Genomic DNA, 115,343 nt, shown 5'->3' with positions numbered 1-115,343 from the left:
TCTTGAAAATATACAAACGCTTTGTCACGATGGGCGAGGTGTTTTATGGGTCACTCATGATCTCTCCATGGCAGTACGTTTTGCAGACCGCATTGCACTATTGCGCAATGGGGAGATGGAAGAAGTATTGAGTAGCCAAAAGTTAAAGCAAGGTGGTGGGGGCAAGTGGTTGCAATCACTATGGAATGCACTACCTGAACACCAATTTATGGCAATGAAATGAGTGTAATTGAAAGCGTTTTAGATGTTAAAAACTTATGTATTGAGCAAGGTAACCAAGTATTATGGGATAACTTTAGCTTTTCACTTGGCCATCATGAACGCCTTGGGATTTCAGCGCCAAGTGGTTTTGGAAAAACGACATTAGGGCGGGTATTAGCGAAGTGGCAAAAGCCAACCCAAGGGCATATTCTATTTGAAGGCAAGCCATTAAATAACCAGGGGTATTGCCCAATCCAGCTAGTTCCTCAACACCCTGAAAAAAGTTTTAATCCTTACCGTACTGTCGGTGCCAGTTTATATGATGCATGGCGACCAGAAGCTGATTGGTTGGCACAATTTTCAATAAAGCCCGAATGGCTAGACAGGCGGCCAAACGAGCTTTCTGGTGGGGAGCTTGCTCGGATTGCACTATTACGTGCTTTAGACCCTCGAACTAAAATTTTAATCGCAGATGAAATAACGGCTCAATTAGATGCCAATTTACAAAAACAGATTTGGCAGCGTTTAATCACATTATCGCAAGAGCGCCCATTAGCTATGATTATTTTTAGCCATAACAGAGCGCTATTAGAGAAAGTTTGCTGCCGTGTTATCACATTAGGTCAATTATCAAAATGATGGGTTAATTGGCCCCAGTGATTTGGCTAAGCTTATCAATTTCTGCTAATAAATCATCTACATTAGGGCGATAACCGATCCCATAATCAACCCCCTCGGTATATGTCGACTTTTTGATAATTTCTCGCATTCCCCACGCAGATAAAACGATTTCATTTTGTTTGGCGTAGTCTTGGATTAATGCAAGGGCGCCAGAACACAAAGGTGTTGCACTTGAGGTCCCTGAGTAATCTTTTGAATAATTACGATTATTACCGGGTAATTTCTGCAATGAGCTATACCCCGTGGTGGTGACACTCCAGTCTCCCCATGAATTTATCAATGAGGTTTTTTGGTTGTAGTTTGAGAAATAAGCGCGTGTCCCCGAAAGATGATTACAAGCGCCCACTAACATGCTGCCGCTATCCCCATAGTCAGCCATCACGCCCGGTAAATTTAAGTCTAAACCACCGTTACCAGCAGCAAGGATTACAACTGCTCCTTTATCAACCATGATTTTAATGCGTTCCCACCAACTTCGAATGGCTGTTGCCGGAAGTAATTTCTCATTAATTTTAAATTGTATATCTAGGCTAACAATGTCTCCGGGGGCGACGTGTTTAGTTAATATATCGAGGTCTCCAGTATCGTAAAAGTAGTATTGGCAATCATAGGCGATCCCCGTCACACCGAATGCATTATTGGTGGCGACAATACAACCTGTTGATGCAGTTCCATGGTTGCAGTCTTCAGTTTCAGGGCGGCTATAGACTACTGTTATTTTTGAATCTTTTAGATCTTCATGGTTTTTATATACGCCAAAATCTAAATGTCGAACTACCGCTTTTGAACCATTGACATGTTTATTCCATGCGTTGCGAATATTCATGCCTTTTGGGGCATCTAAATAAGTTTGTAAGTGATTAAAATTTGGTGTTATGTCATCAACATTATCTACCTGCTCGGTATTTTCTGGGGGATTCTGATTAAATGGTAACTGCGGAGGTGTATATAACGCCGTATTTGGGGTAACACAACAATATTCAACATATTCAAAAGTTTCAATTAGATTAGCAAGTTGTAATAGGCTCTCAAAATCAGTTTCCTTGTCATAAGTTACATAATCATATTGGCTGATGGGCTGGCTATTAGTTGAATTAACTGGGGCAATATTAATAGGTATTAAGTCTATTAACAATTTAGTTTCAAGTAAAGTATACTTGCCTTTTAGTACTTTGATATCTAACTTATAATTATTTACCCCCGCTACTTTTTGATTAATTGTTTTTGTCTTTACTGGGCTGTTATATTCCTTAACTTGAGTTTGAATATTGTTTATATTGAAAGTGATCGCTTTTGAATTAAGTTTTTGCTTACTTTCACTTAGCGTTTCATATGTAACCTCAGCATGGTAATCTCCTGATTTATCTATGTTAAATAGGTGGTGATTTTCTTTGGTAATTATAGAGTCTATTTTATTATTATTTAAAAATAAACCAACCTCAACATTAGTTTCTTCTGCATTGTTAAAATTAACTAAAATCCCACTTAAATTAAAGTCTATATATTTATAAATTTTTATACTCATCGTATCTCTTTATATTAATAGTTATTGGTTGTTCATTGAATTGGTATTCTATTTAAGGTTTGTTTTTTACTTGTTGCAATATTAATAATTTACTAGTTATTAATGAAAAAAAATTCACAATATTAATTATGCTTTATTTATTTTTATTTTTGACAAATGTCATAGGGATATCTTCCTCCTTCAATTATTTTACCCTCACAAATGAAAATGATAACCATTACTATTTATGGGGTAAATATATGCCTTATCCATTAAAACAGCATAAATTAACGTACTATATTGCTTTAACCTTCAGTATCAGCACGTTAGCGACTACTAAAGTGGTGGCTGCTCAGCAACCGACAAAACCAGAGGTAATAATTGTCAATTCTTCTACGCAGCACAGCCGCTTAACCCCAAGTGAACAGCAAGAGAAAGAGAAACTTGAAAAAGTTGCTGGGGGAACAAACCTCGTGATGATAGAGAAAGACTCCCGCCTTGCCACATTACAGGATGCGCTTGATTACCAGCCAGGGTTAGTTATTCAAAATTTTTTCGGTGGGATTGATCAGCCAAGACTAAATATCCGGGGGTCTGGGGTACAGAGTGCTCCTCTTGCTCGCGGTGTTTTATTATTACAAGACGGCTTACCAGCAACTGATGCAGATGGTAGTTTCCATATTAGTACACTAGAAATGCGGGATGCACGCATGGTCAGTGTACGTCGAGGAGCAAATAGCCTTAACCCTCAAAGTAATAGCCTTGGGGGGGAACTAGATGTTCTGTCTTATACCGGAAGAAATGAACAAGGTCGTTTACGCTATGAGTACGGCTCTCATGGGCGTGAAGCGCTACAAACGGCTTTTGGTGGTGTATCTGATAATGGGTTATTTGATGGGCGTGTTAATTTTACCTATGACCATTTTGATGGTTATCGTAAACATTCCTCCTCTCAACGAAAAACATTACGTAGTAATTTTGGCTATATTACTGATAATTTTGAGAATAGAACGTGGTTAAATTGGACGGACTTACGTTTTGATGTTGCTGGGCCTGTTTCTGAAGAAGTACTAAACGATAACCCTACCGAGGTCTACCCGATGGTATGGCTACGTGATCCGCATCGTAATGTTGAACAATTTCGGGTTGCTAACCGTTCCGATTGGCAGGTAGGTAACCAAGCCATAGGGGCAGGGCTATGGCATATTCGTACTCATGATAACTTCACTACGTCTGCATATTACCGTTTTAGCCGTAGTCACAGTGAAGGTTTACAGCTAACGTATAATATTGAAACTGAGCCTGTTACCTATCGCACGGCATTAGCGTGGGATCAAATGACGCTGCAAACAGAACTTATGCAAAATCGAAAAGGTACGCCAGCGGATAAGAAAAAAATAGGTAAATATGACGGACGTGCGCAAAATATCTATGGCAGTGTTGGTGTCGATATCCATATTACACCAGCCGTGACAGTGAATTTAGATATGAAAGGGACATATGCACGTCGTGATGTTGAAAAGCGGCAAAGCCATCTTTCACTTGATCAAAACTGGACATTTTGGACACCAAAGGCCGGTATTGTTTGGCGTCCAACGGAAAGTCAGCGCTATTTTGCGAATATTAGTGCTAGCGAAGAGCCTGCGACGTTCTGGGAGATTATCAACTCGGGTAATGGAAAGCTAACCAAACTTTCGCCACAAAAAGCGGTTACTTATGAGATTGGTGGTGAGGGCGATATAACAGAAGCCTTGAAGTGGAACCTTGCGCTATATCGTAGCCAAATTAAGGATGAATATATAACAACCTATGACAGTGCAGGGACGGTTGTGGGGGTATTCAACTATGCAGCTAAAACACGTCATCAAGGTTTAGAAGCCGGCTTGGCTGGGCGCATTGGAGCAGGGCCTGGCGATTTTAATTACCGAATTTCTTGGACTTACAATGATTTTCGTTTTATGGGGGGAGAATATAATGGCAATTATATCGCAGGTATTCCCCGTAATATCATTGCTGCCGAGGTTTTGTATGAGATAGGCGATTGGAGCGTAGGCCCGAATATCCATTGGGCGCCTACGGATATGGCAGTTGATCATCAAAACAATCTTGATATTCAAAAACGCAAGCACTATGCGATATTGGGGCTCAAAGGGAGCTATAAACCAACCGAACAATGGTCCCTTTACTTATCAATGGATAATTTGACGGATGAACGCTATGCAACAACATCAGTTGCTAACCAAACGGTAACAGCGAGAGACAGCACATTATTCCCCGGAATGGGCTTTAATGTGAATGGTGGAGTGACCTTTAATTTCTGATAATTAATAAACGCATTAGCGCAAGTTAATGCGTTTTCCTTAAAATGGGCGCTGCGCAGAAATAGATAACTGTGTCAGGTAATTTTCGTTATAAATGTGCACCGTATCTTTTTCGATACCAATAAACCCTTTTTGACGCCAGCCAGAGACTAAACGGCTCAGTGTTTCATAACGTATTCCTAATTTTGCTGCTAATTGCCCTCGAGATAATGGCAGAACAATATTTAAGCTTAATTGTTTGTGTTTTAAATCAATAAGATAAGCGGCAAGCCTTTGCTCTGCTGAGCTGGAAGTCAGCCAATCAATATGATTGATATTTTCATAAAGCTTACTGCTAAAACGCATGAGTAACTTTTCCATGATGTGTGGGCATGCATGGCAAAGGCGCAGAATATCACGTTTATCTAGTAATAAAGCTTCCCCATCAGTTTTGGCTCGTAAGCTCATAGGGTAACGGTTGTGAGGCATAAACACGGCAGCAATTGCGACGATTTCCCCGACATCAAACAAACCAAAAACTTTCTCTTCGCCTAAATAGGTGTGCCGATATACCTCTATTTGGCCACTGATCATCAAAGGGCAATGTTTGAATGGTTCCCCTTCGTGGTTAATTATTTCACTACTTTTAAACCGTATATAGCCACAATTTTCCAGCAATAAAGATAATTTTTCATCTTCAACTGATTGAAATAAAGAACATATTTTTAGCGAGTCTAAAGATTGTGTATGGGGGAAAATATTTTTGACAAATGTCATAGGTCTTCCTCTTTTGCCGCCTTAGAATAGTCAGAGTATAAATGATAATCATACACATTATCAATTAAGATATTGGCGGGGAATTGAATAACTTTATGATAAATAATGCTTTTAGAATAGTGACAGTCTTCGTAACTTTTTTGGGGATGCTAAGCCCAGCCACTTCCCAATCAATTGATTTTACCGATATGTCAGGTGATAAAGTTCATTTATCTGCCCCTGCAAAACGTATTGTGGTGATCCCGATCCCTGCCGCTTCGATGCTAGTGGGGATGGACGAAAGTAGTGAGAAGCTGGTGGGGATGCACCCGTTTGCGAAGGTCGCCGCACGAGAGGGCATGCTCGGTCAAATGTTTTCACCGGTCTTACAGGTGAACTCTAATGTGGTGGGGAATAGTTTTACACCAAATATTGAGGCATTGTTGAATGTTGAACCAGATTTAGTATGGCAATGGGGGCATCGAGGGGATGACATTATTTCACCAATGCGAAATGCAGGGTTGACGGTTGCTACACTTGATTATGGGCAAGAAAGTTATACCCAAGAATGGGTCCGCCTAATGGGGCAAACGTTAGGCCATAATGAAAAAGCGCAAAAGATGATCGAGTGGCGCCAACACGTCATCGCATTGCTTTCCTCAACCACCGCCAAAATTCCAGAATCCGAACAGCCTCGCGTTTTATATCTATCTCATTTTAAGCAGAGTATTCAAACCTTTGGCTCAACTTCACATAATAATGCAGATTTTGCTTTAGCAGGTGGTGTGAGTTTAAACCGCGACCTCACTGGGCCAAGAACCTTAAATATAGAGCAAATCTTAGTTTGGAACCCAGATATCATTTTATTGGGCAATTTTGAAGAGGGTTTATCCCCTGAGGATGTGTATCAAAATCCGATGCTAAGCGAAGTGACTGCGGTGAAAAACCAACGAGTCTATAAATTACCGATTGGTGGGTTCATTTGGGATGCGCCTAACCAAGAAACGCCTTTGTATTGGCAGTGGCTAGCAATGATCTTCCATCCAGAAACCGTAAAAGTACCAATACGAGAGGAAATTCGTCAACGTTATCAGCAACTTTACGGTTATAACGTTTCAGAGCAACAAATCGATGGTATTTTGCAAATGGGAATGAACAAAAAAAGCCTGCACTACCTTTCTTTGATGGGGAAACCTGATGCGTAATTCGCAAATTCTGTGGGGTGGCTTAGTTATTTGTTTATTACTCACTTTTTTATTGGCGCTGAGTTGTGGGCGTTATCCTGTTTCGTTTTCTGCTGTTTTTCATATTTTCTATGACACCATTTTAGGCAATGACACTGGTTTAGCATACAGTCGCACGGAACAGAATGTAGTATTAAATGTCCGTTTACCTCGGGTTTTGATTGCGGGGGTCGCAGGAGCAGGTCTTGCTGTGGCAGGGGCTGCGCTACAAGGTATTTTCCGCAACCCATTAGTTGGCCCGCAAATTATCGGGGTGTCATCGGGTGCGGCGTTAGGTGGTGCCTTAGCTATCTTGCTGTTTTCTTCATTATTTATAACTATTTCCTTTGCTTTTGTGGGGGGGTTATTGGCGATTGTATTGGTTTTCTTGTTAGGGTTGAATCGCCAAGGTAGCCAGTTATTAATGTTGATTTTAGCTGGTGTGATTATTAACGCTTTTTTTGCTGCTTTGATCTCATTAATTACGTATTTTGCCGACCCAAATAATACCTTACAAACAATTGTTTTTTGGCTAATGGGCAGCTTTGCTAGCGCGTCCTATTTAAAACTATCCATCATCTTTCCAGTAGTTCTAGTTGCTGTTCTGGTCATTTTTGCTCTTCGTTTTCGCATCAATGTGTTGTCTCTTGGTGAGGAAAATGCACAGGCTTTGGGGATGAAAATTAACCGTACACGCTGGGTGGTTTTACTTTGTGTAGCCTTGATCACCAGTGCAACCGTTGCGGTATCTGGAACGATTGGTTGGGTAGGCCTAATTGTTCCGCATATTGCTCGGATTGTGGTGGGGCATGATCATCGTATCTTACTTCCGGCGAGTGCAGTGATTGGTGGGGTATATATGGTTGGTGTTGATACCTTCGCTCGAAGTATTACCAATGCGGAGATCCCGCTCAGTGTGATCACTGCATTAATTGGAGCCCCTATTTTTGCCTTACTTATTCACACGCTAAATAAAAGGGTGGCTGACTTATGATCGATGTTGAACAGCTCAATTTCACGATAGGTCAACGCCAACTATTTACTGATTTAAGCTTTAAACAGCCAAAAGGCAGTATTGGTGCAATTTTGGGGCCAAATGGCCGCGGGAAAACCACGTTATTGAGGTTATTACTCAGTTTACAACAAGGTGCGACAGGGAAAGTACGGATAAATGCTCCTGTTGCTTATGTGCCACAACTTAGTAGTTCATTGTTTCATTATTCAGTGCGGACTATGGTGAGTCTTGGGCGCATTCGCCACTTACCTTGGTATTCCTCGCCCAGCAAAAAAGACCATCAGATAGTTGAGCAATGTTTAACCTATTTAGAATTGAATCACTTTGCTGATCAACCGTTTAACCGCCTTAGTGGGGGCGAGAAACAAATGGTGATGATTGCTAGAGCGTTAGCTAGTGAGCCAGAAATTCTCATTCTTGATGAGCCTACATCGGCTTTAGACCTAGCAAATCAAGACAATGTGCTTAGCGTATTGCGTGATTTAGCCGCGCACCGAGGAATGACCATCTTATTTACCAGCCATTACCCTCAGCATGCCCTGCATATTGCCGACCATTCCTTACTACTGTTTAACAATGGCAGTTTTTTATTTGGCGGTTCTCAAACCATTCTAACGGAAGAAAACCTCGCAAAGCTTTACCAATTACCGGTGGCTATAACGGCTATTAATGACCAAGGTCGACAGACACATGGGGTCATTCCGTTATTTAGGTGATTATTTTCGAAGATAAATAAAATTATTAAATTGAGGAATATAAAACAATGAGTGATAACACAATAACTCCATCAGAAGCGCTTACCATCAGCACATTAATTAATTATACAGAACAGGGGATTGCCAGTCGTGTTCTGGCTAAAAATACTGGGGGCAATATGACCTTGTTTGCTTTTGATAAAGGCCAAGCACTTTCAGAACATAGCGCTCCCTTTGATGCCATCGTCATGGTTGTGGAAGGAAGTTTATTATTAACCATAGAAGGGAAGCCTGTCACCGCAAAGCCGGGGGAAATTGTCAGAATGCCAGCAAATATTCCCCATGCAGTTGATGCACCTGAGCCTGCAAAAATGTTGCTGGTAATGCTACGCGAACCTAATACTGATTGTACACATTAACTTAGAGGCGATTATGGATAAATCATTTACAGCTCATGAGGCTGGACATAAATTTTTAGCTCGCCTAGGGAAAAAACGCTTGCGGCCCGGCGGGAAAATAGCAACTGAATGGCTACTTAGTCAGTCTGGCTTACATGCAGAAAGCCACGTCCTTGAAATTGCCTGTAATATGGGGACAACTGCTATTGAAATTGCTTCACAATTTCGTTGCCACATCACTGGTATTGATATGGACAAACAAGCTTTGGCACAAGCTAAAAAAAATGTTGTGGATCATGGTTTAACTGATTTGATTACCATTCAAATGGCAGATGCCTCAAAATTACCATTTGCAGATAACAGCTTCGATGTGGTGATTAATGAGGCAATGCTAACGATGTATGGTGATAAAGCAAAAACAAAGCTATTACAAGAATACTATCGTGTATTAAAGCCGGGGGGCCGTTTATTAACCCATGATATTGCTTTGAAAGATGAACAGGATGTCCAGCAAGTAGCAGCTCAAATGCAGCAAGTTATTCATGTTAAAGCGCAACCTTTGCCACAAACTCAGTGGGTTAACTTATTCAAACAAACAGGCTTTCAAAATGTGATGTCGATAACGGGGCCAATGACATTATTGTCTCCGAAGGGGCTAATCTATGATGAAGGGCTATTAGGGGCGATGAAAATTATTAGAAATGCGTTAAAAAAAGAAAACCGCCCACAATTTTTGCAGATGTTCCGCCATTTTCGTCGAAACCGTGGAAAGTTAAACTACGTTGCCGTGGTTAGCATGAAATAATTAAAAGGAGCCGTTAAGCGCAAGGATGCGTGATTAACCCCTTCCGTCATCATTCTCTCTCTTATTAAGTATTGGTAATGATAATAATACTTATATCCATCTTTATTATCAGTTATAATTGATGATAGTTTTTATACAAAATAATAAGCAATGATTTAATCATGCTTTGTGAATTGTTTGTAAATTGATCATGCTGACTTTTATGACCACATTTAAAGGCCTAATTTAATGAAAATAAAACACTTTTTCATTCTTTCACCATGTTTACTTCCTTTCGTTTCTCCCTCAGTATTCGCCGCCGATAAAAAAGAAGAACAAATTACGGTATCTGCAACTCGTGGTTATAAGGCTGTTTCTGAAATGGCACAAACCACTTGGGTGATTGATAATGCTGAAATTGAGCAACAAGCGGAGGGCGGGAAGGAGTTAAAAGATATTTTAGCTCAGTTAATCCCTGGGATGAGTGTTAGTGGCCAAGGTCGTACGAATTATGGTATGAACATGCGTGGTCGTTCGATGATTGTCATGGTAGATGGCGTGCGTTTAAACTCTTCTCGTAGTGATAGCCGCCAACTAGACTCTATCGACCCTTTTAATATCAATCATATTGAAGTGATCTCTGGTGCTACCGCGATGTACGGCGGTGGTAGCAGCGGTGGTTTGATTAATATTGTCACGAAAAAAGGCCAAGAAGAAAAACAAGTTTCTCTTCAGTTAGGTGGAAAAACAGGCTTTAACAATGGCAAAGATCATGATGAAAATGTTGCAGCGGCTGTCAGCGGTGGTAATGAAAACGCACATGGACGCGTTGCTGTAGCTTATCAACGTTATGGTGGTTGGTATGATGGAAAAGGGAATGCGATCAATATCGATAATACGCAAACAGGCCTGCAATTTTCTGACCGTCTAGATATCATGGCATCAGGTACGATTAATGTGGATGAAAAACAGCAGATTCAAGCTGTATATCAACATTATAAAAGTGAGTCTGATGGTAAACATGGCCTATATTTAGGGAAAGATTTTTCTGCGGTAAAAGGGCAAAGTGATGCCTACAATAGCGGTAAATTAAATTCTGACCGTTTACCGGGTACTGAGCGTAACTTACTTAATTTGCAATATTCAAATGCAGATGTATTCGGGCAAGATTTTGTAGCGCAAGTTTATTATCGTGATGAATCACAAAAGTTTTATCCATTCCCAACCCTCAAAGGGAAAGAGGTGACAAGCATTAGTTCATCCGACCAGCAAACCAATTTCTATGGAACTAAGCTGACATTTAATAGCCAACCAATGGATGAGCTAACGTTAACTTATGGTGTGGATGCAGAACATGAGCAATTCCGTGCCAATCAAATGTTCTTTGATTTAGACAAAGCCAAAGAATCGGGGGGAATGGATTTAACCAAAGCTTTCCAAATTGGCCGATATCCGAGTTATACCACCACGAACATGGCGACATTTTTACAAAGCAGCTATGACATTTCGCCAATGTTTACATTAAGCGGTGGCGTGCGTTACCAATATACTGAAAATAAAGTGGATGATTTTATTGGTTATTCACAGCAAGAAGCTATTGCGAATGGTAACGGTAAATCCGCAGATACGGTTCCGGGCGGGAAAACGGATTATAACAACTTACTGTTTAATGCGGGGGTTTTAGTTAACCTAACGGAAGAGCAACAAACATGGTTTAACTTCTCACAAGGTTTTGAAATTCCTGATATTGCTAAATATTATGGTACAGGTACCTATTCATCTACTCCAGATGCAAATGGCCATTGGAATTTAAAGAATAGTGTGAATATTAATGATACCAAAGTTAAAGGTATCAAGGTTAACTCCTTTGAGTTAGGTTGGCGCTATACCGGTGAAAACTTACGCACGCAAATAGCCACCTATTATTCCCTATCTGATAGAAGCTATGGTATCAATAAAGATGATATGACCATCTATATGAAGACCGATAAACGTCGTATTTATGGGGTAGAAGGTGCCGTTGATTACTTCTTTGATGATTCAGACTGGAGTGTAGGAAGTAACTTCAATCTACAAAAATCAGAATCGAAAGTTAATGGTAGTTGGGAAAAATGGAGTGTTGATTTTGCTAGCCCATCTAAGGTTAACGCTTACGTTGGCTGGGAGCCAAATGACTGGGCATTACGTTTACAAAGCCAGCAGACATTTAACTTAACGGATGCAGCAGGCAAAAAATTAGATGGTTATAATACCGTTGATTTATTAGGAAGTTATATGTTGCCAGTCGGTAAGGTCAGCTTTGCTGTAGAGAACTTACTCGACAAAAATTACTCTACAATTTGGGGGCAGCGTGCTCAAGGATTGTATAGCCCTAAATACGGAGCTCCGAACCTTTATGATTATAAAGGTCGCGGTAGAACCTTTGCGCTTAATTATAGCGTGACATTTTAAATGATTGACATAAAGCCACTTTAGAGTGGCTTTATGCTTATAGAATGATGCAGATTTAAGGTAAAGAGATATCCTATGAAATTATTTCTGGCAGGGTTATTGTGCTTATTTAGCGTTTGGGTACAGGCTAAAACGCCAACGCTGATCACCGATCTACAAGGCCGAGAGGTGATGGTAAATCTTCCGGTTGAAAAATTATTTCTAGTTGATGGTCGCGATATTTTGCCAATTGATATTGCTGGTGGTAAGGAGGGCATTTCACGTATTTCGGGGTGGAGTGATTCATTAACACAATATGCGCCAGACTTAAAACAAGCTTATTTTGCGGCGGTTCCTGAGCTCGAAAATATCCCAACATTGAAAAAAACACGAGAAGCGGGCATCCAAATTGAGAAATTAATAGAACTCGCGCCTGAAGTCGTGATTATGCATAAGGCTAATTATGGGTCGATGCGTGATAGCCAATTCTTACCACAATTAGAAGCCGCGGGTATTAAGGTTATTTTTATTGATTTTCGAATGGATATTGCGAAAAACACCCCGAAAAGTATCTTATTATTAGGGCAATTGTTAGGTACGCAAGAAAGAGCAGAGCAGTTTGCAACGTTGTACCAAGAAAAATTAAAGGCGATAGAGTCTCAGTTGGTTCAGCCGTTTCCTTCCGTGTTAATTGAAGCGAATGCAGGGCTATTTGCAGATAACTGCTGTCAGCTATATGGTCGTTCAGGCTATGGCGTTTTGGCATCGTTAGCGGGGGGAAATAACCTCGTTGCTGATAGCTTTCCAGCTAAAGGGGCAGAAAGTTCCATTGAGAATATTATTACATTAAACCCTGATTTTTATCTCTTAACAGGGGCGGATTGGCATAATTTTAACCGCCGTTCAATTGCAGTCAGCTTAGGATACCGCGCAAATAAATCTGATGCACAAAAGCAATTGGCGGTATTAGTCGATAGGCAAGGCATCTCCTCATTAACATCGGTAAAAGAAAAACGGGTGATGGCGATTTACCACAACTTTTACAATAACCCGATGAATATATTTGCTATTGAAGCAATGGCAAAATTTATGCACCCTGAGATATTTACTAAGTTAAACCCAGAGCAGAACTTAACGGATTTTCAAAAGCAGTTTACTCAATTGCGCTCGGAAGGCGTTTTCTGGGTTACATTATAACTTATCATCACATCTGACTTTTTGTTAGCAAGGATAGCTAACAAAAAGTTTGGTCATTTTTTATCATTATAAAATCAAGTGACATACCTCTAAGCCTTGTTATATCGGGCTCCTTCATTGTTTTATAAAATGCTATGATGATTGTTATTATGATAGTAGCAAAATTTTTGTTAGCTATAATCAAGATATAGATCACAAATTGTTCAAATCTTGATTGAGTCTCCTTCATGATCTAACTAATATTTAGTTAGGCTTAAAATAAGTTTGGTAAAAAATGAAAATAATTCAAGATAATTTTGAAATGTTATTAGCTGTAATGAAAGGCATTGCTGGCCAATTTGGAGAGAACTGTGAGGTGGTGTTACATGACCATAGCAAAGGTTTAGAAAGTAGTATCGTGGCTATTATTAACGGTCATGTGACAAAAAGAAAGGTTGGTGATCCAAGTAGTAATTTAGGGCTTGAAGTGTTACGTGGTACAGATGTCGATGGCGATAAATATAATTATTTTACCCAAACTAAAGATGGGAAAATGCTGCGCTCAACCTCTATTTATTTACGGGATGAAAACGGTAAAGTGTCAGGCGCACTTTGTATCAATCAAGATATTTCAGAATTTATTGCAGCAGAAAAGGCGATTCAAGGTATTACACAACGCAATAATATTGAGCAAGATACAGTTAAAGAAGTTTTTGTCACTGATGTAAATGAAATCTTAGATCATCTTATTCAAGAATGTATGCAAGTTATTAAAGTGCCCGTCATTAATATGGCTAAAAAAGAAAAAATGGATGCCATTAAATTTTTCGATGACCGTGGGGCTTTTTTAATTAAAAAAGCAGGTGAGAAAATCTGTGAGTTTTTAAATATTTCCAAATATACCCTTTATACCTATTTAGCGGAATTAAAAGGGGATGACAATAATGAAGATTAAGAGAGGTTTTTATGCCAATAACGCCTTATGTTGCATTAGACTTACAGCAACTTGAAAAAAATGTCAGGGGCATGACAGGCAGGTTAACTCAGCAGGGAATTGAACATTGGCCACATATTAAGACACATAAATCGGTGGAGTTGGCTAAATTCGAAATCGAATGTGGCGCAAAAGGGATTACTTGCGCGACATTACAGGAAGCTACTGTAATGGCACAAGGGGGGATTAATCATATTCTCCTAGCCTATCCTATGATTGGTGAACAAAAATGCCAACAATTTGTCGCATTGGCTAAACAAGTTAACTTAAGGACGATTGTTGATAGTTTGCAAGGGGCTAAGCAATTATCAACGGCAGCAGTGAATGAAAACCAAATAATTGAAATATATATTGCAGTTGATTATGGCGCTCACCGAGAAGGTATTCAATTAGACGATTTAGAGCAATTTGCTCTTAATGTGCAAGAGCTACCTAACTTAAAAATTATTGGTGTATTTACTTATGCAGGGACAATATACCAATATCGAACTGAACCTGAAATACGTAAAGCAGCTAAAGCAGAAGCCGATCTTTTATTATCTTGCCAGCAACGTTTAGCGAATATTGGCATTAAGGTACAACGTACATCAGGAGGCTCAACACTTTCATCCTTTTATGCAGATGAATTAAAGGGTATTACGGAGTCCCGTGCGGGCAATTTTATTTTTGGGGATATGAATGCAATCTATGGTGGTATTTATACGCCAATAGATTGTGCCTTAACGATTAGAACGACAGTGGTAAGTATTCCAATTGCTGGGTATGCGACTGTGGATGCAGGGACTAAAACATTAACATCAGACCAATCTGCTGGATCAGGATTTGGTTATATTGTTGAAGAACCAAATATCAAACTGGTTAAGTTAAATGAAGAACATGGTTATCTCCGTTATGATCCTGAAAAAATAAAACTAAATATTGGTGATGTATTAAATATTATTCCCAACCATAGCTGTGTTATTCCGAATTTAACTAATAAAATATACGCATTAAATAATAATGAAATAGACCATATCATTATACCAGACGCACGATATTAATTATCGGAGAATAAAATGTATAAATTAAATAAACAGCAACAAAATGAGTTGCTAGAGCTTCTTTGTGCCTTAATTCGGCATAAATCAGAAAATCCTCCAGGGGAGGAGCAACAAGTTGCTGAATATATATATCGTTATTTTAAAAAAGAAAATATTGATGTTGAAATGCAAGAGGTTGCTTCAGGTCGACCAAATGTGATTGCTTATTTAAAAGGAACAGGGAAAGGAAAACATCTTTTATTTAATGGGCATATTGATGTGGTTCCTTGCGGTTGTGGTTGGAGTACTGAACCTTTTGACCCAGTGATTAAAGATGGAAAAGTATTTGGTCGTGGTGCTGCAGATATGAAATCAGGGGTTGCCGCTATGATGTATGCGGCGACGTTATTAAAGCGTAATCAAGATACATTTTCAGGGGATTTAACATTAGTTTTTAACGTTGATGAAGAACGAATTAATCTGGGAATGTTGCACTATATTAAAGATGGAATCAGTGCTGATTATGCCATTATTGGTGAGCCTACTTCCCTTGATGTTTGTATTGCACACAAAGGGGTAAGCCGTTATAACCTGAGTACAAAAGGAACAGCAGGGCATGCAGCAAAAACCCGTTACCCAGATAGTGCAATATCCAAAATGGCAAAAATATTACCGGCATTAGAGCTGCATCGTTCTTCTGTTGAAGAAATAGAGCATCAATTATTAGGCAATGCTTCCATGATTATTACCACTATTAATGGTGGTACAGCTCCAAATATTGTTCCTCAACATTGTGATATTGAAATTGATAGGCGTTTAGTTCCTGGGGAAGATAAACAAGATATTGAGCAAAAAATTCACCAGGTAATAGCTGAATATAACCAAGGCGAAGAAATTGAATATCACTTAGATAATTACTTATTTATTCCTGCTTCAGATATTCCTGTTGGCCATGAACTTACTCAGGTGGCCTTAGAAACAGTAAGCCGTTTTACAGAGAAAACATCACAACCTCAGATATTTGAAGCAACATGTGAAGCGCCTTTTTTCTCTGTTACTAGCAAAATCCCAACATTAATTATGGGGCCCGGGGGGTTAGCTCAAGCGCATGTGAAGGATGAGTTTGTTGAAATAAGTGAGTTATACCTCGCAGCAGAAATTTATTATGACATGGCAAATACATTGCTAAATAAATAGGAATAACCAATGAATATTGAAAAAAAATTAGAAGAAAAGGGAATTAAATTAGCTACACCAGGGGCTCCTAAATTTTCATATGTTTCAATTAAGCAATATGGTGATTTACTTTATACATCAGGGCATGATTGCCAAAAAGATGGTGAATTACTCTATACAGGAACACTAGGAAAGGAGCTTTCGGTAGAAGAAGGAAAGGAAGCGGCTAAACAATGTATTATCAATATACTTTCGACACTTAAAGCTTATTTAGGTGATCTAGATAAAATTGATGAGTGCATTAAATTACTCGGGTTTGTACAAAGTACAGATGACTTTAAAAACCAGCCACAAGTTATGAATGGGGCTTCAGATTTTTTAATTGAAATACTTGGAGAAAAAGGAAAGCACGCGCGTTCAGCTATAGGTACTAACACACTGCCTTTTAATACACCGGTGGAAATAGAACTAATAGTAAAATTAAAATCATAAGTAATAGATAAAAAATTAAAGATTATTAATAAAATAAAGCTGCGGAGTGAATATTATTCCGCAGGGTCCTGTTACGTCTTAAAGGTACTTAACTATGTCACTACACGCGAGTAAAAGACTAAAGCGCTGGCAGTTCATTGCGCTCACATTCTTGCTGATAGCAGGTATTATTAATTTTTTAGATAGGGCATCACTTTCAATTGCTAACTCAACCATAAGTAAAGAATTAGGGTTTAGTGCGACACAAATGGGGTTGTTATTATCTGTATTCTCATTTGGTTATGCTTTATGCCAATTACCTATTGGTATGGTTATGGAGCGCTTTGGCGTTAAAAAGATTTATGGCTTTGGGCTATTTTTATGGTCATTAGCTCAAACAGTAACAGGGTTATTATCTTCATTTACTCATTTAATTATCGCCCGAGTTATTTTAGGAATTGGTGAGGCTCCTCACTTACCGACAGGCGTTAAAGTTGTTAATGATTGGTATAACATCCGTGAGCGAGGTTTACCTATGGGGATTGTTAATATGTCCTCAACATTGGCTCAAGCATTAGCACCACCATTATTAATTGCGTTAATGTTAGCATTTGGCTGGCGTACGATGTTTATCATTATTGGTATTAGCGGTATTATTCTTTCAATTCTATGGTTTATTTTCTATCGTAATCGTGAACAATTAGAACTAACAGACGATGAATTAGCATATTTAAATGATGGAGCACCGCCGTCATCCACTAATAAAGTCTCTTTTAAGGAATGGGCATCATTATTTAAACAGCGTTCTTTATGGGGCATGATTATTGGGTTTAATGGTGTTGGCTATATGGTCTGGTTATACCTAACATGGTTGCCAGCGTACCTTGAGAATTCTCGTGGTTTAAGTTTAGAGAAAACTGGGTGGGTAGCTGCCATACCATTTTTATTTGGTGCGTTGGGAATGTTAATTAATGGCGTTGTTGCAGATTATGTTGTGAAACGCGGCGCAGATAAAATGAAAAGTCGTAAATGGATGATCTGCTTAGGGTTATTATTTGCGGCAATCTTTACATTGCCAGCGGCTTATACAGACAGCACATTCTCTGCAGTTGCTTGTATTAGTATGGCATTGTTTTCTATTCACTTTGCAGGGACTTCTGCTTGGGGACTGATTTTAGTTTCAGTTCCTTCTCGCTTAATCACCTCTGTAAGCGGCATTCAAAACTTCGGTGGTTTTATTGGGGGGTCATTTGCTCCGATTATTACCGGTATTATTATTGACCAAACCCATTCATTCACTTTAGCGCTTGTGGTTTGTGCAACTGTCGCATTTCTTGCTTCATTGGTTTATTTCTTCTTTGTAAACGAACCTATTAAAGACCCCGCGGAAATGGAGGTAAAAACAGCATAATGCAATATTATAGCCACTTTTTATAAGTGGCTTTTTTATAAAAAATAAATCTTATACAGATGCTCTAATTAAGATTTACCTTCGTGATTATTTGTTTTTATTATTTATTGTTTGAATTTTTAATCCTGTATTATTTTAACTATCAAAATTAGAATATGTAATTTTCATAAATAATATGCTAATAATACCTTGCCACATAATTCTGTGTTTTAAATTTTTTAAAGGAGTTCAAAATGAGAAAGGTTATTATATCTAGCGTATTATTTGCAGTGTCTACAATTTCATTTAACTCAATGGCTGCAGACAACAATATAGTTACACCTGAAAATATGACTTGTCAGCAATTTATTAATTTAGATCCTCAAAGCTGGGCACCTGTTGCGTTATGGGTAACAAACCAAGAAACGCAATTTAAAGGTGGAGATTATGTTGCATTAACAGAGCAAAGTGTTGCTGAAGTCCCTCAAATTGTTGAGTTTTGTAAGAAAAAACCGGAAGGCACTCTGCAAGATTATTTAGCATCTAAGAAATAAAGCAAACTATTATGCCATGGAGGGCATAATAGTTATTACCAACCAGAAAAATGAGTTTTGATACTGTGGTAGATTAGAAACTATATTTTCGAAATATCGAATCGATCTTTATACTTTTATTTATTTACGGCTAATTTATCGGCTAAAAAATCGATAAATGCCCGTGTCTTAGCAGGTAAAACAAAAGTATTTGGATAAAGTAATTGAATATTTTGTTTCGGTAAGCGGTATTCGGGTAATACATGGACTAAACGACCATGCTGTAAGTCATCATCAACCATCCAAGCAGGGCATATTGCGATACCTAAAGAAGCTAACACCATATGGTGAATAACAGCTGCAGAATTAGACTCATACTGATTTTTAATTAAAGGTAAGTAATATTTTTCATTTTTTGAATTCTGTAAAAAATATTGAGGATCTTGCCAGTTTAATAATGCATGGTTAATCCATGGAACATTGGCTAAATCCGTAAGTTGTTTGATCGGGTATTTTTTTAGAAATTCAGAGGTGGCGACTAAGAAAATCTCATATTCACCTAATTTTTTCATTTTAAGGGATGAGTTTTTTAAATTACCTAATCGAATGGATAAATCGAGTTTTTCTGTGATGAGGTCGTCTAAGGATGAGTTAAATGAATATTGTAACCTTAGTTTAGGATAAAGACGGCAAAACTCAGGGAGTAGCGGTAAAATAAAACGTTGGCCAAATTCACTCGTTGATGAAAAACGCAGTAGACCCGCAATATTAGTGCCTAAATTTTGGCTTCTTTCGAAAGCTTCATCTATTTGGCTTTGAATACGTTTAAAGTCGTCATAAAAATGTTTTCCCACCTCTGTTAATGCAATATTTCGTGTATTTCGTGTTAACAAGCTGACATTAAGCTGAGCTTCTAATTGCTTGATATCGACACTAACCATAGAACGGCTTAGCCCTAAAATATCTGCGGCTTTAGTGAATGAACCGGAATCAACCACTTGTAGAAAGCTAATAATCTGCTTGAAATTTTTTTGCATAATAGAGTCGATTGTTTGTTTTTATTAAACAATGATTTTACTTCCTTTGCATCGACAAAGAAAGACCCTAACTCTATTCTTTGCCACCGGAGGAAGTGTATGACTTATCGATACAAAATAGCGACAGTCTTTTTACTTGGTTTCTTTATTGATTGTATTAACATTTTTATGTCGGCTATTGCCTTACCTGATATCGCATTTTCATTTTCAGCCAGCCAATCTCAGGTGGCTTGGGTAGCAAATGCTTATATTTTAGGACTCGTTTTGGTGATGCCAATGAGTTTGTGGCTTGCGGGTAGGCTAGGTCACCGAAAATTATTGTGTTATTCAATGCTGCTTTTTTCTTTAGCTGTGTGGTTAAGTGGGGCGAGTGGATCAATTTATCAATTAATTTTTTGGCGTTTTACGCAAGGAATGGCAGGGGGATTATTAATACCGGTCGGTCAGGCATTAGTTTTTGCATTATTTCCAAATAATGATCGCCAACGGATCTCTACCTTGATAATGACGGTTGCGTTAATAGCACCTGCATTTTCACCTGCAATAGGTGGCTTAATTATTGATTCTTTATCGTGGAATTGGATTTTTTATTCGAATCTTCCTTTTTCATTATTAACTGCATTTCTTGCTTGGATATGGGTAAAAAAAGAGAGTAAGAAAACCAGAGAAAAACCTGATATTTTAGGTCTATTAATGGTGAGTATCAGTTTATTATGTTTATTATTGTCATTTTCGTTCTACAACGATTATCACAGTATTTCATTAGCTATATTGAGCTTTACGGTTTCAGTATTAGTATTTATTTTTTATCTACAATACGCAAAGAAATGCCGTGAACCTATTCTAAATTTTCAGTTATTAAAGAATGCGAACCTACGTACTGCTTTTATTGTTTATTATGCAGTACCGGGGGTTTTTACAGGCGTAAATTTACTGAATATATTTAACTTACAAGTGAATCTTGGGTTTAGTGCGGGGCAGACAGGGCTATTTATGGTGCTGTATGCTGTAGGCGCTTTAGTTTCAATGACTAGTGGCGGGAAACTGTATCAGCGTATCGGGAAAAAGCAGTTATTTGTTATTGGAATTTTACTACACAGTTTGGGAATATTTTTTCTCTACTGGGTATCGAATTTAGATCAATTAAGCTTACTTGTTATTGCTTATCTATTAATGGGAACAGGTGGAGGTTTATGCACGAATACCGCACAAATTAGCTCATTGATGGACTTTAAAGATAAAGATTTACTACAAGGCAGTGTGTTATGGAATATTAATCGCCAAGTGGCGTTTAGTGTTGGGGCGGTGGTATTAATTTCTATATTTAGTTTAACTACTTTTTCTAGTGATTTACTACGTTACCAATATACATTTTTAATTGCTTCAATACTTGGGCTATTCTCGTTAATTTCAGTCATAAAGGAAAAATAAATGAGCGAAACAATGAAAAAAGCGCTGCAAAGCGTGGTTGACCTGCATACTTTAATTGAAAATGTATTTACTGGCCGTGATGACGATAAAAGTTTAGCCCCTCTATTAGCCAGTTTTGATGACAACTTTAAAATGGTCACAATTCAAGGGCAAAGTATTGGGCTTGATAAAGTGAACACATTATTTAGCAGTAATGTAGGCAACAAAACTTCATTTAGTACAAGGTGCCTTAATATGCTTCCGTTACGCGAAGATAACCAGTATTGTTGGGTGCAATATCAAGAAAAACAGCTTAATGATGGGGTTGAAACATTAAGAATTTCAACTGCATGTATTAGAGTTGAAGCAGAGAAATGCTATTGGGTTTATCTTCATGAAACACCAGTAGTATAAAGATTAAAACTCATGTTCACATCAAACGACCTTAAGGTCGTTTTTTATAAGTAAAAAAGATAAAAACATTCAAATGATATTTGTTCTCATTTTGATTGACCGTCGGTCGGTCGAGTATTATCATGTTGCCATGATCGGGACGAGGAAAATAAAATGAGACGGCTTTTTTTGATCTTAGCAGTTTGTTTAGGCACCTTTATGGCAACGCTAGATATCAGTATCGTGAATGTTGCATTACCAGCTATTGGGCGTGAATTAAACGTGAGTATGTCGATGCTACAATGGGTTATTGATGCTTATGCACTATGTTTATCGGCATTACTTCTTTCTGTAGGGCCAATAAGTGATCGTTATGGGCGAAAGAAAGTATGGTTAATAGGCATTGTCATTTTTACTTTAGGCTCGGCTATCTGTGCATTGTCAACATCCCCTGAAATATTGATTACAGGTAGGGCAATACAAGGGATAGCAGCCGCTGCGTTAATTCCCGGGGCTCTTTCTATAATTTCCCAAGCATTTACCAATGATATTGAACGGATAAGAATTATTGGCATTTGGTCAGCAGTGAGTGCACTGTCTCTGATCATTGGCCCAATTTTAGGTGGTTTTTTAGTTGATAGCTTCAATTGGACAACGATCTTTTGGATCAATATTCCAATCGGGTTGCTGACATTATTATTAGGCTGGTTAGGTATTCAAGAAAGTGCTGACCCTGACAAAGCTGCATTAGACCCAATAGGGCAAAGTTTGAGCATTGTGGCTTTAGGTGGATTAACTTTTGCTTTGATAGAAGCTGGTGAGCAAGGCTGGGGAAATTATATAACACTTAGCGGATTAATTATCTCAGTAATAGCGAGTATCGGGTTTATCTATGTTGAACGTCGCATAGAGAGGCCATTATTGCCGATTTTTCTATTCAAACAGAACCCTTTTTTCTTTCAATATAATATGGCGTCTTTTGCGCTCGGTTTTGCGACTTATAGCAATGTATTTTTTATCGCCCTATTTTTACAAAAAGGACAGGGGTGGGGAGCGTTTGATGCGGGGATAAGAATGGCGCCAGAGTTTATTGCTATGGCTATTTTTTCATTCTCATTTAGTAAACTCTCGCGCTATATGAGCGTCAGAAATCTGATGATCCTAGGCTTTATTTTTATTGCTTTCGCTTCCTTATTATTCACGCGTGTTAATTCTGAAACAGCCTATCCTCCGATTGCGGTGATATTATTTATATTAGGTGCAGGGATGGGAATGTCGACGCCTGCAATTGGTGCATTAGTGATGGCTAGTGTTGAAAAAGCCTATTCGGGAATTGCATCCGCGGTTATGAATGCATTGCGGCAAACTGGTATGACGTTAGGAATTGCTTTGTTAGGGACATTAATGACCCAGCATGCCATTGGTAAATTACGCCATGATGACAGGCTAGTTGGTATCCTATCGGTACAGGAAATCGAACAGTTGATTCAAACTTCCTCTCGCGTTCCATCTTTGTTTATTGAGCAAATTACTCGGTCAGCCTTTGTGTCCGGTTTTAATTTGGCGATGTTAGGCGGAGCAATGGCTATTCTGGCAACATTATGCCTAATGGTAAAAGTGAGGTGGGCTAAATAGTTTTATGGTGAATTAGTATGCATAAAAAAACACCTGCCGAAGCAGGTGTTAAATAATAAATTATTCATCAAGGAAGCTGCGTAGCACTTCTGAGCGGCTTGGATGACGTAATTTACGTAATGCTTTTGCTTCAATCTGACGAATACGCTCACGGGTAACGTCAAACTGTTTACCGACTTCCTCAAGGGTGTGATCGGTATTCATATCGATACCAAAACGCATACGTAGAACTTTCGCTTCACGAGCAGTTAAACCTGCTAATACTTCATGAGTTGCAGAGCGTAAGCTTTCCGATGTCGCAGAGTCTAAAGGCAGTTCTAAAGTGGTATCTTCAATAAAATCACCTAAATGTGAATCTTCATCATCACCGATAGGCGTTTCCATTGAGATTGGCTCTTTAGCAATCTTCAGGACTTTACGAATTTTATCTTCCGGCATTAGCATGCGTTCTGCCAGTTCTTCTGGCGATGGCTCACGGCCCATTTCTTGCAGCATTTGACGAGAGATACGGTTCAGTTTATTGATAGTTTCAATCATATGAACCGGGATACGGATAGTACGTGCTTGGTCAGCGATTGAACGCGTGATAGCCTGACGTATCCACCAAGTTGCATAAGTTGAGAACTTATAACCACGGCGATATTCAAACTTATCAACGGCTTTCATCAGACCGATGTTACCTTCTTGAATGAGGTCAAGGAACTGCAAGCCACGGTTGGTATATTTCTTCGCGATAGAAATAACCAAACGCAAGTTCGCTTCAACCATCTCTTTTTTCGCACGGCGCGCTTTTGCCTCACCGATAGACATACGACGGTTGATATCTTTCACCTGTTCAATCGTCAGGCCTGTTTCTTCTTCAATATGACGCAATCTTTGTAAACAACGCAGGATTTCTTCTTCAACTTCAATCAGTTTTTCAGACCAAGGTTTGTTCATCGCTTTTGCAGCGGTTAACCAAGTCTCACTTGTTTCATTGCCGCTGAATAAAGTGATGAAGTTTTTCTTTGGCATTTTGCATTGTTCAACACACAGTTTCATGATGGTACGTTCTTGAGTACGAACTCTATCCATCATTTCACGCATGTTATTGACTAAGTAGTCAAATTGTTTTGGTACTAAGCGGAATTCTTTGAACACCTCTGAAAGCTGTTCAATGGCTGCCGCTGTTTTCGCATCACTACGACCATATTGCTTAATATGTTGACGCGTTTTTTCGTATTGCTCACGAAGGTCAGAGAATTTTTGGCGAGCTAATTCAGGGTCGATGCTGTTATCGTCCTCTTCTTCTTCCTCTTCCTCTTCTTCGTCTTCTTCGTCTTTATCTAATTCTTCTTGTGGCAATTCAGAACCAACATGTGTTGCTGTTGGTGCGAGGTCTTCTTCCGCATTAGGGTCAACAAAGCCAGTGATTAAGTCAGATAAACGACTTTCACCTGCTTCAACGCGGTCGTATTGCTCAAGAAGATAAGTGATAGCTTCAGGATATTCAGCCACAGAGCACTGAACCTGATTAATCCCATCTTCAATACGTTTTGCGATGTCGATTTCGCCTTCTCTGGTGAGAAGTTCGACAGTCCCCATTTCACGCATATACATGCGCACTGGGTCAGTTGTACGGCCAATTTCACTTTCAACACTGGACAGCACTTGTGCAGCGGCTTCTGCTGCATCTTCATCAGTATCGGAAGTATTCTCAGCCAAAATTAAATCATCGGCATCAGGTGCTTCTTCCATGACCTGGATGCCCATGTCATTAATCATCTGAATGATATCTTCGATTTGATCTGAATCGACGATATCTTCCGGCAGATGGTCGTTGACCTCGGCATAGGTTAAGTAACCTTGCTCTTTACCCTTGGTTACGAGTAGCTTAAGCTGCGACTGCGGGTTTTGCTCCATAAGACGGTATCCACACTTCTGAGTATTTAGATTGGTGTCGGTCGGCGAAACATTCGGCCAACAAGAACATACAAAGGGAACATTTATTATTTCGCTACGCCCTTTATTTTTCGTAGCGTTTTACAGGCATCTGCCTTGTGTTTATCGGCACTTAAGCCGTTTTAAATATTAATTCTGTCTTGGTTATATTATGTTTTCACTCTTGAGAGAGTGATTAAGCGGACTTCTTCGCGCTCTTCTGGGGTCAGCCCTTCAGTTCGTTCTTTTGCTATTAAATAGTCGAAACGTTCGTCAAGTGCGCTATTAAATAGATGATTTAAGGCATCTATAAAGGTATTTTCCGCTATCTCCTCTATTTCTATATCGTTCCATGTTGCTAGTTTTTCAAGCTGTTTCGAAAATTTATTATCACGATAACGCTCTAGCAACTGCCCAGTAGTCATCCCGGGGGTGGAACGGCATACATCAACCAATTCCTGAAATAGAGAAAGCCCCGGCATTTGAATATGGGCAATTCCCTCCAATGAGGGAACGAGTTCCGAAAAGTTCGGATTTTGTACCAACAGCGCGATTAATATTCGCATTGTGGTTGGTTTTAATTTTGGTGCCTGATAGTTAACTGGTTCTTTGCTCTCTCTATCAATCATAGCAAGAACCTGAGAAATATCCGGTATACCAATAAAATTTCCTAGCTCTTGAGCCATATAAAGGCGCAGAGTTTCGCCCGGTATCTGTTTAATCAATGGGATAGCAAGTTTACTAAATTTTGCTTTCCCTTCTTGAGTTTTCAGGTCAACTTGTGGCACAAGTGAATCAAATAAAAATGCAGAAAGTGTTTGAGCATCTTTCATGCGTTGCTCAAAAGACTCTTTACCTTCTTTGCGTACTAATGAATCGGGGTCTTCACCATCGGGTAAAAACATAAAACGAAGTTGGCGGCCGTCAGTTAGATAAGGAAGAGCTGTTTCCAGCGCCCGCCATGCAGCTTCTCGGCCAGCTCGGTCTCCATCATAACAGCAGATAACAGTATCTGTAGAACGATAAAGTAGCTGAATATGTTCTGATGTTGTCGATGTTCCCAATGAGGCAACCGCGTAGCGGATATCATACTGGGCAAGGGCAACAACATCCATATAACCTTCAACAACCAACAACTTAGCTAATTCATTATTATTTTGTGTCGCTTCATATAGGCCAAATAACTGACGGCCTTTATGGAAAATATCTGTTTCGGGGGAGTTTAAGTATTTAGGTAATGCATCCCCTAAAACCCGCCCACCAAATGCAATCACTCGACCGCGCCTATCCCTAATTGGGAACATGACCCGCTCTCTAAAGCGGTCATAGATTCGGCCGTTATCATTGGTCACTAACATGCCTGCATCATCAAGCTGTTTGCGACTTTCTGGGTTTACTGCGAATTTCTTGAGTAAATTATCCCACCCCGCAGGGGCGAAACCAATTGAAAAATGCTCAATAATTTCGGCACTTAAACCACGTTGGCTTAAATAATCTATGGCTTTACTAGCCGAGGGATGATTTAAGGCAGCGCAGTAAAATTGATTAATTTTCTCCATCAACTGATACAGGTTTTGCCGTTGATGTAGTTCTATTTGGCTTGCTCCAGTCCCTTTTTCATAAGGTACATCAAGACCATGCAGTGCTGATAGTTCTTCAATTGCTTCGACAAAATCAAGTTTGTCATAATTCATTAAAAAATCGATAGCGTTGCCGTGGGCTCCACAACCAAAACAATAATAAAACTGCCTTTCACTGTTAACAGTAAAAGAAGGGGTTTTCTCATTATGGAACGGACAACAAGCGTGATGATTTTTACCCTGTTTTTTTAACGGGACTTTTGCATCGACTAAATCAATGATGTCTGTTCTTGCTAACAAGTCATTGATAAATGAACGCGGAATTCGTCCAGCCATAAGCCTCTTTTTCGCCTGTTGATGAACGATAATAAGCCGCGCTTCCTTGAGGAAAGCACGGCCTTTAACTGCTTAGCTATTTACTACTACGAAAACTGAGTGACTACGAGAGAAACTAAAGTTTTGTATTAGCTATCGTCTACTTATGAATGCGGTTTTCACCGCAATCAACTAGTACAGACGAGTACGGCGTGCGTTTTCGCGAGCCAGTTTCTTAGCGTGACGCTTTACAGCAGATGCTTTAGCGCGTTTACGTTCAGTCGTTGGTTTTTCATAGAATTCACGACGACGAACTTCAGCTAAAACCCCTGCTTTTTCACAGGAACGTTTGAAACGACGTAGTGCAACGTCGAATGGCTCGTTTTCACGTACTTTAATTACCGGCATGTGCCTCTCACCTCAATAGAAATCGGTTTGTTGCTGGTATTGATTCACCAGCCTTCATTTAAAATGGTGCGGAATTTTACTTCAATGAGTACGGGTTTGTAAAGTGCCGTATAAAATTGAATCACACAAGATCACCTGATTTGTTGCTTGTTCGATGAAAAAGTAAACAAAACCAGATAATAATGAGAATTAGCCACACGAAATTTTTATTACAGGGGGCTGATTATAGACTATACAGCAATGAAAGTCAGCCTTTTGACAACATTAATTACGCGATTGAGCGAAAATAGTGATAGACTTGCGGTCATGCAATAAACAAGGGTAGTGCAATGCGTGTTTTAGGTATCGAAACCTCTTGCGATGAAACTGGTATCGCAATCTATGATGATGAGCTTGGCCTAATGGCTAATCAATTATACAGCCAAATTAAAGTGCATGCCGATTATGGTGGCGTAGTACCGGAGTTGGCTTCCCGTGATCATATCCGTAAAACAGTCCCTCTGATTCAGGCCGCGCTGAAAGAAGCTAACCTGACTCGTGAAGATATCGATGCGGTAGCTTATACTGCTGGACCAGGGCTGGTTGGTGCTTTAATGGTGGGGGCAACGGTTGGCCGGTCATTGGCTTTTGCATGGAATGTGCCTGCGGTAGCCGTTCATCATATGGAAGGCCATTTGCTAGCGCCAATGCTAGAAGAAAAAAGCCCAGAATTTCCCTTTGTAGCACTCCTTGTTTCTGGTGGGCATACCCAATTAATAAGCGTGACAGGGGTCGGTGAATATGCGCTTCTTGGTGAATCTATTGATGATGCAGCAGGTGAAGCGTTTGATAAAACAGCTAAATTACTAGGTTTAGACTATCCTGGTGGCCCCGTTTTATCTCGTATGGCACAACAAGGCACCGCAGGGCGTTTTGTGTTTCCAAGACCAATGACGGATAGGCCTGGGCTTGATTTCAGCTTTTCAGGTTTAAAGACCTTTGCAGCAAATACGATCCGTGAAAATGCGGATGACGACCAAACCCGAGCTGATATTGCTAGGGCTTTTGAAGATGCGGTAGTCGACACTCTCGCAATCAAATGCAAACGCGCGCTGGAGCAAACGGGGTTCAAACGTTTAGTGATGGCCGGTGGGGTGAGTGCCAACCGAGCGTTAAGAGCAAAAATGGACGAGGTCTTGAAGCAGCGTGGGGGCGAAGTGTTTTATGCACGTCCTGAGTTTTGCACCGATAACGGCGCGATGATTGCACTAGCCGGTCTTATCCGCTTGAAAGGGGGGGCAAGCACAGGGTTAGGTATTACAGTGCGCCCACGTTGGCCACTTGCTGAACTACCTCCGCTAGAAAAATAATATTAGGGCTGCTGTGCAGCCCATTTGTTATCCCTCAAATATCAATGTAAGACAGTAACCGCTTCTTCTAATCGAATTGAACGCCCTTTGACCATGTTCGACGTTTCTGTGCTTTGTTCAACTAACAATGTGCTTTGCTGCGTAATGGTTTCTAGTTCACTAACGGCTTGTGTAATGTCAGCAATGCCAGCGGCTTGTTCAGAAGTGGCTTGGCTAATATGCGTAATTAATTGAGTGACATTTTGTATCTGGTCGACGATATCTTTCATCGTGTCACCAGCGGTGTGCACTTGTTCTTTCCCTGAGTTAACTTTCTTTTCGCAATCGTTAATGAGTTCACGAATATCATTCACTGCGCTAGCACTGCGGCTTGCTAGGCTACGTACTTCATTAGCAACCACAGCAAAGCCTTTGCCTTGCTCACCTGCACGAGCGGCTTCTACAGCGGCATTTAGTGCTAATATGTTGGTTTGAAAAGCGATATCTTTGATGACATCGGTGATTGAATTAATTTTACTTGTACTGCGGACAATTTCATCCATGGTATCAACAACAGCTTCCATCATCGCGCCACCGCTAACTGCGGTTTCGCTGGTTGCATTAGAAAGCTGATCAACTTGAACCGTGTTGTCTGCATTCATTTTTACGGAAACTGCCATTTGGTTCATAGTAGCAACAGTTTGTTGCATATAACCGACTGTTTGCTGGGTATGGGTATCTAGCTCATGGCAATCGGAAACTAAAGATTCACTGCCTTTTCGTACACTATCCACTTGTGCAGAGACATCTTTGATTAACCAGCGACATATTAGCCCCAATTGGCCGATTGAGCGTAAAACCAGCCCTATTTCATCGGTACGTTGCATATGGTGAATGCTATGGCGTTCGCCTCGAGCAATACTTAAAGCCTGTGTCGCAATGTTTTCCAGTGGTTTAGCGAGCATTCTTTCAAAGGCAATATTGCCAATAATTAGCGTAATAAGTGTACAAACACTGGCGATGGTAAATGGCAGCGCTTGTAACCCAGCTAAGCTCGCTATGACTAGCCAAAATATCAATAGTAAACTCATGGTTAATCGAATGCGCCAACGTGTAGAAAAAGTGGAGAAGTGAAACGGCATTTTTTTGGAAAGCACAAGCCCCTTAACTATTTTACGCTGACATTTATTTCGATTCATTGCGGCATAGAGCGGTTCAACAGTCGCAATTTCTTGGCGAGTCGCGCGTGTTCGGATCGACATATAACCTGTAATTTTGCCTTGACGTTTAATCGGGACGATATTGGCTCTAACCCAGTAGTGATCGCCATTTTTACGTCGGTTTTTGACAATGCCGGTCCAAGGTTCTCCTTTTTTTAATGTGGCCCACATATCAGCAAAAGCTTCTTTAGGCATATCGGGATGACGAATAATATTGTGAGGACGTGTTAATAATTCATCTAATTCATAGCCACTGACTTGCACAAAAAAATCATTAGCACTAACAATGTTGCCTTGTAAATCGCTAGTAGTCATTAACGTGATGTTTTCGTCTAACATATGTTCATTTTGAGTGATATAAGGGGTTCTGCTCATATAAATACCATTATTATTGTTTAATTTTGCTTTTATATAGTCGACACTTTTTAAATATTCCTTAGTAATAAATTTGCAATAAATTAACTTTTTATTAAAAGTGTGCGCTAGTTATGGCAAAAATGTAACGCAGCACAAATTGCTGCCAGTACAGTTTTAAGGTGAGATATAACCCTGCTGTTATTATTCGGTGTTTTAGGCAGTCTGTGATGAAAATGAAACGATAAAAAAAGAGCTGAATTTTCAGCTCGTTTTTATCATGATAGAAAAGAGGGGGGATTAATCGTCGAGTTCTTGTTCTTTGGCTTCTTGGGCAATTTCTTTATTGGTTTTTTGCTTTTTATTTTTTAGTTTTTGCCAAATCCGGCTTTCTTGACCGCGCCAAAGACGTTGTATGTTGCCATGATGGCGCACAAGGACTAAGCAAGATAACATTGCGACAGGGAAAGTAAATTCAGGCTTAAACCACCATACGTAAAATGGTGCCAGTAGCGCACTCACAATTGCCCCTAATGAGGAATAGCCGCTTAGCAGTACAGTGAGTAACCATGTACCAGCGACTAACCCAGATAAGTCCCAACCAATAGCAGCAATTGAGCCAAAAGCGGTAGCAACGCCTTTCCCGCCTTTAAAATGGAAGAAAACAGGATAAATATGCCCAAGGCAAGCTGCAATTGCGACAAACCCAAGATAGAATGGTTGCACATTTAAATAATAAGCAAGCCAAACTGGGACCATACCTTTTAATACATCGCAAATAAGAACAGCAGCAGCGGCAGCTTTGCCACCGACACGTAATACGTTAGTTGCACCGGGGTTACCAGAGCCGTGTTGACGGGGATCGGGTAGTCTCGCCAAACGGCAGATCAGTATCGCACTCGAAACTGATCCACATAGATAGGCGAAGATTATCATGCCAAGCGCGGTTGCACTCATAGCTAACTCCAAAAACGGTTAAGGCCATATATTCACTTCAGCCTTGGATAATACGCATATTTTTGCCGAAGTGGTATCAATTCAGTACATAAATGAGAAAATGACGTGATGGATATCGTATTTATTGAACAATTATCAGTCATCACCACGATAGGTGTATATGACTGGGAACAAGATATTGAACAAAAATTAGTGCTCGATATCGAAATGGGATGGGACAACCAACGCGCGTCTATGAGCGATAATGTTGAGTACTGCTTGGATTATGCACAAGTCAGCCAAGCCATTATCAGCTATGTAGAGGAAAATAAATTTGGTTTAGTCGAGCGAGTGGCTGAAGAAGTCGCTCAGCTCTTATTGACTCAGTTTAAAAGCCCATGGGTACGAATCAGGGTGGCTAAGCCGGGCGCAGTCGCTCGCGCACGCCAAGTGGGGGTAGTAATCGAAAGGGGAATTAAAACCGCTTAAACGGCGACTGGCGGTGTTATACCGCCAGTATGACCATGGCTTACTAAGCTATTACCATTATTTGCTGTTGTTTCTGCCAATCTTGCACAGCTTGAATACGCTGCCGTGTTAGTTCTTGGCGAATTTCCGGCCCTGTAAACCCTTGTTCAATAATCGGTTTGACCTCAACAGCACGCACAATGGCAAATGCTTGTCTAAGAAATTCTCCTTGTGGATAGGCTTGTTGCTCAAGGCCTAATCTGCCTCTTGCATCGGCTTCACTGATTAAACTTAATTGCGTAATTCGTTCAGGTTTGCGCCAACTATCTAATCCGTCCATAACCGCAATTAAATCATTTGCAGGTAGCTTATTGATAATATGAATTTTATCATGGTAGCGAGCTGCAAGGCGAGCCAGATCACGGGCGCTACTAGGCACCCTCAATCTATCACAAAGTTTTTCAATGAGTACGACTCCATTTTCCCCATGATTAGGATGACTGGGCCAAACGGAAGGGGGCGTTAATGCTTTACCTACATCATGGCAGAGCGCAGCAAAGCGAATATCGATATCATCAGATAAGGTTGCGATAACCTTCATGACCATCAAGGTATGAACCCCTGTATCAATTTCTGGATGCCATTTTTCGGGGGCGGGAACACCAAATAAGCCATCAATTTCCGGAAAAAGGACGCGAAGTGCACCGCATTGACGCAATACGTCGAAATAAACTTGGGGTGAGCTTGATTTCAGTGCTTTTTCTGTTTCTGCCCAAACACGTTCAGCGGTTAGGTGGCTTAATTCCCCCGTTGCCGCCATAGATTGCATTAGTGCTAAAGTTTCAGGTGCGATAGAGAAACCATATTCGAAATAGCGTGCAGCAAAACGGGCTACACGCAATACCCGTAACGGGTCTTCTGAAAATGCACTAGATACATGACGTAATAACCGGTTTTCTAAGTCTTTGATGCCGTTAAACGGGTCAATAATTTCGCCAGAATCACTTTGTGCCATTGCATTAATGGTTAGGTCTCGTCGTAATAAGTCATCTTCAATGGTGACATCCGGGGCGCTATAACAACTAAAGCCAGTATAGCCAGCGCCGGTTTTACGCTCAGTTCTGGCTAGCGCATATTCCTCATGAGTTTTCGGATGCAAAAAAACGGGGAAATCTTTCCCTACTTGTTGAAAACCTTGCTCAAGCATAGCTTCTGGGGTTGTACCAACTACCACAAAATCCCTATCAGAAATAGGAAGACCAAGGAGTTGGTCCCGCACGGCGCCACCAACGAGATAAACTTGCATATTAATGACCTTTGTTACATCCAACCATTATTACGTTTTTTACGACGAGGGATGATGTGAGGTAAAATCAAACCAAAAACTAACCCCGCTCCAGCAACGCCTCCACCATACATAAACCATTGTAAAATCAACTCACGGCGGCGATCATCCAAGTTGACCTCTGCTATTTCCAGTTTTTTACCTGATTTAATTAATTCATTTTTTAGTTTTTCATTTTCAGCTTTTAGCTGGTTAACGATATTGTCGTTATCCGCCACTTTTTGTTGCATTTCTGCGGTACGGGTATTCCATGTATTGTCAATGCTATCTAATTGTTGACGTAGTTTTTGATTTTCAGCCTCTAATTCAGGAATACGCGTTTTCATGCTTGGGGTATTACTTAATTGGTCTACAGGTAGCCAAACAGTTCTGCCTTTTTGATCTTTGATTTGCGCAAATTTATTATCTGTGGAGATCAGCTCAACCGTTTCTCCCGCATTAAGTGTGCCAACAATGCGGTAATTTGTACCAGGGCCACTATGAACGTAAGTTGATAGGTCATCTGATACATAACGTTTTTCTGCTGCGTGTGCATTTAAGGAAAGGCCTAGCCCCATGAGTGAAATTAATAATAATGGAATTTTTCGCATGGTATTTACAGTCTTTTGTGGTGAGTGAATTTTATATTCATTGAATACTAATAAGTAAAGTGTGTAGGTGCAAACTCTAAACATCGATGTATTCATGCTCTAAAGGATAATGAGAACTATCCTAACTGTCTAAATTACACTTCTTTTTATCTCATTTACAATATAACTCTCTGAAAGAAATGTAATAGGTAGAATTTTTGATTTATAGATAGTTTCTTTTCTCTGCTTGGCTTGATTGGGGTAATATGATGGCAGTGAAATAATCAATTAAGGATATGTATGAGCCACGTAGAGGTTGAACTCAAATTAGCCGCAAAAGGGTGTGCAATCGAGGCTGTTCGCCAGTGTATTTCTACACTTTCCCACCAATACAGTGAGCCAACTAAGTTAACCAATATCTATTTTGATACAGAAAAAAGACAATTGCGTCAATGGGATATGGGGTTACGCATCCGCGGTTGTGATGGTCGCTACGAAATGACGATTAAAACAGCGGGGCAGGCAATTGGTGGGCTACATCAACGCCCTGAATTTAATGTTGATATTGATTCGCCAGAGCTTAACTTAGCGGCATTTCCAACGGAAATTTGGCCGGAAGGGACGGATGTCGCTCAGCTACAATCTGAACTTAGTATACTTTTTAGTACTAATTTTACCCGTGAAAAGTGGCTTGTCACGTTTGAAGATAGTGAAATTGAGGTTGTTTTAGACCAAGGTGAGATTTCTGCCGGAGCAAAAGATCTACCCATTCAAGAGTTTGAATTGGAACTTAAAAAAGGCTTTATCGCAGACGTACTCAATCTAGCCAAAAAAATTGCCGATATTGATGGCCTTCACCTCTCATCTATCAGCAAAGCAGCCCGAGGTTACTCATTGATTAACCCGACTACTACACCATTAACACGGCCGGATGCCATATTTGATTACGAAGAACAACCTATTGAAAAATCATTGACTCATATGCAGTTACTTTGCCAGCAACACGAAGCATATTGGTTAGCTGGTGAAAGTGATGCTCGGCAGGGTTTTTCTGAGTTTTTGCGTTTTGTGCAAGCCTTTTTAGTTCATTATCAAAATTCTGCGCCTCACTTTGTGCACGATACGCCGTTAGAACAGTTGCGTTTAGATATTGCGAATGAAGCCATCAGTGCTGAGGATTTTTGCTATAGTAGCCAATGGTTAAAGTGCAAATTAGCCTTTATTCAATGGCTAAGTGCTTTAACTTATCAAGAAGCTCAATAAGGTATTGATAAAATGCTCTCTTTTCCTAATTTGCTGCGAGCCCAAAGTGAACGTGTTTTAAGTCAAATAGCCGAACAAGCTCATGAGTTACTGCCCTTAAATGAGCAAGAAACCCAAGTGCTTACGTTCAGTGATTTTGTATTTCAGCAGGTTTTAGCGCATTCGCGCTTTTTACTTGAAATTCGTTCTCAACCTCCGAAAGCCGATGAATGGAAAAGTTACGCAACATGGTTAGCGCAAGAAATGTTGCCCGTCACGGAGGAAGAGCATTTGATGCAGGTGTTACGCACATTTCGTCATCATATGTTAGTGCGTTGCGCATGGATGCAAATATTAGAGATAAGCACCCAAAAAGAGACAATTTATCAATTAAGTGTATTAGCAGAAACACTGGTTGTTGCTGCTAGGGATTGGCTGTATCGGGAATATAGCCAATCTTGGGGAACGCCTTGTAACCTTGAAGGAAAGCCGCAGCCATTATTAGTGCTAGGCATGGGTAAATTAGGTGGCGGGGAACTTAATTTTTCATCTGATATTGACCTGATTTTTGCGTATCCTGAAAACGGTGTAACCCAAGGTGGCCGAAAAGAGCTAGACAATGCACAGTTTTTTACGCGTTTAGGGCAAAAATTAATTCGGGTACTTGACCAAGTCACCGCACAGGGTTTTGTGTATCGGGTTGATATGCGTTTGCGGCCATTTGGTGAGAGTGGCCCGTTAGTTTTCAGTTTCTCAGCCCTTGAAGATTATTATCAAGAACAAGGACGAGATTGGGAACGCTATGCGATGGTCAAAGCTCGGATTATGGGGGCTGACAGCCTTCATTATGCTCAAAGTTTACGTAAGCTTTTGCGTCCTTTTGTCTATCGCCGCTATATTGATTTTAGTGTGATCCAATCGCTGCGTAATATGAAAAATATGATTGAACGGGAAGTTCGGCGTCGCGGGTTGGTGAATAACATCAAATTAGGTGCAGGGGGGATACGTGAAGTTGAATTTATCTCACAAGTTTTTCAGCTTATTCGCGGAGGGCGAGAGCCTGTTTTGCAGTCGCAATCCTTATTTACGACTTTGCAAGGTATACGCGAATTAGCACTATTAACCGACGATCAAGTCGATACTCTGCAAGATAGCTACCTTTTTTTGCGTAGAGTCGAAAATTTACTGCAAAGTATTGATGACCAACAAACTCAAACACTTCCTGATGATGATTTAAACCAAGCGCGTTTATCATGGGGAATGGGTTACAGCGATTGGCAAACATTTTATCATGTGTTGAGCCAAAAAATGGCCGCCGTCCATCTCATATTTGCCGAGCAAATCGGTCAGGACGATGAAGATGAAGGTTCAGATACCTTCAATGAGATTTATATTACACTTTGGCAAAGCGAGTTATCGAAAGAAGAGTTAGCGACATATTTGCCATCTAAAAATGAAGATGTCGCGCAAAAAATAATCCATGGCATTTTAATGTTTCGTCATGATCTTAACAAGCGCACCATTGGCCCTCGAGGGCGTGATGTGCTTGATGATTTAATGCCTAAATTATTAGCTAAAGTTGGTGAGCGTGACGATGCAGGTCAGGTGATCGAACGGATGACACCATTACTATTAAGTATTGTCAGCCGTACTACTTACCTTGAACTAATGCTTGAATTTGATGAAGTTTTGACGCATGTCATTCGCTTATGCGCAGCATCGCCGATGATAGCAGAACAACTTGCTCGTCACCCATTATTACTGGATGAACTACTTGACCCACAATCTTTATATCAACCCCTACCATTAACCGCTTATCGTGATGAATTGCGCCAATATTTAATGCGAATTCCTGAAGAAGATGAGGAACAGCAACTCGAAGCGCTACGTCAATTTAAGCAAGCACAGTTATTACGTATCGCAGCCGAAGATATTTCAGGTGTATTGCCAGTCATGAAAGTGAGTGATCACTTAACTTACTTAGCTGAAGCGATTATTGATGCGGTTGTTCATCAAGCTTGGCAAAAGATGGTAAGGCGCTATGGCGAACCTGCGCATTTAGCGCAGCAAGATAAAAAACAATATGGTTTTGCTGTGTTAGGTTATGGGAAGTTAGGGGGATGGGAATTAGGCTATAGCTCTGACTTAGACTTGGTTTTCTTATTTGACTGCCCATTAAATGTGGTCACAAATGGTGATCGTTCCATTGATGCACGGCAGTTTTATTTACGTGTTGCCCAATGCATTATTCACCTATTTAGTACTAGAACCGCTTCAGGTGTTTTATATGACGTTGATGCGCGCTTAAGGCCGTCTGGTGAGTCAGGGATGTTGGTAAGCACAATCCAATCTTTTGATGATTACCAAAAAAATGATGCTTGGACGTGGGAACATCAAGCATTAATACGCGCTAGAATGGTATTTGGTGATGCTAATTTACAGCAACAATTCGCGTTAACTCGCCATGAAACTCTTTGTATGCCTAGGGAACCACAAGTCTTGCAACAGCAAGTACGTGATATGCGATTAAAAATGCACCAACACTTAGGTAGCCACCAAGACGATGAATTTGATTTAAAAGCGGACCCTGGAGGGATCACCGATATTGAGTTTATTGCTCAGTATTTAGTCTTACGGTTTGCTTCACAAAATGCAGCATTGACGCGTTGGTCGGATAACGTCCGTATTTTCGAACTAATGACCCAATATAACATTATGTCAGAAGATGAAGCGGCGGCGTTAACTTATGCCTATGTCACAATGCGTAATGAATTACACCATTTAGCCTTGCAGTCATTGCCAAGCCGAGTCAACATCAGCCAGTTTGCTGAAGAACGCCAGCAAGTTTTAGTCAGTTGGCAAAAATGGTTAGGTGAGTAAACACTGACAGCAGTTTACGGCATTTTATTTAGCTAAACAGCGCAATATGCTAGTATTGTTGCAAATTATTATCAGACTTTTTGAAAACTGGAGTGCAGGATGAAAGTAACTCTTCCGGATTATAAACAAGCCGGTGTGCTAGTAGTGGGTGATGTGATGTTAGACCGTTATTGGCATGGTCCTGCAAACCGAATTTCACCTGAAGCCCCTGTTCCTGTAGTTAAAGTGACCATGGTAGAAGAGCGCCCTGGTGGTGCAGCTAACGTTGCTATGAATATTGCGTCATTAGGCGCAAATTCCCGTCTTGTTGGCTTGACGGGTATTGATGATGCTGCGAAAGCACTCACTGAAAATTTAAATGCAGTGCAAGTACGTTGTGATTTTGTTGCGATCCCAACGCATCCGACGATCACCAAATTGCGTGTATTATCGCGTAATCAGCAATTGATCCGCCTTGATTTCGAAGAAGGTTTTGACAATGTTGATGCTCAGCCGATGTTAGAGCGTATTGAACAGGCGCTACCGCATATTGGGGCGCTTGTGTTATCAGACTACGCAAAAGGGGCTTTAACCCATGTCGAAAAGATGATTGCTTTAGCAAATAAAGCAGGCGTGCCTGTCTTGATTGACCCAAAAGGAAATAACTTTGAGCGTTATCGAGGTGCCACGTTACTGACACCAAATATGTCAGAATTTGAGGCCATCGTAGGGCCTTGTAAGAACAATCAAGATGTTGAAGAAAAAGGTATGAAGTTGCTTCAATCTCTGGATCTAACGGCTTTATTAATCACTCGTTCAGAGCAAGGGATGAGCTTAATTCGTCGTGATGAAGCCCCATTGCATTTACCAACCCAAGCGCAAGAAGTGTTTGATGTCACGGGGGCGGGTGACACAGTGATTGGGGTATTAGCTGCTTCAATTGCTTCTGGTCGTCCGTTACATGAAGCATGCGCACTCGCTAATGCTGCGGCAGGTGTTGTAGTCGGGAAATTAGGGACTTCAACCGTTTCACCAATTGAATTGGAAAATGCTATCCGTGGTCGTGCGGATACTGGTTTTGGCGTAATGACCGAAAGCGAATTAAAACAAGCAGTTGCTAACGCAAGACAGCGTGGTGAACGGGTTGTTATGACCAATGGCTGCTTTGATATTTTGCATGCGGGGCATGTATCTTATTTAGCAAATGCACGTAAATTAGGTGATAGATTGATTGTTGCAGTAAATAGCGATGCATCTACTCGTCGTTTAAAAGGAGAGACTCGGCCTGTAAACCCATTAGAGCAACGCATGGCAGTACTTGGAGCATTAGGCGCCGTTGATTGGGTGGTTCCCTTCGAAGAAGATACACCACAACGCTTAATTGCAGAGGTATTGCCGGATATCTTAGTCAAGGGTGGTGATTATCAACCAGAAGATATTGCGGGCAGTGCTGAGGTGTGGGCTGCGGGAGGTGAAGTTAAAGTGCTTAATTTTGAAGATGGTATCTCAACAACCAATATCATTAAAAATATTATGAAAACCAGCTAATTGATTATTTACGAGTGATAAACCTCACTTGGGTGTTTGAAACCCAGTGAGGTTTTTTTGTTTTTTAATGACTATTCGTTTTTGTCTTCGCTAAAATGGGCTTCTAATGCGCTGACGCGCTGTTCCATTTTGGCTAATTTTTCACGGGTGCGTAATAAAACTTGAGTTTGAATATCAAATTCTTCTCGGCTGACTAAATCCAGTTTACCGAGCTGTGACTGTAAAAGAGAACGCAGCTTTTTATCAAAGTCTTCGCCTAGATCACGTACGCCTTGTGGTAATGCACCTTGGATTTGGCGTGCCACCTGTTCCAGTTTTTTCGGATCGAGCATTCGCGGGTCCTTAATTAATCAAAAAATAATTATTAGTAGTGTAATGCCTCTTGTCGCGGTAATAAACCTTTTTCCACGCCATACTGAGAGCTATCACTGCGTTGGTCACTTTCTGCGACTCTAAACACAAACAATCTCTACTCCCAAGTGATAATGCCCTTTTCTCTTTTAGTCACAGAGAATGGAAAAATAAATAGAGCAGTGAAATTAACCTTTATAACGCTAAGTTTTTATTCATGTTTTTTGACTAAAAGTGTGAGTTGTTCGCCAATTTTGATCTTCATCGTTGCGCACTTGAATTATTGGCGTTATATTAATTGCGTTTATCTCAGGGCGGGGTGTAAGTCCCCACCGGCGGTAACATGCAACGCGCATGAAGCCCGCGAGCGCTTTATCATTTTGTGGTAAAGGTCAGCAGATCCAGTGTGAATCTGGAGCCGACGGTTATAGTCCGGATGGGAGAGAATTAACTGTATCTGCATGTTTGTGCGGTGTTGCACAATATTGTTCTGCATACCTGAATGAGTTGATAGCCATCTTGGCTATTTGTTTATTCATCATTTCTCGTACTCCTAAGACTGCCTTGATTCTGGTAACTAGTTAATAACTATTTAAGAGGTTTTTTACCATGGATCATACGCTACTTTCCGAATTCGGTAATCCTATCGAACGTGTTGAAAACGCTATCGAGGCTCTGCGCCAAGGTAAAGGTGTCCTTGTTCTTGACGATGAAGATCGTGAGAATGAAGGGGACTTAGTGTTTGCCGCAGAAACTATGACAACAGAACAAATGGCATTTACCATTCGCTATAGCAGTGGGATTGTTTGCCTTTGTATCACTGAAGAACGTCGCAAGCAGCTTGAGCTGCCAATGATGGTGGAAAATAACACAAGCCAAAATCAAACCGGTTTTACTGTAACAATTGAAGCTGCCAAAGGGGTTACCACTGGGGTTTCTGCCGCAGACCGTATCACAACTATCCGCGCAGCAATTGCAGATAAAGCAGTACCTTCAGACTTAAATCATCCAGGCCATGTATTCCCATTACGCGGTCGAGAAGGCGGCGTATTAACTCGCCGTGGTCATACAGAAGCATCTATCGACTTAGCCACTATGGCTGGTTTCAAACCCGCGGGTGTTCTGTGTGAGTTAACTAATGACGATGGTTCTATGGCACGTACACCAGATGTTGTCGTCTTTGGTAGACAGCATGGTTTAACCGTTGTGACGATTGAAGATTTAGTTCAGTACCGTTTGCAGCAAGAGCAAAAAAAGAAAGCTAGCTAATCCTCATCATATTTCGAGGAGTAGGTAAATTTCGAATATCACCTAAATAGCGATATTGGTTATTTAGGTAATAAGTAGTCTGTTAAGCATATAGAATCATATTGAGGCCATTGAGTTGCACACCTTGATGGCCTTTTCAAATTTTTTGATGATCATCCTCATAATTAGCCCACTGTGTTTTTTACTAAACGGCGTATGCTGTAATAAGAAACTAATTGAGGTGGAGTCAAATCATCATGTCGGTAAATACGTCTGTCGTACAAACTAAACTCCCTGCTATTTTTATTGGTCATGGCAGTCCAATGAATGCGATTGAAGACAACCCTTATACTCAAAAATGGGAACATCTTGGTAAAACTTTACCGCGGCCCACTGCGATATTGGTGATTTCAGCGCATTGGTATACACGAGGGACAGCAATTACTTCGATGTTAAAACCTAAAACGATTCATGATTTTGGCGGTTTTCCTGAAGAGCTCTATCAGGTTGAATATCCTGCTCTGGGTTCACCTGAATTGGCGCAGCAGGTTGCTGACTTATTATCCCCTGAACCTGTTTACCTTGATACCCAAGAGTGGGGACTGGATCACGGGACATGGGAAATCTTAGTGCGTATGTATCCAAAAGCAGATATTCCTGTGGTTCAATTGAGTATCGATGCAACTAAACCTATGGCTTGGCACCATGAATTAGGCAGAAAACTGTCTGTTTTAAGGGAGCATGGGGTGCTAATTATGGGAAGCGGTAATATTGTCCATAACTTACGAGCAATGAATTGGCAGAATGCACAAGCAGAGCCGTATCCATGGGCTATTTCTTTTGAGCAGTTTGTCTATGACAACCTACAAAGCCGTGAGCTGCCTCATCCATTAACAAATGGTTTAGAGCGGGAGGACGGTAAGCTATCTAATCCCTCGCCAGAACATTATTTACCTATTTTGCCAATACTGGGAACATGGGATGGAAAAGAAAAAATTAGTATACCTATAGAAGGGATTGTTTCTGGATCATTGAGTATGATGTCAATTCAAATTGGTTAACTTGTTGTTATATCTTCGCATAATAAAAAAGCTCAAACTATATTAGAAAGTTTGAGCTTTTTGCGTTTTAGTGATTGATGATAACTAATCGATGATCGTATGTGGGTAAAAACGCGATAGATCTTGAGTGATCAGTTCTTTATCTTCACGGATGCAGATCCCCGCAGGTTGGTCATTCACTAGCCAACTGCCCACTAAGGTATAGCTACCTTCAAATTGTGGAAGAGGGTGGAACTGCTGAATAATCATACCTTCTTCACCATATGGGCCATCAGCAGCAGCAATTTCTTTGCCATTTTCGATGATACGAATATTGGCTCCTTCACGAGAAAAAAGCGGTTTAATAACGTATTTATCGAGTTCAGGTTGTGTTTTACCATCGGCAAAATAAGCCGGTAGTAAATTAGGGTGATCAGGGAACATTTCCCATAACATTGGGAGTAAGGCTTTGTTGGAAATAATGCTTTTCCATGCAGGCTCTAACCAACGAACACCTGCATCCTGTAGTTTGGTTGAGAAAATTTCTCTTAGCATAAATTCCCACGGATATAATTTGAACAGATTACTAATAACCTGATCTTGAGTATCCGAAAACTCACCTTTTTCACCTAGGCCAATTTCATCAATATATAAGAATTCAGTGGCTACGCCAGCTTCGTTAGCACAGTCTTGAAGATACTGAACAGTACCTCTGTCTTCTTCGGTATCACGACAGCAAGACATATGCAGTAGACGGAAACCGTATTGATCTTTAAGTTGAGTAAAACGCTCGATCAACTGTTCTTGAATACTATTAAATTGATCTGCATTTTCTGGTAACTTGCCAGCTTCGATTTGATCTTCAAGCCAAATCCATTGGAAAAATGCAGATTCATATAATGACGTTGGCGTATCTGCGTTATTTTCAAGTAGCTTTGGTGGGTTAACCCCATCGTAAGCAAGGTCTAACCTTGAGTACAAGGACGGTTGTTCACTTTTCCAAGAGCTACGAACAAACTCCCAACAATGTTTGGGAATTTGAAAGCGAGCCATTAATTCATCACTTTCTACTACGCGTTCGACAACTTTTAAGCACATTTGATGCAACTCTGCCGTTGCATCTTCGATTTCTTCAATTTGTGCCATTGTGAATTGATAGTAGGCATCTTCTGACCAGTAAGGTTCACCATACATAGTATGGAATTCGAAACCAAACTCAGAGGCTTTTTCACGCCAATTCGGGCGTTCGACAATAGGAACTCGTTTCATTACTTATCAACCACCCATTGAACGGGAAGATGAAGTGGATTTCGCAGAAGAAGATGAACGTTGTGCCATTGCTTGTTTATTCACTGTATCACCAAAACCACCGCGTGTGACGGTTGATGTTGTTGGTGGCTTAGGTGCCATGGCCGTTTTAGGTACGCTCATTGAACGACCACCAGCAACGGCTGGGCCGTAACTTTTACCCGTGGCATCAACAAACTTACCGTTAGCTGGGCTAGCTGGGTTTTTTGAACTAAACAATGGTTGGGAAGCCGCGCTACCACCCATCATACGGCCCATCATGTAACCCATCATTAATGGCATCCACATGCTGCCACCGCTGCTTTGTGCTTGTGCGGTTTGTTCACCATTAGTAGAACCCGTCCCTGCTATACCTGCTTGAGCAGGAGCTTGGGTACACATTGACTCACCAAACTCAGCAATACAATCAGCTTGGGTTTCATATTTTGGCGCTGTTTTGGCTGCTTCTTGTAGGGCATTGTTGTAAGCAAGAGTACATTGTTCTGCTTGTGATGGATTAGCTTGGCTGCAATCCTGTGCATTGGTATACAGTGATACGGTTTCATCACTTTCTTCACAAGCTGAAAGCATAAATACCGCACTGACGGCAACGGCAACTGGTGCCATACGATATGAGCGCCAAGACTTACGGAATGCGCTTTGATTAATATTTTTGGTACGCTTCATGGTCATGGTAATTACCCTGAATATAATTAAGTAAGATGTTATTTAGGTTACCTCTAGGATAGGGGATAACCGCTGAAAATTAAAGCAGAAATACAGGGGAAATAAGCTGATTTTATCATTTTTGTCGCTTCCCCTCTATTTTTTGAGGATTGAATATACACAGTTACAGTAATAATTAGCTAATTTCATTAAATATCAGTACATTAATTACTGTTTGTTTTTTGTGCTATTGTGCAATAACCCTAGTGAGAATAGGCTGAAATTTCTAATTAAGGTAATTTAAAAGTAGTTATAAATCACCTAAGCTGGCTAAAACGGGCAATTTAACAGATTAGTACCGGAAATATATGGCCTTTTGCAGAAAAAAATAACCCGCTAAAATAGCGGGTCATTGTACCACTTAAGCACCAACCAAAAATTTAGTTAATAGCTGGCGCATTGGTATTACGGATGATACTACTTGGCGCAGTTGATATTTCTTTGCCTAAATTTGCATTTAGACGCGCAATATCATCTTCATTTAAAGTACCACGAGCAAATTCAATGTTGAGTTGGTTAATCATATAATCATAGCGTGCATTAGATAGATTCTGTTTTGCTTGGTATAGGGCCGTGGTGGCTGTTAATACATCAACGATAGTACGTGTACCAACTTGATACCCAGCTTCCATCGCATCTAATGAGCTTTGTGCAGAAACAACGACTTGTTTATATGCATTGATGCTACTGATTGATGAAGATACGTTGTTAAATGATGAGCGAACTAATTGAACGACGTTACGGTATACTGTTTCGAGTTGTTCACTCGCACCTTGGAAACCATATTGCGCTTGTTCAACTTGTGAACTAGTCGCACCACCTTTATACAGTGGGATACTCAAGGTTAAGCCAACGCTGTTTTGCCCGTTATAACTATTACGTGCACCAGAAAGACCTGTGTATGGGTCGCTATAGCCACTACCATGTTGGTAGTTATTTGTCACACTGGTTGATGCGCTCAGACCAACTGTAGGCATATGACCAGTTTCTGCTAAGCGAATATTTTCACGCGAAACATCTTGTGCTAAACGTGCACTTAGCAGATTAAGGTTACGTTCTTCTGCTTCTTTTAAAATCGCGTTGATATCGCCTAATTCAGTGGTTTTAAAGCGATCAATATTCAAAGAAGCAAGTTGGCTATAATATACGCCGCTGACTTGACGCAGTTTTTCAATCGCATTTTCTAAGTCGTTACGGCCTGCAACTTCTTGTGCAATCACGCTGTCGTAGTTTGCACGAGCGTTTTGTACATCCGTAATCGCCACTAACCCAACATTAAAACGTTGTGTTACTTGATCTAATTGACGGTAAACAGCTTCTTTATTTGCTTCGATGTATGATAATGCGTCAATCGCTTTCAACACATTAAAATAGGCGGTTGCGGTATCTAAGATCAGTTGTTGCTGGCTGGTTTGATACGTCACATCGGAAATACCCGCTGTTTTTTCTTGAATCGACAATTGACGCCATATCGACATATCAAAGACGACTTGCGTTAATTTTAACGTCGCATTTAAGCCCGTACTTTCAGTATTTCGCGCATCGCGGTAACCGCTTCCGTAGCTAGCACCAGCATCTAACCCTAATTGTGGTAGTAATGGGCTACGAGATTCATTAATTTTTTCAAAAGCTTGGTTACGTTCAGCTAATGATTTTCTTAATTCGGGGTTACTTTCTTTAGATTTTTTGTAAACCTGCAGTAAATCTTCTGCGTAGCTATTGGTACTGAGACCCACAAAACTCATCGCAATAAAAAGGGGAAGCAGTTTCTTCATTTTGATTCCTTGATTAAACAGCAAATTAAGTTGAGTCTGCGGTCTAAAACGTACCATGCCTAAATGAGTTGTAGGTATCAAATTATGCGTTTTAGAGAGCCAATAAAACAGACCCTATTGTTGCTCTTCGATTTGAATAATGGCGCACATTGTAACAGAGTATCACTTGTGTTAACGGTAGCCTTTTGTGCCATTTTGTCTTAATTTCATTAAACATTACCTCATCTGAGGTTAAAAAGCCTTAAAAACAGTTTTAATCCACAATTATTTCCTTAATATGGAAATTAATAGTTTTGGGAAATGCAATGACAAATAAAATAAAACAGCCAATTAAATATGGCAAAAATGATGTCGAAATTATATCCAAGCGTAAATTATTTAATGGTTTTTTTCAAATGATTGAGTACCGATTTCGTCATCGTCTTTTTGCAGGCACGTGGAGCAATGAAATCCGTCGCGAAGTATTTGAGCGTGGCCATGCAGGGGTTGTTTTACCTTATGATCCACAAACGGATAATATCGTTTTAATTGAACAAATTCGTTTCCCTGCCATAGAAACCAGCGCAACACCTTGGTTACTTGAGGCTGTCGCAGGGATGATTGAGGAAAACGAATCACCCGAAGATGTTATTCGTCGAGAAGCCATGGAAGAGGCAGGGTTAGTGATTGGCCGCGCCGAAAAAGCGCTAAGCTACCTTTCTAGCCCAGGCGGTACAACTGAGCGTATGCATGTATTTATTGGCGAAGTAGATAGCCGCCAAGCAAAAGGTGTCCATGGGCTAGCATCAGAAAATGAAGATATTCAAGTGCATGTGGTAAGCCGAGAACAAGCTTATCAGTGGGTGGAAGACGGGGTTATTGATAATGCGGCGACAGTAATCGCCATTCAATGGTTGCAGCTTAATTATCACAAGCTTCGTGGAAAATGGATGAAACAGTTTTAAATAACAATTAATCTAGTGAAGTGTGTGCTAATTAGCAGATATTTAACTAATTACTCGTCATACTTCAAGCTGCAAGTGTGTTGGCCGCGCTTCGCCACCCAAGTCACATACTGGTGTATGCTCCTTGGGATAGCTCAGCTTGCCGCCTTCTTGCAACTCGAATTATTTAGAGTAATTCGAGTAAGTTAAAAATTATGCTTTAAGGTGATTGCAGCGAGGCAAGGCGCACTAAAGCAAGGAGTACAACAAGCTGCAAGTGTGTTGGCCGCGCTTCGCCACCCAAGTCACATACTGGTGTATGCTCCTTGGGATAGCTCAGCTTGCCGCCTTCTTGCAACTCGAATTATTTAGAGTAATTCGAGTAAGTTAAAAATTATGCTTTAAGGTGATTGCAGCGAGGCAAGGCGCACTAAAGCAAGGAGTACAACAAGCTGCAAGTGTGTTGGCCGCGCTTCGCCACCCAAGTCACATACTGGTGTATGCTCCTTGGGATAGCTCAGCTTGCCGCCTTCTTGCAACTCGAATTATTTAGAGTAATTCGAGTAAGTTAAAAATTATGCTTTAAGGTGATTGCAGCGAGGCAAGGCGCACTAAAGCAAGGAGTACAACAAGCTGCAAGTGTGTTGGCCGCGCTTCGCCACCCAAGTCACATACTGGTGTATGCTCCTTGGGATAGCTCAGCTTGCCGCCTTCTTGCAACTCGAATTATTTAGAGTAATTCGAGTAAGTTAAAAATTATGCTTTAAGGTGATTGCAGCGAGGCAAGGCGCACTAAAGCAAGGAGTACAACAAGCTGCAAGTGTGTTGGCCGCGCTTCGCCACCCAAGTCACATACTGGTGTATGCTCCTTGGGATAGCTCAGCTTGCCGCCTTCTTGCAACTCGAATTATTTAGAGTAATACAGCGCTAAGTTGGCGCGTTGGCAAATTACCCTTTAGAATAATTACGGTGTATTTTACAGCAAGCGGCAGTGTGTTGAGTTTGTGTATAGTTGTAATGAATATAATTAATTAGGCATAAATAATATTTACGGATAAGGAATACTTTTGGACAGCCAGCTTGAAGTGACTGCAAAGAACTCGAAGATCGTGAGAATTTTACAAGTTACGGATACGCATCTTTTTGCTAACACTGAGAACACCCTTTTAGGTGTAAATACTTATGATAGCTATCAAGCAGTGCTTGGCGCTATTGCAAAAGAAAATCTCCCAATTGATTTGATTGTTGCGACAGGGGATCTGGTTCAAGACCAATCGCCACAAGCTTATCAACATTTTGCAGATGGTATTGAGCGTATTCCTGCGCCTTGTGTTTGGCTTCCTGGAAACCATGATTATCCGCCAGCCATGGTTGAAACCCTTAGGGTGGCTGGTATCTCAAGCGCTAAACAAATTTTAATTGGCGATGAATGGCAAATTCTAATGTTAGATAGCCAATTGCAAGACGTCCCCCATGGTGAACTTTCTGAGCAACAATTAGAATGGATGAAGCAGAGCTTAGATGCGCAACCTGACCGTACAACGTTAGTAATGCTACACCATCATCCATTGCCTTCGGGCTGTACATGGCTAGATCAACACAGCTTAAGAAATTCGCACATATTAGCGGATTACCTAAAAAGCTATCCAAATGTTAAAACCATGCTGTGTGGGCATATTCATCAAGAAATGGATGTGCTTTGGCATGGAATACGTTTGTTAGCCACGCCTTCAACTTGCGTGCAATTCAAACCACATTGTACTAACTTTGCGCTAGATACCGTAGCACCCGGTTGGCGCTATTTGGAACTCAGTGTGGATGAACAAGGGCATAGGCATATCAAAACGAGTGTGCATCGTTTAGAGACGAGAGAATTCAGCCCTGATTTAGACTCCGACGGTTATTAATCACCTTATGTCTACTTTACTTTATATTCACGGTTTTAATAGCTCACCTTTATCAGTTAAAGCAAATAGCTTAAAGAAATGGGTTGATGCAAACTACCCACATATCAATATGGTTGTGCCGCAATTACCGAATTTTCCTCGGCAAGCTCAAGCCATGTTAGAAGATATTGTCTTACAACATAAACAGGGGAAGATTGGCCTAGTAGGTTCCTCCCTTGGAGGGTATTTTTCTCTTTGGCTCAGTGAGCGTTATCAACTTCCTGCAGTGGTGGTCAACCCTGCTGTAAGACCCTTTGACTTACTACAAGACTATTTAGGGGAGAATACAAACCCCTATACTTACGAAAAATATGTGTTGGAAAACAAACATATTCATGAGCTAAAATCCTTATACATTGAAAAGTTAACATCTCCTCATCTTATTTGGTTACTACAGCAAATGGGGGATGAGGTACTTGATTATCGTGAAGCTGTTACCTATCTTTCTAAGTGTAAACAGACTGTAGAACCTGACGGTAATCATGCATTTGTTGGTTTTGAAGCATACTTTCCTCAAATTGTTCATTTTTTACAATTGGCAGAGAAATAGTGTCAAAACACATGAACACTGTTATTATCAACAGTAACTCACTGATTGAATAGTTCAATTAGCCACCTATTTACCGCAGAATGACAACATGACTCAATCTAGTTATAACGCAGAGGCCATTGAAGTCCTCAGTGGTTTGGAGCCTGTTCGCCGTCGTCCGGGGATGTATACTGATACCAGCCGACCGAACCATTTGGCTCAAGAAGTAATTGATAATAGTGTCGACGAAGCCCTTGCTGGGCATGCGGGGCACATCGAAGTTATTTTACATGCCGATCAATCCCTTGAGGTGATCGATGATGGGCGTGGTATGCCTGTTGATATCCACCCTGAAATGAAAGTGCCAGCCGTAGAGTTAATTTTAGGGCAGCTGCACGCGGGGGGGAAATTCTCCAATAAAAGTTACCAGTTTTCCGGGGGCCTACACGGGGTAGGTATTTCCGTAGTCAATGCGTTATCAAAACGTATTGAAGTTACAGTGCGTCGCGATAGCCAAGTGTATCAAATTGCCTTTGAAAACGGCGATAAAGTAGAAGATTTGCATGTAATCGGTACCTGTGGCAAGCGTAACACAGGGACTAGCGTGCATTTTTGGCCAGATGAAAGCTATTTTGATAGCCCAAAATTTTCAGTTTCGCGTTTAACTCATAATTTAAAAGCCAAAGCCGTTTTATGTCCTGGCGTGAAAATCACGTTTAAGGACAAGCTCAATAATACAGAGCAAAGCTGGTGTTACAGTGATGGGTTAACTGATTACTTAATGGAATCCATAGACGGGCTAGAAGCATTACCCGCAAAACCTTTCACTGGGGAGTTCTCAGGGGAAACTGAAGGTGCTCAGTGGGCGCTGTTATGGTTACCTGAAGGCGGTGAATTGTTAACTGAAAGCTATGTAAACCTTATTCCAACCGCGCAAGGTGGAACCCACGTTAATGGTTTACGCCAAGGGTTATTGGACGCGATGCGTGAATTTTGTGAATTCCGCAATATTTTACCTCGTGGTGTTAAGCTTTCGGCGGATGATATCTGGGAACGCTGTACGTATGTACTTTCCGTAAAAATGCAAGACCCTCAATTTGCAGGGCAAACGAAAGAACGCCTTTCATCGCGTCAATGTTCTGCATTTGTTTCCGGTGTTGTTAAAGATGCCTTTAGCCTGTGGTTAAACCAAAATGTGCAAGTGGCTGAGCAACTGGCGGAAATGGCAATATCGAGCGCACAACGCCGGATGCGTGCGGCGAAAAAAGTAGTGCGTAAGAAGCTAACCAGTGGCCCTGCATTGCCGGGTAAACTGGCAGATTGCAGCTCGCAAGACCTTAGCATGACAGAACTCTTCCTTGTCGAAGGGGATTCGGCGGGCGGGTCAGCAAAACAAGCCCGCGACCGTGAATACCAAGCTATCATGCCATTACGCGGTAAAATCCTAAACACATGGGAAGTGTCTTCTGACGAAGTTTTAGCTTCCCAAGAGGTACATGATATCTCCGTGGCAATTGGTATTGACCCTGATAGCGAAGACCTCAGCCAACTACGTTACGGTAAAATTTGTATTCTTGCGGATGCGGATTCCGACGGTTTACATATTGCAACGTTATTGTGTGCTTTATTTGTGCGCCATTTCCCGACTTTAGTCAAAGCGGGGCATGTATATATGGCAATGCCGCCGTTGTACCGTATCGATTTAGGCAAAGAAACTTTCTATGCCCTTGATGAAAGCGAAAAAAATGCGGTGCTAGAGCGTCTTAGCCGTAAGCGTGGTAAACCGAATGTTCAACGGTTTAAAGGGTTGGGTGAAATGAACCCACCACAATTACGCGAAACCACATTAGATCCAAATACTCGTCGCCTTGTTCAGTTAACCATCGATGATGAAAACTACCAAGAAACGCTTGCCGTTATGGATATGCTTCTAGCGAAGAAACGCTCTGAAGACCGCCGTAATTGGTTACAAGAAAAAGGCGATATGGCTGAAATTGATGTCTAACATCCGAATTGCGATGAGAAAGCGTAAGGAATTAATTAAATGAGTGAAATTACTCATGATGGTGTGGAGCGCTTACCGCTTCATGCCTTTACTGAAAATGCCTATCTAAACTATTCGATGTACGTCATCATGGATAGGGCATTACCTTTTATTGGCGATGGGCTTAAACCTGTTCAGCGCCGCATTGTGTATGCCATGTCAGAACTTGGTTTGAGCAACACAGCAAAATATAAGAAATCAGCAAGAACTGTCGGTGACGTACTAGGTAAATACCATCCACATGGTGACATTGCGTGTTATGAAGCGATGGTATTAATGGCTCAACCGTTTTCTTACCGTTACCCACTAGTGGACGGGCAAGGGAACTGGGGAGCACCGGATGACCCTAAATCGTTTGCAGCAATGCGTTATACCGAATCGCGCTTATCAAAGTATGCGGAAGTTTTGCTGAGCGAGTTAGCTCATGGCACGGTTGATTGGGTACCTAACTTTGATGGTACGTTAAACGAACCTAAAATGTTACCGGCGCGTCTGCCAAATATTTTATTAAATGGCACAACGGGCATTGCAGTTGGGATGGCGACAGATATTCCGCCTCATAACGCCCGAGAAGTGGCAAATGCGCTAGTGGCATTGTTGGAGAAACCAACACTGGGTCTTGACGATATCATGGCGTTTGTTCCTGGTCCTGATTACCCGACCGAAGCTGAAATTATTTCTTCACAAAGTGATATCCGTAAAATTTACCAAAACGGTCGTGGTTCTGTTCGTATGCGTGCTGTGTGGGAAAAAGAAGACGGCAATGCAGTGATAACAGCGTTGCCTCATCAAGTTTCTGGCGCGAAAGTATTAGAGCAAATTGCTAGCCAAATGCGCGCGAAAAAGCTACCCATGGTTGAAGATTTACGTGATGAATCTGACCACGAAAACCCAACTCGTTTGGTTATTGTTCCGCGTAGTAATCGTGTTGATATTGACCAAGTGATGACGCATTTATTTGCGACTACCGACTTAGAAAGAAGTTATCGTGTTAACCTGAATATGATTGGCTTGGACAATCGTCCTTCAGTTAAAGGGTTAGTTGAAATTTTAACTGAGTGGATTACTTATCGTCGCCAAACAGTTCGTAATCGATTAAATCACCGTTTAGACAAAGTGTTAAGGCGTTTACATATTTTAGATGGTTTATTAATCGCTTACCTTAACATTGATGAAGTTATTGAAATTATTCGTACAGAGGACGAGCCAAAGGCTGTCCTAATGTCCCGCTTTAATATTACGGATACACAAGCAGAAGCTATTTTAGAGTTAAAACTACGTCATTTAGCGAAGCTTGAAGAAATGAAGATCCGTGGTGAGCAAGATGAATTAGCAAAAGAACGTGATGAGTTACAAGGTATCTTAGGGTCAGAGCGTAAATTAAATACCTTAATTAAAAAAGAAATTCAGGCTGATGCTAAAGCTTATGGCGATGATCGCCGCTCACCATTACATGAGCGTGAAGAAGCTAAGGCCATGAGTGAGCATGAAATTCTCCCTTCAGAGCCTATTACCGTTGTGCTTTCTGATATGGGCTGGGTACGTAGTGCTAAGGGCCATGATATAGAGCCGACGAACCTCAATTACAAAGCTGGCGATGGTTTTAAAGACGCAGCTCGAGGCAAATCGAACCAAGCCGCAGTATTCCTTGATTCAACAGGGCGTAGTTATTCTGTTGACCCGCTTGAACTACCATCAGCGCGTAGTCAAGGCGAGCCATTAACAGGGAAACTGTCATTGCCACCAGGTGCAACCATTGAACATGTGTTAATGGCACCTGAAGAGCAAAAATATTTGATGGCGTCTGATGCTGGTTACGGCTTTATTTGTACTTTCAATGACCTAGTAACCAAAAACAAAGCAGGTAAGGCTTTAATTTCGTTACCAGATAACGCAAAAGTGTTAGCCCCCATTGAGCTACATAATGAACAAGAAGATTTGCTGTTGGCAATAACCAAAGCAGGGCGTATGTTAATATTCCCTGTTTCAGATTTACCACAGCTGTCGAAAGGTAAAGGGAATAAAATTATCAACATAGCTGGTGCTCAAGCTGCAAGTGGTGATGATTTGTTGACTTGGCTTATGATTTTACCTACAGGTGCATCAATGACTTTGCATTTTGGTAAGCGAAAATTGAAATTTAAAGCTGAAGATCTGCAAAAATATCGTTCAGAGCGCGGCCGCAAAGGGACCTCCTTGCCGCGAGGAATGCACAATATTGAACGTATTGATATTGAGCCTTTAGGTGCTGAATAATTAGTTAAGTAATAAATTCCTATTTATTCACTGCTCAGTCAGATTTGATTGGTGAATAAGTGGGTGATATTAATAGATTGGGGCTGTATGGCCCCGTTGAATTTGGGGTTAGTATGTTAGCGCTGATTAGAGCGATTATAGTTATTATCTACACGCTTGCTGTTTGTATCGGGGGCGGTATTTACTGTCTATTTAGCCCACGCAATCCAAAACATGTGATGACGTTTGGCCATATGTTTGGTCGGTTATCTGTAGTTTTTGGGATTAACGTGATCAACCGTGTCCCTGAAAAAGCCAAAAGCTATGGCCCAAGCATTTATATTGGTAATCACCAAAACAATTACGATATGGTGACTATGTCAAATGGTGTGCAGCCAAGAACGGTAACAGTGGGCAAAAAAAGTTTAGTTTATATTCCATTTTTCGGTTTTTTATATTGGATCACTGGCAATATTCTAATTGACCGCGCTAATCGTTCTAAAGCACATAATACGATTACTCAAGTGGCGGATCAGATAAAAAAACGTAAAATTTCAGTGTGGATGTTTCCAGAAGGGACGCGCAGCCGTGGGCGCGGTCTATTGCCTTTTAAAACGGGGGCATTTCATGCTGCTATCGCTGCTGGGGTACCTATCGTGCCAGTCTGTGTTTCTAGTACGCAAGGCAAGATTAAACTAAACCGTTGGAACAACGGTAATGTGATCATTGAGATGCTAGATCCTATCGATACGTCAGTGTATAGCCGTGAACAGGTCCGCGAACTGTCGGAACTCTGCCATTCCTTAATGGAAGCTAAAATAAAAGAGTTAGATTTAGAAGTCGCTGAAATGGCGAAGCAATCCCAAAAATAATGCGTTATTAAGCCTAATATTCAATAATGCGGTCAGTAAAAATTATTGTCCGCATTATTATCCAAAAACGAGTTTGCCCATCAAATTTGAATCACATTTCGTATAATTTTTTCTTTTTAATTAATTAACCCTACTACTTGTAAAGCTATTAATTATATTTTTATATTTTTAGAAAGATATTTTTAGAATTTACTCTTTTTTCGCGATATCATGGCTGACATAATATTACGGTACTTTATTGTTGTATCTAAGTAGTTATTTTGCTAGCGCCAATTCAAAATTAGCCGCGTTATTGGCTGAAAGTTTCTAATATTAAATAATAAAATGCGCTGGAATTTTTGTTTAGCGGAGAATTTATGTCATTCAATCGATGCCAAACCCTTGTAGCGGCAGGGTTGGCTCTATGTATGTCCTATGTGCCAATGAATGTAAGCGCAGAGGGGGCGATAGCTTTACCTGTGCCACCGTTATTAGAATCTCGGTCTGGTCAGCCACTCTTTTTGACATTACAAAAAATCCATTGGTCTTTTGATGGGAAATACTCAGCCGATATTTGGGGAATCAATGGTTCTTCACCAGGACCAACGGTAAGAGTCAAAAATGGTGATGATTTAAAGCTAATTTATAGCAATAGATTGCCTGAAGCTGTTTCAATGACCATCAGTGGGTTACAAATCCCGGGGACCCAGATCGGTGGGGCTGCAAGGTTGATTTCACCGAATGCAGATTGGTCCCCCGTGATCCCTATTCGTCAAAATGCAGCGACACTTTGGTATCATGCAAATACCCAAGGAAAAATGGGTGAACAAGTCCACAATGGGTTATTAGGCATGTGGATTATAGAAGATGATGTGACTAAAAATTTGCGTTTGCCTAAGCACTACGGTGTCGATGATTTTCCTATTATTATTCAAGACAAGCGGCTAGATAACTTTGGTGTGCCTGAATATAAAGCGAGTGAAGACGGTTTTCTTGGCGATACCTTATTAGTTAATGGTGTTCAGGACCCGTATGTCGAAGTTTCTCGCGGATGGGTGCGTTTACGGTTGCTAAATGCATCGAATTCACGTCATTATGTAATGAAAATTAGTGATGGTCGCCCATTTTCGATGATCGCATCAGACCAAGGCTTGCTCACTGTGCCTGTTAATGTTCAAGCATTACCACTCGCCCCAGGTGAAAGGCGAGAAGTGCTGATTGACATGGCGAAAACTCAAGAGTTGACCATCACAGCAGGCGAGTCTGCAACATTTATGGACCGAGTAAAAGGGTTATTTGAGCCGTCAAATAGCCTAATCTCTACTAATGTGTTGACGATTAAAGCCACAGGCTTAATGTCGTTAGTGACTGATGGCTTACCAACGCAATTAGCTGAAGACAAAACGCAAGTTACATCCAGTATAATGCAACGTGAAATCCACCTTAATGACGGCTTTGGTATTAATAATGCGGTTCTTGATACTAATAGAGTCGATATGACAAGCCGTCAAGGAAATTGGGAACGTTGGGTTATTACAACAAATGTTCCGCAAGCGTTTCATATTGAAGGTGTGAGGTTTAAAGTGCTGAACCGCAATGGTCAACCGACTCCGCCTGAAGATTATGGTTGGAAAGACACCGTATGGGTAGATGGTCGTACCGAGTTGTTAGTTCAAATGATGCAACCTTCGTATAACCATTTTCCATTCTTATTCTATAGCCAAAATTTGGAAAAAGCGGATTTAGGTTCAGCGGGTCAGTTGGTGGTTTCACCACAAGAGTAGTTAAATGAAATAGCAATGTTATCAATAAGAACTATTAAGGAGGTTATTATGCCAAACACAAGAGCTAGAGCGTTAAATTGTATAATAATCATTAGTTAGAGAGGTATTTGCTTCTCTAACACTAGGAGAAGTTAATGGTAACATTGGTTGTTTTAACCCCTGAAAATTGGGAAGAGTGCGCAGATTTACAGGTTTCACCAGCGCAATCCGCATTTATTGCGTCGAACCTTTATTCTATTGCTGAAGTGCAATTTCTAACGGGGTTTGTCGTGAAAGGGATATGCCATCGTGATGAGATGATTGGGATGTTAATGTATGGTATTGACCCCGATGATGGTAATTACTGGATTTATCGTTTTATGATTGATGAAAAGCATCAAGGTAAGGGCTATGCAAAGCAGGCAATGGCTTTGTTGATAGCGGATATTCAGCAGGAAAATACAGCGAATATTCCCTTTTTGATGGTTGGTTATCATTCAGAAAATAATACTGCGCACTATTTTTATCAAAGCACAGGGTTTGTTTCCCAAGGCTTAGCAGATTGGGGGGAGAATTTAGCTCAATATTGCTTAGTTTAAAAATCAGCGAGCCGCATGGAAATTGCGGCTCTTTTTTATCTTGAACTATCAAAGAATAATTTATTCGGTAACACAAAGTTATGCCGTTTTAATAGTACGAAGGGTCTCCCACTCTATTAAATAGAGTGGAAGTCATCAGAAATTGAATTTGTGTTCCTTTGAAAAAGGAAAGGAATTTATAAGCTATCGTTAATCAATAAACAGTATAGACAGATAAATTAGGCTATTGTTTTTTGCATTTTATCTTAATGAACTAACTAAGCGCTACGCGAACTCCAAAAGCAATTAAAATAACTCCCAGCACTTTATCAACATATTTTTGCACTTTCGCTAACCCTTTTCTAACTGGGGCACTTTGAATTAAAAAGACTAAAATTGGCCAATAAATAACGGCGAGCCCCCAAATAATAAAAGCAAACCATAGTTTTTCGCCAACAGTTGAATTGATGTCCAATACTTGAGTAAACACAGCAAGGAAGAAAAGAGTTGCTTTCGGGTTCAGGACATTACAGAGAAAGCCTTGCATAAAGGCTTTTTTGAACGAGACAATCTCATGTTTACGAGTATTTAAATCAACCAAATGGCTTGACTGAGGCATCAGGCTTTTGATACCAATCCATACCAAGTAAGCGGCTCCTGCATATTTTAAAATATTAAATAGCCAAGGCGTCGTCGTGATGAGAACGGCAAGGCCTGCAACACAATAAGACATATGTAGAGCAATTGCAGCAATAACACCAAAGGCTGTCATGAGAGCCGCTGAACGTTGGTATCGTGCGGCATTTTTAACAATTAAAAAGAAGTCAGGACCTGGCGATAGCATCCCTAGGGTTGCTATGGTGGCAATCATAATACTAGTTTCGTACATGGGATATTCTCTTTTCTATAGCCCCTTACTAACCCAATTTTTAGAATTTGCAATACCTTGCTAAATACCCGTAAATTGAGGCAGGATGAGGTATCTCTTTTGTTTTTAAATGTTATTTTTAGTCCTAAATTTATCAATTCGAGTATAAGTGATTCAAACCTGTTTAAGGAAGCTTAAATTTAGTCGACGAAGCAATTCTCTTTCCGTATAGTGTGCTCAATTTTTATATTAGTTTCTAAGGTGAGTAGATGAATATTAGCTTAATCGCAGCAATGGCGATCGATCAGGTTATCGGCATGGAAAAAGCGATGCCTTGGAATTTGCCCGGTGATCTTGCGTGGTTCAAACGAAATACGTTAAATAGGCCCGTTATTATGGGGCGTGTCACCTATGAATCAATCGGGCGTCCATTACCACAACGCGTCAACATCGTATTAACTAGCCAGCCAGGGGCAGACTCTAACGTTGTTTGGGTGACCTCTATGGAAGAAGCGCTAGCTGCTGCACAAGCGGTAGAGAATGTTGAGGAAATCATGGTGATTGGTGGCGGTAAGGTTTACCAGCAGTTTTTACCTCTAGCGAATAAATTATACCTGACTCATGTTGATGCAGAAGTCATTGGGGATACTCATTTCCCAGTTTATGAGCCAGATGAATGGGATTCGATTTTTACCGAATATCACGAAGCGGATGAAAACAATACGCACGGCTATTGTTTTGAGATACTAACCAAAAGAGTTTAAATTTTCGTTTCACAAAAATGGCGCTTAATGCGCCATTTTGTTTTTAATAGAGCCAAAACTATTCTTTACGGCTTTTTTGGTGTGATTTTTGGCGATAAAATTGTTTTGTTTCCCAGTGGTATAAGGTTAAATCACCACCCCAGCAGCAGCCAGTATCTAAAGCATAAACGTTATCTGGTGTACATTTCCCTTCAAGGGATGCCCAATGGCCAAAGAACACCGAATAATCATCAGGAATTTGACTTGGCAAATCAAACCAAGGTTTTAATGGTGCGGGCGCTTTTTTAGGGTTTTCTTTGCAAATCATATCAAGCTGCCCATTCGGGAAGCAGTAGCGTAAACGTGTGAGAGCATTGGTACTAAAACGTAAGCGTGCTAACCCCATTAAACTACTCGACCAATTATTTGGCATATCGCCATACATTGAATCGATAAATAGCGGGTAAGCATCACTGGAAAGGACGGCTTCGACTTCCCTAGCGCACATCCGTGCGGTTTCAATATCCCACTGTGGCGTTATACCTGCATGCGTCATCACTATTTTTCTTTCTTCATCAATTTGCAATAAAGGTTGACGACGTAGCCAATTGATTAGTTCGTCTAGATCAGGGGCATGCAATAATTCATCAAGGTGATCTTTAGGTTTATTACGACTGATTTTACAGTAGATCCCGAGAAGATGGAGATCATGGTTACCGAGAACCAAACGCACCGCGGGACCTAAACTTTTAACATAACGTAAAACTTGCAGTGACCCAGAACCTCGGGCAACCAAGTCACCAGTAAGCCATAATGTGTCTTGGTTTGGATCAAAATTGACCCTGTCCATTAGTTCACGAAGTTCACGATAGCAACCGTGGATATCACCTACTAAATATGTCGACATAATTAATTAATCAATGTTGGAATTGCAAGACGAAAAGCGGGGATATCAACGTGAAAATGGTCCCCTTGAGTGCTTAGCATCACGTAATAACCTTCCATCGTTCCCATTGGTGTTTCAAGAATTGCACCACTGGTGTAACGATATTCTTTTCCAGGAGGAATGACGGGTTGTTCACCCACCACGCCTTCACCTTGAACTTCAGTTTTATGGCCATCACTGTTAGTAATGAGCCAATAGCGGCTCATTAATTGGATGGGTTCTCGCCCTAAATTGCGAATACAGATGGTATAAGCGAACACATACCTTGCAATATCGGGTTGAGATTGGCTTTCGATGTAGACACTCTGAACTTGGATGCTTACATTTGGTTCATTAAGCATAGTGCCTCCTTCAACAGACTATTCTGACCGGTTAGAAAGATAGTTTGCCATTTTGCAATATTGTTCAACAGAAATATTTTCTGCACGGGTACCTAAGTCAACACCCAAATTGGTTAACTCTTCAACACTAAATAAATCCCCTAAGCTATTGCGGATCGTTTTACGGCGTTGGTTAAAAGCTTGGGTAGTAATACGACTTAAGAATTTAATATCTTTTACTGGATAAGGGTTTTCACGATGAGGGATTAACCTCACAATCGCAGAATCTACTTTTGGTGCTGGAGTAAATGCTGTTGGCGGCACTTCGAGTACTGGAACCACATGGCAATAATATTGCGCCATGACACTTAAACGACCATAAGCCTTACTCCCAGGGCCTGCTACCAGCCGATTAACCACTTCTTTTTGCAGCATGAAATTCATATCTGCAATCGAGTTAGTAAAGGTAAATAGGTGGAACATCAATGGGGTAGAAATATTGTAGGGTAAGTTACCAAATACCCGCAGGGGTTGACCTGCTTGTTTTGCTAGCTCGCCGAAATCCACAGTCATCGCATCTTGCTGAATGATAGTGAGTTTATCTTTTAGTTGCGGATGGACGTGTAACCGTGCCGCGAGGTCACGGTCGAGTTCAACGACGGTCATTTTGTCGATTCGGCTACCAACCGGTTCTGTTAAGGCACCTAAGCCAGGGCCAATTTCGACAATGGATTGGCCCGGTTTCGGGTTCATTGCATCTACGATGCTGTCAATAATAAACTGGTCAGTTAAAAAGTTCTGCCCGAAACGTTTGCGGGCAAAGTGCCCCTGATGGACTCGATTATTCATGTATTTTTAGATGTCATTTGGATAGCTAACTTTAATGCGGTGATAAAACTCCCCGCATCAGCATGACCCGTCCCCGCGAGTTCAAGCGCAGTGCCATGATCGACAGAGGTACGGATAAAAGGCAGACCGAGGGTAATATTCACCGCTCTGCCGAAACCTTGGTATTTTAACACAGGAAGACCCTGATCATGATACATTGCTAAAACTGCATCTGCGTGATCTAAATACTTAGGTTGGAAAAGGGTATCCGCGGGTAATGGCCCAACGAGATGAACCCCCTCTACACGTAAGCTTTCAAGTGCGGGTTCGATGGTGTCAATTTCTTCGGTACCCATATGGCCACCTTCACCTGCATGTGGGTTTAAGCCACAAACATAGATTGTAGGTTTTTCAATACCGAATTTTGTTTGTAAATCATGATGTAAGATGGTGATCACTTCACGTAGACTTTGTTGCGTGATGGCACCTGAAACATCTTTAAGTGGTAGGTGTGTGGTGGCTAAGGCAACACGAAGCTCTTCGGTTGCTAGCATCATAACGACCCGCTCACAACCACTACGTTCTGCAAAAAACTCGGTGTGACCACTAAAGGGAACACCGGCATCATTAATAATGCCCTTATGCACTGGCCCCGTTACAATCGCTGAAAATTCACCCTTTAAACAGCCATCACAGGCTTGTGCTAATGTGTTAACCACATAGCTACCATTGGCCACATTGAGTACGCCTGCTTTCGCCGGGGTATTTAAGTCAACGGGTATAATGGATAGATGACCTGGAGTATGGGCTTTTACTGCCTTACTTGATTCATATTCGGTCAGAGTGAGTGGTAAGTTTAACGTTTTAGCGCGTTCAAGAAGTAAGTTTGGATCAGCGCATGCAACTAACTCAACAGGCCATGCCTGCTGAGCGAGTTGGATTAGCAAATCTGGACCAACCCCGGCAGGTTCACCGGGGGTGATAACAATAGGCTTAATTAGATTTTTCATCATTAGATTGGTTGTCACGACCATCGATGACTTTTACGTAAGCAGAAGCCCGCTGCTCTTGCATCCAGCTTTGCGCTTCTTCATTAAATTTACGGTTAAACAGTAGGCGGTACGCTTGGTCTTTTTGTGCCGCATCTGTTTTATCTACCTTACGTGTATCTTCTAATTGAATTAAGTGCCAGCCAAAACTTGAAGGAACAGGTTGGCTTAATTCACCTTTGTTTAATTTCATCAGAGCATCACGGAATGCTGGGTCATAGATATCCGGCATGTTCCAACCCAATTCACCGCCTTTTAAGGCGCTACCTGGGTCTTCTGAATTCTCTTTTGCCGCATCTTCAAATGTGATTGCGCCAGAACGGATATCTTGGGCTATTTTCACTAGTTTCTGTCTAGCTTGAGTATCATCCATAATTGGAGATGATTTAATCAAAATATGGCGTGCTTTTACTTCTGTTACAGAAATCGGTTGGCTACCACCACTGACATCATTTACGCGCAAAATATGGAAACCAACACCAGAGCGAATTGGGCCGACAATATTGCCTTTTTTCGCATTTTTTAATTGTTCAGCAAAGACAACTGGCAATTCTTGTAAACGTGACCAACCCATATTGCCGCCTTTCAGCGCTTGCGGGTCTGCTGAGTAGGCAATCGCTAATTTACCAAAATCCCCACCTTTTTTCAGTTCAGTTAAGATTTTGTCTACTAACGCTTCCGCTGTTTTTAACTGTTCTTGAGTTGGGTTCTCGGATAATGGGATTAAGATATGGCTGAGATTAACCCCCATTTCGTAGTTTGCTTGTGAGCTCATTTGTTCAGCAAGAGAATCAACTTCTTGCGGTAAAATTGTCACACGGCGGCGTACTTCATTATTACGCACTTCAGCGATCAGCATCTCTTTACGAATTTCACTGCGATATTGAGCCATATTGATGCCATCAGCAGTTAAACGCTTTTGCATTTGCTCCAGAGTTAAACCGTTCTGGCGAGCAATATCAGCGATGGTCGCATTCACGGCTTCTTCTGGAATGTTTATCTGCATCTGGTTAGCCATCTGCAAGATGATGTTATCCATAACTAGACGCTCAAGGATCTGATGACGCAGGGTTTGATCATCAGGCACCTGTTGGCGTGCGTTCTGAGCGTTCACTTTTACCGTATTGATCATATTCTGGACGTCACTTTCCAGCACAACTCCGTTGTTGACGACCGCAGCCACTTTATCCATTTGCTGCGGCGCAGCCAAGGCAGCAGAGCTTGCGAACATCAGTCCCAGAATAAGCGTTCTCCAATTCTTCATAATGGTCCTATAATATTGACTTTGATTCCGCAAAATGCGGGCTAATACGTGTTTACTCGCCATACTTCGAGTTGCAGTGTTGTTGACTGCACCTCGAAGTATTTAGAGTAAATGCATCTCAAATTATTCAGAATAAACGATGCTATTTGTTATCAGAAAGCACGTTGATAAGGCATAATACCTCGGCTCAACATTTCCTGACTACCTAAACTATGATTGTTATTTAGGCCTCTAAGTTCCACATTGATTGACCATTTATTATCATATTCGCTGCTGAACTTTTCTTTTTGCCAACCGACAATCTTACGTTCATAGCCAAGGTTGACTGCCCAACAACAGGTATTATATTGCAACCCAACCAGTTGGCTCGCGGATTGTTTTTGTTTTGTATCATAATAATATGAGCCGACAAAACCCCAGCGATCATTCAATGGCCAACTAACAACCGTACCTACCTGTGAAATACCTTGTTGATATTCAGGTAGGGTATAGGTGTAGCCACCATTTGCCACATCATCACGGCGGAAGGTTGCTTGAATATAATCGCGGTCAACAAAACGGTAGTTCAACTGAACTAATCTATCTGCATCTAAACGATATTCTGCAACAGCGTTCCCCATAGTGACATTGCCTAGACGACGGTCATACTGTAAACCACCGCGCATTCCCCAATTATCATTGATGCGCCACATGGTATCAGTGGCCCATAATAAGGAACCGGTATTACTTTTATCATCAATTGGGCGGTTAGAGTCACCCGCACGAGGGCGTTCGAAATAATAAATTTGCCCAACGGAGAAATTAAAGCGCTCAGCTAAACTATCATCATAGAGGCGAGTTGTAACACCCGTAGTGAGCTGATTTGCTGAGGCTATACGGTCAAGACCACTGTATATTCTGTCACGGAACAAACCGCTGTAATCCGATTGTAATAATGAGGAATCGAAGTTATTGATATTGTCCTGATCTTTATACGGAATATACAGGTACTGTACGCGTGGCTCTAATGTTTGTATAAAATCGCTTCCTTGGTAGAGGTCGCGCTCAAAAACGACTTTTGCGTCACTTTTGAACATTGGGAGAACACGGCTTACATTTTTCTCTAAATTTTTATCAGTATTAGAGCGGGGTATGTCTTGGTCGTAATGGGTAGCATACAATTTAATGCTATTGTTCATATTTGCCCAGCCATTTGATAATGGCAGGTTCACCTCAGGTTCGAAGTGTAAACGTGTTGCATCAGGGTTGTTTTTACCCACACTAGTAAAACGAGCCGCTTGCGCATAGGTATGAAAATCGAAAGCGCCTAAATTATTTTTATAATAATTAAAGTCAACTTGCGGCTCCGCTTTATATGCGCGTTTGTTTGGGTTATCAGCAAAGATCTGGAACTGCTTATGGGTAACTTTAGCATTCCAGTTAGTATCTGAATAACCGGCACTGAATTTTTGGGTGGCATAACCATCAGTGGTACTACCGTATTGGGAACTAAAATCTGTAAAGTAGCTTGGGTCGCTTACTTTGGTATAGTCTGAGCTAAAATTCCAATGCCCTGCATAGGTACCTGAATGGCGCCAGTAGAATAACCAGCGGTCATCGCTGTCACGCTTTTCACGTTTACCACGTTCTTTATCTTTACTGTAGGCTCTGTCATGCTTCAGAAAGTCAAATGCAACGGTACCTGTTCCTGGTGTTATTAGATAACGGAATTCATTATTTAACTTAACACCACGGTGTGTCATAAACTGTGGGGTGATAGTTGCATCGTAGTTCGGTGCAATATTCCAATAATAAGGTAAAGAAAACTCTAAACCGTCATTAGTTGAATAGCTACCTGTTGGAATTAAGAAACCGGAACGACGCTTGTTACCAATAGGCAACTGCATATATGGGCTATAAAAAATTGGCACATCACCAACTTTAAAGCGCGCATGCCAAATTTCAGCGACTTCTTCTTCTCGGTCGATAATTACTTCTGAACCAGCAACGCTCCAGCTATTATTGCCGGGTAAGCAGGTGGTGAAAGTCCCATTTTCCATAATGGAATAACGGTTTTCATCACGCATCTTCATTTTTGTTGCGTCACCACGTCCCTGACGGCCTACCATCATGTAGTTACCATCATTTACATCGGTATTTTTGTTATCTAAATTCGACCATGCTGAAGGGCCTTTTAAGATAATTTGCGGATCATCGTAATGAACATTACCGGTTGCGGTCACTTCACGTACAGGAGGCTCACCCGCCGTTTCTGTTTGGGTGAGTTTGACGTTATCAGCGGTTAATGTCTGGTTCCCTTGTTGAATATCGACATTACCGTCATATTCAACAAAATTAGGGTATTCGCCACGGACATCTTCAGCAGTTATGTGAATAGGCAGGTTGTTGGGGTCACCCTTTACAATAGGTTTTGTATATACAGGGACACCCAGCATACACTGCTGTGCAAGGTCAGCATGTGCTTGCTGACTATAAATTGCCGCCCATACCATGGTGGCAAGTAGTGTTGGATAGCTTTTTTTCTTCATTAAATATGCGGTTCCGTCATAATTGGCACAGCCAGCAAACGCTCAAAGACTAACTTAGCCAACCACTTTGCGCCAGTATAATGTAAAAAACTTTACGCGCGGGTAGTTATGCATAGAGCAGAATGAATAGTATGATAATGCAAAATTGCATTCTGAGCATTGAAGAATTGAGGGATATATGCACTATTGGGGTAAAATTATTGGCGTTGTACTCGCAATCGTCTCTGGATTGGGCTTTTGGGGGGCGCTAGTAGGGCTAATTATTGGGCACGGTTTTGATAAAGCATCGATACAACGTAAGTTCGCTGGGGCGATGAACAAACGTGATCGGCAAATCATTTTCTTTGCGAGTACCTTCCAAATTTTAGGTCATTTAACGAAGTCGAAAGGCCGTGTAACTGAGACAGATATTCAGCTTGCATCAAATTTGATGGATAGAATGCAATTGCATGGAGAGACCCGAAAAGCTGCCCAACAGGCATTTAGAGAAGGTAAATCTCCTGACTTCCCATTACGTGATGTATTAAAGCAATTACGTATGGCCTGCTATGGTCGTTTTGACTTAATTCAGATGTTTCTGGAAATTCAATTACAAGCCGCTTTTGCGGATGGGCAGTTGCATCCGAATGAAAGAAAAGTGTTGTTTATTATCGCGGAAGAGTTAGGGATTTCAAAAGCCCAATTTGAGCAGTTCTTAGATATGATTCAAAGTGGTCGCCAATTTGGCCAAGGGTACTCTCAGCAGCAATCTGGGGGCTATTATCAACAATCAAATGGCCCAACCTTAGAAGATGCCTGTAAAGTGCTTGGTGTGTCTCCTAGCGATGACCCTACAAAAATTAAACGTGCTTACCGTAAATTAATGAGTGAACATCACCCAGATAAGCTGGTGGCGAAAGGTTTACCCCCTGAAATGATGGAAATTGCTAAACAAAAAGCCCAATCAATTCAAGCGGCTTATGACCTAGTCAAGAAGGAGCTGGGCTTCAAATAAATTTCCCTGTCATATTTCGCGCCGCAGCGTTGTTGGCTGCGCTCGCGCACCCTAGTCACATACTTTTGTATGCTCCTAGGGATTTGCTCTCTTGCCGCCTAGCTGCAACACGAACTATGTAAGGGAAATCAGGTTAACGAAGAAAAGCCAAAAAACCTCGCTTTGTTGTCTTCATCCACGAACCCCTCGTCACGTAGTATCTACGCTCTAGGGATTTGCTCTCTTGCCGCCTAGCTGCAACACGAACTATGTAAGGGAAATCAGGTTAACGAAGAAAAACCAAAAAACCTCGTTTTGTTGTCTTCATCCACGAACCCCTCGTCACGTAGTTATCCACGCTCTAGGGATTTGCTCTCTTGCCGCCTAGCTGCAACACGAACTATGTAAGGGAAATTAAGTTAACGAAGAAAAACCAAAAAAAAACCTCGTTTTGTTGTCTTCATCCACGAACCCCTCGTCACGTAGTTATCCACGCTCTAGGGATTTGCTCTCTTGCCGCCTAGCTGCAACACGAACTATGTAAGGGAAATTAAGTTAACGAAGAAAAACCAAAAAACCTCGTTTTGTTGTCTTCATCCATGAACCCCTAGTTACGTAGTTATCTACGCTCTAGGGATTTGCTCTCTTGCCGCCTAGCTGCAACACGAACTATGTAAGGGAAATCAGGTTAACGAAGAAAAGCCAAAAAACCTCGCTTTGTTGTCTTCATCCACGAACCCCTCGTCACGTAGTATCTACGCTCTAGGGATTTGCTCTCTTGCCGCCTAGCTGCAACACGAACTATGTAAGGGAAATTAAGTTAACGAAGAAAAACTAAAAAACCTCGTTTTGTTGTCTTCATCCATGAACCCCTAGTCACGTAGTTATCTACGCTCTAGGGATTTCTCTCTTGCCACCTAGCTGTAACATGAACTATTTAGGGTATGGCAGAGGGGGGATTAATCAAACGATCAAATAAATTTAGCGTTAAAAATCGGGTTGGCAGGTAAAATGCATTGGTGTGCCATATTCAGGATGAGTGATATATAACTCCTGAGCATGTAACTGTAAGCGTGGTGCTAGGGATTTTGCCTCTTCGTGAGCATAGAAGCGATCACCAAGGATAGGGTGCCCTAAAGCCAACATATGTACCCGTAATTGATGGGAGCGGCCTGTAATTGGTGAAAGCTTAACGCGAGTTGCTTGCTCTTCATATTGCAAAACTTGGTATTGCGTTTGAGCTGATTTCCCCGTTTCAAAACACACCTTTTGCTTAGGGCGGTTTGGCCAATCACAAATTAGTGGTAAATCAATTAAGCCTTCTTCTTTTTCTAAATGGCCCCATACTCGAGCAATATAGACTTTTTTCGGCTCCCGTTCCCTAAATTGGCGTTTAAGCTCCCGTTCTGCGGCTTTATGCAGGGCAACAACCATTACGCCACTCGTCGCCATATCCAGACGGTGGACAGATTCTGCCGTAGGAAAATCACGCTGAATACGACTCATAATGCTGTCATGGTGCTCTGGCGCTTTTCCCGGCACAGAGAGTAGCCCGCTTGGCTTATTCACCACAATAATGTGGTCATCTTGGTATAACACAAATAGCCAAGGTTCAATGGCGGGATGATAGGGTTCCATCATAAAATATGTAGCTCCCAAAGCTCTTAAAAAATTCTCCCTCAGATGAGGGAGAAGTCAGTCATGATTTTAAATTAGGTTAGCTATAATTCAAACCGTTAATAATAATCGATATGAATGGGCTGCCGTGTATACATCTTACTGATGCGTCACCACAACTAAGCGAATAGCATCTAAACGCCATGTTGCTTGGTCAATATTAGTGATCAGTTGTTGGCGCTCTTCCTCGATAATATCCAGTTCTTCATCACGAATATTAGGGTTAACCGCTTTAAGGGCTTCTAAACGAGAAAACTCCAACGTTAGTGCTTTGTCGGCGGCTTCTTTAGCGCTCTCTATCAAGGCTTTGGCTTCTGTTTCCACCATAGGTTCAGATAAACGCAGTACAGAATGCACTTCATTTTGCACCGCATTGACCAATTTGCTCGCCATATGGCGGTTAATCGCATTTAATTGACGGTTAAAACTTTCAAACTCAACTTGAGACGATAAGTTATTGCCTTTTAGGTCAATTAATAAACGCACAGGCGTAGCGGGTAAGAAACGGCTAATTTGCAGGTGCTTAGGCGCTTGAGCTTCCACAACGTAAATTAACTCTGTCAGCAAAGTACCTACGGGGAGAGCTTTATTTTTTAATAAAGAAACCGCGCAGCTACCTGTATCGCTGGATAACACTAAATCCAAGCCGTTACGGATAATTGGGTGCTCCCAACTGATAAATTGCGTATCTTCGCGTGAAAGTGCCTGTTCCCTATCAAAAGTAATGGTACAGCCATCTTGAGGAAGGCCAGGGAAATCAGGGACTAACATATGGTCAGAAGGCGTCAGAATAATTAAGTTATCACTCTTATCTTCTTGGTTAATTCCAACGATATCAAATAAGTTTAGTGAGAAATTGACTAATTCAGTGTCATTATCACCTTCACCAATTTCTTGAGCCAATTGGTTACCAGACTCCCCGCCGTTAGAATGCATTTCCAGTAAACGGTCGCGCCCTTGTTCCAATTGTAATTTTAAGCTGTCATGTTCTTCACGACAGGTTTTGATAAACTCATCGAAACCGTCGGTTACCGTTGGGTCGGCCATAAATTGTAATAATGGCTGATAGTACTTATCGTAAATTGCTCGACCCGTTGGGCAGGTATGCTCAAAGGCATCTAAACCCTCGTGATACCAGCGCAGTAGAACGGATTGTGCCGTATTTTCTAAATACGGGACGTTGATGGTGATATCACGGTTTTGGCCAATCCTATCTAAGCGGCCGATACGCTGTTCTAATAGGTCCGGGTTGAAGGGTAAATCAAACATCACTAATTGGTTTGCAAATTGGAAATTGCGGCCTTCAGAACCAATTTCAGAGCAGAGTAACACTTGTGCGCCTTCTTCTTCGGAAGCAAAGTAAGCTGCCGCACGGTCGCGCTCTAATAGTGATAACCCTTCATGGAATACGGCTGCACGGATACCTTCGCGTTCGCGTAAGACTTGTTCTAATTGAAGTGCGGTTGCAGCTTTCGCGCAGATTACTAATACTTTTTCATGGCGGTTAGCGGTTAAAAAGCCCATCAACCATTCAACGCGTGGATCGAAGTTCCACCAAGTTGCATTTTCACCTTCAAATTCTTGGTAGATTTGCTCTGGATAAAGCATTTCTTTGGCGCGTGTTTCGGTGTCTTTTTTTGCTCCCATAATACCTGCAACTTTAATCGCTGTTTGGTATTGGGTTGGCAATGGCATTTTTAAAGAATGCAATTCGCGGCGAGGAAAGCCTTTTACTCCGTTACGCGTATTGCGAAATAGCAGCCGGCTAGTCCCATGACGGTCCATTAACATGTTAATTAGCTCTTGGCGCGCAGCCGTACCATCTTCACTCTCAACATTTGCTGCTTTTAATAGCGGTTCGATGTCTTGCTCTTTAATTAATTCATTGAGCAAGTTTTGCTGGTCGTTTGTCAGTTTTTCACCAGAGAGCAGTAATGAAACGGCATCGGCAACAGGGCGATAATTTTCTTGTTCTGCAATAAATTCTTGATAGTCATGGAAACGGCTAGGGTCCAGCAAACGTAAACGCGCAAAGTGGCTTTCTTGGCCTAGTTGTTCAGGTGTGGCGGTAAGTAGCAGAATAGAAGGAACATTTTCAGCTAATGTTTCAATAACCTGATATTCACGACTAGGGGCTGATTCACTCCACTGTAAGTGGTGTGCTTCATCAACAACCATCATATCCCAGCCAGCTTCAACGAGTTGGTCAAAGCGTTGCTTACTGCGACGCACGAAATCGAGTGAACAAAGCACCAGTTGTTCAGTTTCAAATGGGTTATCACTATCGTGTTGTGCTTCGCTATAACGGCTATCATCAAATAAAGAAAAACGTAGGTTAAAGCGGCGTAGCATTTCGACTAACCATTGGTGCTGTAAGCTATCTGGTACAATAATTAATACACGCTCAGCACGCCCAGCGATTAATTGCTGGTGGATAATCATCCCTGCTTCGATGGTTTTTCCTAAGCCAACTTCATCGGCTAATAACACACGAGGGTGGTGGCGTTTACCCACTTCATTTGCGATATGTAATTGGTGTGGGATCAAACTGGCTCGAATGCCACGTAACCCTGTCGCTTGGTGCTTAACTTGCTCACTTTGGAATTTACGCGCACGATAACGCAAGGCAAAGCGATCCATACGGTCAATTTGGCCAGCGAATAAGCGGTCTTGCGGTTTATTAAACGTGAGCTTACTGTCAAGAAACACTTCCCTAAGACTTACATCTTTTTCTTGTGTATCTAAGCGAGTGCCGATGTAAGTTAATAATCCCTTGTCTTCTTCAATGCTTTCAACTTGAAGCTGCCAGCCTTCATGGCTAGTTATGGTATCACCTTCATTAAACATTACTCGGGTAATAGGGGCATCGCTGCGTGAGTAGAGGCGGTTTTCTCCACTTGCAGGGAAAAGTAACGTGACCATACGGGCATCAATCGCCACAACGGCACCTAATCCAAGTTCGCTTTCTGTATCGCTGATCCAGCGTTGACCAAGAGTAAATGGCATAGATTTAATTTAATTCCATAAAATTGAGAGTTTATTTTTAGATTTTTTAAGACAATTTTTATCGGTATCTTCGCTCATTATTGGTATAACCCGTTATGAGTCACACAAGGAAGAGTTCGAGTTATTTTTAAAAAAAGTCAGTACCTGATGATTAATTATACACATTTAATAATTCAAATTGCAGCAATGTGAGTGAATAGACCCATATCGTTAAGTGGAAAGGCTGTTGTGGGTTTATCACAAGGCATACCATTTGAATTATAACGAGTATCGTTGATTATCGCGCATTATTTGTGCAGTCAGATGTGCGATACATCAAAGGGGCGATATATTAATTCAACCAGAGCTTATCGTCACCTGTTAAAAAAACACCAAAGCGATATTAAATTTTAAAACAAAAGTGTAATTTGCCCAGTGAGTAAGGCATCAAAGTCATCTTGTAAGAAGGGGAGAATGGCATCAGCTATTGGCTTAATTTGTTTCAAAATATAGTGTTCGTAATCTGGCTTTGCAGTGATTTTTTCAAGGGGTTCTGGCCCTGCTTGGGTAATGATATAGCTGATCCAGCCACCATTTTGGTACTGTAAAGGGCGTTGCAATTTTAAATTATAGTCATCCGCAGCGCGGGCTGCTCGAACATGGGGGGGCACATTTTTTTGGTAATCGGTTAGTTTGCGCCGTAGGCGTTTACGGTAAATTAACCGCTCGTCATACTTCCCTGTTCGAATGTTTTTTATATATTCGCGAATATACTCATGGTATGGCTGACGATGGAAAATGAGGGTGTACAGCTCTTTTTGGAATATCTGGGCTAATGGCGTCCAGTCAGAGCGGATAGTTTCCAGCCCCCTAAATACCATAGTGTCTTTACTCAACCCCGCATAGCGTTTTTTACTGCCCATTTCCGCACCACGTACAGTTGGCATTAAGAATCGGCGATAGTGGGTTTCATATTCCAGTTCTAAAACACCATTTAATTGCAACTCATCCCTTAAATGGTTTTTCCACCAGTTATTCACGTAATCACGTAAGGCAAACCCTATTTTTTGCGCTTGTTCTTCATTGTGAGCCTCACGTAGCCAGACAAATGTGGAGTCGGTATCACCATAAATAACTTGATAACCTTGGGACTCAATCAGGCGTTTTGTGGTACGCATAATTTCATGCCCACGCATGGTAATCGACGCTGTTAGCCTTGGGTCGAAGAAACGGCAACCTTCTGCGCCCAATACCCCAGCAAAGGCATTCATAATAATTTTAAGCGCTTGAGATAACGGAGCGTTATGTTCTTGTTTGGCTTTATCGCGTTCTTGCCAAATATGGCTAACAATATCAGGCAAACAATGTGTTTTACGGGAAAACCATGCTTGGCGGAAACCCGGAACCGAATATTGTGGGTCTGGGTGTGCTAACCCTTCGATCATCCCTGCGGGGTCAATTAAAAAAGTCCTAATAATTGAAGGGTATAGGCTTTTAAAATCCAAAACTAATACGGAGTCATATAACCCAGGTTGAGAATCCATGACAAAGCCCCCAGGGTTTAGCTGGGATTTTTGTTCCATCAAATTTGGAGCAACAAAACCAAGGCGGTGTAAACGTGGAATATACAGGTGAGAGAATGCAGCCACTGAACCGCCCATTTTATCCACGGCAAGGCCTGTTACAGTTGAGCGTTCTTGCAAGAATGCCATTAAATCTGTTTTTGCAAAGATGCGATGCACTAAAATGCAGTCTTGAATATTGTAGTGAGCCAAAGCGGGTTTATCATGGGCGAAGCGGCGGTTAATTTCATCCATTCTGTCGTATGGAGTATCAATCGCTTTACCTTCACCAAGCAATTCTTGGGCAACAAATTCTAAGCTAAATGACGAAAAGCTCCAAGTGGCTGCTTTTAAGGCATCAATGCCATCAATAATTAACCGGCCTTCAGCGGAAGCGAAAAATACCCCTTGTTTAAAACCATGTTCCCGCCATTCGAGTTTTTTACCTTGCCGGCCAAGTAATAGTGGAATGCCATAACGCTCAGCATGTTTTTGTAAAACTTGTAGGTCGAATTGGATTAAGTTCCAACCGATGATGGCATCAGGGTCGTATTGTTTCAGCCATTCATTAAGTTTCTCAATTAATTGAGGCCGGCTATTCACATAGACTAGGCGGTGATCCCCCCCTCGCGCTGGCCCTTGAACTGGGCCTAACATAAACACGACGTTGTCATTGCACCCTGATAAGCCGATTGAATATAGCTCACCATGTTGGCTCGTTTCTATATCAAGAGATACTGCTTTGATAGCGGGACGATAACCTTCACAGGGTTTAAGTTGATACTCACCTTGTTGAGTCTGAGAAAACCAGACTGGCGCAGTAATAAAGCGCTCCATTAAGTAGCGTTCACAAGGGCGAATGTCTGTTTCTAATAATTCGACGCCTAATTCACTGCAATTTTTGCTGAGATTTTGTAATTGGCGGTATTGATGACAATAAATGGCATACACTTTTTCCCGTTGAAAATCGGCCAATTCAACCCGCCGATAGGTGACATTAGGTTGGCTATCTAGCAAAGGCTTTACAATAGAAAGTTTAGATTCGGGTAAAAAACCAATCGCTTTTTGATAAGGAATAGTAATTTTTTGAGGGCGTGTGTCGGTAAGCAACCAATAAGTGACCTCGACACCTTGACGGGTGTCTCGCCAGTGGCGGCTAAGAATAAAGCCTTTTTCTGCGGAGGTCATAAGTTGAGACATTTAGCTACTCGCGTGACAAAATATCCTATAAATATACGCGAATAGTGTGAATTTATACAGTATTAATTGTGAGTTCGTGTCGAGATGTTAAGTAAGGTTGAGGCAGGACTTTTACCCTGCAATAACTGTTGAGTCGTACCATCGTAGGCAATCACACCATCAGCAATGACCAATGAGCGTGGTGCTATTTGTAGCGCATCATCAATATTATGTGAAACCATTAATAAGGTGATTGATTTTTCTTCACAAACTGATTTAAGCAACAAGAGCATTTCACTGCGTAGGGCAGGGTCTAAAGCAGAAAAGGGCTCATCAAGCAGTAAGATTGGTTGATTGCGGATAAGGCAACGGGCAAGGGCAGCACGCTGACGCTGCCCTCCGGAAAGCTGTGCTGGTAATCTATCTAAACAATCGCGCAGGCTAACATGATCAGCCATCAGCTCTACTTGTTGCATTTGTGCTTGAGTAAGCCGCAAGCTAGGGTGTAGCCCCAAACCAATATTTTGCCTAACGGTTAAATGTGCAAATAAATTATTTTCTTGAAATAACATGGAAACAGGGCGTTTTGCAGGGGGGGTAAAGGTATGGTTTTCGCCATTTAATTCAATAGCCCCAGTTTTAGCAAATTGAAACCCACTGATTAAACTTAATAACGTACTTTTCCCTGCGCCACTGGGCCCCATAATAGCGACGCATTCCCCTGATTTTACTGAAAAATCAAATAACATAGTTAGGTTATCGTATTGGTAGTTCAGTTGGGTCAGTTTAATCATAATGTTTTCCTGAAATGCGTTCTAGCAAGCTAAATAAGCAAAAACAGAGCAGTAATAGTAACATCGCAGTGACTGCACCATCATTTGTTCGATAAGCACCAATTTGTTGATACAGGTAATAAGGCAGGGTAAGGAAGTTTTCATTACCAAATAAGGCGACAACACCGAAATCACCGATGGAAATAACACAAGCGAATGCGAGAGCTTGTGCAATAGGTTTGCGTAATGCTTTTAATTCAATGATTTTAAAGCGGTTGATGCCTGAAAGACCCAATGACTGGCATAAAGGATTATAACGTTCTGCCATATCCCGCATAGGGTTTTCGAGAACCTTTAATGCGTAAGGAATAGCGAGTAAGGCATTTGTCATAATAACTAAAGGGTAGGGTGTTTCTGGTAACCCAATCGTTTCATTGAAAAAAATGAAGAAGCCTGTTGCTAATACGATCCCTGGCATAGCCAGAATAATTAGCCCACTCAGTTCGATAGCTTGACCAAGGCGTAAGGCTTGACGTAAACGCAATTCACGGCTGCTCCATAGCAGCATTAAGGTCAATATAACGCAAACAAAGCCGGCACATAGAGCGATGAATAAGGAAGTGCTGGTGGCTTGCCAAAGCGCTGATTGTTGTAAAACAGACCAAAGTTGCCCATTTAAGCCATCTAAAATAACGGCTAAAAGCGGGGGGAGTAGCAATAGCATGGCCGCAATGATAAACAATGCATCACGAATACGGCGAAACCAATTATCTGTTGGGTCAACCCATTGAGCTTGTTGACTAAAACCAACTGAAAATAAACCATTAATTTTTTGGCAAATAAACATCAGGCCGACACAGAAAAAAAGCTGGATAAGCGCTAAAATAGCGGCTCTTCCTAAGTCAAAATCGTAGTTGAGTGCTTGGTAAATCGCGAGCTCAATGGTTGTGGCAGCGGGGCCACCGCCGAGGGCAAGAACTGTAGCAAAACTGGCAAAGCACAACATAAAAATTAAGGCTGCAGTAGGCAGAATTTGCCGACGCAAATAAGGCCATTCTAAAATCGTAAATTGCTGCCATTCATTAAACCTAAGTTGTGCAGCAATTTGCCGCTGCTCAATAGCTATATTTTCTAATGATTGTAATAGCATACGAGTAGCTAGGGGCATATTAAAGAATATGTGAGCCAACAGAATGCCTTTTAAGCCATAAGGGGAGAATTGGTAGTTGATACCGAATAATTGGGCTAATTTTCCTAACCAACCAGTTTGCCCATAGACCGATAAAATACCAAATACTGCAACTAAAACTGGTAATACTAAAGTCATCGCACACAAACGTAGGAATAAAGTTCTTCCTACAAAGCGGCGGCGATAAAGGGCTCTAGCCAAAAAAATAGCAGGGGTTACCGAAAGAACGGCAGATAAAAAAGCCTGCCAGAAGGTGAAGCCAATCACATGCCATAAATAGCTATCGCTAATAATTTCATTAATCGATACTTCAGGCGCGAAAAACCAAAGTGCACCAAGACTAAGAAGTGCAACAGTGATTAATAAGCCGGAGGCGAGTGCCCCCGGCAGTAAGGACCGATTCATTAACGACTGACGGCGGCTTGCCATAAACGAGTCCATGTCTGACGTTGTTTGGCAACTTCTTGCGAACTAAATTGTAGCGCCTTATTAGGGAGTGGTAATTGGTTATACACTTCAGGTAATGGGGTATCAATAACCGGATACATCCAGTTTGTGGTTGGTAATGTATCCTGGAATTCAGGTGTTAAAATAAACTGTAAGAATTGCTTAGCTAGTTCAGGTTGAGGGCTGTTTTTAAGCCTTGCTGCCACCTCAACTTGCATATAGTGGCCTTCGCTAAATAATGCCGCTGCATAATTGTCTTTTTTATCATTTAGCATTTGATAACCGGGAGATGAAGTATAACTTAGGACAAAGTCACCTTCCCCTTTTAAAAACAAACCGTAAGCTTCACTCCAGCCTTTAGTGACCGTTAACGTTTTAGCCGCCATTTTTTGCCATGCATCGGCAGATTTATCACCATATAATTTTTCTATCCATAGCATTAACCCAAGCCCTGGCGTACTGGTGCGTGGGTCTTGGTAAATAATTTTCCAATTATTATCGCTAGTTAGCAGATCATCCATACTGGTTGGTGGTTGTTTTATTTTATTTGTGTCGTATATGAATGCGAAATAGCCATAATCATAAGGAATAAAGGTTGAGCTATCCCATTCAATAGGCAGTTTTAAGGCGTTGGTATTGATGTCAGCGGGTGCGAATAAACCTGTTTTTTCCGCAGAATCTAACAAGTTGTTATCTAAGCCTAAAATGACGTCAGCTTTACTTTTTTTGCCTTCCATTCTTAGGCGATTGAGTAAAGCAACACCATCACCCAATGCGACTATTTTTAAATCACAGTCACACTGTGCTTCAAAATTCTTCTTAATCTGTGGGCCCGGCCCCCACTGCGCAGCAAAGGAATCATAGGTATAGACAGTGAGTGTGGGTTTTTCGGCCCAAGCGAGTTGGCTAAAACTAAGTGCACTAAGCGTAAAAACTGATGCTATAATTTTGTTTTTTAACATGCTTTTTCCTGCGCTAAAAAAATAGTGACACAGGATTTGAGGGGAAACCGATGCATATCGGTAGCTCAAATCCCTACGCCGGTATTAACCGGATCAGGTTCTACGGGTTATTTCTCAGCCTAAACATATTTGGCACCCCGTTGAGACGTTCACTATTGTAGAGACTTCAGACATATCTGCAAACTGTATTGATATAGGTTTACCAGTTTGGGTATGTGTGAAACAATTAGGCATCTTTCAAATTTGGTTATTGAGGTAGTCTGTGATTGATGATGATGGCTACCGCCCGAATGTAGGAATTGTAATTTGTAATCGGCAAGGGCAAGTTCTATGGGCCCGCCGCTATGGTCAGCATTCCTGGCAGTTTCCTCAAGGAGGCATCAATCCAGGGGAATCGCCAGAACAGGCGATGTATCGTGAGTTATACGAAGAAGTCGGGCTACAGCGTAAAGATGTCAGGTTATTGGCATCTACCCGTAATTGGTTACGTTACAAATTACCCAAGCGTTTGGTGCGTTGGGATACAAAACCTGTTTGTATCGGGCAGAAACAGCGTTGGTTTTTACTTCAACTTCAATGCAATGATGCAGATATAAACGTGCAGCGCAGTAAATCGCCAGAATTTGATGGCTGGCGATGGGTCAGTTATTGGTATCCTGTCAGGCAGGTAGTTTCTTTCAAGCGGGAAGTTTATCGCCGTGTGATGAAAGAGTTTGCGCCAGTTGTTATGCCTCTACAGGAACAAAAATTACCGCAACGGCCTGTTTTTAATAATCGTAGGCGTGGGGCAAAGTAGCCGATGTTGATGCGTTTACGTGACATTGTCGAAAAAGTTGCTATGGCAACTAGTTTGGCAGATGCACTAGAAATATTGGTGAATGAAACTTGCAAAGCGATGCGGACGGATGTTTGTTCAATTTACTTAGCTGATCACCCTCGCCAATGTTATTACTTAATGGCAACCCGCGGGTTAAAAAAACCTAGCGGGATTGCTATACGCCTTGGTTTTGATGAAGGCGTGGTTGGCGCTGTCGGGCGTCAATCTGAAATGCTCAATTTGGCTGATATCCGCGAGCACCCCCAATATAAATTCCTTCCTCAACTCAAAGAAGAACAGCTCAAAGCTTTTTTAGGTGTACCTGTGGTCTATCGGCGTCAGCTATTAGGCGTTCTTGTCGTGCAACAGAGAGAGAAAAGGCTATTTAACGAAACTGAAGAATCTTTCATGGTGACGTTGTCGATGCAACTCGCGGTGATCCTATCGCAAGCTCAAACAAAAGGTGTTTTTGGGCAATATCGACAAAATAGAATTAAAGCCATACCCGTCTCACAGGGGATTTCAATGGCTTATGGTTGGCAAGATAACTCTCAGCCATCTTTTGAAAGTATCAGTCAAGCTAGTGCTATTGATATTGAAGGGGAAAAACAGCGCCTTATTACTGCCTTAGAAAGTGCAACTGCGGAATGCCGTCGTATTAGTAAACGTTTTATGGCTAGCTCTGCAAAAGAAAGCGCTGCAATATTTGATCTTTATAATCACTTGTTAAGTGATCCTCAACTTAAAAAACATCTCTTTGCAGCTATTGAAGATAAAGCAACCGCAGAATGGGCCGTAAAAACAGTCATTGAAAATTATGTCGAGCAATTTTCTCGCTTACGTGATCTGTACTTAAGAGAGCGAGGCGCAGACCTGAAAGCGTTAGGCCAGCGTTTATTATTCCACCTTGATGACTCATTAACACTGAACGAACAGTGGCCAGAACGTTTTATTTTAGTTGCGGATGAACTCAGTGCTAGCGTACTTGCTGAATTACCGATTGAGCAACTAATGGGTGTAATAGTGCGTGATGGGGCAACACACTCACACTCTGCTATTTTGATCCGCGCAATGGGGATACCTGCGATTATGGGGGCAGATATTGAGCCTTCGTTATTGCACAATCGCCATTTAATTTTAGATGGTTATCGTGGTGAAGTCTTCATTGAGCCGGAAAACCTGATTATTCAGGAATATCAGCAAATCATTGAGGAAGAAAATGTTATTAGCCGATTGGCGGAAGGCACCCTTGAGCAAGATGCAACACTGAAAGATGGTGAACAGGTCTGTATTTATCTCAATGCAGGTTTAAGCCCCCGTTATGAGCAACAAATTAATACTGGTGTTGATGGTATTGGCTTATATCGTACTGAACTTCCTTTTATGCTACATAATGGGTTTCCTTCAGAAGATGAACAAAAACAGCTGTATAAGGAAGTACTACAACTGTTTCCCTCAAAGCCTGTGGTACTAAGAACTTTGGATATTGGTGCAGATAAACAGTTACCTTATATGCCAATTAGTGAAGAGAACCCGAGCTTAGGTTGGCGAGGGATCCGGATCATGCTAGACCAACCAGAAATATTTTTGATCCAATTAAGGGCGATGCTGCGAGCTAACGCGCTTTCAGGCAATTTGCGTATTTTATTGCCGATGGTAACCAGTATAAATGAAATTGATGAAGCTATTGTCTTGATCAAAAGAGCAAAAGAAGAAGTGAGCCTGTTGCTAGGAACACCTATCAATATGCCGCAAATAGGGGTAATGCTGGAAGTTCCCTCCCTATTATTTTTACTACCAGAAATAAAAAAGCGGGTTGATTTTATTTCGATTGGTACCAATGACTTTACACAATATTTACTTGCTGTTGACCGCAACAACACACATGTGGCGGCACTATATGATAATCTTCATCCCGCGGTTGTGCGTTTTTTAGCGAAAGTGAGTGAAGAATGTCAACGTATTCAGCTGCCTGTAAGTGTTTGCGGTGAAATGGCGGGGCAGCCACTTAGTGCCATGATATTGATTGCGCTGGGGTATCGTTCTTTAAGTATGAGCGGGCGTAGCGTTCCTCGTATGAAATACTTAATCCGTCAGCTAGACCCAGCCTTGATGTCTGAGCTAGTGCCAAAACTATTGGCCGCAGAAACCTGTGATAGCATCAGACAGGAGGCAAGTGAGTTTATGGAGAAACATCGTTTAGGTGGCTTTGTACGTGGTGGAATTTAATTCAGTCATCATGTCTGGACTAACGTCAATGATGAGTGCCTCTCTGCTATTGGCGCTTATGAAGCCAAGGGAGCGCTATTTTAATTAAGTGTTTAAATTAGGTGGGAGCAAATAATTTTGAGTATAAATTACTATACTTTTTATTGTATGCTTTCGTGTGCTTCGAATAAATTGAAGTCTATTGAATATTTTATAGCCGATGACTGATTGGCTTAATTATTAAAAGTGGGGAACGATGAGTAACAGCTACTTAGCATTTCCGGAAATTGATCCTGTTATGTTCTCAATTGGGCCAGTATCGCTGCACTGGTATGGTTTTATGTACCTTGTGGGTTTTGTTTTTGCACTATGGTTGGCTGGGAGACGTGCTGCAAAGCCTAATAGTGGATGGACAAAAAATGAGGTTGAAAATTTACTCTATGTTGGGTTCGTAGGTGTATTCGTCGGTGGCCGACTTGGTTACGTTTTCTTTTATAATCTTCCTGTTTTTCTTGATGATCCCCTTTATCTGTTTAAAGTTTGGGATGGCGGGATGTCATTCCATGGCGGTTTAATTGGTGTAATATGCGCCATGATGTGGTTTGCCCACCGTACACGCCGCCGTTTTTTACAAGTTTCAGACTTTGTTGCTCCATTGATCCCATTTGGTTTAGGTATGGGCCGTATAGGTAACTTTATTAATGGGGAGCTATGGGGACGAGTGACACTGGATACGCCATGGGCATTTTTATTCCCTCATTCGCGCAGTGAAGATATTCAACTTGCAGCCCAAGACCCGTCATTATTACCTATTCTTGAACAGTATGGTGTGCTACCAAGGCACCCGTCTCAGCTCTATGAGATGTTCTTAGAAGGTATTGTCCTATTCCTTATTCTTAATTTATTTGTTCGTAAACCTCGCCCAATGGGGAGTGTTTCCGGGCTATTTTTAATTGGTTATGGTGCATTTAGGATCATAGTTGAGTTCTTTAGGCAACCAGATGCCCAATTAGGGTTATTTAGTGGGATCAGTATGGGGCAAATTCTATCAGTCCCAATGATTATTGTTGGTATTTTGATGATTGTATGGGCTTATAAATATGGTAAAAACATCCCAGCACACAAGCCATTAAAAGAGCCTAAAAATAGTTAATTAACCCGATTGTAAGGGCTAGCTGTACACCTTAAAACGACTCTTTTATTAAAGGAAAAGGGTAGGGTGCTAGCTAGCCACTTAAGTTATTTTGAATAAGAGAGTGACTATGAAGCCGTATCTTGAGTTATGCCAACGTATTATTGATAAAGGACAGTGGGTTGAAAACGAGCGGACAGGTGTTCGCTGCTTAACGGTTATCAATGCTGACCTTGAATACGATGTTGGCAATAACCAGTTTCCTTTGATTACGACTCGTAAAAGCTTTTATAAGGCTGCAATTGCTGAGCTCCTTGGGTATCTACGCGGTTATGATAATGCAGCTCAATTCCGCGAAATTGGTTGCAATACTTGGAATGCTAATGCCAATGAAAACCAAGCATGGTTAAATAACCCCCATCGTAAAGGGGAAGATGACATGGGGCGAGTATATGGTGTTCAAGGTCGCTCATGGCAACGTCCCGATGGTACGTATTTAGACCAACTGAAGAAAGTCGTTAATAATTTAAAAAATGGCATTGATGACCGCGCGGAAATCATCACTTTTTATAACCCCGGCGAATTTGAAATGGGTTGCCTGCGTCCTTGTATGCACACTCATACGTTTTCACTGCTAGGTGACACCCTTTATTTGACATCCTATCAACGTAGTTGTGATGTTCCGCTTGGTCTTAATTTTAATCAAGTTCAATGCTTTGTTTTACTTGCATTAATGGCTCGTATTACTGGTCATAAAGCAGGTAAGGCTTACCATAAAATTGTAAACGCACATATTTACGAAAATCAGTTGCCTTTAATGCGAGATGTTCAGCTAAAACGTGAACCTTTTGCGTCTCCTTCATTGGTTATTAACCCTCAAATTAAGTCATTGGATGATATTGAAACTTGGGTAACCACAAATGATTTTACTTTGGAAGGGTACCAATGCCATGAAGCAATTAAATACCCTTTCACTGTGTAATAAATAAATTGTTTGATAGCTAAGGTGGCCTGAAAGTAAAAGTCACCTTAGTGTTTTTATTCGTGCATACCACATTTCCCTCCTTTGGTTGTTTCTATCCTTTCGTTGAATCCAATCTTGTCTGGCTATCAAAATTTTTTCTTGTGTTTATTTCTACATGACTACTTTTTTGCGAAAAGCTTCGCAAACATGGCTAAACATTGTGTGAATTCCATATGAGGTTGCGAAGCTCTACGCAAGATGGATCAACCTAACTCGCTATATAGTTTTTTTTCGCCAATATCCACTTTGTGTATAAAACATGGAAGAAAAGGCGATGAAACAGAAGCAAAGTCATACCCAACATGGGTTCACTTTAATTGAAATCCTCTCAGTGTTATTTATTTGTTCTTTAACAACTTTATCTGGTATGCATCAGTGGAAACAGCATCTAGAAAAGCAACGGTTAATTGATGCTGCAAGGCAACTATCTGAGTTTATTTATAGTCATATGATGGAAGGTGTTTACTTAAATAGGCATCAGTTGTTATCAATCAAGATTGGTAAGGAGGGCTGGGGGATATCTGTAAAGGATGCGAATACCCGCCAAGAAATAGGGAAAATAACAGCGGATAAGTATCAAGGAATTGAACTTATTAGGGCTAGTCGTCACTCAGTCGATTTATATGGCAAGCAAGGTACAAGCCGCGCGTTTAGCTTCGAATTAAGAAATAAAGATACTGATATTTCTATTTATATTTCGGCCTTAGGGCGGATTAGGGCGTGCAGTAAGAAAAATATTGTTGGGTTACCCAAATGTTAAACAGGGCTAGCATTGATGGAAATAAAACACCAGATAAAAACCAAGGTGGTTTTACATTAATTGAAATGTTAATAGCAATAGTAATAAGTAGCTTTGTATGTGTTGCTGCTATGAATAGTATCCCTGCCATTTTTAAGCAAACTTATCGCGCTTATTTCCAATATCAACTTGATAGAGAAGTTAGGCAGGTCTTGCTGAATATGGAAAAAGACTTCAGGCGTATTGGTTACTGTAGCAGTGCTCATTGTACTGGTGAGCCAATAAAAATTAGTGCTAAGTTCCTGAGTAAAATTAATAACTCGTGCATAATTTTTGCTTATGACCAAGACCTGTCTGGGCAGTGGGAAAATATTAAATCAAAAAAGACAGAGACTGATTATTTTAGCTATCGTTTTAATGGTGAGAAATTAGAATCTAACCGAAACGTTAGAAACTGTGATGGAACTCGTTGGCAATCATTGTTCGACCCTAATGTTGTTAAGGTCAAACGGCTATCGTTCAATTTGTTGAAAAACAAGCTAATATTAGAAGTGTTTTTAGCAGTAGAAACTCGGTTGTTACCTAATCAAGTATTTAATTACCAGTTTGCTGTATTTCTTAGGAATCTATAATGGGGCTAATAAAGCAGCAAAATGGGAGTGTCGCTTTAGTGATGGTGGTTGTGCTAATGACCATGGGGTTGATACTCATTAAATCACTGCATTTTTACCAAGAGCGAGCTTTCGAAGAATGGCGCAAAGAAGTTCGGTATTTTAGCGGGTTTAATCGAGCAGAATCGGCACTTGCTTGGGGGGCTACACTATTGTGGGATATCCATTCACGTAACTATAAAACTTGGTTTTGCCAGCAAAATACAAACCGGAAATGGAAAAGTTGTCTAAAACATTACAAAGGTTCAAATTTTATTTTATCGGGGCAAAGTGATTATCAGTTTGGTTTAGAAATAAAAGTTTATCGTTGGGTTATATTGGATGTTAATAAGCAGCAAGTTATACCGCGTTCGAAGGGCTGGTTAGACTATTGCCCTGTGACAAAAAAAGGGTTTTGCCAGTGAAAATAGAACAGCAAGGCTTTGCATTAATACAATCAATCATTGCAACCGCAGTTTTTGCTATCTTATTAATAGCTTTGCTAAACTATACGCAATATATCGTATTGAATTTTAATCAATTGTATAAAGATTCAACGGCGGTAAGGGTCTTGCATAGTCGATTAGAAAAGCAGGGGGCAGTCGGTGATGAAACCTATTCTGAGGAAATCTCTTCCATTGGGGAGGTTTTACGTTACCCTGAATGGAAAATAGAGCAAACTCTTACGCACCCTGTTAAATATTGTACAGAGTCGATGGCTTCACTACTAATTTCAAGGCAGCGATTTTCGTTAAGCCGCTGGTACTGCTCAATAGGAGAGCATCATGTTTCAGGTTTATCATTCTAATCAATTAGATTTATTAAAAGAGTTAATTGCTCATTTAATGAAAAATGAACCACTTCCTCACCCTTTTGAGCAAGAAATTATTTTGGTGCAAAGCCCTGGTATGTCTCAGTGGCTACAAATCGAGTTAGCAAAGCAATTTGGCATTGCTGCAAATATTAATTATCCATTGCCAGCAACATTTATTTGGGACATGTTTAGGCGGGTACTCCCTGATATTCCTAAAGAAAGTGCATATACGAAACAAGCAATGACATGGAAATTGATGACAATATTGCCAACCGTGATTGATGAAGAAGAGTTTGAACCTTTAAGGCATTATCTTCAGCAAGATACAGACAAACGCAAGCTGCATCAGCTTGCAGGGAGAATTGCTGATTTATTTGACCAGTATTTAGTTTATCGTCCTCAATGGATTGAAAAATGGCAGCAAAATGAAGAGATTGAAGGGTTAAGCTCGAATCAATTATGGCAAAAGCGCTTGTGGCAATGCCTTGTTGATTATTCAAACGAATTAAAACAACCGCCTTGGCACAGGGCAAATTTATACCAAAGCTTCATTAATAAGCTGTTAGAAGTGCCTGATTTAGGAAAAATGCTACCAAAACGTATTTTTATTTGTGGCATTTCATCACTTCCACCTACGTATTTGCAGGCTCTTAATGCTATTGCAGAACATACGGACGTTCATTTAATGTTTAATAACCCCTGCCGCTATTATTGGGGGGATATTCAAAGTGCATCATTTTTAGCTAAGTTACAGCAGCGTAAGCTACGTCATTATCTTGATAAACATGAAATTTCTCGGTTTAAGGCCGAAGAACATAGCCCGACCTTATTTAATGAAAATGGTGAGCAAAATATTGCTAACCCATTGTTAGCGTCGTGGGGGAAACTTGGTAGAGACAATTTATATTTTATTGCCCAACTTGATAACGCCAATGAAATTTCTGCGTATGTAGATACAAAGCGTGCAAATTTATTAGAAAATATACAGCAAGATATCTTAGATCTGGAAAATCATGCACAGCTAGGAACGACATTAGAAAGTTATGAAACGAGTTCAGGCAAACGTCCAATAAGTGAGCTGGATGAATCTATAACATTTCATTCGTGCCATAGTGCGCAGCGGGAAGTTGAAGTATTACAAGACCGGTTATTAGCACTTTTTGAGCAAGATCCGACATTAACTCCGCGTGATATTATTGTGATGGTTGCGGATATCGATAGCTACGCACCTTATATTCAGGCTGTTTTTGGTAATACGGCATCCTCTCGCTATATTCCATTTTCAATTTCAGATAGAAAAGCACTACAAGCTCACCCAATCTTACAAGCATTTATTACGCTACTCGATTTACCTCAAAGCCGTTTTTCGACGGAACAGGTGCTTTCTTTGCTTGAAGTCTCCTCTTTTTCCCGTCGATTTGGGATCGATGAAAGCGAGTTAAGTTTATTGCGTCGATGGGTTAATGAATCGGGGATCCGCTGGGGGCTTGATGATGATAATGTACGCTCTTTTGCTCTCCCTGTTATTGGCCAGAATACTTGGGAATTTGGCTTAAGCAGGATGTTGCTTGGTTATGCAATGGATAGCCGAAATGGTCCTTGGAATGGTATTTTACCATATGATGAATGTAGTGGGTTAGCCGCGCAACTTGCTGGCAAACTCGCATTATTAATAAATACATTAAGGGAATGGCGAACCTTATTAGAGCAAGAACGTTCACTGAGTGAATGGAAGGAGCTTTGCCAGCCATTACTGGATAGCTGTTTTATGGTTGATAGCGAAACTGAGTTGGTATTAACGTTATTAACAGAACAATGGCATCAAATTATTGATAATGCGATAACATCAGGATACGACAAGCTCATTCCACTTCGTTTAATCCGTGATGAACTCTCAGTGCGTTTTGATGACGAGAAGATAAGCCAGCGTTTTTTAGCAGGTTCGGTTAACTTTTGTACTTTGATGCCAATGCGCTCAGTCCCATTTAAAGTTGTTTGCTTATTAGGCATGAATGATGGTGCTTATCCTAGAAATATTCCACCGCTAGGCTTTGATTTAATGGCTGAAAAATCAGTCCGAGGGGATAGAAAACGGAGGGACGATGACCGTTATCTATTTTTAGAGGCATTGAACTCAGCAGCTAAACAACTCTATATTAGTTATATAGGGCTATCTATTCGTGATAATCAACCTTGTAATCCATCAGTATTAGTGACGGAATTGCTTGATTATATTTGCCAAAGTTTTTGTTTGGTAGGCGATGAGTCGCTTACCATCGATGAAAGTGCTAAGCGTTTAAATCAAAGGTTAGTTATTCAACATAATAGAGTACCATTCGCAAAAGAAAATTTCCTCCCTAAAACACCTTACCAAAGCTTTGCTAGTGAGTGGTTACTCGCAGCAAAAACAGCCAATAGAGTTGATGAACCATTTTGTTCTGTACTTGAAACTCGAGAACCTATTACGGATATTTCTCTCGAACAATTATTACGATTTTATCGTCACCCAATTCGGGCGTTTTTCCAACAACGGTTAAAAGTGCATTTTTCAATTGAAGAAACAGAGTTGCCAGAAGAAGAGCCATTTACCCTTGGTCGGTTACAACGTTATAAAATTAATGATCAAATTTTAGATTTGCTTGTCAAAGATGAAAGCCCAGATCCATTTTATTTCGCTTTGAAAGCTTCAGGTCAGTTACCGGCTAAGCAATTTGGCCAGCTTTTTTGGGAGCAGCAGTTAACTGAGATTTTACCATTAGCTGAAAAAGTTAAAGAATATGACAGGCAACTTTTTGACTATCCTATTGATTTTGAAATAAATAGGGTAAAAATTACTGGGGTACTTAAAAATGTTCACGAGACAGGTTTATTACGCTATCGACCAGCTTACTTAACCGCTAATGATGGCGTCCAGTTATGGATTGAGCATTTATTATTTAACTCGCAAATTGGTGAAGGGGACAGCCTATCACTAGGTAGGGATAATAGTATTTGGCAATTTTCATCTATTAGCAAAGAAGATGCTTTGGGGTATCTACAAGACTTAATAACAGGGTACTGTGAGGGTTTTGATTCGCCCCTCATCCTTCTAAATCAAAGTGGTTGGAATTGGATAACGGCTTGTTTTGATAAAAAGACAAAGCAGTATGATTTTTCAAATGAAGAAACACAACAAAAAGCACTGTCGGCTTTGCTTCAAAGTTTGCAAGGAAGCCAAATGAAAAAAGGTGAGATGGAAGATGATTATGTGTTGCGAGCATGCAGAAATATTGATAGCGCTATGATCCAATCGCTTTTATTAAACACTCAGCGGTTCTTATTGCCGATGACAAAATACTTGAAATAACGGGAGAGCACCATAGGATGCAACATTTATCCAAAAAAATCGCTCATTTGTTCTTATTATTCACCATCTTGGTGTGTGGTAGTGCATTAGCAGCGCAACCACTCTGGGAATTACTACCAGAAACGATTAATAAGAGTGAAAGTGATCCTAGGGAATATAAAGCAATAAAACTAAGCAATGACATGACTGTCTTGTTGGTTTCAGATGCCAAAGCAACGAAATCGCTAGCTGCTGTATCGATACCTGTTGGTAGTATTGAAAACCCAGATAGCCAGTTAGGGCTAGCTCATTATTTAGAGCACATGGTCTTAATGGGGTCTAAAAAATACCCAGAGCCAAGTAGTTTCTCGGAATTTTTACAAAAGCATGGTGGCAGCCACAATGCGAGTACCGCACCTCACCGTACTGCGTATTATTTTGAAGTTGAAAATGGGGCATTGCAGGAAGCGACAGATAGACTAGCTGATGCTTTAGCAGAACCACTTTTAGACCCTATAAATGCCGATAGAGAACGTAATGCGGTCAATGCAGAGCTTACAATGGCGCGTTCTCGTGATGGCATGCGTCTATGGCAAGTGCGCTCGGAAACATTAAATCCCCAACACCCAAATTCACGCTTTTCTGGGGGGAATCTTGATACATTAAAAGATAAAGCGAATAGTAAATTACAAGACGAATTAGTGGGCTTTTATAAGCACTATTATTCTGCAAATTTAATGAATGGTGTTCTTTACGGTGATCAATCTATTGAATCATTAGCTAAAATTGCCCAAGACACATTTGGTCGTATCCCTAATTTTAATGCGAGCGTACCGGTTCTTGATATTCCAGCAGTAACAGATAAAGAAAAGGGCATCATTATTCATTATGTCCCCGCACAACCACAAAAAGCGCTACAAATTGAATTTAGCATCAAAAATAATATGGCAGACTTTCGTAGCAAAAGTGATAGCTATATTAGTTACTTGATCGGGAATAGAAGCCCTGGGACATTAGCGGACTGGTTGATATCACAAGGCTTTGCTGAGGGTATTAGTGCATCAGCCTCACCAAATGCAGATAGAAATTATGGTTCTTTTTCCATATATGTCACATTGACTGATAAAGGCTTAGAGAACAGAGACGAAATTATTGCCGCTATTTTTGCCTATCTTGATCTGATCAAGAAAGAGGGGGTCAATAAAAATTACTTTGACGAAATAGCAAACGTGCTCAATTTGTCATTTAAGTATGGGTCGATTGTAAGGGATATGAATTATATTGAATGGCTCTCTGACCAGATGATTGATGTTCCAGTTAAACATGTTCTTGATTCAGACTATATTGCAGACAAATATGATCCAGAAGCGATTAAACAACGCTTATCGGAGTTAACTGCACAAAATGCACGAGTTTGGTTTATTGGCCCGGATGAGCCTAGTAACAAAAAGGCTTACTTTGTTGATGCGCCTTATCAAGTTGATAAAATCACACAAAAACAATTTAATCATTGGTCTAATTTAGAATCTAAAATGGGTTTTAAATTACCGGTTTTAAACCCATATATTGCGGATAAATTGACGCTAATAAAAACAGATAAAGTCTATAAACACCCTGAGTTTATTTATCAGGATGGGAATACGCGTGTTTTATATATGCCAAGTCAATATTTTGCAGATGAACCCAAAGCGAGCATTACCTTATCATTACGCTCAAACCAAGGTGACAAGGATGCTAAAGAACAAGTTACAGGGGCCTTGTTGCAATATATTTCATCATTAAAAATGGATGAACTGCAATATCAGGCGTCTGTTGCAGGTATGTCTGTCTCTGTTTCTCAGGGCGTTGGATTGCAGTTAAATGCGAGTGGCTATACGCAACACTTACCTGAGCTCTTTTTGTCAATGACTAAGCTGTATCTTAGCTTTGAACCGACTGAGCAGGAATTAGCTCAAGCAAAATCTTGGTACAAAGAGCAAATTGCGGTTGCTAACAATGCTAAAGCTTATGAACTGGCAATGCAGCCCCTGCAGCGCATCAATAGCGTACCATATTTTGAGCAAGAACAGCGTCTTGCTGAATTAGATAAAATTACGCTTAAAGAAATTACTGATTATCGTGAGATGCTGGTTAAGAGTGCTGCATTACAAGCACTTGTTTTCGGTAATATCACGGAAGAAAAAAGTATTGAGACCATTAAAGATGCTCAACAGCTACTCAAAAGCGAAGGAACAAACTGGTGGCGTGGGGATATCATTGTTATTGATAAAAGCTATTTAGCTGATTTTCATAAACAAGGGAATAGCTCCGATAATGCATTAGCGGAGATCTTTATTCCAGATGGTTATAATCGCATTGATGGCGCTGTTTTTGGTGGCATTCTCGCGAAGGTGATCCAACCTTGGTTTTATGACCAACTGAGGACAAACGAACAGCTTGGTTATGCCGTGTTTGCTTTTAAAGCGGGCCTGGGCGATCAGTGGGGAATTGGCTTTTTATTGCAAAGTAATGCTAAAACGCCGAACTACCTGAATACTCGTTATCAGGAATTTTATACCAATGCCTTGGAAAGGTTGAAAAAATTACCAACAGATGAGTTTAATCAGTATAAACAATCGATGATTACTGAAATGAAACAACCACCACAAACGTTCTATGAGGAGGTTGGTCGCTATTCTTCCGATTTCTCACGTAATATTTTCAGCTTTGATACTCGAGAAAAAGTAATAGCTACGCTTGGTTCTGCGACTAAACAACAGGTAATCAAATACTATGAAGATGCAGTTATCAAACACAAAGGGTTAGCACTTAGCTCTCAGGTTATAGGGCATGGTATTGATGGAAAAGCAGGGTACGCTAAATTGAAAAATTGGCGGCTGTACCCAACAGCTTCAGAATTACAAAAGAGTTTACCAATAAAGGAAGATGCTGAGTGAATAACGCGCAGATAGGGTCCCAATTACTGAATGTTTTTTCATTACCGTTGCAAGGGCAGCGTTTAATTGAAGCATCGGCAGGAACCGGTAAAACATACACAATAGGTATACTTTATCTGCGTCTTTTATTAGGTTTAGGGGGGGCGAACGCTTTCTCTAGGCCTTTGAGTGTTGAGGAAATTTTAGTTGTAACCTTTACTGAAGCAGCAACGAATGAGCTACGCGGTCGTATTCGTCAGCGGATACATGAAATGCGCTTAGTGTGTTTAAGAAATGGCGTTGGTTTTGAATCACAGCCAGAATATCTTGAACTATTAAGTGAACTTCCCGAGGGTTTACAAAGGGAATTTGCCCAAGAATGGCTATTGGCGGCAGAAAGGCAAATGGATGAAGCTGCTATCTACACTATTCATGGTTTTTGCCAAAGAATGTTGGTTCATAATGCATTTGAATCAGGTGTGTTATTTGAGCAAACAATGGTTCAAGACGAATTTCCGATTCAAAAGCAAGCTTGTGCAGATTTCTGGCGTCGTCATTTTTATCCGTTAAATTATTCGATGACGAAAGTCATTCAGTCATTGTGGAACAGCCCTGAGTCATTGTTAACAGAGATAAAACCTTTTTTGCAAGGTGATATTCCAGTTATTATTAATCAGCCTCAACAAATAGAAACACTAGAGGAACGACACCAGCGGTTAATCTCATTAATTGATTCAGTTAAAGCATCTTGGCTAGAACATTCCGCTGATTTCGAAAAGCTGATTACAGATTCTGATGTTGATAAACGAAGTTATAGTTCCCGTTTCTTACCTTCTTGGTTGACAAAAATAGCTCAGTGGGCGCAAGAGCCTACTGAGGATTATCAGTTACCAAAGGATCTCGTTCGTTTTTCACAAACTACATTGCATGAAAAATCTAAAAGCGGTTCTGGGCCAGAACATATTGTTTTTCAACATATAGACAACCTACTTTCTCAATCATTAACACTTAAAGACCTTATTATTCCACTCGCGATTTCTGAAGTTAGGCAAACTATTACTCGAGAAAAACACAATCGGGGAGAAATGGGGTTTGATGACCTATTAACTCGTTTAGATAGTGCTCTTAGCCAAGAGAGTGGGAAATTTTTAGCTCATGCTATTAGCCAGCGTTTTCCTGTGGCAATGATTGATGAGTTTCAAGATACAGATGCACAACAATACCGTATTTTTCAACGGATTTACCAAGGTGTTGAAAACAGCGCCTTACTTTTTATCGGTGACCCTAAACAGGCTATTTATGCCTTTCGTGGTGCAGATATTTTTACTTATATTGAAGCCAAAAAAGAAGTTAGTGCTCACTACACATTAGAAACTAATTACCGTTCATCTCAAAGTATGGTTGAGGCCGTTAACCATATCTTTAGTCATTGCGAGTCTCCGTTCATATTTGATCAAATACCTTTTCAACCAGTTAACTTTGCCCCACAAAATAGTGGGAAAAAATTGGTCCATAATGGTGATGAAGTTAACGCTCTCACTTTTTGGCAATTGGGTGCAGAGGGGGTTTCTGTCGCGGAATATGAGCAAGCAATAGCGTCACAATGTGCGGCACAAATAGCTCAGTATTTACTAGGTGGGCTGCGAGGGGATACTTATTTTGATAATAAAGGTAAGTGTACTCCTGTTGCAGCTTCAGATATTACCGTCTTGGTACGTAGCCGGCGAGAGGCCGTATTAATTCGCGATGCTTTAAATCAACTGAATATAGCTTCTGTTTTTCAATCCAATAGGGAAAGCGTATTTTCCACCCCCGAAGCTAGGGATCTGTTGTGGTTATTGCAGGCGGTATTATCCCCTGAAAAAGAACGCGTTTTGCGTAGTGCATTAGCCACAGGGATATTAGGTTTATCAGCAAAGCAAATAGATGACCTTAATCACGATGAGAAAGCGTGGGAACAATTAGTAGATGAATTCGCTCGTTATGCACAAGTGTGGCAAAAACGTGGTGTACTCCCAATGCTTCGCATGGTGATGGCTCAGAGGCATATCGCTGAAACATTATTATCTGGAATTGATGGCGAACGCCGATTGATGGATGTAATGCATATTGGTGAACTGTTGCAAGAAATGTCACTACAACTTGAAGGTGAGCACACACTTACTCGATGGTTAGCGCAGCAGATTGCACACCCAGACCATCAATCAGATGCGCAACAAATGCGCCTTGAAAGTGATAAACATCTGGTTCAAATTAGTACAATTCATAAATCTAAAGGTCTTGAATACAAAATTGTTTGGTTACCTTTTGCCAGTAATTTTTTACCTCAGTCCAAAGGGTTATATCACGACAGAACAGATTTCGGTACAAGGCTAGACTTGTCTGATGGTGAAGATACCGTGGCCTTGGCTGATGAAGAGCGATTAGCTGAAGATTTGCGTTTATTATACGTAGCCTTAACTCGGGCTATCTATCACTGTAGTGTGGGGGTTGCGCCGCTGATCAAAGGGAATAGAAAGAAAAGTGGTGAAACGGACTTACATTTATCTGCGCTTGGATACGTCATACAAAAAGGGCAGGCAGGAGATAGCCAACTGTTAAATGAGATGCTCGATGAACTCAGTAACGATGTAATTAATGTTACTGTCATTGATGTACCTGAATTTGAACGTTTAACTCTTGAGTCAAATCATGATGAAAACTTAGCGGCAAGGGAAGTCACTCGCTATTTTGATGACCACTGGCGTGTTACCAGCTATTCGGGGCTAAGTTATGGTTCTAACCATTCAGAAGACGGGCAAGCCGTATCTGCTCTACAATTTGCAAATTCACTAGCACCAAATATGGATACTGAAGTCAGCGTTGATGTTGAGCAACAAGAAGGTGAAAATTCGGCTGAATTTTTAACGCCCCATCAATTCCCTAGAGGGGCATTGCCGGGGACCTTTTTACATACTCTGATGGAAGAGATTGATTTCTCTGAAGCAATTTCGGTTGAATGGTTAACTGAAAAATTAGAAGCGGCAGGGTTTGGTATTCAATGGGCACCTATGTTGCAAGAGTGGTTAAATGCGATTGTTCAGGCTCCGTTAGCAGATGATGGCTTATGTTTATCTGCATTACAGCCACAAGATCAGTTAGATGAAATGCAATTTTATATCCCTATAGAATCGGAACTCACGGCTAATCATTTAGATAAAATTGCCCATCAATATGACCCGCTATCTCAGCGTTGCCCTCCGTTGAATTTTGAAAAGGTACAAGGGATTTTAAAAGGGTTTATTGATTTGACTTTTTTTTGGGGTGGCAAATTTTATCTTCTTGATTATAAATCAAATTACCTGGGTGAGGATGCTAGCTTTTATACTCAAGAAGCAATGGCCGAAGCCATGATCGATCACCGATATGATTTACAATATCAATTATATTCCTTGGCACTACACCGCTATTTAAAACAAAGGTTACCTGATTATGATTACGAAACGCATTTTGGTGGTGTGTATTACTTATTCTTAAGAGGGATTGATAAGGTAAATTCGCATAATGGGGTCTTTTTTTATCGGCCTTTAGAAGCTTTTATTGGGGAATTGGATCTCCTTTTTCAAGGTAGGCAACAAGGGGAGGTGCTGAATGAAAGCACTATTTAATCGGGGAATTGAAGAACGTATTTTTACTCCACTTGATGTGCAATTTGCCTATAGCCTATCAGAGGATGAAAACCCAATACTACTGATGGTTACTGCTATTCTTAGTGCGGAAACGATGGCAGGGCATGTTTGCTTAGCGTTATCTGACATCATGCCTGAAAAGTTATTTGCAGGTCGGCATCCTGAACTGGCCGCGGAGTTTTGGCACAAAATGGGGCAGCCAGATGAGCAAACGGTTTATCAAACTTTGCTGCAAGCAAATGCAGTTTCGTTAGGAAATGAAAATAAAACGTCCCCGTTGGTTCTGTCGGGAGATTACTTATATTTTCAACGAATGTGGCAATATGAGCAGTATGTTGCGCATTATTTTTCTAACACCCCAATAGATGATAAAAATAACCAACAAATCAAGGTGGTTTTAGATAATTTATTTCCGATCTCAGATGAGATTGATTGGCAGAAAATTGCAGCTGCTGTTGCCGTGACGAGTAAAGTCTCCATAATTTCTGGGGGGCCGGGAACAGGGAAAACAACAACGGTCGCGCGTATCCTCGCTGCATTAATTAAACTGGAAACTAAGCATGAGTATAGGGTCAGAATTGAGCTTGCGGCGCCTACAGGTAAAGCGGCTGCAAGGCTAACCGAATCTTTAGGAGAGGCAATGAAACATATGCCTTTAACCGATGATGAGAGGGCGTTATTACCACATCAAGCGAAAACACTTCATCGTTTACTTGGTGCTCAGCCTGAAAGCCAAAAATTTCGCTATAACCGAGATAACCGATTATCGCTAGATATTTTAATTGTTGATGAGGCATCAATGGTCGATTTACCGATGATGGGTAAATTACTTGAGTCGCTGCCTGAAAATGCAAAACTTATTTTTCTTGGTGATAAGGACCAACTTGCATCTGTTGAAGCAGGGGCTGTACTCGGGGATATTTGCCAGTTTGCAGATAATGGCTACAGCCTTGAACGAGCGGCTCAGCTTTCTGAAATATCGGGTTATTCTATCGAACAATACTCTTCGACAACAGGTCCGATAATTCGCGATAGTTTGTGTTTATTGCGCAAAAGCTACCGTTTTTCTGCTGATTCAGGAATTGGGAAACTTGCTTTTGCTGTAAATGCGGGAAATGTACTTGGTGTTCAAAAGTTATTAAAGCAAGGCTGTTTTGATGTGCATAATTATGTGCAAGAAACGGCAGATGATTATGCACAAATTTTATTAAATGCCTCTGAAAATTATAAAGATTATTTATTGGCTGTAAAATCAAAGGAAACGCCGGCTCAGGTTTTAAAAAAGTTTAATCAATATCGTTTATTAACCGCTTTACGGGAAGGCCCTTTTGGGGTAGTAGGCCTGAATGATAAATTAGAAAAATTATTACATCGGCAAGGGTTAATAAACCGTCCCTATAATTTATTAAATAAACACTATGCTGGCCGGCCAATCATGATTAGCCGCAACGATAGCCCACTAGGGTTATTCAATGGGGATATTGGGGTCATATTACCTGATGAAAATAATAGCCTGAGAGCTTACTTTCAATTTCCAGATGGCACTATTCGTGGAATACAACCGAACCGTCTACCACAGCATGAAACCGCTTATGTGATGACGGTTCATAAATCACAAGGTTCGGAGTTTGCTCATACCGCATTAGTGTTACCGCAGGTATATTCACCTGTTATTACACGTGAACTCGTCTATACCGCAATAACCCGAGCAAAAAAAGAATTGTCCCTTTATGGGAGCCCAAAAGTATTACGTCGAGCAATTGAAACGCCGACAAAACGGCGCAGTGGTTTGGCGATACAATTAATGTGACTAAGATATACTTAAGTGACAGTTATATTTAAATAATTTATAACCATAGATTAAAGGTAATAAGATGGATAACCAGCAAGAAATGACCGCAATAACCCTAACATTAAATGCAAGGCTTGAGCCGATTAGGCGTGCAGATTTAGAAGATGCATTTGATGAAGTCATGAAAAGCATGGGGAAAGATATCCATGTTACTGGTGGTGGTACGTCACTTGATGATAATGGTGAGGCACAAGAATGCGATATAGAAATCGCTATTGCGGATGCTAGTGACGAAAATATCAGCTTAATTATCCAGCTATTTACTTCAATGTTAGCGCCGAAGGGCTCTCGTTTATTTATTCATGGTGAAGATGTCCGGATTGATTTTGGTACAGATGAAGGGCTGGCAATTTATTTTAATGGAACAGAATTAGCCGATGAGGTTTATGAAAACGGAGATATCAATGAGGTCTTTGACATACTTGATGAAGCAGTTGAAGATATTGGTAGTATCCATGGTGTTTGGGATGGGCCAACAGAAACAGCATTTTACTTTTACGGCACTTCTTTTGCTGAAATGGAAGCTGCATTAAAACCCCATTTAGATACAATCCCATTATGCCAAAAGGCAAGGGTTGTACAAATAGCTTAACTGTGTAATTTATTCCTAGCTAGAGTTAAAGTTGTAAAAGTGCCCACCCAAATTATACATCCATATGATTTGGGTGGGAGAGGATAATTAACCAGCTATGGTTTCAAATAGTGTCGAAATAGTTATTTATCTGATTGGGTTTTTAAATCTAATATTAAAATCTTAGAACGCCGCTGGTAGTTATATAATGCTTGTTTCTTCAATGGTAGCATTTCAATTTCAGCAGGGGTAAAGCCACGTTCTTGGAACCAATGAATGCTGCGTGTTGTTAATACAAACAATCTGTCTAAGCCAAATTGTTTTGCTTGAGCTGCCACTCGATTAAGTAGTTCTTCCCCTCTGGCAGAGCTGCGGTAGTCAGGGTGAACTGCAACACATGCCATTTCTCCAAGTTTTTCTTCTGGGTATGGGTAGAGAGCCGCACAAGCAATCACCAAGCTATCACGTTCAATAATGGTAAATTTGTCGATTTCCATTTCAAGCTGCTCACGTGAACGCCGTACTAAAATGCCTTGCTGCTCGAGTGGGCGAATAAGTTCTAAAATGCCCCCAATATCGTTAATATTTGCGCGGCGGATTTGCTCTGCACTTTCCATTACTATTTGGGTACCAATACCATCGCGGGAGAACAGCTCTTGGATTAAAGACCCATTTTCTTGGTAGCTCAATAAGTGGCTACGGCGAACACCACGACGGCAAGCTTTTGCTGCACCGCGTAAAAAGCGTACAGTTCCTGAGTAATAATCCCCTTCAGATTCTAGCTGTTGAATGAGGTTTTCCGCTTCATTTGGGAATAACTCAGACAGGATATTACCGTTCTTATCAGCAACCCCTTGCGAAGAGCAAAAACCGATAAGTTTCTCAGCCTTCATTTTTACAGCGAGTTGGGTGGCTATCTCTTCTGAGGTGAGATTAAAGCTTTCCCCCGTAACAGAAACGGCAACAGGGCCAATGAGTACAATGGAACCGTTATCGAGTTGGTTATTAATCGCTTCTTCATTAATACGGCGTATCCTACCACTATGGCAATAATCAATACCGTCATCGACACCTAATGGTTGAGCAATAACAAAATTACCACTAACTACATTAATATGCGCGCCTTGTAACGGAGTGTTACCTAAGCTCATGGATAACCGAGCTGTAATATCTAATTGTAAAGCACCTGAGGCTTGTTTGACATATTCAAGTGTATTGGCATCAGTTACGCGAGTATGTTTGTGATAAACAGCGTCATAGTTATGCTCTGCTAGGATATCTTCGATTTGAGGCCGAGCGCCATAAACGACGATAATCCTTATGCCTAAACTATGTAATAACCCTATATCATTGACAATACTAGGGAAATTTTCATGGGCAATTGCTTCACCACCAAGCATAATAATAAAAGTTTTGCCGCGGTGGGCGTTTATATAAGGGACCGAATGGCGAAACTCATCAACCAATTCGGTACTGCGCTCTTTCATAACGACCCTCTTAAATGAATTTTTATTCGCTAATAATGTATTTTTATTCTTTTTGGCGCAGAATATCAAGTAAAAGATGGTATAAAAAAAGTAACAATTTTATTTTTGACGTTTACATATCTCTAAATTTAACTATATATACTCTACGGAAATTAAATTGCTTAAAATTGACACAGAAAGTCACTCAAAAACATTTTCTCTAGGTATGATTAAGTTATGCTTATAGTGGTAAGTCTATAGATGTCTTGTATATTCTTAATGACAGAGCACAAATGATTAGTTAGAGTGCTTATTTCTGGTCAAGCTATTGGCAGTTATTCTTAAATCACTTTATTTCTCAGTTCTAGGTTCGGAATTATTGATGAGTCATCAAGATCACAGCCCATCGAAGCGCCGTTTTATACAGGGCGCAGCTGCAGTTATGTTACTGAGCGTCAGCCCATTCGGTTTTTCTGCAAATAGCAGCGTCATCGCTGTGCGTATTTGGCCTGCATCAAGCTATACCCGAGTTACGCTAGAATCCAGCGTCCCGTTAAAGTATCGCCAGTTTGTGCTTAATAACCCTGAGCGCATTGTTGTCGATCTTGAAGGGGTGCAGTTAAATAATGTGCTTAAACAGATGGGGACTCAGATCCAAACTCGTGACCCGTATTTGAAGTTGGTTCGGGTAGGGCAGTTTGATCCTCAAACGGTTCGTTTAGTTTTTGAAGTAAAAAATAGAGTTAGCCCTCAGTTCTTTACGATAACGCCTGTTGGTGAATTTAAACATCGTTTAGTGCTTGATTTTTATCCGGGCAAAGGTGTCGATACCAATGATGACCCACTGTTGGCGCTACTTGAGGATTACAATAAAGGTGATCTCGAAGAAAACATGCCAGCTCAAGCTAAAAAACCAGGGAAGGCGGGAAGGGATCGCCCGATTATTATTATGATAGACCCGGGACACGGTGGTGAAGACCCAGGTGCGATAGGGAAATATAAAACGCGAGAAAAAGATGTCGTCCTGCAAATCGCACGTCGTTTAAAAGCATTAATTGATAAAGACCCTAAAATGCGGGCTTATATGACACGAAATGAAGACGTTTTTATTCCGTTGAAGGTTCGTGTTGCGAAAGCAAGAAAGATGCAAGCAGATTTATTTGTTTCTATTCATGCTGATGCATTTACTAATCGTTCAGCACGTGGTTCCTCTGTCTTTGCTTTATCAACGAAAGGGGCTACCAGTAATACGGCTCGTTATCTTGCGCAAACTCAGAATGAAGCTGACTTAATTGGTGGGGTAAGTAAGAGTGGAGATGTATATCTTGACCATACAATGCTTGACTTGGTCCAAACGGCAACGATCAATGATAGTTTGAAGTTTGGTGATGAAGTATTAAAACTCATGGGTAAAGTCAATAAATTGCATAAGAACAAAGTTGACCAAGCTGGGTTTGCGGTACTTAAAGCGCCTGAAATACCATCAATTCTAGTTGAAACCGCATTCATTAGTAATTTAGAAGAAGAGCGAAAGCTTAAAACAGCTAAGTTCCAGCAACAAATGGCTGAATCTATTTTTGAAGGGGTTAAAGCCTATTTCCGCAATGGTGGAGAGCTAGCTATTCGTAACTAATCGAGTGAGCTATTAGGTATATGTTGATATAAAGGTGATGAACTAATTTGTGAGTCGCCTTTTTTATTTGCATAAATAAAAAAATAAGGTTTTATACAGGATAAAGACTAAAGGTGATTTGCTATTCAAGGAAGGAAACTAAGAAAGAATTGGTTGCGGGGGCTGGATTTGAACCAACGACCTTCGGGTTATGAGCCCGACGAGCTACCATGCTGCTCCACCCCGCGACTGAAGAAGTAAAAAATTGGTTGCGGGAGCTGGATTTGAACCAACGACCTTCGGGTTATGAGCCCGACGAGCTACCATGCTGCTCCATCCCGCGACTGAATTTTTACATCTTTATACTGCTGACTACTTTTAATACTTTACTGATAAAATCAGTAATTGGTTGCGGGGGCTGGATTTGAACCAACGACCTTCGGGTTATGAGCCCGACGAGCTACCAAGCTGCTCCACCCCGCGTCCGATTCGGGCACTATACTCGGGATGAGATCTGATGCAAGTTTTTTCGTGTTTTTTTTTCAAATTTCAGCATCTACAGAACAAAATCCGCACTGAATGTCTATTTTTTAATCTTTAGTGGGAGTGTTGAGAAAAATAACTGAACTAAATATGTTTACTCGTTTCATTCCCAATTTGGGTTTGCTATTGTGCGTTTCATATTGGATTGTTGGATGCGCTTGGGTGGTGGAGAATGAATTTAGGACTGACAAAAATTGTAAATAAGCGAGCAGTAAAAAATGGGTTGGTAATCAGTGTGTTTTTTTCTTTATTGGCAGGATGCCAAACTCATCCAACGGATAAAGGCCAACAATATAAAGATGGGCGTTTAGTACAAGACCTGCAAAAAGTTAACCAAGTGAATGTTCAAGGTCGGCCTATTAATGCACCTGATTTTAATCAACAAGTTGTTGAGATCAAAAATGCATCACCCCGTTTATTTCAAAATAACAGCGATACCTACCATGCTATCGAGAATTGGTTAATGGCGGGGGGAGAACCTGCGAAATTAGCTAATTTCAATTTAACAGCTTTTCAAATGGAAGGAGCTGATAATTATGGGAATGTGCAATTTACTGGTTATTACACGCCTGTTATCGAGGCTAGACGCGTCCCACAAGGTGAATTTCGTTACCCTCTATATGGTATGCCACCGAAAAGAAAATCCCGCTTACCTAGCCGAGCAGCTATTTACAATGGTGCATTGAGTGATAATTTAATTTTAGCTTATAGTAACTCTGTCGTTGATAATTTTATGATGGAGGTACAAGGAAGTGGTTATGTTGACTTTGGTGATGGCAGCCCACTGAATTTCTTTGGTTACGCAGGTAAAAACGGTCATGCATACAAAAGTATCGGTAAAGTGCTTGTTGATCGTGGAGAAGTACCACTAAACCAAATGTCTTTGCAAGCTATCCATGATTGGACAAATAACCACAGTGAGCAAGAAGTTCGCCAATTATTAGAAGAAAACCCATCGTTTGTTTTCTTTAAGCCTCAATCATTTGTCCCTGTTAGGGGGGCGAGTGCAGTACCTTTAATTGCTAAAGCTTCAGTGGCATCAGATAAAACATTAATTCCGCCTGGGACCGCATTACTTGCAGAAATCCCCGTATTAGACGGTAATGGTAAATTTACGGGGCAGTATGAAATGCGTATGATGGTTGCCTTAGATGTCGGAGGGGCAATTAAAGGACATCATTTTGATATTTACCATGGAACGGGCCATGAAGCTGGGAAAATGGCAGGTTTTTATAATCATTATGGGCGAGTTTGGGTGTTGAAAAAAAGCCAACCGCTTTTTGGTACAATGTAGTTAACGTTTTAACTAAGGTTGTTTGTTATTATGCAAGCTAAGCTTTCAGATGCTTGGATGCAGCGTTTTGCTGGGATCGGGCGTTTATATGGGCAACAAGCCCTTCATCTTTTTGCACGATCTCACATTTGTGTTATTGGTGTCGGTGGGGTTGGTGTATGGGCAGCTGAGGCGCTAGCTCGTTCAGGTATTGGTTATATTACTTTGATTGATATGGATGATATTTGTGTAACCAATACAAACCGCCAATTACATGCAATAAAATCGACAGTGGGCTTACCCAAAGTTGAAGTCATGAAAAATCGTATTTTGGAAATAAACCCTGAATGTGTAGTGAATGTGATTGATGATTTCATCACTGTTGATAATGCTGCTCAATACCTTAGTACGGGGTTTGACTATGTTATTGATGCGATTGATAGTGTTAGGCCAAAAGCTGCACTGCTAGCGTATTGCAGGCGCTTTAAAGTCCCTGTGGTAACGACCGGGGGAGCCGGGGGGCAGATTGACCCCACGCAAATCCAAGTTTCAGATCTCGCAAAAACTATACAGGACCCATTAGCTGCCAAACTACGTGAACGTTTGAAATCTGATTTTAATGTCGTGAAAAATGGCAAAGGCAAGCTTGGTATTGATTGCGTTTTCTCAACTGAGCAATTAGTTTACCCGCAAAGTGATGGGACGGTGTGTGCCGCTAAAAGCACCGCCGAGGGTTCTAAGCGTATGGATTGCGCAGCAGGTTTTGGCGCAGTAACCATGGTAACTGCGAGCTTTGGCTTTATCGCAGTTTCTCATGCACTCAAAAAAATGGTTGCAAAAGCGCAAAGGCAGGCAAGTCAAAGTGAGTAAGAATAGGAAGAGGCCATAAAATAGCCTCTTTCTAGCATTGATTATGCTGGCGTCATTTCACTGGCAATATTTTGAATTGCACTAATGAGTGATTGAATGCCATTTTGGCGGGATTCACTTAGCTGTGCCGGTAAGCCAGTTTGGGTGAGTAAATCATTAAAATTAATATCTATGATTTCCTGCGCTGTTTTTTGTTCTACCGCCGCGAGTAAAATGGTAAATAAACCTTTTACTACACGCCCCTCACTATCACCATAAAAGTGGAACGTATTATTATCATTGAGCAGTGCACCTATCCAGACGCGGTTTTCACAGCCTTTAACCTCTTGAGTTTGTTGCTTTTCATCGTCAGTTAATGGTGGTAACTTTTTAGCAAGCTGGATGAGCAAACGATACTTATCTTCCCATGCTTTGTACGTTGAAAATTGTTCAACTATTTCTTGAATTCCAATCTCTGTACCAAAAGGGTGCGGAGCAAAATCATGTTTAGTCGAAGTCATTAGGCTTCCTTCTGTATCTTTAGTCTTCATTTAATCATTTAGTATAGAAAGTGAGAGTGTGACTGCATCGATAAACTTATTGATATCTTGCTGGTTGTTATAAGGCATTACTGAAATGCGCAAACACCCACTAATATTCAATGCATCCATTAAGGGTTGGGCACAATGCTGACCATAGCGTAATGCAATATTTTGCTCGGTCAAGAGGGTACCTAAATCGCTATGATGAATATCTTTAAAATTAAATGATAATAAAGGGGAGTGAGAAGGGTGATAACTCATAAAGTTGGGGAGTAATGACAGCTTCTCGTAGGCGTATTCCACCAAGGAACATGCATAAGCTTCAGCAGAAGTTAAATCGACACCTTCTAGCCACTTAAGGACAGCAGAAAAGGCAATGACGCCAGCAATATTTGGTGTTCCAGCCTCAAAACGCTGTGGGATAGGCGCAGGGGTAAAATGGTCAAATGTGACATCAGTCAGCATTTTACCTCCTCCGTGCCAAGGGCTCATTTGTTCTAATAGCTCAGTTTTCGCATAACAAACCCCAAGCCCTGTAGGGCCATACAATTTGTGGGCTGAAAATGCGTAAAAATCAATATTCAGCTTTTTTACATTTATTGGGCTATGTACTACACCTTGTGCTCCATCAACCAGAACAAGTGCCCCAACTTGGTGAGCCAACTGAGTTATAGCATGTAAATCAGTTTGATATCCCGTTACATTGGACATTTGTGTGATAGCAACAAGTTTGCTTTTTGTGGAGAGCTTTGATTTGAGCACATCAAGGCTTAATGTTAAGTCTTTTTCAACAGGCCATTTAATTATTTTAGCGCCAGTTTGTTGAGCTAGCATAATCCAAGGTAATAAATTTGAGTGATGTTCGATTTCACTTACAATAATTTCATCACCGGGTTGTAATCTTGAGCGAAAATAACACTGAGCAATTAAATTGATTGATTCAGTAGTTCCACGCGTCCAGATAATATTTTTTTCGCTGGGGGCATTAATCAATTTGGCAGTGCGGACACGGCCTTGTTCATAGTCACGAGTTAATTTTAAGGCGTCAGGGGATTGGCCCCGATAAACAGAACTACCTGATAAACGGTAATAATTATTTGAAGCATCGATCATGGCTATGGGTTTTAATGCGGTAGCTGCGCTATCAAAAAATAGAGTCGATGAGTCTAAAGCAGGAAATGCGAGACGAAATGAAGTGGCGCTAAAATGGTCCATGAGTTCTTTCTTTTAGTCAAAATTTATCTGTTATTGGCTATTGCTGAGTGTGGTGTAATTTGATTGTACATTTATTAGTACATTTATAGTTATTTTTTTGATTAATTTAAACATATCATTTTCAACCTAAGCATTGAAATATTTTGTTACGTTTGGTATTAATTGTTATCAATTATCTAGAATGTGTTTTTTAAAATGATTTAGCGTTTTGCATTACAATGCAATCCTTTTTATTCAGAAATTATTTTATTGATATCCTTTACGAACATATTTCAAGAATTATCTTAAATATCTAACTGAAAGTTTTTTCGGTACACTAGTAGTTATCTATAGATTATTGTATTTATTACGTTAAATTGCTTAGGTATTTATTGTTAGTGGTTTAAATAAATAGCAAAAAAAAGCACCGCGCGTTGGCGGTGCACTATAAAAATCACTATGGACAGACAGGGTAAATGTACAGGAAGTGAAAAAACAGTAGCAAAGCTACAAAGTCTGGCTGAACCAGACAACTTGCAAACACAACATCACAACCACAAAGCCAAAAGTTCCAAAGTAACTAAACTCTGTAACTTTTCGTTCCGGCTTAGGAAGTGTGCATACTATAGGTATTTACTGGCGTATCCTCAAGGGACAAATTATAATGCTTCGGATGAAAAAAACTAATGAATAACAATATGCCAAGTAGAAGTGATTATGTCTAAAAGATTACCGCCCCTGAATGCACTGAGAGTCTTTGATGCAGCAGCTCGTCATTTAAGTTTTACTAAGGCTGCAGAAGAATTATTTGTAACGCAAGCTGCTGTTAGTCACCAAATGAAAAGTTTGGAGGATTTTCTTGGGCTCAAGCTGTTTCGCCGACGTAATCGTTCATTATTATTAACGGAAGAAGGTCAGAGCTATTATCTTGATATTAAAGAAATTTTCTCTTCTTTAAATGAGGCGACACGCAAGCTTCAAGCGCGAAGCGCGAAAGGGGCTCTAACAGTAAGTTTGTCACCAAGCTTTGCTATCCAATGGCTTGTACCAAGGCTTTCAGGCTTTAACCAAGCTTATCCTGGTATTGATGTAAGAATACAGGCTGTGGATAGAGAAGAAGATAAATTGGCAGATGATGTTGATGTCGCTATTTTCTACGGTAGAGGAAATTGGTCAGGGTTAAGAACGGATCGGCTGTATGCTGAATATCTAATGCCAGTATGTTCACCATCGTTATTAACAGGTGATAACCAACTTAAAAATCCCGAAGATTTAGCAAAACATACGTTACTTCACGATTCTTCTCGAAGAGACTGGCAAGCGTATGTTAAACAACTAGAGTTACAGAATGTGGTCAATGTACAGCAAGGGCCTATTTTTAGTCATAGTGCTATGGTTATCCAAGCTGCTGTACATGGGCAAGGTATTGCATTAACAAATAATGTGATGGCCAAAAATGAAATTGATGCAGGGCGTTTAGTTTGCCCCTTCAGTGAAGTATTGGTGAGTAAAAATGCATTTTATTTAGTCTGCCAAGAAAGCCAAGCAGATTTGGGCAAAATAGCGGCATTTCGCCAGTGGATCTTAGGGCAAGCAGCGAGTGAACAAGAAAAATTAGGCTTTATTACGGGTGACCAAGATGTGGCGCTTATTCAGTAATCAAGTAGTTAAATAAAAAGGTGTTACTGTGAATAGTCGTTTGATGTTAATTTTTGCTGGGATTAGTGGCTTCTTTACTGTTGCTTTTGGGGCTATAGGCTCTCATGCGTTGTCGTCAATCATGAGTGTCCACCAAATGGACTGGATTGAAACAGGCTTACGTTATCAGATGTTACATACTGTTGCGCTTATGGTGTTAGGTGCAGTTTTATTGCGTAAAGTGGTTCTATGGTTTTACTGGTCAGGGGTATTTTTTTCAGTTGGCATACTTCTTTTTAGCGGTAGTCTTTATTGTATGGCCCTATTGCAGGTAAAATACTTTTCTTATTTTACGCCAATAGGGGGAGTATGTTTCCTGATTGGCTGGCTGTTAGTAGTAATTGGCGCTATGCGTCTAAGGAAATCGGCGTCACGTAATGAGTAATAAAATTGCACTATATTGCCGTCCAGGCTTTGAGAAAGAGTGTGCAGCAGAGATTACAGACAAAGCCGGGCAAAAAGAAATTTATGGTTTTGCTCGGGTAAAAGAAAATAGTGGTTATGTTATTTTTGAGTGTTACCAAGCAGAAGATGCAGATACACTCGCGCGGACGTTGCCTTTTCGAGAGTTAATTTTTGCTCGCCAAATGATTGTGGTGGGGGATTTACTAAAAGATCTGCCGCCAGAGGATCGTATTACCCCGATTATAAACGCGCTGAGCCAGCAAGTTGCTCGAGCGGGTGATATTCGTGTTGAAGTGGCAGACACGAATGAATCTAAAGAGTTAATGAAGTTCTGCCGTAAGTTTACGGTGCCTTTACGTAATGCATTACGTAAAGAGAAAATTTTACTTCCTCTTGAAAATTTTAAGCGCCCAGTGATCCATGTATTTTTTATTGCTCCGGGTTGCTGTTATACAGGGTATTCCTATACCAATAATAGTTCGAATTTTTATATGGGTATCCCGCGATTAAAATTTCCATCAGATGCGCCAAGTCGCTCAACATTAAAACTCGAAGAAGCTTTTCATGTATTTATTCCGTATGAAGAGTGGGAAGAGCGGTTAGCAAGCGGTATGAACGCAGTTGATTTAGGGGCATGTCCGGGAGGTTGGACATACCAATTAGTGAAGCGCAGTATGATGGTTCATGCCGTAGATAATGGCCCAATGGCAGAAAGCTTAATGGATACTGGGCAAGTTAAACACCACCGAGCTGATGGTTTTAAGTTTCAGCCAAGTTCACAAAACATTACTTGGTTAGTATGTGATATGGTTGAAAAACCGGCGAAGGTGGCTGCACTGATGACTGATTGGCTAGCACAAGGTTGGTGTCGGGAAGCTATTTTCAATCTCAAGTTGCCAATGAAAAAGCGTTATGAAGAAGTTTCACATATTCTGGAAAAGATGAAAACACAGCTAAAAGAGCAAGGTGTGAATGTGTTAATTCAAGCTAAGCAACTTTATCATGACCGAGAAGAAGTCACTGTACATGTGATGAGAATTTGGTCTGCCAACCCAATGGCGCGTGAATATTACTAGTTAGTGTACTGCCATTCTAAAGGCCGCCAAGTGTGGCCTTTTTTGTGTGTTTATTTAGTGTAGTAACGTAGTTGATTTAAATTACCTTGCAAAGCTATATCTGTTTTTAATGTTGCAATATCACGGCAAATCAATGCAATTTGCTGCTGATCGACTAACTTTTTTTGCCATTTTTCTTCTAGTTCCGATAAATGAGCAAATAAATTTTCAATTGAATGATATTGTTGTAAAAGCTGCGTTGCACTTTTAGGGCCAATCCCTGCAACCCCAGGCACTTTACTACTGCTAATACCGGCAAGCCCCCAGTAATCAGGGAGTTGCTCAGGTGTAACGCCAAATTCCTTCTCAATAAACGGAACATCGAGCCAGCGTTTTTGAAAATAATCACGAATTCGAATATTCGGAGATAATAATTGGCAATAACCTTTGTCTGTGGATACGATGGTAACTGTATGCCCCGACCCAGCAATGCGTGTTGCTAAGGTCGCCGCTAAATCATCTGCTTCATCTCCTTCAGATTGCCAGCAATGTATCCCCTTTTCTTGGAAAAGAGCAATGAGAGTTGGTAGTTCAGCTTGTAAATCCTCAGGCATAGGCTGTCGACCCGCTTTGTAATCGGGTAGTTTTTCATGACGCCAACTTTGATGCCGCCCTTCCTCATCAAATACCGCCACAATATGAGTTGCAGCGGTATGATTTAATAATTGGGATATGGCAGATAAGCAGGTTTCACCACACGGGCTTCCTTGCACCGCATGGATGCGGCGTATTAAGTTTAGTGCATCAATAATTAATAAATGGATCATAAATACGCCATACCTAAAATGTTTATCCTTACTTGTAGACCATACTTATTTTACAATTTCGTAGCAAGGCTCATAAGCTGTACCACCTGGTAGCTTCATGCGGTGCTGTTCTACGAAGCCTTGCAGTAAAATATCCATCCGTTTCATGAGTTCGGTATCACCGTGGATTTTAAATGGCCCGTGCTTTTCTATTGCCTTCATACCAAACTCTTTTACGTTACCAGCAACAATCCCAGAGAAAGCGCGGCGTAAATCAGAGGCCAGTTTTTCAGGTTCTTGACCAGGATGAAGGTTCAATGAAGCCATATTTTCATGCGTTGGTTCGAATGGGTGTTGTAAATCTTGAGCAATTTTAATTGACCAGTTGAAGCTATAGGCATCACCGGTGCTACGGCGGTTCTCTTTAACTTTTGGCATGCTTTGCTTCATTACTCGGGCGACTTCTTGGGCATCGTCAATAATGATTTGGTAATGCTTACTGGCATCTTCACCTAAGGTATGACGGATAAAGTCATCTAAAACGGTAAAATATTCAGCACTTTCTTTTGGACCCGTTAAGATAAGCGGCAGAACTTGTTCGCTGTTGGCTGGGTCCATTAAGATACCCAGTAAGTAAAGTAGCTCTTCAGCAGTTCCTACCCCCCCAGGGAAAATAATAATGCCGTGGCCTAATCGAACAAACGCTTCTAAGCGTTTTTCAATGTCAGGCATAATAATCAGCTCATTTACCAGTGGGTTAGGTGGCTCTGCGGCAATAATTGATGGCTCTGTTAAACCAATAAAACGGCTATTTTTATACTGTTGTTGAGCATGCCCTACAGCAGCACCTTTCATTGGTGCTTCCATTGCTCCTGGCCCACAGCCAGTACAAATATTGAGCTCACGTAAGCCAAGTTCGTTACCAACTTTACGACCATACTGGTATTCGATTTCATTAATGGAGTGACCGCCCCAGCACACAATCATGCTTGGGTCTTCATCAATATGTAATGCGCGGGCATTACGCAAAATGGAGAAAATCATATTAGTAATATGAGCTCCATTTTCAAGGTCTAAATGGAATTGTTCTTTTGCGTAGGTAATTTGTGCATGAACGAACAGGATATCACGTAATACTGAGAATAGGTTTGCTTGCAATGTACGGATGATTTTACCGTCAACAAAGGCTTTTTCTGGCGGGTCTATAAGTTCTAGTTTAACACCGCGCTCACGACGTAATACATTGATATCAAAATCTTTGCTTTTTTCTAATAGCTCTTTACTGCTATCAGTAAGGCTGCCTGAGTGTAGAACGGCTAAAGAGCAATTTCTAAATAATTGGTACAAATCGCTACTGGCCGTACGTTTTAGCATATCAACTTCAAGTTGAGATAGTAGATCCATAGATCCTAATGGACTGATATGAGTAATCATTTTCTATCCTTATAAATCAGCATATTACAACTAGCCCTCCAAAATAACTCGAAATAAATTCAATATCAAATTTCAATTTTTTTCCAACCAAGTCCTCTATCATCTTGATACATTAGGGTCATATCCATAGATTTATGACCTAAAAGCTGGTTTGCGAATTCATTTGATTTCTCGTTGCCGTACACTCTTGATGCAAGGCTTCTTATTTCGTGGAACGTTGGTGGAGAACCTTCCCATGATAAACCGCTTTTACTCCTAGCTAAGGAAAAAGCCTTACCAATAGTTTTATCTGCCAGCATATCACCCTTCTGTGAAACCAGCACGGATTCCTTTCCGTTCAATTCATGCTTGCATCTATCTAGCACTGATTGCAAAGTTTTATTGGCGATATTATTTGAAATGATAAGTGGTATGGCTATTTTGGTTCCTGTTTTCTCTTGCTCGACCCATAAAAAACCATCATGAACATCATTCCATTTTAATTTCCTAATATCTCCTGAGCGTTGACCTGTTAAAATGGCTAAGTCCATACTCATACTAACCCAAGGCTGGCAATGTTCTATTGCTGATTGATATATTTGCAGGTAATCACTTTCTGATAATCTTGTTCTGGCTATTTTATTCCGTGGAACTCTGGTTGCTATTACGGGATTAAAATCAACAACGCCATCAGACATAGCCTCATTAAACATATCCTTTAAAATGCTTCGCATTAATCTTGCTGTGGTTATATTTCCATCTGATACAATATTATTTATGTAATCGGCAATATCTTTTGTTTTTATTTCATGTAGTGGAATATTGTTAAAACTGCTTTTTATTCTTTTCAATCTTCCTTGATAATCATCAATTGTTCGCTTTTTTAAGTCTCGATTAATAATTATTTTATTAAACCTATCAATCCAATCATGAAATTTAACTGCGATATCGCTAGATATTTTATCTTTTAATGTTTCCTTTTTACCATATATGAATAAATTAGCAGAGATGGCTTCGTTTATTGCTTCGGTTTTATTTCTGCCTACGCCATATTCAATGCCAGTCTCAGGATTTCTGTAACTATAGTAACCTTTACGGCAATATAGATTAGGTGGTAAATGTGCGTTTTTGGGATTTCTGTTTCTTGCCATCTGTTTCAATCCTTTTTAACAGTTTGCAGTTATTATTTAATGAAATGGTTGAATTTAATTTTTCGTAATTTGTTATCTTTTGTGCGGATGGGTGTATTAAATATTGATACCCGTCAAATGTTGGTGCTGGATATATTTTCCCTGCGCTTATCCAACGCCTAACTGTTTCGTCACTTCTTCGATGTTTGCTGGCGAACTCTCTTACAGTAAAGTGTCTAACCATAATTCATTTCCTTTTCTATTTGACGAACTAAATGACCTAATACCATCTTTGGTGGGAAGTGTTTTTTATCATTAAGCGGACTGAACTGTGGCGTGTATTTATCTAGTACGGTAGTTATGTTTGGGTCTGTTTTCTCGCTCAAGTCATGTAGCTCTTTTAAGCAATCCTTAGCGATCTTTCTGCGTCCATTCTCCATTTCCTGTGGTGTCATAGGCCACCTATGCTATTTTCCATTCATTTAATATTTGATTGCCGATATTCATTAATTCATCCCTATCGACAGTGTTAATTATCTTTCGTGGTTTAATATAAGGTCGCCATATTAAAAGCATTGAGCCTTTATTATTACCGTTAACTGGTTTGTTTGTTCCTGCATTAATAAAAGATATTCTTCCTCCTGTAATTAATCTAACCTCATCAACTGTTTCTAATGCCGAAATAAACCAACCTACGGATGTGTCCGACGGAATTAACATAACTACAGGCTGCAATTGCTTTTTGCATTGCTCATCGGCTTTATTAATCCAAGGCTGAATTTCACTATAAGGGGGATTGCAGAATATAGCTCCATAACTTTCCCAATCGCAATTTAGCGAGTCGTCTTTTTCGGTGAGGTAATGAGTGCAAAGGTGGTTATTATTATCGGCGGCCGCATCTAAATAGAAACCGAATTCAGCGTCCAATGCTGTAAATAAAGATAGGGGAGTTTGCCATCTATCACGCAATTCCTTTGGTGTATGGCTACCTCCGTAATCAGCCTTCATTCTCCGCATCCTTCATTAATAGGAATAATTCCATGGCAGCACGATATAAGTTATTGCTTCTTGTTCTTTCACTTGCAAAGCCATACGCAGGTGAAGCTACCCAATTACCGCCGTCGTGTTCTTCTGCAAACACATCAAATGCGGTGCATATCTTATTCTCAATAATAATAGGCAGTGCGTCTTCTGGATAATTACACGGATTAAACTTTTGCGTTTGTCCATTATTAAACTTTCTAAAAATAGTTTGTTCTTTTTCGAAGTAGACATATCTATTCTTAGTGTCAATTTCTGCTATTCGCCTATTAATCTAGAAGTCAGATAGTTCGGTGTATTTATTCATTGATTAACTCCAATTCACTTTGTGCGAAATAAGTTTCAATACCATCAGGGAAATTAACGCCAATATTTAAAGCTTCACTATTATCAATCGATGTTACTTCGCATTCATAACCAACAAGATTAGAGCCAAGAATATCTTTAACCACTCTAACCTTATCGCCGACTTTAAATTTCATTGTCAACCTCGACATATTTAATAACCCTGTAGTTTAATATTGTTCCTTCATCACAATATTGCACTGATGATTTACTGCCTAAATAAGCATCAAGAATATAACCATCTTCTTGTTTGTTGTTGATTAACCAATCTCTTAGCGCGCTCTTTTCATATGATTTAATAGGGCAAATAACGCTTCTTTGTTCAGTTATTCTTTTCTTCCCTACATTTGCAAGGCCGCTAACTTCTAGTTCGCAATCAACTTCCGAAAGTCCAGTTATACATTTAGCAAAATCAGCATAGTCAATTTCAAGGCTTAAAAATCTTAATTTAGATACATCACATTTAACGACGATGTTTATTTTCTCTCTATCATCACCGTAACTAGGTCTTGATATTGTTAGCTTACCCTTCATTCCACACCTCGCCACAAACTATCTCAACATCCCGCACCTGCATTATCTGCATAGCACGGCTCTCGCATTCTTGCTGTGTGTATATTTGCTCAGATACAGGCACAGCAGAACCCTGTATTAGCATGAGTAATACATATCCGATTATTTGCATTGTTGTTTACTTTTGAATTAAATCAGCACGAATATATAACGTGTCAGTTTGGAATTCTCTGTCAGCGCTCCAAGTTACATCGCCACTATATAAATTAATTGGATATACAGGTTTATTTATCTCCTCTGGTTCAGGGTCAACTTGTAGCCATATTAATTCTGGTGCGGTAGGGCAATTAATACTTTCTGGTAAGTTATTAATTAAACTCTCGCGTGACGATTGCCAGCTAATCCACATTAAATTAATGTCGGGTTCAGCGTAATTTAATCCGTTATTAGCTGTTTCGAATTTATTATTTTTTTCTGCATCATCCATGTGAAACTTAATAAACTCTTCAAATTGCTGCCTTGATTTATCCATCACTCCACCTTTTTGAACTCAATCACCCATACCCACGGATTACTATTCCAGCTTTCTTCGCCGTATATATCCATCCATGCTTGAGCGAACCATGAACGCGAAAAGTCAGGGAAGCCATATTCACGCGACACAATATCAATAGACGGGTGGCTTGGTGGTGCGCCTTCTTTCATTGCGTCTTGCTGCGATATTTCCTGAACTTGCTGCAACCAAACATCAGTAATTTCAATTTTCCCTTTGATATTACCGTCTTTATCCGAAATGTTGATGATGTCGCCAACTTCGCCATACGGGCAATCAGGGTCAATAAATCCATGTCGCCATGCTGCACATACTTGCTCTGATAGTGTATAGCCTTCTTGCCATGCGCCTAACTTGCGTAACTCTTCCTCGGTTACTTTAGGTTGTGGATTAATCGGTCTGCGTGTCTGAGTTTTTCTGCCGTCAATGACAGCTGCTAACATTGCATCGTTGAACTTAATTCTGTCTTTCATAATTACCTCTATTGATATGTTTTGAGCAAAATATGTAATCTGTAAAGCTATGTTTTAAAAGATTTATTTATTTAATTGTTGGTGGTATGATCGATTTTCAACCGTTAACGAGGAAGGAACATGAGCACTAAAATCTATTTATCCAATGTTGTTGATAAAAGTAATTATGATATAAAGCGCCGGCAACTATTTAAAGTTACTGAAATAGAGAATGGGATTTCATTTCCATTTCATGGAAATAGTTCTTTATTTAACATGCTAAATAAAGGGGATATTATTGAAGTGTTTTCTCCTTCTGAACCAGCTAGAAAGGCGACTGTGAGCAATATAAGAATGAATGACATTTACTTTAAGTTTTCTTAAAGATACAAGCCAAGGATAGGCTTCTTTTAATTCACACCTATTTGTTTTAATGCCTCACGAACTGCATTTAAGCGCGATTCCATTCTTAGATATTTAGGGTTGGGAATAGAAGGCCAATCGTTATACCAAGCATCATCGCCAAACAAACTAAGCAACTTACTTCCTATATAGCAATTGCAACAATCACTCTTAACATCATCGGATGATTCAATTAAATCCCAATACTCCCTTGCTTCGTATTGGTCTATTTCATCATCTTTGCGCAGTTCGATAACTTGCTTTTTAGCATATTCAGCATTTGCATCGTTATCATCATCTATCTCAGAGTTTAAATTAGAATCTAGCTTACCTATCCAGTAGTGGTTATTAATCCTATGAATAAACTCAACTAGTGAGCTGCCCATAGAGCCCCAAAAACAAGACCATGAATCGCCACTTTCGCTAATAGTAACTCTGCCATTTTTGTTATCACCGTAATCTTCAAGGTAAACATGAATGGGGTCGTGACGCTCTATGCCTGCTATCACCAGTTTAGTCACTTGAGATTGTTCAACCTTCATATTCATTCCTCTTATTGCATCTATTTAATCGATATGATTAAAATAATTCATCATTGTTTTTAATTTATGACCTATAGTTAATTTGAACTTTCTAATTATTTTTGTAGTCCTCGCCGATTCTCCCTGTGTCGGCATTTTTTTATCTACTTCCTTGCTAAATTCCATGGCTTAACTATTCTTAAATTGCTTACACAGATAAATTATAAGTTTCATTCCTGCACGTCCCCTTGCCGTCCTCTCTGTGGCGGCTTTTTTATTCATTGCATCCCTGCGAGTTAAATTAATCCTTTCCCTGATTAATCCTCACCCCATTCATCAACCCATGCTTCGAGTGGTGTTTTTCCTGCTTCGTAATCATCACGCCAAGCGTCTGCATCTGCTGCGCTACCGCCGTGGTCTGCTGCTACTTGCATTAATAAATCGTGCCATTCTTCAAAACTACAATTTTCATTATTCATATATCTATCTCCTGTTTGCATCCTTGCAAATATATCCTTTGGTTAAATAACATAGGGAAGGGTCAGAAGGGGATTCCTTGGTCATCCCAATCCATCGGAGGCTCATTCTGCGGCGCTTGCTGTGACTGTTGAGGCTGTCGCGCTGGCTTCCGGCTTCCTGCCTGATTACCACCGTTACCACCTAGCATTTGCATAGAGCCGCCGATATTTACCACTACTTCTGTTGTGTATCGGTCTTGACCGCTTTGGTCTTGCCATTTACGGGTTTGCAGGGAACCTTCAATATAGACTTGTGAGCCTTTTTTCAGATATTCACCTGCAACTTCAGCTAACTTTCCGAAAATTACCACTCTATGCCATTCGGTTTTCTCGCGCATTTCTCCTGATTGCTTATCGCGCCACGATTCCGATGTTGCTAGTGTGAGATTCGCTAC

Annotated in this window: 105 protein-coding genes, 3 tRNA genes and 2 riboswitches (2 of these 110 cut by a window edge); of the genes, 61 read left to right on the top strand and 47 right to left on the bottom strand. The window is 40.7% G+C overall.

Annotation, left to right across the window (positions count from 1 at the left end; genetic code table 11):
* Together ABE954_RS17710 and ABE954_RS17705 are read left to right on the top strand one after the other, a co-directional pair.
* Positions 1-223, top strand: partial view of an ATP-binding cassette domain-containing protein gene (locus ABE954_RS17710; protein WP_042846095.1) — the end only. It extends 554 nt beyond the left edge of the window; only the last 223 of its 777 coding nucleotides appear in the window; its start codon lies beyond the left edge, outside the window; it ends in the stop codon at positions 221-223.
* On the top strand, positions 220-840 hold the full coding sequence (locus tag ABE954_RS17705; RefSeq protein WP_048606227.1) for an ATP-binding cassette domain-containing protein: 621 nt from the start codon (positions 220-222) through the stop codon (positions 838-840). The genes ABE954_RS17710 and ABE954_RS17705 overlap by 4 nt, the downstream gene beginning before the upstream one ends.
* Before the next feature lie 4 nt (positions 841-844).
* On the opposite strand, the gene ABE954_RS17700 is transcribed toward ABE954_RS17705, so the two are convergent.
* The gene (locus tag ABE954_RS17700; RefSeq protein ID WP_166686924.1) at positions 845-2,407 is read right to left on the bottom strand and encodes a S8 family serine peptidase; all 1,563 of its coding nucleotides are present in this window, start codon (positions 2,405-2,407) and stop codon (positions 845-847) included.
* A gap of 239 nt (positions 2,408-2,646) precedes the next feature.
* Between ABE954_RS17700 and ABE954_RS17695 the strand changes: the two genes are divergently transcribed.
* On the top strand, positions 2,647-4,707 hold the full coding sequence (locus tag ABE954_RS17695) for a TonB-dependent receptor family protein (RefSeq protein ID WP_371025639.1): 2,061 nt from the start codon (positions 2,647-2,649) through the stop codon (positions 4,705-4,707).
* A 39-nt stretch (positions 4,708-4,746) separates the two neighbouring features.
* Here ABE954_RS17695 and ABE954_RS17690 read toward each other — a convergent pair whose 3' ends face one another.
* Positions 4,747-5,463, bottom strand: a complete 717-nt coding sequence (locus tag ABE954_RS17690) for a Crp/Fnr family transcriptional regulator (RefSeq protein WP_071548590.1) — start codon at positions 5,461-5,463, stop codon at positions 4,747-4,749.
* A gap of 95 nt (positions 5,464-5,558) precedes the next feature.
* On the opposite strand from ABE954_RS17690, the gene ABE954_RS17685 reads away from it, so the two are divergent.
* The 13 genes from ABE954_RS17685 to ABE954_RS17625 all read left to right on the top strand — a co-directional run bounded on the left by ABE954_RS17685 (position 5,559) and on the right by ABE954_RS17625 (position 18,767).
* Entirely contained in the window at positions 5,559-6,647 is a 1,089-nt protein-coding gene (locus ABE954_RS17685) for an ABC transporter substrate-binding protein (RefSeq protein ID WP_071548589.1), read from the top strand.
* The gene (locus ABE954_RS17680) at positions 6,640-7,659 is read left to right on the top strand and encodes an iron ABC transporter permease (protein ID WP_272663690.1); all 1,020 of its coding nucleotides are present in this window, start codon (positions 6,640-6,642) and stop codon (positions 7,657-7,659) included. Before ABE954_RS17685 ends, ABE954_RS17680 begins: the two co-directional genes overlap by 8 nt.
* Complete coding sequence (locus ABE954_RS17675; protein ID WP_042846084.1) at positions 7,656-8,396, top strand: ABC transporter ATP-binding protein; 741 nt, start codon at positions 7,656-7,658, stop codon at positions 8,394-8,396. Before ABE954_RS17680 ends, ABE954_RS17675 begins: the two co-directional genes overlap by 4 nt.
* A 47-nt stretch (positions 8,397-8,443) precedes the next feature.
* Positions 8,444-8,794: a cupin domain-containing protein gene (locus ABE954_RS17670; RefSeq protein ID WP_042846082.1), complete on the top strand. Its 351-nt coding sequence runs from the start codon at positions 8,444-8,446 to the stop codon at positions 8,792-8,794.
* Between the two features lie 13 nt (positions 8,795-8,807).
* Positions 8,808-9,578 carry a class I SAM-dependent methyltransferase gene (locus ABE954_RS17665; RefSeq protein ID WP_272663689.1) on the top strand — a complete coding sequence of 257 codons (771 nt, stop codon included), beginning with the start codon at positions 8,808-8,810 and terminating at the stop codon, positions 9,576-9,578.
* A 228-nt stretch (positions 9,579-9,806) separates the two neighbouring features.
* Positions 9,807-12,008, top strand: coding sequence for a TonB-dependent siderophore receptor (locus ABE954_RS17660; RefSeq protein WP_131680199.1), 2,202 nt, complete (start codon positions 9,807-9,809; stop codon positions 12,006-12,008).
* 75 nt (positions 12,009-12,083) lie between these two features.
* Positions 12,084-13,184, top strand: coding sequence for an ABC transporter substrate-binding protein (locus ABE954_RS17655; protein ID WP_071548587.1), 1,101 nt, complete (start codon positions 12,084-12,086; stop codon positions 13,182-13,184).
* Between the two features lie 274 nt (positions 13,185-13,458).
* Entirely contained in the window at positions 13,459-14,118 is a 660-nt protein-coding gene (locus ABE954_RS17650) for a transcriptional regulator (RefSeq protein ID WP_042846073.1), read from the top strand.
* An 11-nt stretch (positions 14,119-14,129) separates the two neighbouring features.
* Positions 14,130-15,197 (top strand): alanine racemase, encoded by a 1,068-nt coding sequence (locus tag ABE954_RS17645; protein WP_240133498.1) that lies wholly within the window; start codon positions 14,130-14,132, stop codon positions 15,195-15,197.
* A gap of 15 nt (positions 15,198-15,212) precedes the next feature.
* Positions 15,213-16,373: a M20 family metallopeptidase gene (locus tag ABE954_RS17640; protein ID WP_042846071.1), complete on the top strand. Its 1,161-nt coding sequence runs from the start codon at positions 15,213-15,215 to the stop codon at positions 16,371-16,373.
* A gap of 9 nt (positions 16,374-16,382) precedes the next feature.
* The gene (locus ABE954_RS17635) at positions 16,383-16,844 is read left to right on the top strand and encodes a RidA family protein (RefSeq protein WP_042846070.1); all 462 of its coding nucleotides are present in this window, start codon (positions 16,383-16,385) and stop codon (positions 16,842-16,844) included.
* A gap of 94 nt (positions 16,845-16,938) precedes the next feature.
* Positions 16,939-18,234 carry an MFS transporter gene (locus ABE954_RS17630; RefSeq protein ID WP_071548585.1) on the top strand — a complete coding sequence of 432 codons (1,296 nt, stop codon included), beginning with the start codon at positions 16,939-16,941 and terminating at the stop codon, positions 18,232-18,234.
* Between the two features lie 233 nt (positions 18,235-18,467).
* Positions 18,468-18,767: an HdeA/HdeB family chaperone gene (locus ABE954_RS17625; RefSeq protein WP_131680201.1), complete on the top strand. Its 300-nt coding sequence runs from the start codon at positions 18,468-18,470 to the stop codon at positions 18,765-18,767.
* Between the two features lie 116 nt (positions 18,768-18,883).
* Here ABE954_RS17625 and ABE954_RS17620 read toward each other — a convergent pair whose 3' ends face one another.
* Positions 18,884-19,783: a LysR family transcriptional regulator gene (locus tag ABE954_RS17620; protein ID WP_048606242.1), complete on the bottom strand. Its 900-nt coding sequence runs from the start codon at positions 19,781-19,783 to the stop codon at positions 18,884-18,886.
* Between the two features lie 99 nt (positions 19,784-19,882).
* Here ABE954_RS17620 and ABE954_RS17615 point away from each other — a divergent pair, with 99 nt between their 5' ends.
* The 3 genes from ABE954_RS17615 to ABE954_RS17605 all read left to right on the top strand — a co-directional run bounded on the left by ABE954_RS17615 (position 19,883) and on the right by ABE954_RS17605 (position 23,221).
* Entirely contained in the window at positions 19,883-21,214 is a 1,332-nt protein-coding gene (locus ABE954_RS17615) for an MFS transporter (protein WP_210789418.1), read from the top strand.
* Positions 21,215-21,607, top strand: coding sequence for a hypothetical protein (locus ABE954_RS17610; RefSeq protein WP_187549835.1), 393 nt, complete (start codon positions 21,215-21,217; stop codon positions 21,605-21,607). It abuts the gene before it with no gap.
* Between the two features lie 153 nt (positions 21,608-21,760).
* On the top strand, positions 21,761-23,221 hold the full coding sequence (locus tag ABE954_RS17605) for an MFS transporter (protein ID WP_042846060.1): 1,461 nt from the start codon (positions 21,761-21,763) through the stop codon (positions 23,219-23,221).
* Positions 23,222-23,281: 60 nt separating this feature from the next.
* Here ABE954_RS17605 and rpoD read toward each other — a convergent pair whose 3' ends face one another.
* The 3 genes from rpoD to rpsU form a co-directional block, all read right to left on the bottom strand.
* Positions 23,282-25,123, bottom strand: a complete 1,842-nt coding sequence (gene rpoD / locus ABE954_RS17600; protein ID WP_042846059.1) for an RNA polymerase sigma factor RpoD — start codon at positions 25,121-25,123, stop codon at positions 23,282-23,284.
* Positions 25,124-25,311: 188 nt separating this feature from the next.
* Positions 25,312-27,057, bottom strand: coding sequence for a DNA primase (dnaG, locus tag ABE954_RS17595; RefSeq protein ID WP_042846057.1), 1,746 nt, complete (start codon positions 27,055-27,057; stop codon positions 25,312-25,314).
* A gap of 171 nt (positions 27,058-27,228) precedes the next feature.
* Positions 27,229-27,444, bottom strand: a complete 216-nt coding sequence (gene rpsU / locus ABE954_RS17590; protein ID WP_001144069.1) for a 30S ribosomal protein S21 — start codon at positions 27,442-27,444, stop codon at positions 27,229-27,231.
* Between the two features lie 329 nt (positions 27,445-27,773).
* On the opposite strand from rpsU, the gene tsaD reads away from it, so the two are divergent.
* Positions 27,774-28,793, top strand: a complete 1,020-nt coding sequence (gene tsaD, locus ABE954_RS17585; protein ID WP_042846055.1) for a tRNA (adenosine(37)-N6)-threonylcarbamoyltransferase complex transferase subunit TsaD — start codon at positions 27,774-27,776, stop codon at positions 28,791-28,793.
* 41 nt (positions 28,794-28,834) lie between these two features.
* Here tsaD and ABE954_RS17580 read toward each other — a convergent pair whose 3' ends face one another.
* Both ABE954_RS17580 and plsY read right to left on the bottom strand, forming a co-directional pair.
* Positions 28,835-30,367 carry a methyl-accepting chemotaxis protein gene (locus tag ABE954_RS17580; RefSeq protein ID WP_371025638.1) on the bottom strand — a complete coding sequence of 511 codons (1,533 nt, stop codon included), beginning with the start codon at positions 30,365-30,367 and terminating at the stop codon, positions 28,835-28,837.
* 279 nt (positions 30,368-30,646) lie between these two features.
* Complete coding sequence (gene plsY, locus ABE954_RS17575) at positions 30,647-31,303, bottom strand: glycerol-3-phosphate 1-O-acyltransferase PlsY (protein ID WP_042846052.1); 657 nt, start codon at positions 31,301-31,303, stop codon at positions 30,647-30,649.
* Between the two features lie 108 nt (positions 31,304-31,411).
* On the opposite strand from plsY, the gene folB reads away from it, so the two are divergent.
* A complete protein-coding gene (gene folB, locus ABE954_RS17570; protein WP_042846051.1) occupies positions 31,412-31,771 on the top strand; it encodes a bifunctional dihydroneopterin aldolase/7,8-dihydroneopterin epimerase in 360 nt (119 codons plus the stop codon).
* Between the two features lie 43 nt (positions 31,772-31,814).
* On the opposite strand, the gene ABE954_RS17565 is transcribed toward folB, so the two are convergent.
* Entirely contained in the window at positions 31,815-33,056 is a 1,242-nt protein-coding gene (locus ABE954_RS17565) for a multifunctional CCA addition/repair protein (RefSeq protein ID WP_371025637.1), read from the bottom strand.
* Positions 33,057-33,070: 14 nt separating this feature from the next.
* Positions 33,071-33,685 carry a TIGR04211 family SH3 domain-containing protein gene (locus ABE954_RS17560; protein ID WP_042846399.1) on the bottom strand — a complete coding sequence of 205 codons (615 nt, stop codon included), beginning with the start codon at positions 33,683-33,685 and terminating at the stop codon, positions 33,071-33,073.
* A gap of 279 nt (positions 33,686-33,964) precedes the next feature.
* Here ABE954_RS17560 and ABE954_RS17555 point away from each other — a divergent pair, with 279 nt between their 5' ends.
* From ABE954_RS17555 to hldE, 3 genes are all read left to right on the top strand, one after another.
* Positions 33,965-34,927, top strand: coding sequence for an inorganic triphosphatase (locus ABE954_RS17555; protein ID WP_166686932.1), 963 nt, complete (start codon positions 33,965-33,967; stop codon positions 34,925-34,927).
* A 12-nt stretch (positions 34,928-34,939) separates the two neighbouring features.
* Complete coding sequence (glnE, locus tag ABE954_RS17550) at positions 34,940-37,786, top strand: bifunctional [glutamate--ammonia ligase]-adenylyl-L-tyrosine phosphorylase/[glutamate--ammonia-ligase] adenylyltransferase (protein WP_166686933.1); 2,847 nt, start codon at positions 34,940-34,942, stop codon at positions 37,784-37,786.
* A 99-nt stretch (positions 37,787-37,885) separates the two neighbouring features.
* A complete protein-coding gene (gene hldE / locus ABE954_RS17545) occupies positions 37,886-39,313 on the top strand; it encodes a bifunctional D-glycero-beta-D-manno-heptose-7-phosphate kinase/D-glycero-beta-D-manno-heptose 1-phosphate adenylyltransferase HldE (protein ID WP_042846046.1) in 1,428 nt (475 codons plus the stop codon).
* Positions 39,314-39,384: 71 nt separating this feature from the next.
* On the opposite strand, the gene ABE954_RS17540 is transcribed toward hldE, so the two are convergent.
* The gene (locus ABE954_RS17540; protein ID WP_042846045.1) at positions 39,385-39,645 is read right to left on the bottom strand and encodes an accessory factor UbiK family protein; all 261 of its coding nucleotides are present in this window, start codon (positions 39,643-39,645) and stop codon (positions 39,385-39,387) included.
* Between the two features lie 321 nt (positions 39,646-39,966).
* Positions 39,967-40,116: riboswitch (FMN riboswitch) on the top strand.
* Between the two features lie 157 nt (positions 40,117-40,273).
* On the opposite strand from ABE954_RS17540, the gene ribB reads away from it, so the two are divergent.
* Complete coding sequence (gene ribB, locus ABE954_RS17535; RefSeq protein WP_042846043.1) at positions 40,274-40,933, top strand: 3,4-dihydroxy-2-butanone-4-phosphate synthase; 660 nt, start codon at positions 40,274-40,276, stop codon at positions 40,931-40,933.
* A 236-nt stretch (positions 40,934-41,169) separates the two neighbouring features.
* Positions 41,170-41,973: a 4,5-DOPA dioxygenase extradiol gene (gene ygiD, locus ABE954_RS17530; RefSeq protein WP_129466398.1), complete on the top strand. Its 804-nt coding sequence runs from the start codon at positions 41,170-41,172 to the stop codon at positions 41,971-41,973.
* Between the two features lie 84 nt (positions 41,974-42,057).
* Here ygiD and ABE954_RS17525 read toward each other — a convergent pair whose 3' ends face one another.
* The 3 genes from ABE954_RS17525 to tolC all read right to left on the bottom strand — a co-directional run bounded on the left by ABE954_RS17525 (position 42,058) and on the right by tolC (position 45,740).
* A complete protein-coding gene (locus tag ABE954_RS17525; RefSeq protein ID WP_042846031.1) occupies positions 42,058-43,221 on the bottom strand; it encodes a glutathionylspermidine synthase family protein in 1,164 nt (387 codons plus the stop codon).
* A gap of 6 nt (positions 43,222-43,227) precedes the next feature.
* A complete protein-coding gene (locus tag ABE954_RS17520; RefSeq protein ID WP_042846030.1) occupies positions 43,228-43,932 on the bottom strand; it encodes a DUF1190 family protein in 705 nt (234 codons plus the stop codon).
* Between the two features lie 413 nt (positions 43,933-44,345).
* Positions 44,346-45,740 (bottom strand): outer membrane channel protein TolC, encoded by a 1,395-nt coding sequence (gene tolC, locus ABE954_RS17515; RefSeq protein ID WP_042846029.1) that lies wholly within the window; start codon positions 45,738-45,740, stop codon positions 44,346-44,348.
* Between the two features lie 305 nt (positions 45,741-46,045).
* Here tolC and nudF point away from each other — a divergent pair, with 305 nt between their 5' ends.
* The 12 genes from nudF to ABE954_RS17455 all read left to right on the top strand — a co-directional run bounded on the left by nudF (position 46,046) and on the right by ABE954_RS17455 (position 56,630).
* Positions 46,046-46,684 carry an ADP-ribose diphosphatase gene (nudF, locus tag ABE954_RS17510; protein ID WP_042846028.1) on the top strand — a complete coding sequence of 213 codons (639 nt, stop codon included), beginning with the start codon at positions 46,046-46,048 and terminating at the stop codon, positions 46,682-46,684.
* Positions 46,685-46,888: 204 nt separating this feature from the next.
* Positions 46,889-47,035, top strand: a complete 147-nt coding sequence (locus tag ABE954_RS17505) for a hypothetical protein (RefSeq protein ID WP_166732483.1) — start codon at positions 46,889-46,891, stop codon at positions 47,033-47,035.
* A 34-nt stretch (positions 47,036-47,069) separates the two neighbouring features.
* The gene (locus tag ABE954_RS17500) at positions 47,070-47,216 is read left to right on the top strand and encodes a hypothetical protein (RefSeq protein ID WP_166732483.1); all 147 of its coding nucleotides are present in this window, start codon (positions 47,070-47,072) and stop codon (positions 47,214-47,216) included.
* Positions 47,217-47,250: 34 nt separating this feature from the next.
* A complete protein-coding gene (locus ABE954_RS17495; RefSeq protein ID WP_166732483.1) occupies positions 47,251-47,397 on the top strand; it encodes a hypothetical protein in 147 nt (48 codons plus the stop codon).
* Between the two features lie 34 nt (positions 47,398-47,431).
* A complete protein-coding gene (locus ABE954_RS17490) occupies positions 47,432-47,578 on the top strand; it encodes a hypothetical protein (RefSeq protein ID WP_166732483.1) in 147 nt (48 codons plus the stop codon).
* A gap of 152 nt (positions 47,579-47,730) precedes the next feature.
* The gene (cpdA, locus tag ABE954_RS17485; RefSeq protein WP_042846027.1) at positions 47,731-48,570 is read left to right on the top strand and encodes a 3',5'-cyclic-AMP phosphodiesterase; all 840 of its coding nucleotides are present in this window, start codon (positions 47,731-47,733) and stop codon (positions 48,568-48,570) included.
* 7 nt (positions 48,571-48,577) lie between these two features.
* Entirely contained in the window at positions 48,578-49,159 is a 582-nt protein-coding gene (yqiA, locus tag ABE954_RS17480; RefSeq protein ID WP_371025636.1) for an esterase YqiA, read from the top strand.
* Positions 49,160-49,247: 88 nt separating this feature from the next.
* Positions 49,248-51,143 carry a DNA topoisomerase IV subunit B gene (parE, locus tag ABE954_RS17475; RefSeq protein ID WP_042846024.1) on the top strand — a complete coding sequence of 632 codons (1,896 nt, stop codon included), beginning with the start codon at positions 49,248-49,250 and terminating at the stop codon, positions 51,141-51,143.
* A 39-nt stretch (positions 51,144-51,182) separates the two neighbouring features.
* Positions 51,183-53,438 carry a DNA topoisomerase IV subunit A gene (parC, locus tag ABE954_RS17470; protein ID WP_042846022.1) on the top strand — a complete coding sequence of 752 codons (2,256 nt, stop codon included), beginning with the start codon at positions 51,183-51,185 and terminating at the stop codon, positions 53,436-53,438.
* Between the two features lie 113 nt (positions 53,439-53,551).
* Positions 53,552-54,289 carry a 1-acylglycerol-3-phosphate O-acyltransferase gene (locus ABE954_RS17465; protein WP_042846393.1) on the top strand — a complete coding sequence of 246 codons (738 nt, stop codon included), beginning with the start codon at positions 53,552-53,554 and terminating at the stop codon, positions 54,287-54,289.
* A gap of 356 nt (positions 54,290-54,645) precedes the next feature.
* Positions 54,646-56,052 (top strand): cell division protein FtsP, encoded by a 1,407-nt coding sequence (gene ftsP, locus ABE954_RS17460; RefSeq protein WP_042846021.1) that lies wholly within the window; start codon positions 54,646-54,648, stop codon positions 56,050-56,052.
* 134 nt (positions 56,053-56,186) lie between these two features.
* Complete coding sequence (locus ABE954_RS17455; protein ID WP_048606288.1) at positions 56,187-56,630, top strand: GNAT family N-acetyltransferase; 444 nt, start codon at positions 56,187-56,189, stop codon at positions 56,628-56,630.
* Positions 56,631-56,883: 253 nt separating this feature from the next.
* On the opposite strand, the gene ABE954_RS17450 is transcribed toward ABE954_RS17455, so the two are convergent.
* A complete protein-coding gene (locus ABE954_RS17450; protein ID WP_129466394.1) occupies positions 56,884-57,498 on the bottom strand; it encodes a LysE family translocator in 615 nt (204 codons plus the stop codon).
* A 248-nt stretch (positions 57,499-57,746) separates the two neighbouring features.
* Here ABE954_RS17450 and folA point away from each other — a divergent pair, with 248 nt between their 5' ends.
* Complete coding sequence (gene folA / locus ABE954_RS17445) at positions 57,747-58,241, top strand: type 3 dihydrofolate reductase (RefSeq protein ID WP_042846016.1); 495 nt, start codon at positions 57,747-57,749, stop codon at positions 58,239-58,241.
* A gap of 58 nt (positions 58,242-58,299) precedes the next feature.
* On the opposite strand, the gene apaH is transcribed toward folA, so the two are convergent.
* The 6 genes from apaH to lptD all read right to left on the bottom strand — a co-directional run bounded on the left by apaH (position 58,300) and on the right by lptD (position 65,155).
* Complete coding sequence (gene apaH, locus ABE954_RS17440) at positions 58,300-59,127, bottom strand: bis(5'-nucleosyl)-tetraphosphatase (symmetrical) ApaH (RefSeq protein ID WP_371025635.1); 828 nt, start codon at positions 59,125-59,127, stop codon at positions 58,300-58,302.
* Positions 59,128-59,129: 2 nt separating this feature from the next.
* Positions 59,130-59,507, bottom strand: coding sequence for a Co2+/Mg2+ efflux protein ApaG (gene apaG / locus ABE954_RS17435; protein ID WP_042846012.1), 378 nt, complete (start codon positions 59,505-59,507; stop codon positions 59,130-59,132).
* Positions 59,508-59,525: 18 nt separating this feature from the next.
* A complete protein-coding gene (gene rsmA, locus ABE954_RS17430; RefSeq protein ID WP_042846010.1) occupies positions 59,526-60,335 on the bottom strand; it encodes a 16S rRNA (adenine(1518)-N(6)/adenine(1519)-N(6))-dimethyltransferase RsmA in 810 nt (269 codons plus the stop codon).
* On the bottom strand, positions 60,332-61,327 hold the full coding sequence (gene pdxA, locus ABE954_RS17425) for a 4-hydroxythreonine-4-phosphate dehydrogenase PdxA (RefSeq protein ID WP_166686099.1): 996 nt from the start codon (positions 61,325-61,327) through the stop codon (positions 60,332-60,334). Before pdxA ends, rsmA begins: the two co-directional genes overlap by 4 nt.
* The gene (gene surA, locus ABE954_RS17420; RefSeq protein WP_042846006.1) at positions 61,308-62,627 is read right to left on the bottom strand and encodes a peptidylprolyl isomerase SurA; all 1,320 of its coding nucleotides are present in this window, start codon (positions 62,625-62,627) and stop codon (positions 61,308-61,310) included. The genes pdxA and surA overlap by 20 nt, the downstream gene beginning before the upstream one ends.
* A 152-nt stretch (positions 62,628-62,779) precedes the next feature.
* On the bottom strand, positions 62,780-65,155 hold the full coding sequence (gene lptD / locus ABE954_RS17415; RefSeq protein ID WP_371025634.1) for an LPS assembly protein LptD: 2,376 nt from the start codon (positions 65,153-65,155) through the stop codon (positions 62,780-62,782).
* A 178-nt stretch (positions 65,156-65,333) separates the two neighbouring features.
* Between lptD and djlA the strand changes: the two genes are divergently transcribed.
* Complete coding sequence (gene djlA / locus ABE954_RS17410) at positions 65,334-66,149, top strand: co-chaperone DjlA (protein ID WP_042846004.1); 816 nt, start codon at positions 65,334-65,336, stop codon at positions 66,147-66,149.
* 966 nt (positions 66,150-67,115) lie between these two features.
* Here djlA and rluA read toward each other — a convergent pair.
* The 6 genes from rluA to thiB form a co-directional block, all read right to left on the bottom strand.
* Positions 67,116-67,769 carry a bifunctional tRNA pseudouridine(32) synthase/23S rRNA pseudouridine(746) synthase RluA gene (gene rluA / locus ABE954_RS17405; protein WP_042846003.1) on the bottom strand — a complete coding sequence of 218 codons (654 nt, stop codon included), beginning with the start codon at positions 67,767-67,769 and terminating at the stop codon, positions 67,116-67,118.
* Between the two features lie 135 nt (positions 67,770-67,904).
* A complete protein-coding gene (rapA, locus tag ABE954_RS17400) occupies positions 67,905-70,811 on the bottom strand; it encodes an RNA polymerase-associated protein RapA (protein WP_042846001.1) in 2,907 nt (968 codons plus the stop codon).
* A gap of 389 nt (positions 70,812-71,200) precedes the next feature.
* The gene (locus ABE954_RS17395; protein WP_371025633.1) at positions 71,201-73,552 is read right to left on the bottom strand and encodes a DNA polymerase II; all 2,352 of its coding nucleotides are present in this window, start codon (positions 73,550-73,552) and stop codon (positions 71,201-71,203) included.
* Positions 73,553-73,614: 62 nt separating this feature from the next.
* Positions 73,615-74,325, bottom strand: a complete 711-nt coding sequence (gene thiQ / locus ABE954_RS17390; protein WP_042845998.1) for a thiamine ABC transporter ATP-binding protein ThiQ — start codon at positions 74,323-74,325, stop codon at positions 73,615-73,617.
* A complete protein-coding gene (gene thiP / locus ABE954_RS17385) occupies positions 74,318-75,922 on the bottom strand; it encodes a thiamine/thiamine pyrophosphate ABC transporter permease ThiP (RefSeq protein ID WP_129466388.1) in 1,605 nt (534 codons plus the stop codon). Before thiP ends, thiQ begins: the two co-directional genes overlap by 8 nt.
* Positions 75,898-76,902, bottom strand: a complete 1,005-nt coding sequence (gene thiB, locus ABE954_RS17380) for a thiamine ABC transporter substrate binding subunit (protein WP_048606295.1) — start codon at positions 76,900-76,902, stop codon at positions 75,898-75,900. Before thiB ends, thiP begins: the two co-directional genes overlap by 25 nt.
* A gap of 52 nt (positions 76,903-76,954) precedes the next feature.
* A riboswitch (TPP riboswitch) is annotated at positions 76,955-77,052 on the bottom strand.
* 112 nt (positions 77,053-77,164) lie between these two features.
* On the opposite strand from thiB, the gene rppH reads away from it, so the two are divergent.
* The 13 genes from rppH (at position 77,165) to ABE954_RS17315 (ending at position 96,638) form a co-directional block, all read left to right on the top strand.
* The gene (rppH, locus tag ABE954_RS17375; RefSeq protein ID WP_042845994.1) at positions 77,165-77,698 is read left to right on the top strand and encodes an RNA pyrophosphohydrolase; all 534 of its coding nucleotides are present in this window, start codon (positions 77,165-77,167) and stop codon (positions 77,696-77,698) included.
* Between the two features lie 3 nt (positions 77,699-77,701).
* A complete protein-coding gene (ptsP, locus tag ABE954_RS17370) occupies positions 77,702-79,948 on the top strand; it encodes a phosphoenolpyruvate--protein phosphotransferase (RefSeq protein ID WP_048606297.1) in 2,247 nt (748 codons plus the stop codon).
* Between the two features lie 235 nt (positions 79,949-80,183).
* A complete protein-coding gene (gene lgt / locus ABE954_RS17365; protein ID WP_042845990.1) occupies positions 80,184-81,080 on the top strand; it encodes a prolipoprotein diacylglyceryl transferase in 897 nt (298 codons plus the stop codon).
* A gap of 109 nt (positions 81,081-81,189) precedes the next feature.
* On the top strand, positions 81,190-82,041 hold the full coding sequence (locus ABE954_RS17360) for a thymidylate synthase (protein ID WP_042845989.1): 852 nt from the start codon (positions 81,190-81,192) through the stop codon (positions 82,039-82,041).
* Positions 82,042-82,357: 316 nt separating this feature from the next.
* A complete protein-coding gene (locus ABE954_RS17355; protein ID WP_225833046.1) occupies positions 82,358-82,843 on the top strand; it encodes a prepilin-type N-terminal cleavage/methylation domain-containing protein in 486 nt (161 codons plus the stop codon).
* Positions 82,837-83,454 (top strand): prepilin peptidase-dependent protein, encoded by a 618-nt coding sequence (locus tag ABE954_RS17350; RefSeq protein WP_221078370.1) that lies wholly within the window; start codon positions 82,837-82,839, stop codon positions 83,452-83,454. Before ABE954_RS17355 ends, ABE954_RS17350 begins: the two co-directional genes overlap by 7 nt.
* Positions 83,454-83,897 carry a DUF2509 family protein gene (locus tag ABE954_RS17345; RefSeq protein WP_129466384.1) on the top strand — a complete coding sequence of 148 codons (444 nt, stop codon included), beginning with the start codon at positions 83,454-83,456 and terminating at the stop codon, positions 83,895-83,897. Before ABE954_RS17350 ends, ABE954_RS17345 begins: the two co-directional genes overlap by 1 nt.
* A complete protein-coding gene (locus tag ABE954_RS17340) occupies positions 83,894-84,280 on the top strand; it encodes a prepilin-type N-terminal cleavage/methylation domain-containing protein (protein ID WP_042845983.1) in 387 nt (128 codons plus the stop codon). Before ABE954_RS17345 ends, ABE954_RS17340 begins: the two co-directional genes overlap by 4 nt.
* A complete protein-coding gene (gene recC / locus ABE954_RS17335) occupies positions 84,258-87,632 on the top strand; it encodes an exodeoxyribonuclease V subunit gamma (RefSeq protein ID WP_131680209.1) in 3,375 nt (1,124 codons plus the stop codon). The genes ABE954_RS17340 and recC overlap by 23 nt, the downstream gene beginning before the upstream one ends.
* 17 nt (positions 87,633-87,649) lie before the next feature.
* Entirely contained in the window at positions 87,650-90,547 is a 2,898-nt protein-coding gene (gene ptrA, locus ABE954_RS17330) for a pitrilysin (RefSeq protein WP_371025632.1), read from the top strand.
* Positions 90,544-94,173: an exodeoxyribonuclease V subunit beta gene (recB, locus tag ABE954_RS17325; protein ID WP_166687069.1), complete on the top strand. Its 3,630-nt coding sequence runs from the start codon at positions 90,544-90,546 to the stop codon at positions 94,171-94,173. Before ptrA ends, recB begins: the two co-directional genes overlap by 4 nt.
* Positions 94,157-96,004: an exodeoxyribonuclease V subunit alpha gene (gene recD, locus ABE954_RS17320; protein ID WP_129466379.1), complete on the top strand. Its 1,848-nt coding sequence runs from the start codon at positions 94,157-94,159 to the stop codon at positions 96,002-96,004. The genes recB and recD overlap by 17 nt, the downstream gene beginning before the upstream one ends.
* 64 nt (positions 96,005-96,068) lie before the next feature.
* Positions 96,069-96,638, top strand: a complete 570-nt coding sequence (locus tag ABE954_RS17315) for a hypothetical protein (RefSeq protein WP_042845977.1) — start codon at positions 96,069-96,071, stop codon at positions 96,636-96,638.
* Positions 96,639-96,760: 122 nt separating this feature from the next.
* Here ABE954_RS17315 and argA read toward each other — a convergent pair whose 3' ends face one another.
* Positions 96,761-98,104, bottom strand: a complete 1,344-nt coding sequence (gene argA / locus ABE954_RS17310) for an amino-acid N-acetyltransferase (protein ID WP_042845975.1) — start codon at positions 98,102-98,104, stop codon at positions 96,761-96,763.
* Positions 98,105-98,465: 361 nt separating this feature from the next.
* On the opposite strand from argA, the gene amiC reads away from it, so the two are divergent.
* Positions 98,466-99,716, top strand: coding sequence for an N-acetylmuramoyl-L-alanine amidase AmiC (gene amiC, locus ABE954_RS17305; protein ID WP_042845973.1), 1,251 nt, complete (start codon positions 98,466-98,468; stop codon positions 99,714-99,716).
* Between the two features lie 150 nt (positions 99,717-99,866).
* On the opposite strand, the gene ABE954_RS17300 is transcribed toward amiC, so the two are convergent.
* The 3 genes from ABE954_RS17300 to ABE954_RS17290 form a co-directional block, all read right to left on the bottom strand.
* Positions 99,867-99,943, bottom strand: a tRNA-Met gene (locus ABE954_RS17300).
* A gap of 18 nt (positions 99,944-99,961) precedes the next feature.
* Positions 99,962-100,038, bottom strand: a tRNA-Met gene (locus tag ABE954_RS17295).
* A gap of 63 nt (positions 100,039-100,101) precedes the next feature.
* Positions 100,102-100,178, bottom strand: a tRNA-Met gene (locus tag ABE954_RS17290).
* A 232-nt stretch (positions 100,179-100,410) separates the two neighbouring features.
* On the opposite strand from ABE954_RS17290, the gene mltA reads away from it, so the two are divergent.
* Both mltA and tcdA read left to right on the top strand, forming a co-directional pair.
* Complete coding sequence (mltA, locus tag ABE954_RS17285) at positions 100,411-101,532, top strand: murein transglycosylase A (RefSeq protein ID WP_048606311.1); 1,122 nt, start codon at positions 100,411-100,413, stop codon at positions 101,530-101,532.
* A gap of 30 nt (positions 101,533-101,562) precedes the next feature.
* On the top strand, positions 101,563-102,381 hold the full coding sequence (tcdA, locus tag ABE954_RS17280; RefSeq protein WP_042849006.1) for a tRNA cyclic N6-threonylcarbamoyladenosine(37) synthase TcdA: 819 nt from the start codon (positions 101,563-101,565) through the stop codon (positions 102,379-102,381).
* 41 nt (positions 102,382-102,422) lie between these two features.
* On the opposite strand, the gene csdE is transcribed toward tcdA, so the two are convergent.
* Positions 102,423-102,881, bottom strand: a complete 459-nt coding sequence (csdE, locus tag ABE954_RS17275; protein WP_048606312.1) for a cysteine desulfurase sulfur acceptor subunit CsdE — start codon at positions 102,879-102,881, stop codon at positions 102,423-102,425.
* Positions 102,882-102,911: 30 nt separating this feature from the next.
* The gene (gene csdA, locus ABE954_RS17270; RefSeq protein WP_371025631.1) at positions 102,912-104,117 is read right to left on the bottom strand and encodes a cysteine desulfurase CsdA; all 1,206 of its coding nucleotides are present in this window, start codon (positions 104,115-104,117) and stop codon (positions 102,912-102,914) included.
* A gap of 696 nt (positions 104,118-104,813) precedes the next feature.
* On the opposite strand from csdA, the gene ABE954_RS17265 reads away from it, so the two are divergent.
* Genes ABE954_RS17265 through rlmM form a run of 3 tightly spaced genes read left to right on the top strand, consistent with a single transcriptional unit; the run spans position 104,814 to position 107,275 of the window.
* Positions 104,814-105,755 carry a transcriptional regulator GcvA gene (locus ABE954_RS17265; protein ID WP_042849002.1) on the top strand — a complete coding sequence of 314 codons (942 nt, stop codon included), beginning with the start codon at positions 104,814-104,816 and terminating at the stop codon, positions 105,753-105,755.
* 28 nt (positions 105,756-105,783) lie between these two features.
* Positions 105,784-106,179 (top strand): DUF423 domain-containing protein, encoded by a 396-nt coding sequence (locus ABE954_RS17260; protein ID WP_042849001.1) that lies wholly within the window; start codon positions 105,784-105,786, stop codon positions 106,177-106,179.
* Positions 106,172-107,275, top strand: coding sequence for a 23S rRNA (cytidine(2498)-2'-O)-methyltransferase RlmM (rlmM, locus tag ABE954_RS17255; RefSeq protein ID WP_129466378.1), 1,104 nt, complete (start codon positions 106,172-106,174; stop codon positions 107,273-107,275). The genes ABE954_RS17260 and rlmM overlap by 8 nt, the downstream gene beginning before the upstream one ends.
* A gap of 50 nt (positions 107,276-107,325) precedes the next feature.
* On the opposite strand, the gene xni is transcribed toward rlmM, so the two are convergent.
* The 6 genes from xni to ABE954_RS17225 form a co-directional block, all read right to left on the bottom strand.
* Complete coding sequence (xni, locus tag ABE954_RS17250) at positions 107,326-108,081, bottom strand: flap endonuclease Xni (RefSeq protein WP_042848999.1); 756 nt, start codon at positions 108,079-108,081, stop codon at positions 107,326-107,328.
* 45 nt (positions 108,082-108,126) lie between these two features.
* Positions 108,127-109,494: a nucleotide 5'-monophosphate nucleosidase PpnN gene (gene ppnN, locus ABE954_RS17245; protein WP_042848998.1), complete on the bottom strand. Its 1,368-nt coding sequence runs from the start codon at positions 109,492-109,494 to the stop codon at positions 108,127-108,129.
* Between the two features lie 65 nt (positions 109,495-109,559).
* Positions 109,560-110,624, bottom strand: coding sequence for a tyrosine-type recombinase/integrase (locus ABE954_RS17240; RefSeq protein WP_272519464.1), 1,065 nt, complete (start codon positions 110,622-110,624; stop codon positions 109,560-109,562).
* Positions 110,581-110,847 carry an excisionase gene (locus tag ABE954_RS17235; RefSeq protein ID WP_144139788.1) on the bottom strand — a complete coding sequence of 89 codons (267 nt, stop codon included), beginning with the start codon at positions 110,845-110,847 and terminating at the stop codon, positions 110,581-110,583. Before ABE954_RS17235 ends, ABE954_RS17240 begins: the two co-directional genes overlap by 44 nt.
* The gene (locus ABE954_RS17230; RefSeq protein ID WP_144139786.1) at positions 110,840-111,058 is read right to left on the bottom strand and encodes a hypothetical protein; all 219 of its coding nucleotides are present in this window, start codon (positions 111,056-111,058) and stop codon (positions 110,840-110,842) included. The genes ABE954_RS17235 and ABE954_RS17230 overlap by 8 nt, the downstream gene beginning before the upstream one ends.
* Positions 111,059-111,065: 7 nt before the next feature.
* On the bottom strand, positions 111,066-111,611 hold the full coding sequence (locus ABE954_RS17225) for a phage N-6-adenine-methyltransferase (protein ID WP_279861888.1): 546 nt from the start codon (positions 111,609-111,611) through the stop codon (positions 111,066-111,068).
* Between the two features lie 32 nt (positions 111,612-111,643).
* On the opposite strand from ABE954_RS17225, the gene ABE954_RS17220 reads away from it, so the two are divergent.
* Positions 111,644-111,802, top strand: coding sequence for a hypothetical protein (locus ABE954_RS17220; RefSeq protein ID WP_371025630.1), 159 nt, complete (start codon positions 111,644-111,646; stop codon positions 111,800-111,802).
* Between the two features lie 141 nt (positions 111,803-111,943).
* On the opposite strand, the gene ABE954_RS17215 is transcribed toward ABE954_RS17220, so the two are convergent.
* Genes ABE954_RS17215 through ABE954_RS17195 form a run of 5 tightly spaced genes read right to left on the bottom strand, consistent with a single transcriptional unit; the run spans position 111,944 to position 113,528 of the window.
* Positions 111,944-112,126 carry a hypothetical protein gene (locus tag ABE954_RS17215; protein ID WP_249998910.1) on the bottom strand — a complete coding sequence of 61 codons (183 nt, stop codon included), beginning with the start codon at positions 112,124-112,126 and terminating at the stop codon, positions 111,944-111,946.
* A complete protein-coding gene (locus ABE954_RS17210) occupies positions 112,116-112,523 on the bottom strand; it encodes a hypothetical protein (RefSeq protein WP_371025629.1) in 408 nt (135 codons plus the stop codon). Before ABE954_RS17210 ends, ABE954_RS17215 begins: the two co-directional genes overlap by 11 nt.
* Positions 112,513-112,674, bottom strand: coding sequence for a hypothetical protein (locus ABE954_RS17205; protein ID WP_371025628.1), 162 nt, complete (start codon positions 112,672-112,674; stop codon positions 112,513-112,515). Before ABE954_RS17205 ends, ABE954_RS17210 begins: the two co-directional genes overlap by 11 nt.
* 6 nt (positions 112,675-112,680) lie before the next feature.
* Complete coding sequence (locus ABE954_RS17200) at positions 112,681-113,034, bottom strand: hypothetical protein (protein WP_272666644.1); 354 nt, start codon at positions 113,032-113,034, stop codon at positions 112,681-112,683.
* Positions 113,034-113,528 (bottom strand): ASCH domain-containing protein, encoded by a 495-nt coding sequence (locus ABE954_RS17195; protein ID WP_272666643.1) that lies wholly within the window; start codon positions 113,526-113,528, stop codon positions 113,034-113,036. Before ABE954_RS17195 ends, ABE954_RS17200 begins: the two co-directional genes overlap by 1 nt.
* 120 nt (positions 113,529-113,648) lie before the next feature.
* On the opposite strand from ABE954_RS17195, the gene ABE954_RS17190 reads away from it, so the two are divergent.
* Positions 113,649-113,891, top strand: a complete 243-nt coding sequence (locus tag ABE954_RS17190) for a hypothetical protein (RefSeq protein WP_036964105.1) — start codon at positions 113,649-113,651, stop codon at positions 113,889-113,891.
* Positions 113,892-113,917: 26 nt separating this feature from the next.
* Here the strand turns inward: ABE954_RS17190 and ABE954_RS17185 are convergent, their stop codons facing one another.
* The 3 genes from ABE954_RS17185 to ssb all read right to left on the bottom strand — a co-directional run.
* Positions 113,918-114,451 carry a hypothetical protein gene (locus ABE954_RS17185; protein ID WP_371025627.1) on the bottom strand — a complete coding sequence of 178 codons (534 nt, stop codon included), beginning with the start codon at positions 114,449-114,451 and terminating at the stop codon, positions 113,918-113,920.
* A gap of 296 nt (positions 114,452-114,747) precedes the next feature.
* On the bottom strand, positions 114,748-114,909 hold the full coding sequence (locus ABE954_RS17180; protein WP_172974374.1) for a hypothetical protein: 162 nt from the start codon (positions 114,907-114,909) through the stop codon (positions 114,748-114,750).
* 62 nt (positions 114,910-114,971) lie between these two features.
* A protein-coding gene (ssb, locus tag ABE954_RS17175) for a single-stranded DNA-binding protein (RefSeq protein WP_371025626.1) crosses the window boundary here: on the bottom strand, positions 114,972-115,343 show its 3' portion. Its footprint extends 87 nt past the window's final position; only the last 372 of its 459 coding nucleotides appear in the window; its start codon lies off the right edge, out of view — the gene reads right to left on this strand; it ends in the stop codon at positions 114,972-114,974.

This window comes from Providencia sp. TYF-12 (genome assembly GCF_041344805.1).
Classification (GTDB): Bacteria; Pseudomonadota; Gammaproteobacteria; order Enterobacterales; family Enterobacteriaceae; genus Providencia; species Providencia huashanensis.
Note: the sequence above shows the minus strand (reverse complement) of the source record. Positions and strands in the feature narration are given on the sequence as shown.

What these genes read in the sequence shown, in the direction of transcription:
- ftsP (WP_042846021.1), top strand. Translation starts at nt 54,646, where the DNA reads ATGTCATTCAATCGATGCCAAACCCTTGTAGCGGCAGGGTTGGCTCTA.
- lptD (WP_371025634.1), bottom strand. Translation starts at nt 65,155, where the DNA reads ATGAAGAAAAAAAGCTATCCAACACTACTTGCCACCATGGTATGGGCG.
- ABE954_RS17605 (WP_042846060.1), top strand. Translation starts at nt 21,761, where the DNA reads ATGAGACGGCTTTTTTTGATCTTAGCAGTTTGTTTAGGCACCTTTATG.
- ABE954_RS17350 (WP_221078370.1), top strand. Translation starts at nt 82,837, where the DNA reads ATGTTAAACAGGGCTAGCATTGATGGAAATAAAACACCAGATAAAAAC.
- tcdA (WP_042849006.1), top strand. Translation starts at nt 101,563, where the DNA reads ATGCAAGCTAAGCTTTCAGATGCTTGGATGCAGCGTTTTGCTGGGATC.
- ABE954_RS17560 (WP_042846399.1), bottom strand. Translation starts at nt 33,685, where the DNA reads ATGCGAAAAATTCCATTATTATTAATTTCACTCATGGGGCTAGGCCTT.
- ABE954_RS17655 (WP_071548587.1), top strand. Translation starts at nt 12,084, where the DNA reads ATGAAATTATTTCTGGCAGGGTTATTGTGCTTATTTAGCGTTTGGGTA.
- ABE954_RS17650 (WP_042846073.1), top strand. Translation starts at nt 13,459, where the DNA reads ATGAAAATAATTCAAGATAATTTTGAAATGTTATTAGCTGTAATGAAA.
- rpoD (WP_042846059.1), bottom strand. Translation starts at nt 25,123, where the DNA reads ATGGAGCAAAACCCGCAGTCGCAGCTTAAGCTACTCGTAACCAAGGGT.
- glnE (WP_166686933.1), top strand. Translation starts at nt 34,940, where the DNA reads ATGCTCTCTTTTCCTAATTTGCTGCGAGCCCAAAGTGAACGTGTTTTA.
- recC (WP_131680209.1), top strand. Translation starts at nt 84,258, where the DNA reads ATGTTTCAGGTTTATCATTCTAATCAATTAGATTTATTAAAAGAGTTA.
- rluA (WP_042846003.1), bottom strand. Translation starts at nt 67,769, where the DNA reads ATGATGGAACCCTATCATCCCGCCATTGAACCTTGGCTATTTGTGTTA.
- ptrA (WP_371025632.1), top strand. Translation starts at nt 87,650, where the DNA reads ATGCAACATTTATCCAAAAAAATCGCTCATTTGTTCTTATTATTCACC.
- mltA (WP_048606311.1), top strand. Translation starts at nt 100,411, where the DNA reads ATGAATTTAGGACTGACAAAAATTGTAAATAAGCGAGCAGTAAAAAAT.
- thiQ (WP_042845998.1), bottom strand. Translation starts at nt 74,325, where the DNA reads ATGATTAAACTGACCCAACTGAACTACCAATACGATAACCTAACTATG.
- ABE954_RS17620 (WP_048606242.1), bottom strand. Translation starts at nt 19,783, where the DNA reads ATGCAAAAAAATTTCAAGCAGATTATTAGCTTTCTACAAGTGGTTGAT.
- csdA (WP_371025631.1), bottom strand. Translation starts at nt 104,117, where the DNA reads ATGGACCATTTTAGCGCCACTTCATTTCGTCTCGCATTTCCTGCTTTA.
- ptsP (WP_048606297.1), top strand. Translation starts at nt 77,702, where the DNA reads ATGTTGATGCGTTTACGTGACATTGTCGAAAAAGTTGCTATGGCAACT.
- ABE954_RS17705 (WP_048606227.1), top strand. Translation starts at nt 220, where the DNA reads ATGAGTGTAATTGAAAGCGTTTTAGATGTTAAAAACTTATGTATTGAG.
- parC (WP_042846022.1), top strand. Translation starts at nt 51,183, where the DNA reads ATGAGTGAAATTACTCATGATGGTGTGGAGCGCTTACCGCTTCATGCC.
- ABE954_RS17625 (WP_131680201.1), top strand. Translation starts at nt 18,468, where the DNA reads ATGAGAAAGGTTATTATATCTAGCGTATTATTTGCAGTGTCTACAATT.
- csdE (WP_048606312.1), bottom strand. Translation starts at nt 102,881, where the DNA reads ATGACTTCGACTAAACATGATTTTGCTCCGCACCCTTTTGGTACAGAG.
- rlmM (WP_129466378.1), top strand. Translation starts at nt 106,172, where the DNA reads ATGAGTAATAAAATTGCACTATATTGCCGTCCAGGCTTTGAGAAAGAG.
- ABE954_RS17185 (WP_371025627.1), bottom strand. Translation starts at nt 114,451, where the DNA reads ATGAAGGTTGAACAATCTCAAGTGACTAAACTGGTGATAGCAGGCATA.
- ABE954_RS17685 (WP_071548589.1), top strand. Translation starts at nt 5,559, where the DNA reads ATGATAAATAATGCTTTTAGAATAGTGACAGTCTTCGTAACTTTTTTG.
- recD (WP_129466379.1), top strand. Translation starts at nt 94,157, where the DNA reads ATGAAAGCACTATTTAATCGGGGAATTGAAGAACGTATTTTTACTCCA.
- rapA (WP_042846001.1), bottom strand. Translation starts at nt 70,811, where the DNA reads ATGCCATTTACTCTTGGTCAACGCTGGATCAGCGATACAGAAAGCGAA.
- ABE954_RS17465 (WP_042846393.1), top strand. Translation starts at nt 53,552, where the DNA reads ATGTTAGCGCTGATTAGAGCGATTATAGTTATTATCTACACGCTTGCT.
- rpsU (WP_001144069.1), bottom strand. Translation starts at nt 27,444, where the DNA reads ATGCCGGTAATTAAAGTACGTGAAAACGAGCCATTCGACGTTGCACTA.
- apaH (WP_371025635.1), bottom strand. Translation starts at nt 59,127, where the DNA reads ATGTCGACATATTTAGTAGGTGATATCCACGGTTGCTATCGTGAACTT.
- ABE954_RS17565 (WP_371025637.1), bottom strand. Translation starts at nt 33,056, where the DNA reads ATGCAAGTTTATCTCGTTGGTGGCGCCGTGCGGGACCAACTCCTTGGT.
- djlA (WP_042846004.1), top strand. Translation starts at nt 65,334, where the DNA reads ATGCACTATTGGGGTAAAATTATTGGCGTTGTACTCGCAATCGTCTCT.
- ABE954_RS17630 (WP_071548585.1), top strand. Translation starts at nt 16,939, where the DNA reads ATGTCACTACACGCGAGTAAAAGACTAAAGCGCTGGCAGTTCATTGCG.
- folB (WP_042846051.1), top strand. Translation starts at nt 31,412, where the DNA reads ATGGATATCGTATTTATTGAACAATTATCAGTCATCACCACGATAGGT.
- ABE954_RS17680 (WP_272663690.1), top strand. Translation starts at nt 6,640, where the DNA reads ATGCGTAATTCGCAAATTCTGTGGGGTGGCTTAGTTATTTGTTTATTA.
- rsmA (WP_042846010.1), bottom strand. Translation starts at nt 60,335, where the DNA reads ATGAATAATCGAGTCCATCAGGGGCACTTTGCCCGCAAACGTTTCGGG.
- ABE954_RS17450 (WP_129466394.1), bottom strand. Translation starts at nt 57,498, where the DNA reads ATGTACGAAACTAGTATTATGATTGCCACCATAGCAACCCTAGGGATG.
- tolC (WP_042846029.1), bottom strand. Translation starts at nt 45,740, where the DNA reads ATGAAGAAACTGCTTCCCCTTTTTATTGCGATGAGTTTTGTGGGTCTC.
- parE (WP_042846024.1), top strand. Translation starts at nt 49,248, where the DNA reads ATGACTCAATCTAGTTATAACGCAGAGGCCATTGAAGTCCTCAGTGGT.
- ABE954_RS17240 (WP_272519464.1), bottom strand. Translation starts at nt 110,624, where the DNA reads ATGGCAAGAAACAGAAATCCCAAAAACGCACATTTACCACCTAATCTA.
- ABE954_RS17220 (WP_371025630.1), top strand. Translation starts at nt 111,644, where the DNA reads ATGGCAGCACGATATAAGTTATTGCTTCTTGTTCTTTCACTTGCAAAG.
- ABE954_RS17540 (WP_042846045.1), bottom strand. Translation starts at nt 39,645, where the DNA reads ATGCTCGATCCGAAAAAACTGGAACAGGTGGCACGCCAAATCCAAGGT.
- ABE954_RS17395 (WP_371025633.1), bottom strand. Translation starts at nt 73,552, where the DNA reads ATGTCTCAACTTATGACCTCCGCAGAAAAAGGCTTTATTCTTAGCCGC.
- ABE954_RS17345 (WP_129466384.1), top strand. Translation starts at nt 83,454, where the DNA reads ATGGGGCTAATAAAGCAGCAAAATGGGAGTGTCGCTTTAGTGATGGTG.
- ABE954_RS17615 (WP_210789418.1), top strand. Translation starts at nt 19,883, where the DNA reads ATGACTTATCGATACAAAATAGCGACAGTCTTTTTACTTGGTTTCTTT.
- amiC (WP_042845973.1), top strand. Translation starts at nt 98,466, where the DNA reads ATGAGTCATCAAGATCACAGCCCATCGAAGCGCCGTTTTATACAGGGC.
- ABE954_RS17200 (WP_272666644.1), bottom strand. Translation starts at nt 113,034, where the DNA reads ATGGATAAATCAAGGCAGCAATTTGAAGAGTTTATTAAGTTTCACATG.
- plsY (WP_042846052.1), bottom strand. Translation starts at nt 31,303, where the DNA reads ATGAGTGCAACCGCGCTTGGCATGATAATCTTCGCCTATCTATGTGGA.
- pdxA (WP_166686099.1), bottom strand. Translation starts at nt 61,327, where the DNA reads ATGATGAAAAATCTAATTAAGCCTATTGTTATCACCCCCGGTGAACCT.
- ABE954_RS17525 (WP_042846031.1), bottom strand. Translation starts at nt 43,221, where the DNA reads ATGAAACGAGTTCCTATTGTCGAACGCCCGAATTGGCGTGAAAAAGCC.
- ABE954_RS17555 (WP_166686932.1), top strand. Translation starts at nt 33,965, where the DNA reads ATGAGCCACGTAGAGGTTGAACTCAAATTAGCCGCAAAAGGGTGTGCA.
- ABE954_RS17700 (WP_166686924.1), bottom strand. Translation starts at nt 2,407, where the DNA reads ATGAGTATAAAAATTTATAAATATATAGACTTTAATTTAAGTGGGATT.
- yqiA (WP_371025636.1), top strand. Translation starts at nt 48,578, where the DNA reads ATGTCTACTTTACTTTATATTCACGGTTTTAATAGCTCACCTTTATCA.
- ABE954_RS17640 (WP_042846071.1), top strand. Translation starts at nt 15,213, where the DNA reads ATGTATAAATTAAATAAACAGCAACAAAATGAGTTGCTAGAGCTTCTT.
- ABE954_RS17265 (WP_042849002.1), top strand. Translation starts at nt 104,814, where the DNA reads ATGTCTAAAAGATTACCGCCCCTGAATGCACTGAGAGTCTTTGATGCA.
- ygiD (WP_129466398.1), top strand. Translation starts at nt 41,170, where the DNA reads ATGTCGGTAAATACGTCTGTCGTACAAACTAAACTCCCTGCTATTTTT.
- ABE954_RS17635 (WP_042846070.1), top strand. Translation starts at nt 16,383, where the DNA reads ATGAATATTGAAAAAAAATTAGAAGAAAAGGGAATTAAATTAGCTACA.
- dnaG (WP_042846057.1), bottom strand. Translation starts at nt 27,057, where the DNA reads ATGGCTGGACGAATTCCGCGTTCATTTATCAATGACTTGTTAGCAAGA.
- ABE954_RS17660 (WP_131680199.1), top strand. Translation starts at nt 9,807, where the DNA reads ATGAAAATAAAACACTTTTTCATTCTTTCACCATGTTTACTTCCTTTC.
- ABE954_RS17195 (WP_272666643.1), bottom strand. Translation starts at nt 113,528, where the DNA reads ATGAAAGACAGAATTAAGTTCAACGATGCAATGTTAGCAGCTGTCATT.
- ABE954_RS17235 (WP_144139788.1), bottom strand. Translation starts at nt 110,847, where the DNA reads ATGGTTAGACACTTTACTGTAAGAGAGTTCGCCAGCAAACATCGAAGA.
- ppnN (WP_042848998.1), bottom strand. Translation starts at nt 109,494, where the DNA reads ATGATTACTCATATCAGTCCATTAGGATCTATGGATCTACTATCTCAA.
- ABE954_RS17665 (WP_272663689.1), top strand. Translation starts at nt 8,808, where the DNA reads ATGGATAAATCATTTACAGCTCATGAGGCTGGACATAAATTTTTAGCT.
- surA (WP_042846006.1), bottom strand. Translation starts at nt 62,627, where the DNA reads ATGAAGAATTGGAGAACGCTTATTCTGGGACTGATGTTCGCAAGCTCT.
- ABE954_RS17180 (WP_172974374.1), bottom strand. Translation starts at nt 114,909, where the DNA reads ATGAATAATGAAAATTGTAGTTTTGAAGAATGGCACGATTTATTAATG.
- ABE954_RS17645 (WP_240133498.1), top strand. Translation starts at nt 14,130, where the DNA reads ATGCCAATAACGCCTTATGTTGCATTAGACTTACAGCAACTTGAAAAA.
- ABE954_RS17315 (WP_042845977.1), top strand. Translation starts at nt 96,069, where the DNA reads ATGGATAACCAGCAAGAAATGACCGCAATAACCCTAACATTAAATGCA.
- folA (WP_042846016.1), top strand. Translation starts at nt 57,747, where the DNA reads ATGAATATTAGCTTAATCGCAGCAATGGCGATCGATCAGGTTATCGGC.
- ABE954_RS17355 (WP_225833046.1), top strand. Translation starts at nt 82,358, where the DNA reads ATGAAACAGAAGCAAAGTCATACCCAACATGGGTTCACTTTAATTGAA.
- ABE954_RS17360 (WP_042845989.1), top strand. Translation starts at nt 81,190, where the DNA reads ATGAAGCCGTATCTTGAGTTATGCCAACGTATTATTGATAAAGGACAG.
- lgt (WP_042845990.1), top strand. Translation starts at nt 80,184, where the DNA reads ATGAGTAACAGCTACTTAGCATTTCCGGAAATTGATCCTGTTATGTTC.
- ABE954_RS17580 (WP_371025638.1), bottom strand. Translation starts at nt 30,367, where the DNA reads ATGAGCAGAACCCCTTATATCACTCAAAATGAACATATGTTAGACGAA.
- ABE954_RS17215 (WP_249998910.1), bottom strand. Translation starts at nt 112,126, where the DNA reads ATGAAATTTAAAGTCGGCGATAAGGTTAGAGTGGTTAAAGATATTCTT.
- ABE954_RS17225 (WP_279861888.1), bottom strand. Translation starts at nt 111,611, where the DNA reads ATGAAGGCTGATTACGGAGGTAGCCATACACCAAAGGAATTGCGTGAT.
- xni (WP_042848999.1), bottom strand. Translation starts at nt 108,081, where the DNA reads ATGATCCATTTATTAATTATTGATGCACTAAACTTAATACGCCGCATC.
- apaG (WP_042846012.1), bottom strand. Translation starts at nt 59,507, where the DNA reads ATGCTTAATGAACCAAATGTAAGCATCCAAGTTCAGAGTGTCTACATC.
- ABE954_RS17210 (WP_371025629.1), bottom strand. Translation starts at nt 112,523, where the DNA reads ATGAAGGGTAAGCTAACAATATCAAGACCTAGTTACGGTGATGATAGA.
- tsaD (WP_042846055.1), top strand. Translation starts at nt 27,774, where the DNA reads ATGCGTGTTTTAGGTATCGAAACCTCTTGCGATGAAACTGGTATCGCA.
- ABE954_RS17455 (WP_048606288.1), top strand. Translation starts at nt 56,187, where the DNA reads ATGGTAACATTGGTTGTTTTAACCCCTGAAAATTGGGAAGAGTGCGCA.
- ABE954_RS17190 (WP_036964105.1), top strand. Translation starts at nt 113,649, where the DNA reads ATGAGCACTAAAATCTATTTATCCAATGTTGTTGATAAAAGTAATTAT.
- thiB (WP_048606295.1), bottom strand. Translation starts at nt 76,902, where the DNA reads ATGTTAAAAAACAAAATTATAGCATCAGTTTTTACGCTTAGTGCACTT.
- ABE954_RS17205 (WP_371025628.1), bottom strand. Translation starts at nt 112,674, where the DNA reads ATGCAAATAATCGGATATGTATTACTCATGCTAATACAGGGTTCTGCT.
- nudF (WP_042846028.1), top strand. Translation starts at nt 46,046, where the DNA reads ATGACAAATAAAATAAAACAGCCAATTAAATATGGCAAAAATGATGTC.
- ABE954_RS17520 (WP_042846030.1), bottom strand. Translation starts at nt 43,932, where the DNA reads ATGACCATGAAGCGTACCAAAAATATTAATCAAAGCGCATTCCGTAAG.
- ABE954_RS17690 (WP_071548590.1), bottom strand. Translation starts at nt 5,463, where the DNA reads ATGACATTTGTCAAAAATATTTTCCCCCATACACAATCTTTAGACTCG.
- ABE954_RS17675 (WP_042846084.1), top strand. Translation starts at nt 7,656, where the DNA reads ATGATCGATGTTGAACAGCTCAATTTCACGATAGGTCAACGCCAACTA.
- thiP (WP_129466388.1), bottom strand. Translation starts at nt 75,922, where the DNA reads ATGGCAAGCCGCCGTCAGTCGTTAATGAATCGGTCCTTACTGCCGGGG.
- ABE954_RS17230 (WP_144139786.1), bottom strand. Translation starts at nt 111,058, where the DNA reads ATGACACCACAGGAAATGGAGAATGGACGCAGAAAGATCGCTAAGGAT.
- ABE954_RS17695 (WP_371025639.1), top strand. Translation starts at nt 2,647, where the DNA reads ATGCCTTATCCATTAAAACAGCATAAATTAACGTACTATATTGCTTTA.
- ribB (WP_042846043.1), top strand. Translation starts at nt 40,274, where the DNA reads ATGGATCATACGCTACTTTCCGAATTCGGTAATCCTATCGAACGTGTT.
- argA (WP_042845975.1), bottom strand. Translation starts at nt 98,104, where the DNA reads ATGAAAGAGCGCAGTACCGAATTGGTTGATGAGTTTCGCCATTCGGTC.
- hldE (WP_042846046.1), top strand. Translation starts at nt 37,886, where the DNA reads ATGAAAGTAACTCTTCCGGATTATAAACAAGCCGGTGTGCTAGTAGTG.
- ABE954_RS17610 (WP_187549835.1), top strand. Translation starts at nt 21,215, where the DNA reads ATGAGCGAAACAATGAAAAAAGCGCTGCAAAGCGTGGTTGACCTGCAT.
- ABE954_RS17670 (WP_042846082.1), top strand. Translation starts at nt 8,444, where the DNA reads ATGAGTGATAACACAATAACTCCATCAGAAGCGCTTACCATCAGCACA.